Genomic DNA, 115,343 nt, shown 5'->3' with positions numbered 1-115,343 from the left:
GCCGCCGATGACGACATCGTTTTTCGCGACCAGATTGCCGTACGTGTTCGCGACCTGGTTCGCGGCAATCACGATGTCGTGACCGGCCGTGACATTGCTGTTGGTCTGCTGATAACCGTACGTTTCCGAATTCGGGTTGGTCGTCCTCAGTGAACCGCAGCCCGAGTTCGAGACCCCCGACGCGCAGCCTGCCGTTACCGCTTTCGAACCGACATTCGATCCCTGGTTCGTAAAGCTTGCCGCCTGAATATTGACGTCGTTGCCCGCTGCCAGCGTGCCGGTGTTGGTCAGGTTGCCGCCTGACAGATTCAGGTTGTTGCCGGCAAGGACTTGCCCGACAGCAGCTTGCTTCGTCACGCTGGACGAGACCGTTTCCAGCTGCACGGTGCCGGGTGCGCTGATCGTATACGTGGCGGGCGGTGTCGGCGTACCCACCAGACAATACCCGCCCTGGCACTGGTATGTGCCACTCGGGTTGGCCGTCCCGGCCACGCCGATCGGACCGGACTTCTGCAAAGCCTGCAACGACGTCAGGAATGCGTTCAACGATGCCGAATCGACAGAATCCGTGACCGTTGAGGTAAAGCTCGAGCCGCCGTTCCGGAGCTGCTGCACGTTCACGTTGGCGTCATGACCCGCACTGACGACACCGCTCTGGTTGTTGAGCGTGTTGGCGGTCAGGCTGAGGTCGTGGCCGGCCGCGATAGTCGATGACGTAACGGTCGCACCGGTCGACGTCGTGGTCTCGGTGACGGTCGGCAAGGTCAGGGTCTGGACTGTCGTGGCACCCGCAACCGGTGTCGACGGCGGCACGACTACCCAGATCGCACCTTTGGGGGCATTACTCGTGGGCACCAGCGCAAACTGGACCGTTCCTGACGACGCGACCGGCGACGACGGGTCTCCCCATCCCTGATAGGTCAAGCGATTCACCTGCGTCGACCAGACCGTTTGATTGGTCGGCTGTTCACCGCCGGGCGACAGAAGCCCGCCGAGCGTCGCCGGCAGCGTTGCCTGCGAAAGCGTCAGCGTGCCGCCATCCTTGCCCAGGTTGTAAATCGCATAGACCAGTTCCGTACCGATCGACGTGGCCATCAGCAGCCCCGGATTGTCGACCGTCTTCGTCGTCGTGGTCGTGGTGACTGCGGCCGCCGCGGAGTTGTTGACGTTGTTTGCGGTAATCGACAGGTCGTTCGTCGCCGTCAGCGTACCGCCGGCATTCCCGAGATCGCCGGACAGGCTGATCGTGGCATTGCCGCTTCCTGCCGGGCTGCTTGCGTTTCCAGCCCTGGTAGTGCCGCCGGAATTGTCGTAGCTTGCACCGGTGATCGCGAGCATATTGGCGGCCTGCACCGTGCCGGCGTTCGTCCCCGACCCGTTCAACGTAAAAGCGTTGTTTGCGGTCACCGTACCGCTGGCCGCGTTCGCCAGCGATCCGTCAATCGTCAGGTCGTTTCCGTTTATCGCACCGCTATTGCCGACTGCACCGTTCAGCGTCAACGAGCCCGTGCCCTGATTGATCGTGCCGGCATTGTTGATCCCTTGCGCAGCCGAGACCGTCACTGCCGTCGCCGGCAGCGTCCAGGTGCCCGAATTGTTCACTGACGATGCGGACAGGTTCAAACCATAGCCGCCGTTGACCGTCCCGTAACTGGCTGCCGATGGATCGAGCGACTGATTCGGCAAAGCGAGCGTCGCGACGTTCTGCGCGAGGATTTTGCCGTTCGTATTGTCGAAGGACCCGTTGCCACCCGTGACCGTCACGGTGGTGTTGCCCGTCGCCGCGGTCGAATTATTGACGTCGCCCGCGAAGATCAGTCCCGTGTTGCCCAGGCTGTTCGTCGTCAGGTTCAGCGTGTTCGTCGCCATCAACGCGCCGGCGTTGGTCGTCGCGTTGCCGATGTTGAAATTCGCGGTCGGGGCGTAGATCGAACCGCTGTTGCTCAGATTCGCGGCGTTGAAGGTCGCCGTTTTCAGCGACGACAGGCTGCCCGTGTTCGTGACCGTCGAACCCGATACGCTCAGGTTGCCGCCGGCCATCTGCGTGCCGACGTTCGACACCGTGCCACCATTCAGGCTCGCGTCGCCCTTGAACGCGGCCGTGCCGCCCGTCGTGACGCTCTACGAACCGGTGATTTGTGTGGTGCCGCCGACAACCGCGTTCGCGGTCGTCACATTCGCCCCGCTCAGGGTCGCGTTGCCGTTCACCGACAGCGCCGGCGCGTTCGCGTCGAATGCCGCATTGAGCTGACCGGCGGACATATCGAGGTTGTTCGTCGCCGTGGCCGCCAGGTTGCCGCCGATCGAAACGCCTTGCGTCGTGATGTTCGTCGCCGTCAGCGTCCCGTCCTTCGACACGGTCGTCTGGCCGTTCAAGGTCAGATTCCGGCCTGCGTTCAGATTCGCGTTCCCGGCCGCCGAGATGGGCCCCGAGGCCGTCACGTTGCCGCCCTTCGCGTTCACGCTCAGGTCGCCGAGGCTCGTCACACTGCCTTGCATCACGGCATCGGTGCCGGCTGTGATCGTCGTTGCGCCACCGGACAGCGCATTACCTGCGAGCGTCGCGCTGCCGTTCGTCGCCGTCAGCGTGTTCGTACCCACCGCCGTTGCGGCGCCGACGCTCAGATTGTTCGCAGCCGTTGCGTTGAGGTTGTTCCCGTTCTGGATCGCGCCGCTGATGCCGATGTTGTTGCCCGCATTCAGCGTCGTGTCGTTCGCGACGTTGACCGAACCCGACCCGTTGATGTCGCGCCCGGCCGACACGTTCGCATTGCCGGTGTTGTTCACCGACAGGCCGCCGTTCAGATTCGCGTCGCGACCGGCCGAGATCGTCGTGCTCTGGCCGGTCTGCACGGTGCCGGCGACGGTCGCATCCTGCGCCGCGTTGATGTTCACGGCGCCTGGCGTCGATACCGCTCCGGCGACCGAGACACTACCCGCGCTCGAGCCGATCGATGCGTTGCCGCCGCTATAGACCGTACCGCCCAGGCTGACGCCCTGCTGCCCCGTCGCGTTCAAACCACCGACCGACACGACGTTACCAGCCGTGCTCAGGGTCCCGCCGTTCGCTGCGAGCGTCATGTCGCCAGTCGACGCGGCGCTGCCGTTCACTTGTGTGCTGCCGCCCGACGTGACGCTCAGATTGCCGCCACTCGTGACGTTGCCACCCAAGGTCGTGTTCTGTGCTGCCTGGATCGTCACCGCGCCCGGTGCAGTTACCGTCCCGCCAAAACCGGCGTTCGCGCCGGCCTTTGCCGTGATCGTCGTGCCGCTCTGCACCGCACCGTTCAGCCCGATCGACTGCCCGGCGTTCAGGTTGATGGCGCCTTGCGACGACGAAACATTGCCTTGACCCGAGATCGCGCCGGCTTGCGCGGTGATCGACACCGGACCTTGCGCCTGCGTCGTGCCGTTGATGGCTCCGTTCTGGCCGGCCGTTACGGTTGCCGCCCCGTTCGATTGCAGATTGCCGTTCACGGCTGCCGAGCCTGTCGTCGCCGTGAGGTTCGTATCGCCGACCGACGTCACCGCGCCGTTCACGGTCGCATTACGGGCACCCGTCAGCGCGACCGTGCTGCCGCCCTGTACGGCACCGTTCACGGTCAGATCACGTCCGGCCTGCGCCGAGATCGTGCCGGGCGCGCTCAGCCCACCGACTGTCAGGTCACCGTTCGTCGTCTGCAATGCAACATCGTGCGCGGACAGTGAGCCGATCGACATCGACTGCACGGCAGTCAGGTTCGCCGCACCGTTTGCGGCAACCGACGCAACGGTCAAATTGCCGCCCGCATTCATCGACACGTTCTGGCCGGCAGACACCGAGCCGGTTGCGTTGATGTCGCCGTTTGCGCTGACCGTATAGTTCTGGTTCGCGAGGCCGGTGCCGGTAATGGTCGTCGTGCCCGTGCTCGTCAAATTCACGTTCTGGCTGGCAAACGTTTGACCGACCGTGACGTCGCCATTCGAATTGACCACGACGTTACCCGCCGTTGCCGTGAGCGGGCCTTGCATGTTGGCACCGAGACCCGCTGCGGTCTGCACGATATAGACTTGTCCAGCAGTAACCGATCCAAACTGGTTCGCATCAATTGCCAGGCCGTTCGGCGTCTGAATGGCGGTAACGTTGTTCGGCAGGCCGTTACCGGCAGTACCGTATGCGGTGCCCGCGCTGCCCGTCGTGGTTGGTGTGACGAGCTGGTTACCGGTAACGACGTTGATGCGTTGATCGGCCCGAATGGGCGCCGCAAGCGTGACCGTTTGCCCGATCAGATCGATATTTCCGACGGTCCCTTCTATCCCCGCACCCGGACCGTTAACGCCAGCCGGTCCGTTGATCGAGATGTTGCCGGATCGGACGTCATACGCGACCGCACCCGCGTGCGCGAAATCGGTCGGCGTGCCGCCAACACCTGTGATGAATTGCGGCGTGCCCGTGGTCAACGTGAGATTCGGGATATTCGTGAGCGACAGACCGTTTGCCGATATCCCGCCGGGAGCCGCGATCACGATCGGGGCCGCAGCACCGAACGTCTCGAGCGGCCCATTCAACACCGCGATATTGTTCGAGGTGACCTGGTTGATAATCAACGACGCAGGTCGGCCATTCAAATTCGGGTTCGCGCCAAGCGAGCCGCCGAGCAGCGGAGTCCCTGCGATCGTGCTGTTGTTCAGCACGAGACCTTCGGGTCCCACGTTGAACGACTGATATTGCCCGAGACTCACGCCATTGGAATTCGGCGCGGGGATATTGACAGCGGGAACGCCCGTGCTGGTGGCAGTCACCGTCGGCTGAAACGGGATCGGCGCACGCGGATCGATGATCGGCGCAGCATGCGCAGTTTGGTCGGCGAGAAGCAACGCCGGGCTGAGATACATCACGACCGACATAACCCAGGCGGTCGCCTTGACCCAAAGCGCATGCTCTTCGCTTTTCAGCGAAGCCTGACTGAAGATAATCTTCTGCTTGGCCGCTCCCCGTTGAACGTGCCGAGTTTCTATCTCGCGCATCATGCGGCGCATGGTTGGTCTCACCCGGAATTTTCGAAAGATACTCGCACAGCCAAAACCGAACGATGGTCAACAATTGTCATGGCTTAGACTGCCGATGCATCAGCGCTTATAAACGACATCGAATCTGTTTTTTTATTAAACTTCGACGAGGATGCAGCCAGATCGATGTCAAGTCACTCGATTATTTTTTGAGATTTCTTATTCGAGAAACGGTCGGATCTCGACCAACAAGCATCGAAGCCCCGACTGTCAAGGCTCTCATGGCGACGGCGCAGAACAGGTTGACGGCTGAGTCAGTGACACCAACCGCAAAAAAAGGTTAAAGACTGTTTCCGTCAACTGAAACTCGCTGACGAATAATGCTCTATTGAGAAGTAATCGTTGCTCACAACAGAACATAGCGCGGAAAAAGCATTCAATCAATGCGTGGAATGCCCGGGATTAACTGTGCACGCTGCTGGATGCTGTTGACGCGCACTTGACTTTCGCTTAGTGCGAGCGAGGCGGTCGATGCCCATTTCGGTCCGGGCATATGTTTGAACTTGCTGCAGACGATTTGCGCCGCATCACCGCGTAGTCAATACGTGAAAGTAACCGCAAATACAAAAACGGCGCCGGACAACCTGAGTCGTCCGGCGCCGCGACGGGGAAGCGCGCGATCAGAACACCGCGTGCCCGCTGATGACACTCGGCAGCCAGGTCGAGAAGAACGGCAGGTAGGTCACGATATTGATCGCACTGAAGATCGCGAGGTAATACGGCCACGCCATCTTCGTGGTCTCGCCGATCGACACGTTGCCGATCGCGCATCCGACGAACTGCACCGACCCGATCGGCGGGTGCACGAGGCCGAGCGAGCAGTTCAGCAGCAGCATGATCCCGAACTGCACCGGCCCGACGCCGCACGCCATCGCGATCGGCAGGAACAGCGGCGTCGTGATCAGGATGTGCGCGGCCATGTCGACGAACGTGCCGAGGAACACCTGGATGATGTTGATGTACAGCAGCATCAGCCACGGCGCAGCAGTCGACTGCTTCAGCAGCCCTTCGATCGCATCCGGAATCTCCAGGTACGACATCTGGAAGCGCAGCATGTTGGACACCGCGATCAGCAGCAGCACGACGCCCGTCGTGCGCGCCGCATGCGACAGCGCGCGGCGCAGCTTCGCGACCGTCAGCGTCCGGTAGACGATCGCGGTCAGCACGAGCGAGTACACGACGGCGATCGCGGCCGCTTCCGTCGCGGTCGCAATCCCCTTCGCGACGCACACGAGAATGATCGCGATCACCATCAGCCCGGGCACCGCACCGACGAAGCTGCGCAGCACCGCATACCAGCCGGGAAACGCGGGCAGCGCGGACGAGCCGTCTTCGCGGCGCGGATAGCCGTGACGCACGGCCTGCCAGTACGCGGCGGCAAGCACGAAGCCCATCACCCACAACACCGGCAGCAGCCCCGAGAACAGCAGGTCGCCGATCGACACGCCGCTCACCGGCTGGCCGTGCAGCATCCCCGTGATCCCCTGCGCGGCGAACGCGTAGATGATCATGTTGGTCGACGTCGGCATCAGCGCGCCGGCGAGCGATGCATGCGTCGTCACGTTGACCGCGTATGCGGCGCTATAGCCTTCGCGCTTCATCAGCGGGATCACCACGCCGCCCATCGCCGACGTATCGGCGGTCGGCGAACCCGACACGCCGCCGAACAGCGTACAGGCGACGACGTTCGCCATCCCGAGGCCGCCGCGGAAATGGCCGACGGTCGCCTGCGCGAAGCGCAGGATCCGGTCCGCGATGCCGCCGTGCAGCATCAGTTCGCCGGAGAAGATGAAGAACGGCACCGCGAGGAACGAGAATGCGTTCATCCCCGAGACCATTGCCTGCATCGCGGTCGCGATCGGCAGGCCTTCGACCATATAGGTCAGCACGCAGGCTATCCCGAGCGCGAACGACACGGGCACGCCGAGCACAAGAAAAATCAGAAAACTGACGGACAGGATCGCGAGTTCCATGGCGTTATTGTCTCGACGAGGGACGACGAAGCGCGAGCAGGTGCTCGAGCGAGAAGAGGACGATCGCGATCGCCGCGGGCATCGCGATCAGGTAGCGCACGCCTTCGGGCAGCCCGATGATCGGAATGCGGTCGCCCATCGTCTCGGCGGCCATGCTGCCGCAGCCGACCATGATCATGATCGCGAACGCGATCAGGCTCAGGTGCTGGATCGCGACGACCACGGTGCTCGCCTTCGGCGGCAGCCGGCGCACGAGCGAATCGAGGCCGATATGGCCGCCGTCGCGCACCTTCATCGCCGCGCCGAACATCGCGATCACGATCACGAGCAGCAGCGCGATCGGCTCCACGAAATCCGGCGCGTTCTCGAACACGTAACGCATCACGACCGCGTAGAACACCAGCACCGTGAGCACCGCGAGACAGAGCGATGCGATCACGGCCAGCACGCGGAACAGCACGTCGTTCACGCAACGCAGAAACGGCGCGGCGTGCGGCCGCGCCGGCGCCGCGCCGTCCGGGGCGGCGGCCGACGAACCCGCGGCCGCCGCGCTGTTCAGGGAAGTGCGACGCGTCACTTGGTCGCCTCGATCTCGTCGACGATCTGCTTCATCTGCGGCGTCTTCTCGTACTTCGTCCACAACGGCTGCATCGCCTTCACGAACGCCGCGCGATCGATCTGCGCGGCCGGCAAAATTTTCGCGCCGCCCTTCGTCACCGCCTGCTGCGCGGACGCCTCACGCGCCGTCCACAGCTTCTGGTAGTACGGCACCGAATCGGCCGCCGCCTTCTTGATCGCCGCCTGCTCCTGCGGCGACAGCGTGTCCCAGATCTTCTTCGAGAACACCAGCACTTCAGGCGTCATCGCGTGCTGCGTTTCCGAATAGTCGGGCGCCACTTCGTAGTGCTTCGTTTCCTCGTACGACGGCATGTTGTTTTCCGCCGCGTCGACGAGGCCCGTCTTCAGGCCCGTGTACACCTCGGCGAACGGCATCGGCGTCGGCGTACCGCCCATCGCCTTGATCTCGTCGACCATCAGGTCGGACGGTTGCACGCGCACCTTCAGCCCCTTCATGTCGGCCGGCGAGCGCACCGGGCGCTTCGCGTAGATCGAGCGCGCGCCGCTCTCGTAGAACGTCAGCGCGATCATCCCCTTCGCCGTGAACGCATCGAGGATCTTCTGGCCGGCCGGGCCGTACATCGCCTTGCGGAAATGGTCGACGTCGCGGAACAGGAACGGGAACGACGGGATCAGCGATTCCGGCACGATCTCGTTGAACGACGCGCCGTTCACGCGCGCCATGTCGATCGCGCCGATCCGGACCTGATCGACCGTGTCCTTCTCGGAGCCGAGCGCGCTGTTGCCGAACACCTTGATCGAATCCTTGCCGCCCGTCTGCTTCGACAGCTCGTCGCCCATGAACTTCACCGCCATGTTGGTCGGGAAGTTGTCGCCGTGCACGTCCGCCGAGCGGAACACGCGCGCCTGGGCGGACATCGCGAAGCCGGCCATCAGCGCGACGGCCAGGGCGGTACGGGAGCCGGTGAATCGGTGCTTCATGGTGAGTCTCCTTGATGGTCGATCGTTGTTGTGTGGCGATCCGCCGGCATGCGCAGGCTTCCGCGCCGTGCTCGCTGACCGCAGAGTCATACGTCGTATGACGTGTTGACGCGAATGTACGTCGGTTAATCGTTTAACTCACTTGGTGCATACCCCTATAACCACTGCCATCACGGGCTTTCGGTGTGTTTCGAGGAATCGTTTTCTCTGTTCTGGCGATCTTTAGCGAAACGTTTTCCGGAAATGGGTGCGCATTCGAATCGGGCACCCGGCACGGCTGTTTCGTCACACCAACAGGCAATCTTCCGCTTCGCTTGATAGCGTTATAGGATGACTGACCACAAAACGGACATGCCGCCGCGATGCCACGAGCACGCGCCGGCCACGCATCGCGCGCGGCGCGATCGCGCCCGTGGCGCCCTCCCCGACGATCCGGGCCGGAGGCCCGCGCCCATCTGCTCCACGCGTTGCCGGCAGCACGGTCAAGCCGCGCCCGCCGCGATGACTCGCCCTGCGCGACCGATCCGATACCAACCCGGCATCGCCCACAACCGATGCTTCATCAGGAGATATTCGTCATGACATCCCTCATTTCCCGGCCGAACGTGCGCCCGCGCGTGCTCGGCCTGCTCGCGGCGTTGCTCGCGACAGCGGCCGCGCTGAGCGCATGCGGCGGCGACGACCCGAGCCCCAGCGGCGGCGGCGTGGCGTCCACCGCACCGCCCGCCACCAGCGTATTCCAGGTCGGCACGACGACCGTCGATGCGAACCTGCCGGCCGAACCCGCGCTGCCTGCCGATACGCAGGTCTGCAGCACGCTCGAAGCCGGCAATACGCTCGTGAGCCGCCCCGACGGCTCGCTGCCGCCGGAGGCCGACCCGTCGATGGCGGGCGTCGGCAAGGCCGTGTCGCCCGCCACGGCCAACCCCGACCAGGCGCGCATCCAGGCCGCGCTCGACGCGTGCGGCGCGGCGGTGGACGCCGAGGTCGGCGCAACGATCGCGGCCGCGGACGCCTCGGCCACCGCCGCGCAGAAGGCGGCCGCCGCACCGAACGTCAATATCGCCGGCGCGTCCGGCGAGGAACTCGCGAAACCCAAATACCGCGCGAGCAAGTTCGCGGTGCGTCTCGTCGTCAATCACGCGGGGGCCGGCAACAGCTTCATCAGCGGGCCGCTGACGCTGCCGTCCGGCGTGACGCTGTGGATCGACAAGGGCGTCACGCTGTACGCGTCGCGCGACGTGAAGGCGTATTCGCCGAACGTCGCCGGGCCGTATTGCGGCAACACGGCGGTCAGCGCGACGAAGGCCGGCAGCTCGTCGAACTGCGCCGCGCTGATCACCGGCACCAACCTCGTCAACGCGGCGGTGGTCGGCGACGGCCGGGTCGACGGGCGCGGCTACGCGGAGCTGGTGACGTCCGATGCGAAATATCCGCTGATGAAGGTCGACCTGACCTGCTCGAACACCTACGCGGCGTACAAGGGCGGCACCGTGGCGCCGGACGGCACCGCGTGCGACGACGGCGGCACCGTCGTCGATTCGAAATCGCCGGTGCGCAACATGACGTGGTGGGATCTCGCGTATCTCGGCAACATGGTGCAGAACGGCACGACGGGCGTCGCGTCGCAGTCGAATTTCCGGCTGATGGTGTTCAACTACGCGAAGAACCTCACGCTGTACCGCATCACGCTGAACAACAGCCCGAATTTCCACGTGGTGCCGAGCGGCGTCGACGGGCTGACGATCTGGAACGTGAAGGTGCAGACGCCGACGCTTGCCGCGTTCGCGAACCCGGCCGGCAACGGCAACCCGCTGTACAACGGGCAGACGTTCAACGCGGACAACGTGAAGAACACCGACGCGTTCGACCCGGGCTCCGCATCGAAACCCACGTCGGCAGCGCTGTCGACGGGCAGCACGACGACCTCCACCGGTGCGATCTCGTTCGACGGCTACCTGAAGAACTTCGTGTTCGCGTACAACTACGTGAGCACCGGCGACGACGACATGGCGCTCAAGGGCAGCAACAACCCGGCGCCCGCCGGTTCGGCGCTGTTCGGCATCGACGGCAATCGCGACGTGCGCGCCGATCGCAAATGGGGCGTCGTGATCGCGCACAACCACATCTACTGGGGGCACGGCATCTCGATCGGCAGCGAGACCAACGGCGGCGTGACGAACGTTCAGGTCTACGACAATTCGTTCCAGGATTCCGAGGAAGGGCTGCGGATCAAGTCCGACTATGCGCGCGGCGGCGAAGTGAGCAACATCCGCTACTCGAACATCTGCATCCGCGACGCGAAGAACGCGCTGCTGTTCACGCCGTACTACAGCACGAAGGCCGTGCCGGCGAGCGGCCCGCTGTATCCGAACTTCCACGACATCTCGCTCGCGAACGTCGTGATCGAGGGTACGGCCGGCGTGAAGCTGCAGGGGTTCGAAGCGAATACCGGCGGCTACGGCGAGCCCGCGTTCCCGCTCGTGATGTCGTTGAGCGACGTGGTGGCCGACACGCCTGACGGCATCTCGACGATCGCGTCCGACGCGAACCTCACGCTGCACAACGTGAACCTGCCGGTGTTCCCGTCGACCGCGAACCGTGTCGTCGTCAACGGCACCGCGACCCATACGATCGATCCGGCCAGCGTGCTCGACTGCAGCAAGGCGTTCGTCGACTTCCCGGGCATCGACCAGTCGAACCCGTTCGGTTCGACGTGGGCACCGTCGCTGTAACGATCAGACGATCGGCGCCTCGGGTTTCCCGCGTTCACGCGGGAAACCCGTTGCGGATGTCCGACGCTCGCCGCGCCGTCACGTCTGCATGACCAGCGACGTCAGTTGCGACGCACGCGCCACTTCCGTCTTCGCGTAGATCGACTTGATCTGCGTGCGGACCGTGCCGATCGACACGCCGCGCAACGCCGCGCATTCCTGCGGCGACAGCCCGTCGCAGCACAGCAGCACGGCGAGATCGGCTTCGGCCGACGACAGGCCGTAGAACACGCGCAGCCGCTGCGCGCGGGCCGACGGCGACCGCAGGTCGGCGGCCGTCATCAACGCCGCGACGCCGGAGCGTTCGCGCGCGAGGCGCGATTGTCCGGGAATCGGCATCAGCGCAAGCGGCAACGGTTCGCCCGTCGCGCGCCGCAGCAGCAACCCGCCGCGCGCGAATGCGTGCCGCCACTGCGCATCGTCGATGCAGCCTTCCGGCGCGAAACGCCCGTTCAGGATCCGCATCGCCGGTTCCGCCGCAATCAGTTGATCGGCCGCGCGATTCGTATAGCGCAGCTCGCGTTGCTCGCCGAGCAGGAACACCGGCACCGGAATCGCATCGAGCGCCGATTCCGCGGCGGCCACGCGCGCCTCGAGTTCCCCGATGCGCGCCTGGATCCGCAGCGCGCGGCTGATATGCGCCCCCATGATTTCGATGGTGCGGCGCTGATCGTCGGAAAGGCCTTGCGATTCGGGGCCGCTCTGTACACTGAGGAATGCGCCGGTGCCCTCGCCGCGATGGATATACAGGCCCGAGATGCTGCCGAGCCCGTAAGGATGCAGGAATTCCTGATAGAACACGCTGTGCGCGCGCTCTTGCCGAGACAAGTGCTTGACGTCCTCGAACCAGCGGCCTGCCGGCCAGTTGCCGGCGATCGGCACGACCGGGTCGTACCGGTAGAACTCGGTGTTGTAGGTGCGGTAACACGCGGCAACCCAGGACGGATCGTCGCCCGCCGCCTGCTCGATCGCAGGCACCCTCGCCGCTTCGTCGAACGACAGCAGCGTGACCATGCGCACACCGACCGACGATCGCAGCCCGTCCAGCACCGTGTCCCACCGTTGATCGCCCAGTGCCGCGGCGTACAGGTCATCGACCCACGCCGATGGAATCAAACCGTTCATTTGCATCTGGCCACCCCGCGCCGTGCGTTTTTGTCGAACGTCTTTGGCGAATCTTACTCAATCGGCGGCATCGTTCAAATTACCCGTCTGCGTTTGATCGAAATACCACGTTTGTTACCGTTTCTCGTCTGACGTAATGGCCACATTCTGTCGGCGCGTATCGCGCGGGCGGCTTTTCATCCGGATCAGGGTATGCCATGATGCAGCGCATGACGATTCGAAACGCCACCCCCTCGCTGCACCATCACCACGGACGCCCGCTGTCGCGCCGTGGTTCGTTTCGCATCTAGAGATTGAATCGGGTCTTTCCCGATCAAGACAACGACCAAGGCGCCTCCGGCGCCTTTTTTGTTTTTTGCCGCCTTAAAAACCCGCTGCGCGGATCGATCGATAACGTACGGAGTGTTTTCAATGCAACAACCCTGGAAAGAAATCGCCTTGTCGGATTTGCCGCTCCGGGAGGACCTCAAGTTGCAGCACGCGTACGGGGCGCCGCAGCTCGATGTGCCGGTATGCCTGAACGTCAACGAGAATCCGTATCCGCCGTCGCCGGCGCTCGTCGAGCGCATCGCGGCCGCGGTGGCCGACGCGGCGCGCGCGGCGAACCGCTATCCCGACCGCGACTTTGCCGAGCTGCGTGCGCATCTGGCTGCTTATCTGACGCACGACACCGGCGTGACGCTCGACGCGTCGCGCGTCTGGGCGGCCAACGGCTCGAATGAAGTGATCCAGCAGATCCTCCAGGCATTCGGCGGCCCGGGGCGATCGGCGCTGGCCTTTACGCCCGCGTATCCCATGTATGACGAATACTGCCGGACGACCTTCACGCGCCTGCATACACTGCCGCGCACCGAGGATTTCACGCTGGACCTGAATCAGGCGATCGACAGCATCCGCGCGCACCAGCCGAACGTGATCCTGCTGACGTCGCCGAACAACCCGACCGGGACCGCGCTTCCGGTCGACACGATCCGCGCGATACTCGACGTCGCGCCGGGCGTGGTGGTCGTCGACGAAGCGTATGCGGAGTTCCGGCGCCACGGGGTCCGCAGCGCGGTGACGCTGCTGCCGGACCATCCGCGGCTCGTCGTCACCCGCACGTTGAGCAAGGCGTTCAAATTCGCCGGTGGCCGTGTCGGCTATTGCGCATGCGCGCCTGCGATCGTCGACGCGCTGAAGCTGGTTCGCCTGCCCTACCACCTGTCCGCTTTTACCCAGGCGGCTGCCTGCGCGGCGCTGGTTGCCCGTGACGAGATGCTGTCGCAAGTGGAGGCGATCAAGGCCGAGCGCGATTCGATCGTCGGCTGGCTGCGTGACCACGGGCTCGCGGTGGCCGATTCCGATGCCAATTTCGTGATGTTCGGCAAGTTTGCGGATCGCCACAGGATATGGAGCGGACTCCTGAGCCACGGAGTCCTGATTCGCGAGTCGGGCCCGCCGGAATACCTGCGCGTATCCGTCGGTACCGCTGCGGAGATGGCCGCGTTTCGTGCGGCCCTGCTTGCCGTGATGGCGCTCGAGTGAGCAACGGGCAAGACGATCGACGATACGATGGAGCGCGCGCGTTTAGCGCATTGTCCGACGATGCACTTACTTCATCGCCGCAAACCGCGATTCCATCTCGTCGATCTTCGCGAGCACGGCTTCGCTGAGCTTTCTGACGTGGTGCGGCACATCGGGCGCCGACAGCAGTTCCTCGATTCGCCCTCGCCAGTAACTCGGGTGCCTCACGCGCCCCGCGCCCGACATCGACACGTCGTCGGCGAGCGTCTCGCTTGCCAGGAGAGCCACCATTCTCTGGATGTGAGAGAGCTCTCGTTCCACATAGTCTCGTGCCAGCATATTGATTGAAATTCCCCGAAATGCGACGTCAGGCCTTCCGTCATCAACGCGCCATCGTGCCGCGATGCAAACGACCCACCACACACGTTGCGCGTCATCGTACGCAGACGCTGTGTCAGTAAACCGCGCGGGCGCTTACAGAATTCGACGCGCAATGGCAGGCCTGTCCGCTTGTTCTCGTGACATCCGGTCCCCGATGCCCTGTTGTCCATCGTAGGCGTACCGCACGGCGATCGCATCTCCAAAAGTGGGGATGCCGGCCGATATTGGCGCAGCGGCGGTTTCCGGAAATTACCGGGAGCGGGGTGAATGACTTGAACGACCTGCCGCCGGTGCACGGCGATCGTGCAAATCGGCAACACGGATGTTCCGCACGCACGGGCGTTGTGCACGATCACGTATCGCGCCGTGCGTGACGGCGCGTTGCTATCGCCGATAAGGCGGCGGCGCGAGTTCGAGCGGGTCAGGGTTCAGGCGCACCCACGCGACGGCCAAGCGACACAGTTGCGCCGGGTCGCCCGACTGACGCTTCACGTCCTGCACGACCGCTTCCACGTCTGACAAATCGGCCGCCGGCAGCGACGTGCCGGTGCGCACGAATGCCGCGAACGCATCGGCCATCTTGCGGAAGTCCGCGTCCCAGTTGCAGCCTCCGTTGTGGTCGAGTTCATGCGCGATGCGGCCCGAGATCCGGATGAGTTCGCCTTGCACCGTCGCCGCATGCCCGGTTCCCGGCACCAGTTGCTTCCACAGTGCCTGATGCTGCTCCTGCCACGAGCCGGCCGCGACGATGATCGGCGCCCGGCCGTCGTGCAGTTGACGGCGCGGCACCGGCGGCACATCGAATAGCGCATAGAGCCGGTCCAGCGCGGCGCTGGCCGCGTCGACGGATTCCGGGTTGAAGCGCTCGCGCATGAACTCGAAACGCTCGCCGATCTCCGTGACGCTGGTTTGCATGCGCGGCGTCTTCGCCGCGCCGGCGTCGAGCAGCACGTCGGCGAGCGCCACCATGTGTTCCAGATCCGCATTGCCGCAGGTGCGCAGCGCACGCTCGAGCGGCGTCTGCCCGTCGCGGTTCAACGCGTCGACGCGCGCGCCGTGCTCGAGCAGCACGCAGGCGGACAACGCATTGCGCGAATCGGCCGCGGCGTGCAACGCGGTGCCGATCGACGCTCCGTCGTCGTGAACGTCCGCGCCGAGTTCGAGCAGCACGTCGAAGCGGCTGCGGCGACTGCGGGCGCGCGCGTGCAGCGCCGTGTTGCCGTATGCGTCGGCCGCGCCGATATCCGCGCCCTGCGCAACGAGCCAGCGCGCGAGATCATCGGGGCAACGATCGAACGACAGCGTGGTCCGCTTGCTCGGCCCGCCGCGTGCGTTCACGTCGCAGGTATCGAACACCGCCTGCAGCTTCGCGACATCGCCTTCGTCGAGCAATGTTTCAAAGTCCTTCGGCAGCAGTTTCTTTTTTGCTTTCGGCATTGCGGGCCTCCTGCCATCGCAGAAATGCGCATCATGCGCCGGTTGTCTGACTGTTTTGCGAAGCGGCCCGCGCGCGAGATCCGGCTCGCGAAGAATCAGTGATCGGCATTGCCACGCTGCAATCCGAAAATGAAATCCGCTTCCACCGACGCACCCTTGGGCAATTGCAGCACGCCGACGGACGAACGCGTATGAACGCCCGCATCGCCGAGCACCGCATACAGCACATCGGATGCGCCGTCGGCCACTTCGCTTTGCATCGTGAAGTCGGGGGCGCTCCGCACGTAAACGGTCATCCGGGGAACAGACGCTATCGCATCGAGCGTGCCACAGTGCTTTCGAACCAGCGACAGCGCACGCAGCGCCGATATGCCGGCAGCACGGCGACCGTCGTCCAGCGAAACGGATTCGCCCACGACGCCGACGAACCGCACGACTTCCCCCACGCGCGGAATCTGCCCGGCAATGTAGGCCGTGCTCCCGTCGACCAGAACCGGCGTGTACTTTCCGCCGATCCTGATTTCCTCGTCCGGATCGAATCCGAATTCGGCGGCGACCTGTGTCAGCTTATCGTCCCTGTTCATCAGTGAATTCCCCGATATGTCAGAAAGAAGTAAAAGAATAATTGAGTCTTCCGCGCTTGTCCCGAAAGAGAAAGCCGGCCGCGAACGACCAAAGAGACGCGACCGGATTGCGTCGCGGGCGCAGGCAATCATGTGTGCATTCGCCAAAGCGATGCACTTTTCAGGTGTTCGAAACAGTCTTGCACGCCATATCGATGGCGAATTGCGTTGTAGAAGAGAATTTCCTCATCATTTCCGCTTTAAACCGCTATCATGTGTGTACACAACCCCAACGAGCGATATATGGCGACTTACAAGGAACTGAAAGCCCAAATGGAAGCTTTGGCCGAGAAAGCCGAAGCCGCGCGCGCCGCGGAATTCCAGTCGATCGTCGACGACATCCGCGCCAAGGTCGCGGAATTCGGCATTACCGAAAAGGACATTTTCGGTGTACGTCGAGGCCGGTCGGCCAAGCAAGCGGCGGCACCCGTGCAGGCGAAGTATCGCGATCCGAAGTCCGGGGCAACCTGGTCGGGCCGCGGTCGCGCGCCCGCATGGATCAAAGATGCGAAGAATCGCAATCGATTCCTGATCCAGGAATAAGATTCTCGACGCGTACCGGCGCGCAATTCAGCGCGTTGTCCGGCGATTTGGGCATCGATACCGGCGGTATTCAAAGACCGCGCCGGGTTGATGCCGTTTTGCCGAGTCCGGCTCATGGCCGACCGTTACGCGTCGAGTCGCATCCCGGCCAATCGTGATTCAGCGTTCGTAATAAACAGCAAGCCACACGGTTTGCTCGTCTTCGTGCGTCCACGCGACGCGATGGCGGTTATGCGGCTCGATCAGCACGTAGTCGCCCGGGCGCATGTCATGCCGTATCGAACCCTCTTCGAACTCGAGCACGGCCGCCCCCGACAGCAGCACGACCCATTCGGCGCGCGAGTCGTCATACCAGAACCCGTCGGGGCTCGCGTGTCCCATCGACACGATCCGTTCGACATTCAGACGCTGCCCCGTGACGAGGATATCGATCCGCTCGTCGCCGCCGCGCTCCCCTTCCACACTGAACAAATTTCCGGTTTGAAGCTGCATGGCTCACCTCATCGTTGACCCTCGTGTAAAGGGCTGCGGTTTAAAGATGCCCGGGAAATATTCACTTTAGTCCAACGGCTGCCATTGAAGGAAACGCGATTGGCCGTCAAAGCATCCGCGCCCATTCATTGCCGGGGTGGAGAACATCCAGACAGTCTTTCAGCCACGTGCGTTCGATAACCGGCAGTTTCGGTAATGCACTGTCGAAATCCCGCTGGTCTTTGGGACGCCGATCGCGGGCCTTGAACAGCAGTACCGCGGAGGGATTCAGAAACGGGATGCCGTCGGCGGTTCTCATCACCATTTCGGCACGCGGCCGCTTGAACGATGGATCTCGTTTGTAGGCCCACCATTCGGGTGTACCCGGCTCGATCATCATATCGATCCGCCAACATTCGGCAACGCGATCGTATCCCCAGAATTGCATGATGCCGGATGGCGCGCGTTGGTTTTCCGGCAGTTTCTCGACCACGCCCGCATGGGCCGTATAGAACTCCAGATCACCGAACGCCTGCCGGAATCTGTCGAAGTCTTCTCGTAAAATGGTGAATTCCAGATCGCCGTGTTCGCGTGTTTGCGCGCCATGCCAAAGATCGAGTGCCCATCCACCGACGACGCACCATGGCAAATGAATATCGCTCAACCGTTGCGTGAGCACGTCCGGTTGCCATGCGTTCCACGCCTCGTGGTCGGGAATAGTCATTTGAGTACGCGTCCTGCTGGAATGATCCGCATTAAACAATGCGTGCCGAAATGAATCTGCAGACGGCGTGCAATCATTGCACGCGAGCCACTTGTTGTTCTTGATCGGTCCATTCATGCTGGCCGAATTCATGGGCGTAAACCTGCCTGCGTCACTTCGCATCGAATAGCGCTGTGTTCAGGAATTCGGGCGGAGACGGCCATCCGCCCGCCGCGGTCGAACGCTGCGTCGACCGCGTGCCCGACGAGATTCACATCACGCGCACACCGCAATTGCCGATCAGCATGACCGCTTGATCGACGGAGAGGATCGCCCCTGTGAAATGAAGCAATACATCGGATAAACGCAGGCCGGTCAAGTCTGTAGAGCGCAGGTCCGCGCCGTCGAACCGCGTGTTGTGCAGGCGCGCATTGCCGAGGCTGCCGCCCTCGAATACGGCATCGCGAAAATCACAATCGGACAGGTCCGCATCGGAGAAATTCAATGCTTCGAGGGTCTGCTTCCGGAACGACAACCCGCTGAGATTGGCGCCCACGAGCAAGGAATCGTGGAAGCTGAGCCCCAGCGCCCGGATGTCCGTGAAACGGGCTCCCGTCAGCCTGACCTCCGTAAAGACGGTCGATGCAAGCTTGGCGCCGGTCCAGTCGGTATTGTTCAAATCGCTCCGGCAGAATCGGGCATCACTCGCATTGGCATACCGGAAATTTGCCGTGGCACCCTTGCAACCCAGCCAGCGGCTGCCCGTCAGATCGCTGTGCTCAAAGCGGGTCCGCTCGAAGTTGCACTGCGCGAATCGTGCCGCGCGGAAGTCAAGGTCGGACAGGTCCTGGCCGTCGAAGTCGCAGCGCTCGAAGGTCGGCCCGTCGCCGGATTGCTGAAGAACGCGAGCCAGTTCGTCGCGGCTGAAGTTCGTGTCGCTGAACACCGCCCCGTTACCGGTCGACGGATCTTTTACGTGTGTGCGCATTGGTGCAATTCCCCATGGATGGGAGGCGCGCAGCGTCATGTCCACAGTGCGCCCCCCTTGACTCGTGAAAGCAAGGTTGACGCCGCGGCATGGTTAGAACCCCTCGCGGGGCGCAGGAGATACCAACCTGCCACTCTATTTTCGGCGACACGAATTCTACCGCTCTCGCACTCGGCTTCGCAATGTCGACGAACGTTGTCGTCCGGGCCGGGGCAGACGATCCGGCAGCGCCAGCCGAAATCGGCCGGCACCGATACACTGGCTCCGCCCTTTGCCGGATCTTCGAACCATCCCTTCCGCATTCGTCAAACCATCGTCTTCAACCACGCGAGCAGCTCCGACTGCGCACTTCCCGCCGCGACGGCCGCCGGCGTCAGCAAGCAGTAGTGCGAGCCGTCCTCCACGAAACCCATCGGCGCGACCATCACACCGCTTTCGAGGTCATCGCGCACGAGATGCCACGGGCCGATGGCGACACCAAGCCCCGCGACGGCCGCCTGCAGACTGAAGTAGAAATGGTCGAACGTCTGCCGCCGCCCGCTCCCCTTCGGCTGATTCGCCGCCACCGCCCATTCCTTCCACGCGTCCGGCCGTGTCCGCGTATGCAATTGCGGCGCGTCCGGCTTCAACGCGCGAGCGCCGCGACGAGCGGAAAACCACGCATCGACTTTGTCCGGCCGGCAAACCGGCCCCACCCGCTCGGCGAACAGGCGTTCCGCGTGATACCCCGCCGGCCACGCAAAATCGTTGCGGCGGATGGCCATGTCGATGCCGCTGTCGAACGAGAACGGACCGCCCGCCGCAGCGAGATGGATGTCGACTCCCGCATACCGGGCCTGGAAGTCCGGCCAGCGCGGAATCAGCCAACGCATCAGCAGCGTCGGTTCGCACGACAGGACCCAACGCCGCGCCTGGGCGGCCTCGGTGCGCAATGCGTGCGCGGCGTGGCGCATCAGGCCCAGGCCATCATGGACAGCCTGGGCCAGCTTGCGGCCCGCATCGGTCAGGAACACACGACGGCTGCGGCGCTGGAACAGCGCCACGCCCAGGTCATCCTCGAGCAGACGCACCGCACGGCTGACCGCGCCATGGGTCAGGCACAGTTCGTCGGCGGCACGGCTGAAATTCTCGTGACGCGCCGCCGCCTCGAAACAACGCAACGCCATCAGCGACGGCAGGGTCGTACGGATCGACTGTGAGTCAATCTCACCATTCTGGTCAGAAATCATCGCTTTTCCCGATGGAATACGGTCCCTAAGATTGTGCCATGACGACATCAATCGAAAAGACAACGCGATGACGGAACTGATAGTTGTAGTCACCATTACGCTGCTGGCTGTCATCAGCCCGGGCCCGGACTTCGCGATGGTCACGCGCAACAGCCTGATGCTGTCGCGCCGATCGGGCGTGCTCACCGCGCTCGGTATCGGGCTGGGCGTGACGGTCCATGTGAGCTACACGTTGCTGGGCGTGGGCCTGCTGATCCGCCAGTCCCTGTGGCTCTTTAATGCCGTCAAGCTGATCGGCGCGATCTACCTGATCTACCTGGGCGCGAAGATGCTCATGACCCAGCCCGGTGACGGGAAAGCCGACGTGCGTGCGGCGCCGCTATCGGATCTGGCCGCGCTGCGCACCGGCTTCTTCACCAACGCGCTGAATCCCAAAACCACCGTGTTCATCGTCAGCCTGTTCATGCAGGCCGTGCGGCCCGACACACCGTTGATCGTGCAGCTCGGCTACGGCGCCTTCATCGCGCTGGCGCATGCCGGCTGGTTCAGCCTGGTGGCCCTGTGTTTCTCCGCCACGGCTGTCCGTGATCGCCTGCTGTCGCTGCGCCACTGGATCGACCGCACCTTCGGCGGCTTGCTCGTGGGCTTCGGCATCGCACTCGCCATCGCGCGCGGCGGACGCTGACGCACGTATCCGGGCCGCGCTTCGAAACGATCATCGGGCGCGATCCGCTGCCGTGCCACACGCGATGCGAAGCGCGGCAACGTCAGAATGTGTGCGCGATCACGCGGGCTTCGTCGATCGCGCGACTGCGATCGACCTGTCCGTCGGGACCGAACAACGTCCGCTCGACGACAATCCCCGTGACGTCTTTCACGCCCACGAACTTCAGCCAGGTTTCCATGTACGGGCGCTGAAGATCGAACTCGCCGGCCGGCGTAAACGAACCCGGCGCCTGATAACCGAGCCCACGCGCATAGACGACCGCCGCCTTCTTCCCGGCCAGCTTGCCGGCGAACCCCGAACCGTCGAACGTGAACAGCACATCCTTCTGCGAGATCACATCGATCAGGTGCTTGAGTTTGTACGGAATGCTGAAATTCCACAGCGGCACGCCGAACAGGAACTTGTCCGCTGCGTGGAAAGGCGCCGCGAGCTGTTCGATCCGCTGCCAGGCCGCCGCCTGCGCCGGCGTCAACGCCGTTCCGCTCAGCCCTGCGTATTTCGCGGCCAGCGCCGCTTCGTCGAATTCGGGCATCGCCAGATCCCAGATATCGAGCTTCTGTATCTCGTGGTCCGGATGGGCGTGCCGGTACGCATCGAGAAAGGCACTGCACACGTCGATCGACGCCGAATAGTCCTTGTTGGGTGAGCCTTCGATATACAGCACGCGCGTCATGGAGCCGGTCCTTGCCAAGAGTGGCGGCGACGCGCGACATGCGCGATCGCCCACTGCGATTCGCAGCGTATCGAGTCGGCCTATAATTTTGAAACGATATTAATTGATTGAATTAACCTGGATTGGTGATCAATGAATCCTCCCCTCGACACGGCGCTGCTTCATACGTTCGTTGCGGTTGCCGACGTGCGCAGCTTCACCGGCGCCGGTCACCGGCTGCATCTCAGCCAATCCGCGGTCAGCGCCCAGATCGTTCGTCTCGAGGAACAGCTCGGCCGGGCGCTGCTCGTGCGCAATACGCGCAGCGTCACGCTCACCGAGCACGGCCACACGCTGCTCGGCTACGCGCGCGCGATGCTCAACCTGAGCGAGGAAGCGAAGGCGAAGCTGGGAACCGGCGACGCAGTCGAGATCAAGCTGCGTATCGGCGCATCGGAAGACTTCGCGGGAGGCTGGCTTCCCGACGTGATGCGACGCTATGGCGCCGCGCGGCGCGGCTTGCGGCTGGATCTGACGGTCGACATCGGCGACAGCCTGTTTCGACGGCACGCAAACGGCGAATTCGATCTCGTGATCGGCAGCCGCTGCTCGCACTCGGGCCAGGGCGCGACACTGTGGCGAGAACCGCTCGTCTGGGCCTTTGCGCGCCACGAGCCGCTTCCCGAAGGCGATGTCCCGCTCGCGTGCTTTCCCGATCCGTGTCCGTACCGGGCGGCCGCCATCAAGGCGCTCGCGCTGGCCGGCATGCGCTACCGGATCGCCTGCGAAAGCCCGAGCGTCACCGGCATCCTCACGTTCGCGCGAGCCGGCATCGCGCTCGCCCCGGTACCGCGCAGTGCGATCGACGACACGCTCCGTGAATTGGGCGGGTCCGAAGCTTTGCCGGACCTGCCGGAAACGGAATTCGTGCTGATGCATGACGCCCGGATGCCGGCAGCCGCCGAATTCGCCGCGACGATCTTCGACGAAACTGCTGTTCGCACAGGAGCCGGCAAACGCAACCGGCCATAGCGCGTGGCCCGCGTGGAAATACAAACAGGGCATTCGCCTTTGGCGGCGATGCCCCGGCGCGGTGCCCCGCCCAACTCAGCGCTTTGCACTCAATCCAACGCGCCCTTCAGCCGGATCTCGATTCCGCCCAAGCAGCGCCGCCAGTGCAAAATCCGCGAGCTTGCCGAACGGCGCACGCAGCAGGCTCGGCAAACTCCAGCGCCCCTGCACGAACACGCCCTTGGCATGGCTCATCGCGCGGAATCCCTCGATGCCGTGATACGCGCCCATTCCGCTGGGACCCACACCGCCGAACGGCAAATCCTCCTGCGCGACATGCAGGATCGTGTTGTTGATGCCGACATTGCCCGACGTGGTTCGCTTCAGCAACGTATCGCAGTCACCATCCCGTGCGCCGAAGTAATAAAGCGCAAGCGGTCGCGGACGCGCATTCACGTAGTCGACGACCTCGTCGATCGTGCGATACGTGCGCACCGGCAGGATCGGCCCGAAGATCTCTTCCTGCATGACGGCCGTGTCGTCGCCCGCCCCGACGATCAACGTAGGCGCGAGCGTCCGCTTGCGGGTGGCCGCATGCTGCGGATTCACGCCCGCCTCGATCACGCGTGCGCCCTGGCTGCGCGCTTCGTCGACGAGACCCTTCAGGCGATCGTAATGCCGGTCGCTGACGATCGACGTGTAGTCCGGACTGGTCGGCCCGTCCGGATAGAAACGCGCGACCGCCGCATCGTATTGCGTGACGAACGCATCCAGATCGTCTTCATGCACGAGCGCGTAGTCGGGCGCCACGCAGGTCTGCCCGCCGTTCGACAGCTTGCCGAACACGATGCTGGACATCGTCCGGCCGTCGACATGCCCCCTCGCGACGATCGCGGGGCTCTTGCCGCCCAGTTCGAGCGTCACCGGCACGAGGTTCTCGCTCGCCGCCTTCATGACCTTGCGGCCCACCTGCGTGCTGCCGGTAAACAGCAGATGATCGAACGGCAGGCCGCTGAAGGCGGCGCCGACTTCCGGGCCGCCGAGCACGACCGCGACCTCTTCGCTCGGGAAGGTGTCCGCGAGCATGCGTCGCATCACCTCGCTGGTGCGCGGCGTCAGCTCCGACGGCTTGAGCATCGCGCGGTTGCCGGCGGCCAGCGCGGTCGCCAGCGGAATGAACGTCAGCGCGAACGGGTAGTTCCACGGCGCCATCACGCCCACGACACCCACCGGCTGATATTCGACGTGAGCCTGCCCGGCACGATAGAAGATGCCGACGTGCCGGCGCTGCGGCTTCATGAAGCGAGGCAGGTTGCGGGTCAGGTAATCGATCGCCTGGATCACGCCCACGAGTTCCATGATCGCGGTCTCGTGGCGCGAGCGATGCCCGAAATCGGCGTTGACCGCCTCCTCCACGTCGCGGCGATGGGCCAGCACCACGGCGCGCAGCCGGGCAAGCCGCGCCTTGCGCTGCTCCACGCTCGGCGGCCCCTCGGTCACGAACGCACTGCGCTGGCGGGCCAGCAACGCCGCCGGGTCGATGCTCGAGCTGGATTCTGCGGAAACGGCCATGGTGCACCTCACGAGGTTGCGTCGATGTAGACACTGTCAACTTGCGTGTCACGGATCATAGGACCACAATGTGTTCCATGTCAACATAGGAGCAACACGATGCCGTCAGACGCGGATGCGGACGCCGGGCAAAAGGCTTATCACCACGGGGATCTGCGCCGCGCGATCATCGACACGGCACTCGACACGTTGCAGGAGCAACAAGGCTGGCAGTTCACGCTGCGTGAAATCGCGCGGCGCGCGAACGTCAGCCACTCCGCGCCGTACCGCCATTTCCCGGACAAGGCCGCGTTGCTTCACGAGCTGGCGCTGATCGGCTTCGATCGCTTGCGCGACGATCTCGCCGCGTCCGTTGATCCCGCCGCGGGCGCACCGGACGTGCTGCTTGCGCTCGCTTATGCCCATCTCGCGTTCGGGCAGCGCCACCCGGATCTTTATCGACTGATGTTTGCCGCGGATGCCGGCGAGCCTTCGGATATCCATCTCGATCCGCGCGTGCAGGCGCCCTTCCTGCTGGTCGTCGACATCCTGGAGCACGGCCAGCGCGCCGGCACGATCCGCCCGCGCCCGGCGCTTGGCCAGGCGACCGCCTGCTGGGCGCACCTCCATGGCCTGACGATGCTCGCAATCGACGGGCGGCTGGTGCGCGAGAAGGTCGGCGATCATGCGATCGAGGATGCGCTGACGACCTTGCTCGACGGACTCGTGCTGCCCGAAAAACGCGCGCGGACGGTCAACGCGAAAAGGTCTTGACCTTGAACTTCGCTTGAAGGTTAAGGTTTGCCTCGGCAGCGTATCGAGGCCATCGGGTTGGGTTCTGCCATCCGACCATCCGGCGGTGCGTCGACGACGTCCGCCCGTGGCCGCTCAAGAGGAAATCGCATCATGACCACGCGCATCCTTCATGTCGTCAGCAACGTCGCGCACTACGCCGATCCGTCGCAACCGACCGGCCTGTGGCTGTCAGAGCTGACGCATGCCCACCACATCTTCGCGGCGCAAGGCTATGAGCAGCGGCTCGTGAGCCCCAAGGGCGGCGTGTCGCCGCTGGAACCGCGCTCGCTGAAATGGCCGCACGTCGACGCCGCCGCAAAGGCGTGGCGCGCCGACCCGGCCAACGAAGCGCTGCTCGCGACCACCGCGCGCCCCGACGAGATCGATCCGGCCGATTTCGATGCGATCTACTTCACCGGCGGCCATGCGGTCATGTGGGACTACCCGGACGATGCAGGGCTGCAGCGCCTCACGCGCGAGATCTACGAGCGCGGCGGCGTCGTGTCGTCGGTCTGCCACGGCTACTGCGGCCTGCTGAACACAAAGCTGTCGGACGGCTCGCTGCTGGTTGCCGGGCGCCGGATCACCGGCTACTCGTGGATGGAGGAAATCCTGGCCGGCGTCGCGAAGAAAGTGCCCTACAACGTCGAGCAGCAGATGCAACAGCGCGGCGCGCGCTACGAGAAGGCACTGCTGCCGTTCACGTCGAACGTGGTCGTCGACGGCCGCCTGGTGACCGGGCAGAATCCGCAATCGGCGAAGGCGACGGCCGAACAGGTCGTCGCGCTCCTGTGACGCGGCGGACGGGCTTGCGCCGGCGCGGACCTAAGTGCGGATCGTCCGGCGCGGCACCGGCTCGTCATGGGCGTCAGCGGTGCGCGCATCGCCGGCGTTCGCCGCATTCCCGGACGGGATCCTCGACAACAGCCTTTTCGCATTGGTTGCACAATCAACCGACTCCGGCTTCGCCCGGATTTCGGCGATCAGCGACACGACGTGCGCCTTGCTTCGCGCCAGCCGCGCCTCCAGCACCTCGATGTCTTCCACCTTGCGGCACAGCGCTTCCAGCAACGAACCGCATTGCCATTGCGTGAGATCCGACGGAATCAGCGTGCGAATCTCGTCAAGACTGAAATCCGCCTTCTGCGCGGCGGCGATCAGATCAAGCACCGTCACCGCTTCCTGCGGATAACTGCGATAACCGTTCGCTTCGCGTTCGACGAACGTCAAGAGACCGATGCGTTCGTAAAAGCGGATGCGCGAAGGGGTAAGGCCGGTGCGTTCCGCCAGTTCCCCGATCTTCATGTTGCCGCGACTCCCCGGCCGGAGCAGGTCCGGCCATTCGACCCACCGTGACAGTCAATGGTCTCCCCACATTGATTCGCAATCCGATCTTTATCGGCTTCCTTTCGAATAGCGAACGGACTGCGCGTTCAAATCACGTCGAAACGCAATCCCGCATGGCGCACCAAACGCTCGACAAAGCGCTCGTCAAACATCGTCGCAGGCGTCCAGAAGCCGCCGCCGCGCCCGGTCTTGTCGCCGTCGCGACCACAATCCAGCGCGAGACTGATCGCGGCCTGGCCCAGCATCTTGCCGGTGGAGCCGTAACCCGGATCGCGGTCGCCGGTGACTTTCACGCGCAAGGTCCGCCCGTCGTCGGCACGGCCGAAGAAACGCAGATCGTAGCGGCCGGCCAGTTGAGCCTCGGCGCTCGGCCCCTCGCCGGGTTTCGGCAGCAGGAAGCGCTCCATCAGCATGCGCACCGGCTTGATGATCACGCCCACCATGAACGCGCCGAGGCCCGCCACCATCGCCAGCGCAGTCAGGCGGCCTTTGAAGCCCGTGCCCGTCAAGACGGCTTCGTCGTAAGTGAACCGGCTGCCGTACGCATTGCCGGTCAGCGCATTGGAGCGGTGCACGACGCGCTCGTTGATGGCCGCCATCACGAACGGCGCGATCCACGCGTCGCAGTCGCGATCGAATTCGGCTGATCGAACCGCGTGCTGCCGCGCCGTGAAGCCATGACCTTTGGGGCACAGCGAATAAGGATCGAGCAGTTCCCGGCGCAACGCGGGATCGGCCGCGGCTTCCCGCACGACGTTGATCACGCTCGCCACGGTACCGCCCGACGCGCCGCCCTTCAGCGTCCGGACGCGCATCTTCACCTGCCCGGCCGGCGCGCCCCACTGCCGCCGCGCCTGTTGCTGCAGGAAGAACACGCCCATGTCCGACGGCACCGAATCGAAGCCGCAGCAATGAACGATGCGCGCGCCCGATTGCCGGGCCGCCGGCTCGTATTTTTCGATCATCCGCTTGATCCACTGCGTCTCGCCGGTGAGGTCGCAGTAGTCGGTGCCGGTTTCCGCACAGACCTTGACCAGCGGCTCCCCGTACAGCGCGTAGGGTCCGACGGTGGACACGACCACCCGTGTTTGCGCACAGAGCGCCCGCAATTGCGCTTCGTCGGCCGCGTCCGCGACGATGATCGGCAACGACTGCCCCGCCGCGCCCAGCGCATCCCTGACCTGCCTGAGCTTCGCTTCGGAGCGGCCGGCAATGGCCCAGCGCAGCGTCTCGCCCGAGCCCGACAGATAGTCGGACAGGTAGCGGGTCAGGATCTGCCCGACAAAACTGGTGGCGCCAAATACGACGAGATCGTGGGTCGGCTCGGTCATGGACGGTTCCTTCGGCGCGGGCGTGTCGCGGGCTGCCGTGCCGTTAGCGTTGTATTCCGGGTTCATCGAAGGTCTTTAAGGGCGTCGGCAGGTTCAGGACCAACTGCGCGTCTTTTACCACGTCGAGACGCATGATGGTGGACGCGCCGAGCCCGTCGAGCAACTGGCTCAGCGGGCCGCCGTGTCGCACCAGCTCGACGTTGCGCGGCAGCAGGCGCTGCGCGAACGATAGCGTATTGGTCTGCACCGAGGTCTGGTGCCATTCGCCGTCGATGCGATTGATCATCGTCGTCGTGCCCATCTGCGATTGGGACGCGACGTGGGTCAGCGCGGGCAGCGGCACACTCAGGCTCAGGTCCGGCCGTCCGCCCGGGCCGGCAATGCGGGCGCTTGCGGTGGCGCCGATGTTCACGTCGATATCGGCGAGCCACTTGGGCAACTGATAGCCGTGTACGCCGCGAACCCGCGCGATTTCCGTGGTAACCGGCAGCGCCAGCACATGCGCGAAGAAGCTCCGGCGCCGCATCGAGTCGATCAGTTCCAGCGCGTGCGACCCTTTCGCGCCGGGCCGACGGATCACCACCGCGACGGATACTTCGTCATACGGATCGTTATCGCAGACCGAATAGGAGAAGAACGTCAGCGCGACCAGCCCGCGCCCGGGAAGCGCACGCAACGGTTCGAGCGGCACCGGCAACAGGGTCCGCAGGCGGTCGAGCGGCGCAAGGAACAACAGCTGAATGCTGCTGGAACGGTAGTAGAAGTTCGGCGCCCAGGTCGGGCCGACCCGCGACGCCACCTGACGCTTCGGAATCCGGCGGAAAAAATCGATGTTTCCCGCGGCGGGATCGCGCGCCACCTCGTTCAGGTCCGGATTCATCCTGAACCGGTCGTAGTACCCGCCTTCGGGCACGTCGACCGTGTGCGGCCCGAATTCGACCTGTGTAAAACGCCTGTCCATGTCCGTTGCCTCTCGTCGATGATTGACCGTGGCAGGCAACACCCGAAGCCTGCTGATTCACTGCTGTCAGCAAGCACTCTAAGATTAAACTCAACTTTAAGGTCAAGGCCTCGAATAGAGGGGCAAGTCGGACTTCGTTGGCGCGACGGACGGCGGTCATTTTTCCCCGGACGACGGGTCCAGGCCGCGAAGAAAATCGGGCACCGCGTTTTCGATCGATTCCAGATAGCCGGCCATCGCTCCGGCGACCTTCCGGACGGCCGGACGTGCGGTCATCCGCGCACGCCACGCGAGCAGGTTGGGGGTCTCCGCCGTCATCGGCGCGCCCTTGCGCGCGCCGAACAACTGCGCCATGTAGAACGCAATGTCGGCGTAAGAATAGGTCCCGGCCAGAAATTCCCGATCGGCCAGCACACGTTCCATGCGTCGATAGTATTGCGACGCTTCGGCGCGCGCCGCCTGTGCGGCCGGATCGTCCGGCGTATCTTCAAGCCCCATCAGCCGGACGACGTGCGGAAAATAGATTTCGTCGCTGCAATGTTCGAGCTGACGCGCGATCGCCCGCGCCGCCGGATGCGCCGGCCATAACGCGGGATCGGGCTTCAGGTCCTCGAAATACTCGAAGATCTGCGTGGAATCGAAGATCTCCAGCGTGCCGTCCATCAGCACCGGCGCCTGGCGCTTCGGATTGATGCGCAGCACATCCGGATGCTTGGGGTCGTAGCCGCGAAGCTGGCTGAACGGCGTCATCACCAGCTCGAAGTCGATGCCCTTCTCGTGCGCCGCAATCTCGACCTTGGCGCCGAACATGCTCAGCGGCCCGGAAATGATCTTCATGGTTCGCTCTCCCGTTGATGAAATGCGGCCCGACTTGAACGTGCTTACGCGCGAACAGCCGAGCGTGCGGTGGGCACCAGCCGATGCGTCTCGGTCGCGCGGATCGACCAGCGTGCCAGTTGCGGGGCGATCTCGTTTGCCCATCGATTCGAACGGCCGAATTCGCCGAAGCGCGCGATGTCGGGAAACACCGCGACGCCCACCAACACCTGTTCATTCGCCCGCACCGGCAATCGGCGGAAATCGTTCTCGCGCGGCTCCGTGATGTACCACCCCTGGGCCGTCGCACCGCCGGCGGCAAGAACGCTCGACATGCGTTCGCGGCAAAACGCCAGAAGCGAAGCCGATGCCGGCTCGTTCAGATAGAAGATCGTGATGTCGACGAATCCCGGCGGGATGGCCGCGGCGTCCCGGCCGGCTCGGCGAGCCACGTCGACGGGCAGGTTCGATCCTTCCCATGCCGGCTTCAACAACAATACGTTATCCGAATCGATCATCGTCGCATTGGCCGCGTCAGCGTGCGCTTTCCAGCTCGGTCCGCCGTAGAAATCCGTCAGCCCTCTCAGCCGGGTCGCCATGCTGTCGAAGCCTCGCAGCCAGACGAACAAATCCGGACGATCGAGATCGCGAAACTGCCCCATGACCGTCATGCCGACCGCTTCCTGTGTCTCGACCAGCTCGCGGTCGAAGAGATCGATCAGCACGTCGCGCTGGTGCGGATGAAGCGTGTACTGGCGCAGCTCGACGACGTCGAGCGGCTGTTCTCGGATGTTCTCGTTCATGTTTGACCTTCGCGTCGATGAAGCAGATCGGGCATGCGACAAAGCATAAGTCCGATAACATGACACCTTATGTCAGGTATTTGAGGTAATGTGTCGCGTATGAAAGCCAGCCGCCTGTTGTCGATCATGATGATGCTGCAGGCGCGCGGCCGGATGACCGCGCCGGCGCTGGCCGAAGCACTGGAAGTGTCCGAGCGCACGATCCTGCGCGATATCGACCAGCTCTCCACGGCCGGCGTGCCCATCTGGGGCGATCGCGGCCGCAACGGCGGATTCCAGCTGCGCGACGGCTGGAGTACCGATCTCACCGGGCTCACCGAGCACGAAGCGCACGCGCTGATCCTGGCAGGCCTGCCCGGGCCGGCGAGCGAACTGGGCCTCGACGGCATGGCTGCCTCCGCGCGGCTGAAGATGATGGCGAGCCTGCCGCCGGGCTCGCGCGAGCGGGCCGACCGCGTCGCCAGCCGGCTGCACATCGATACCGTGGATTGGTACCGGGCGCAGGAAACCCCGGCGTTTCTGCGTGAAGTTGCCGATGCGGTATGGGGTTCGTACCGTATCGACGTGGAGTATCAGAGTTGGCGGGGCGTGTCCCGTCGCGAACTAGAACCGCTCGGCCTGGTGCTCAAGGGCGGCGCCTGGTACCTGATTGCCCGGGTGGCGGGCAAGCCCGGCGCACTGACGTTCCGGCTGGCGAATATCCACGAACTCACCGCGTCGCGCCGCCGATTCAAGCGCCCTGCGCGATTCGATCTGGCGACGCACTGGCGCGACGCGATGAGCCGGTACGAGACCGATCTCAATCGGCTGACCGCCCATATCGCGGTGTCGCCGCGCGGCGAAACCTGGTTGGCCAACGCGCGGATCAAGATCGCGCCGGTCTCGCAGCATGCAGGCAGCGCGGAGGTGCCGCCGGGATGGAAGGAATGCGTGATGCCGATCGAATCGATCGAGCACGGCGCGCGGAAGCTGCTGGGGTACGGCGCACACGTGAAAATCCTCGGGCCGCAGGCGCTCAAGGATCAATTCATCGAAGAGTTGTCGCAGTTGAAGGCGCTTTATCGATCCGGCAGCGATTGAAACGGCGCCTATTGCGTCGACGCGGCCGCCGCTCGACTATCCAGCGCACCAATAACATCGATCTTCATGGCGCGCCCTAAACAGTCACCGGTTCTGCTCGACCAAACAGGTAACCCTGAGCGAGTACATGCGGAAATTGCGAGAGCCAGCTCGCCTGCAGTTCCGTTTCAACGCCCTCAACGGTAATCGAGAGCCCGAGTTCCCACGCCGTCCGGATCATGCTCTTGACGATCGCACACACTCGCACGTCGCCGGGCAAGCCGGCCGTATATGATCGGTCGATCTTGATACCGCATACATCGAACTGCCAGAGATGGGACAGTGACGAGAATCCCATTCCGAAGTCATCGAGTACGACCTTCACCCCCATCCTGCGGAGTTCGTTCAGCTGCGCTTTGACTTGAGCCGATTGCTCAAGCATTGCTGTCTCCGTCAATTCGAACGTCAGACGGTCGGGGCTGATGTCGAATTTTTCGAGGTACCGTGCGACGGATTGCGGCACCCGCCCGGTCGCAAGGCAGACAGGTGAAAGATTGACCGATATCGGAACGGACGTGGCTAGCCCGTCCGTCGCAGCGAGCGACTGACACACTTGCAGCAAAACGATGTCCGTGATGTCGAGGATCAGACCAGTTCGTTCCGCAGCAGGAATGAAATCGTCTGGCGAAACGAGTCCGCGTCGCGGATGTTGCCAGCGGACCAGCGCCTCGCACGACACCGGCTTACGTGTCCCAAGATCGACAATCGGCTGGTAGGCAACGAACAATTCGTTGCGTGCAAGTGCCCTGAGCAACTCCTCGTGTAACTCAATAGCCCCGAGTCGGCTATTGTCGACGTCCCGCGTATAGAACTGGTATCTGACCTCCGACCCTTGTAGATTCGCGGTCTTGGCTGAATACATTGCGGCATCTGCTCTCGCTAACAGCTGCTCATGACGGGCGTCCGCCTCACAGTGGATGGCAATCCCGATACTCGCCGTCAAAAAATAGTTTTCTCCTCGTAGACTGAGAGGTTTGCTGAGCGAATCCGCCATCCGTTGAGCAGTTTTTGCCGCCGCCTCGGCTATAGCGTCGCCTTGTAGCGTCACAAGAAATTCGTCACCGCCAATCCGCGCCAGTACTGCCCCCTCAGGAAGACAATGTCGAAGCCTGGTGGAAAGCAGCTTGATCGCTTCATCGCCCGTGTCATGGCCGAAGCGGTTATTAATTCGCTCGAAATCATCGAAATTGAAATACAAGATGGCGAATCTACCCACCGATCGATGATCGCGAAGCGCATCGTCAATTACCGACACAGCTTTACGGCGATTAGGCAACTGCGTCAAAACGTCGGTCTCTGCTGCAAGCCGCGATGCCTCGTCGGCCTTCAGCAGCAACAAGGATTTCTGGTATTCGATCCAAAGGCAGACCAGTAACAGCAAGGTGATTACCGTCGCGGAGACCAGCACGGCGGCACGATAGTCTCGATGCGAAACAAGTGCTTCGTCCACGTCCCGCGTCACGACGACGTGCATCGGATAGCCCGTTATCGGCGTTGAGACAATGAATTCCTCGTGGCCGTCTACCTCGCGAATGACGCCCCTCCCCTTTGATCCAGCCAGAAGACGTTCCAACGGATACGGCGTGCCGACGGCACTCGACGACTCAAGCGGCGACGAGAACGACAATAGCTGCCCTTGATCGCACACGAGGGCAATCGATCCGCGATTTCCAAGAATCGCTGATGAATATAAGCCACGAGACAGGAATTCCGGATTGACTGACACAACAACCACGCCTGCAAATAAACCATCCGAATATTCAAGTCGGCGAGCAAATTGAAGACTCCACGCATGGGAGACTCGCCCGATAATTGGCCGACTAATATACAATCCAACATCTCTTCTCTCGCGATGCACCAAAAAATGCTCACGATCCGCGAGACTGACGCCTTTTGCATTGCCACGGGTGCTTTGAACGACGATTCCTGTCTTGTCGATGACAGTAATCTGGAATGCCGAATCGGACGATGTCATGCTTGACGGAATGTCTCGCGACAAGTCGAAATGATCGGCCGACCTCTCGTAAATCGATTTTACGCTTCGGGTCAAGAAATCCATCTGCCTGATTTTTATAGTTATCTCTTGCTGCAAGCCATTACTGTAAATCGAGACTGATTTTGTCACGCCTTCAGTTGTGACGGACTCGTCCTGCCTGATGACAACTGCCGTGGCCACCCACGTTGCCACGAGCAAGAAAGCCACCACCAACCGAAAAATCTTTGAGCGGATTCTCATCTCGAGCACCACACCACGAGCCGATTCGATCGCGACAACGGATAAATATGATAAATAGAGCCAATTGATAACTACCGACATTCCTCCAAGAGTGCACACCTACACACAGCCGCACAAGGGCCAACCACCAAAATTGACAATTTATTACATTTATAACACCCACTTCCCATACCAATTTATTTATTAACGAGACAGCAATTAAATTTATAAAACCCTTTATTCATGGAATTAAACGTCAAGGATAGTGCGAAGTCATGGACAATGCTTGCCTTGCCGATTTCTCTGATGCACCCTTGGCATCAAGGTATTGCCGAGTTGTGCCCGAAGATTCTCGTGCCTCTTGCACTCTCCCCCGTTTGCAAGAGTGCTTCCAGTGCCACGGGTTCATTGGAACTCGTGGCATCTTTTTTTATCGATCGACGAAAGAATTGTCCAACTCATGCTGCATGGTCTTTTTGTGTGCTTCCGCACTCTATTTGAACGTGACGGCACCGGCCGACGCTGCATACAAGGAAGAGTGGGTGAGTGACCACGCGTTGCACGCTTACGCGCCGGCACACCGCGACGCGTGGTCGAAATCGGCCACCATCGATCGCGCTGCCCGGACCGGGCGGGCGGTGCCGCGACAGGACAATGACCCCATCGCCGCGTTCGCCGCGCACCTTGCTGCTACGCCGCAACGCGTCGCCCCGAAGCGACCGGCCAAGCAGGTAACGCCGCATGAAGTTCACGACAACGACAAGGCTGTAAGCCATCGCAAGATCAAATTGATTGCTGAATAGCAGTGCGTCGAGGCCGCCTTTCAGCGGGAGCGCGCCGTCGAGCGAATGCGATACGTCGACGCCTGCGATCGCAATTCAATCACATGACGTGACGACCGCTTCGCGAAATCGTCAAAGATGATCAGATCAGCGTCGCTACCCAGCCAACCCGTCAACGGTGGATTTTTCTCGAACGTTAGGATTCCGTGGAGGTAAATAATCCACTCATTCAATCCACGGAGATCCCTGATGAAAAAGCATTTTGCGGTTGCGGCGCTTGCCAGCCTGGTTTCGCTCGCGGCATTCGCGCAGGCCTCGAATCCCCAAGTGGCGCCCGCTCAAGGTGGCGCGGCAACGCCCACACCGATGGCGCAGACGCCTGCTCCGATGAGCCAGCCGGCTGACAAGGCCGCGCCGGCGAAGCACAAGCATCATCACCATCACCACCATCACCACAAGGCGACCGCGACGGCCGCAAGCAACGCGAGCGCCGGCTCGCAATAAGCCAGGCCGGTGCAGCGAGGCACTGCCTTCACAGTGCCTCGCCACACCACGCCGCATCGCACGCACTCAACTCTGCACGTGACGCGATAGAAGCGGCGGCTCAGCATCGCTGACTGGCGTTCCGCCTTGCTGGCAAAGCGCCAATCGCCGTTGTCGCAGCGCAGTCGTATCTATCCGCCGTAGATTTGAATGACGATGTCGTCGTCCCATGCCGCACGCAGGCGGCACATATGCCTTCGGACCGGCAACCATCCGCTGCTGTACGCAGGGCTGCTCTATAGCAACTCGACTAGCGCGCTGACGGCACCCAGCGGAACGATTCACTTCCAGAACCATGAAGACAGCGTGCGTTATCAACTGACGCCGGCATTGATCCTGGCTTTGGGTGAGGAAGATACCGCTGGACCGCCCTAGACCGGGACGCATTGCGGATTCTTGACGTACCCCTACAAACTGTTCGGCGATGGGGAGGTCGCTACCGACCGTATATTTGCATTCAGCGCAGACTACCACGCCCTAAAATACCCGTTCCTTTTAAACGATCAATCAACCTTACCGACGCCGGACTCCGTTCAGGTTCATCTGCGTTTTTGAAAGTACTGGAACAGCAGCGCATACCTATCCTTGAAAGCACAAGAGCAGCATTGAGTCGTACCACGACCGGACACAATGGTGCTTTTCGTCATACTGGCAGCAGCAACCGAATCGACTCGCTTGCCAACGCGACGATTTCATGCCGATCTTCGAGTCAGACTATATGCATTCCTGACGAGATGAAATTGGCTACCGGCGAAATAGGTGATTCACTTCATTGCGTTTGTAAATCCGCCCCCCTATCCTGAGCGCCTCAAATGCCGAAATAGATGAAGTCGTCGTTGCCAAGAACGACCCCGACCTCCGCCACCGAGAACGCATGGCCCAACTCAGCGACATACACCTGTCCACCGAGGAGCCATGCCTGGATCTGTCGCCGACCGCGCCGAGCGAGACAAGCTGCGTGCAGATCTTCACCCGGCCACGGCATTTGTGGAGGAATTCATGGACACCCATACGATTTCCATTCCTCACTATCGTGCAACCCGTGGACACGCCGATGGTGCGGCAGCCTGACCGACTCGGGTGGTCGGTCGACCACCTGAACCCGTACGCCGATGGGCCGCTTAAGTTCCAAATGCGTGCCGCGCTCGCGAAATTCGAGCGTGCAGGAATGTCGGCGGCCCATCGCCGCGGACCATGGCTCGGCCACCCCGCCGCCTTGACACCAGATCAGGTCGAGGCGTTCGGAAGACAGCTCAGGAGGATTTGATAGAGGAGAGGGTAGTCACTTCGACGTCGCTCACACCTTGCGGCTGGATCAGCAGCGGTCGCGGAAATGACCTCACGCAGACGCAGCGCAACCGGGCACGACAGGATCGGGCGGATGGATTTGGCAACGATCGCCAAGTGCCCGGCGTCGCATTTTCGCGCCGCACGCGTATCGGGGAAAACGCATCAGAAAGTGAGGGAGACAACATGAGAATCGCCATCCTGGAGGACGACCCGGTTCAAGCGGAGTTCATTCGTCAGTCACTGACTGCGGACCGACACACGTGCTACGCGTTCCTCAAAGGAACCGCCCTGAAGAAGCAACTGCAGCGCGACACATTCGACTTGCTGATTCTTGACTGGTACGTGCCGGATTTGTCCGGCCAGGCGTTGTTGCACTGGGTTCGCGCCCGCGAGGCGACGCGTGATTTACCAGTGCTGTTCATTACGCATCGTGGCGACGAGGCCGGCATCGTGGAGATTCTCGACGCGGGTGGCGACGATTACCTTGTGAAACCGGTGACCCCTGCAATCCTGCGCGCTCGCGTCGGCGCGCTCCTGCGTCGCGTCTATCCGGCCGACGCTGACCCGACACGCCACGAGTTCGCCCCCTATCGCTTCGACGGCAATCACCAACAGGCATTCGTGAATAATGTGCCTGTCAATCTCACCCAGAAGGAATTCGAGCTCGCGTGGCTGTTGTTCCAGAACCTCGACCGCCCGCTGTCACGCGCCTACCTCATCGACAGGATCTGGAAGCGCGAGGCGTACTTTTCGGCACGCACCCTGGACACTCACATATCGACGGTCCGCAGCAAGCTGGACTTACGTCCCGCGAACGGCTACCGCCTGTCGTCCATCTACGGATATGGCTACCGGCTCGAATGCCTCGGCGGCGTCGGTCGACCGACGTATCCCGACCGTCCGCTGCCATCTGAAGGCGCTGAGTCTTCCGGTGTGCAGTCCACGGCGTGATCCGTTGTGTGATGCTCATGCAGCACTCGCCCACCCTACTGCACGTTTCGAAGTGGTCGACCGCGACGAACGGGTGTGCACAAACGAACATCGATAGCCCGCGCACGGGTCCAGCGCGATTCAGGAAAGCTGATGTCGAATGTGCTTTGCGTGCCGCCACGGCGACAAGCTGACGGATCCCAAAAGCCGGGAACGCCTGAACGCTGCCGCGGTGTCCCAACGCAGTCGATGCGTTGACAGCAAATAGTCAGGCGTCGATAAAAATGAGTCTTCGAAATCAAGCTACTTTTTCACTAGCGATGCTTGACATTCGTTATCGGAACGATGGCCTGCGCTATCCCTCAAGCGATTCGTATTTCGTCCTGGATGCAGGTCCGATGGTTTCACCCGGAAAGCCCCGGAATCTCCGCGAAATTCCGGGCCTTTCGTCATTGCGGCCCGCCATTCAGGCAGCTTTCTGGTAAGGCCTCGAACGAGGCCCTGGCTCAAGTTGTCGACGGGGCGGTCAGTCACTGTCTTGATGCACAAGGTGCGTCCGCCGTGCTTGTTCCAGATAACGGCGCAAGGTCCGGACATGGATCCCCAGCCGATCAGCGACCTCTGCATGCGTGCACGTTGCCAACAATGAGCGCGCCAGGTCGAATTCGGCAAGTGACAAGGCATGCGGCCGCCCGATCCGACTCCCCCGTGCCCGGGCGCTGGCGACGCCTGCACGGGTTCGCTCGCTGATCAGCGAGCGCTCGAATTCCGCGAGTGCGGCGATCATGTGAAAGGTGAAGCGGCCGACCGGGGAACGCGTCTCGATGCATTCCGTCAGCGAGACGAACTCAACGCCGGCTTCGCCGAGTTGGCTAATGATGGTGATCAGGTGGCTGAGGGATCGCCCCAATCGATCGAGACGCCAGACCACGAGCGTTCCTCCTCTCGTCGCACATCTCAATGCATCATGAAGCCCCGGCCGGTCGGCTCGTGCCCCTGAGAATCCCTGATCGCAATAGATCTCTTCGCATCCATATTTCTTGAGTGCAGCGAGTTGCAGATCAAGATGCTGCTCGTCCGTCGACACGCGCGCGTAACCAATCATTGTTCTCCTCTCCAGGCATGTCTCCACAGGCCTCTCAGATTCGCGCTTACGTCACCGTCACCATCGTCACCCCCACCTTGGTGAGGATGCAACCTTTCAAGTCCTGCAAAGGCTGGTGGAATTATTCATATTATTGCTAAATATTACCTTGAATGTTTATGTTCCAGCAATTGAAAATCAATAGGCTCGAATTATCATTCTAAAGTTTTCGTGATCCTCATTTAATTTTCGACGCGCTGTCTAAATGCTTACCTTGCCCTTGTCATCCAACTGATCACCAGCTAGCGTCAAGAAGAATCCAACTTCCCCGTCCGATTTGTCAGCTTGGTCAATCGACCTCGCCCCGCCGTTCCTGACAGAGCCGGCACCCTGCAAGCTCGTGTCACATTCCATCGCGGTCCATTTTCGGACAGCAGGAGTGCCACAAGAGAATCGCATCGAGAGGGCGATCACACTAATCATGGCGGCATCGTCATGGCGTCAAGAGTCATCAACCTCCGTCGATGGCCCCTGCCTCGCGGAAAGTCGTCCTGACTTACGACAACGTCGAGGTCATTTTCAGATTGCCGATGAAATCATACGAGCCTGTATGGACAACTAATGGCCACGCGCACCCATAGACGACTCCACCATGCTCGCGCACCAGGTTGCAAAAATAGAAGTCTTCGCCGACCAGACGTCCATCCATGACCTTCTGTCGGAAAAATTCGTAAACCGGATAGTCTGCCGAGCCATCCGACCGTCCGCAGGGAACGCCCGCCCCGGCAAGCCGCTCCAGGCACGTCCTGGAAATCAGCATGATCCCGGTTCCGGTTTCTCGCAGGGGCATCGGTACATCCAGCGCGTCGGCGGGTGTATCGCTTTCCTTCAGGAACGTCTGCATGCCCCCGTACTGCCCCGCAACTTGCGGCAAGAGCGCCGGATCGATGTCTGGCTGGTTCAGCACGGCCTGCTTCACGCGAGCCCAGTCGATCTCCTTGCGTGGGTATAGCGCCGCGACCACGTCGTGTGCACGCCAGTCAAACATACGCATGAGATCGGCAACATCGAATCCCATGTCATCGTCGACGAAAAGCAGATGGCTGAAATCGGTCTTCTGAAGGAAAAAACTCGCGAGTATGTTGCGTGCCCGATCCACCATGCTCTGGTTCGGCAGCGTCAGCAACTCCACCGGGATACCTTGCGTCAGGCAGGATCGCTGCAGCCCCCACAGACTTCGGACGTAGGACGTTGAAAAGAGCCCTCGGTGCGAGGGAGTGCCTATGGCGAGCGAAAACGTGCCGGACATGAGAGGACTCCGTGGATCACGACTGACACCGCCCAGTATAAGGGGCACCCCTGACACATCACAACGGCACCTGTGACGTCTCTGATTCCGTTTCACGACGTCTGCCTTTCGCGGGCGTCCCGGATCTCGCGTGCATCCCGCTCGCGATCGGCGTGCACAACTCGAACGCAGCTCGACCCTGGCAAGTCATTAAGCTTTGCTTAATGTTTGATGCGTGATCATCCAGACCGTTCCACCTGACACGTTACCGATTTACCCCATGGAGAAAAGCAATGAAGAAGCTGATTGTCGTGATGACCTTGGTCTCGGCGTGCATCAATGCGTTCGCGGACGACAGTCCGAGTGCCGCGGCACATACCGAGTCCGTCACTGTCAAACAACTGCTCGCCTCGGGCGTTGACGATCAACCCGCGATGCTGCGCGGCCACATCACGAAGCCGCTCGGCGACGACAAGTATGTGTTCACGGATGGAACAGGCGAGCTGGTGGTGAAGGTCAAACGCAAGCTGTGGCCGAACGGACAATCCGTCGCGCCGGAGCGTACGGTCGAACTGACCGGCAAATGGGACCATGAGAAGTCACCCGAGCAGTCCAAGCTGAAGGTCAAGCAGCTTCGACTTATTCCGTAACACGCGTGCATCCGGCGACGGTCAGCGCGTCGCGATCTACCCCGCCCCGCGCCCCGCCGGCTGCAGCCCGCCGGTGGACCGCCGCGGGCGGAGCGCATCGCACCACGGAGGTTGCCGCCGCGATCACCAAACTCACCGCTCGCCCGCCACCTCCATCCGCGCCTCGCTCTCCGACACGCAGCGCTGCTGCTCGGCCGCGATCGCGATCAGCAGGTCATTGATGCGCCGATCGAACCCGTCCTCGGAGACGAACGGCATCTGCAGCACCGTCAAGCCGTCGCGGGTCGGTCAAAATCAAGGGGACACCTGAAGGTGCTGTTGCGCGCGCACGCGGTCTCGGAGCAGACAAATTTCAAGCATTATTCATATTTTTACGACTGCCTTGCGAAAAGGTACACTCCACTACTATCGAGTTATCGCAACCGCGGAAGACAATGCACGCGCGAAATTCAGCGAGACCCACTTTCCAATAAGCGACTGGTCGATGCTGAGAAACAATGGGCTTTCGACCCATTGTGTGACTTCTCTTCCATGGTGAGACATTTCGAAAATCCGCAGATCCGGGTCCTCGCTCACACCCGCATCGAGCAATTCATCGCACGAGTGCACTGATGAATCATCGACGACACCAATCTCGTCGCTTAGAAGGCAACTTGAAAGAATCGTCAGCTTCCGACATGCCTCCGCCCTGCTTTCCGCATGGAGGTAGATTCCCACGTAATCTACAGGGAACAACCAGATCGTTCGGTAAATTGTTCTCCTGCAATACTGGCTTAATTTTATTGTCATTTTTTAATTAAATTCAATTAACTCACGATCCGCAATCATCACTTTTTCCGTATTCGCGAATCAGAAATCGGTCGATGTTGTCACCTATCAGCCAGAGTGGCTTTCGACCGCGTCCCGACCAGGTCGCACCCGTTTCCGGATTCCAGTATTTTGGCTCGAGTTTGGTACCCGTTCGGCGGCCACGTAACGGTTGCCTGGTCAGTTCCTCAATCTTCACGCCGTTTTCTGCGAGCACCTCAAGCACACGTTGTGCGATGCGCCGAGCTTCAAACTCCCGTGCGATATCAATCTCCCTCCGCAATTCTTCCAACTGCTCCAGGAGTTCTCTATAGGACTTCATTTCGCGTTCCCCCATACGATCGATTACCGTCGTATGAACTTCTCCAATACCGATCAGAATTCCGGCTCTGCTCTTGTCACTCGGTCGCTCCCCATCGAAACTGCACTTGCCGCCTGATAATCAGACATGCCGGTGGAGTGTCCACCAGCGTTACCGTCTCCCGGGAGCGACCTGGATTGGCATACACCGTAACTGCCTTCACTAGCTCGGTTCCCTTGTAGCCGCGCAATTCCGACGCGGCGACTGCGTTGCACGACAGCGGCGCGCTCGAGATGCGTTCAACCAATATCGTGCAACCACCTGATTGCGCGGGTACCGTCGTCAGAGACAGGACAGCCGATGCGTTCGGATACTCGAGACCGGCCAGTGCGAAGAACGGCTCAACGTCCGGATCACGTCGATCCCAGTCCAGGGCGACGTCGACGTGTCGTGTGTTGGCAAACATGCGCGCCGACACTTGGTCCACCGCTGCATAACAACGCCGAATCCCAACTTCTCGCGCCGACTTCGCGAGTACCGTTTCCCCCTGCCCACTGGTCGTGGTAGACGACGGCGATTCGAGCCCGGCAGCAAGCACCGAGTTCGCCGCCACCCATCCGATCGCTGTGACCGCGAGCAATTGAGCACGATATGCGCTCACTCGTTTTATTGACATTTCGTACCTCACCTGCTCTCGAGCTTGCTCCAGCATCGAACATACCGATGGCAACGCCACTCTCCTGCCCCAACACGCTCAGATTTCGCAGGCTATTCGAGCCTGGTACAGCGAACGCCTCGCCTCCCGCAAGTGTTGTCGACCAGATTCATGCTGGTCTCTACACGGGATAACCGAACAGGCGTGGAAAAAAGGCCGCCACTCATGCGCGGCGGCCCACAATGGCAGCCCGTTCCGCACAATGTCGCATACGAGGTGGATGTGCATCGGCGTGACAGTGAACGAGCCGCCAGTAAGCGCTATTTCCTGTCCATTTCCAGCTGTACTTCGACGCGACGGTTGTGTGCGCGGCCAGTCGCCGTATCGTTGGAATCGACAGGGTCGGCTTTGCCGTATCCCCGACTGACGAACCGATCGGCGTTTAACCCATGCGCCTGCAGGTACGCGTCGACCGCACGGGCGCGCCGCTCGGACAGCCCAATGTTGTAGTCGTCCGAGCCGACTGAATCCGTATAGCCATTGACCGTCGCGGTACGGATCCTCGCCCCGCGTGACTCGAAGATCAGCCGGTCGAGCTGGTCTCGCGCGACCGGTTTCAGATCGGCGCGATCGGTTTCGAAGTTCGCATCGGCATCGAGAATCGTCACGGCCGGAGGCATCGGAAGCGGTGCTGGCACAACCGGCGTTGCCGCAGCCGTCGGTGCACCGCAACGGAATAGAATGGACCGGTCGTCCGGCTTGCCGCCGGACGTTGCGTCGAGTCCCGATTGAGCTTCAAGCAGCATGACGGGTTGCTCTTTGCAGATCGACTCCGCTTGTTTGCGACACGCCCCCGGCCCTTCGAGCAGGCCATAACAGGTGACGCGATACGCGTGTTCGCCATTGGGTAACGCAACCGTATAAGCGTTGTACGTCGGCCCCGACGCAGCCGTGCATCCGGCAAGCATCAGCGCGATTAGCGGCAATCCAATTTTCGTAGTTAGCATGATTTCCCCACTCCAACACGTGACTTTCGGCGGAGGCAATACGCCGCGCTATCGGCAGCGCGCCCGGATCTGTCGATTCCGGACGCGCCGCTTCGAGCCTTACCACTGATAGCCAATCCCGGCTCCGTACGTATAACCGGAGCTGCTGCCGCTCACCCCACCCTTGAGCTTGAGGTTCTCCGTCAGGCGCGCGGTGAAGCCGATCGCGACCGCGCTATAGCCCTGGTAACTCGCTCCGCCGATCCCGACCGCCAGCGTCTTGCCCGCATCGACCTCGGGAATCATCGTCAGCGCGGTGGCCGCCGCGACGCCCGCATAGGCCTTGCGTGCAACGTTGTTGACGTCCTGCTGGACCGCACCCAGCTGCGACACGTTCACCGCATCGGTCGGATTGACACCCGCCGCGACGTTGGTGATGCGCCGTTCGCTGCCCGGCGCACCGACCGACACCGTGTTCGCCTCGCTCGCCACCGAGTTCGCACCCAGCGCAACCGAGCCGGCCGCCGACGCTGTGGCGCCCGTGCCGATCGCCGTACCGTTGCTGCCCGAGACCAACGCGTTCGCGCCGATCACCGTGCCGCCGTCCGAGCTGGCGTTCGCGCCGTTGCCGACTGCCACGCCGTTCGCTCCGGACGCCGCCGCGTTCGGGCCCACCGCCATCGCGTTCGAGCCGGTCGCACCGCTGTTGTCGTAGTTACCCTGCTGTGCGCTGCCGTCATTCACGCTGTAGTAATGCGCCCCGTTCCCAATGCTCGTCGTCGACAGACGGCTGATGGTCGTGGACAGCGACGTGATCAGCGAGCTGTCCCCGCCCTGGCTGGTCGACAGCGATGCGATGGTCGACATCGTCGAGGTCGACAGGCTGTTGATCGCCTGGTAAGCCGTGTTGAGCTGCGAACCGTTGACCGCGTCCGTGCTCGTCGACGATACGCGTCCGGCTGCGACGTTCGTGAGCTGGCGTTCCGCCCCCGGCGCCCCGACGCTCACCACGCTTGTCGGTGTTGCGCCGGCGTAGTTGTACGTGACGCCGCCGACCGTGCCCGATGCCGTCGGGTTCGCCGCCGCTGTCACCGAGCCTGCGCCAAGCGCGACGTCGCCCGCGTTGTTCGCGATCGCGTTCGGCCCGATCGCCACACTGTCCGTACCGAGCGCCTGGCTGTCCGGCAACGTCGAGTTCGCGTGGAAATACTTGATCCCGCCGCCGTTCTCGATGTTGTTGACGGTATTGCCGAGGTTGTCGACCGCCTGATTGGTTGCATACAACTGCGACCCGTTGACGGCATCGGTACTGGTGGCCGACACGCGGCCCGCCGCGACATTCGTGATCTGACGCTCCGCGCCTGGCGCCCCGACACTCACCACACTCGTCGGCGACGCGCCAGCATACGTGTAGCTTGCGCCGTTGATCGTGCCCGATGCGGTCGGATTGGCTGCTGCCGTCACCGAGTTCGAACCCAGCGCGACGCTGTTCGCGTTGCTCGCCACCGCATTCTGGCCCACCGCGACCGAGCCCGCCGCGCTGCCGTTCGCACCATCACCGACCGCCACCGAGCTCGCGCCGGCCGCCGTGGCGTTCGTGCCCGCCGCCAGCGCGTTGATTCCGGTCGCGCCGTTGTTGTTGTAGTTACCTTGCTGCGTACCGTTGTCGTTGACGCTGTAGTAGTGCGTCTTCGCCGCGTTGATCGCCGTCGACGTCGACGTTGACAGCGACGTGACGCTGCTGTTCGTTGACGACAAGCCTGTCGACAGTGACGTAATACCGGTCGACGTGGAGGTCGACAACGACACGAGGTTGCTGTTGGTCGTCGAAAGGCTGGTCGACAGCGAGCCGATGCCCGTCGAAGTCGACGTCGACAACGACGTGATCGCGCTCGTTGCACTGGACAGACCTGTCGATGCGGAGGTCGACAACGATGTCACGCTGCTGTTGGTCGTCGACAGACCCGTCGACAGTGAGCCAATGCCCGTCGAGGTCGACGTCGACAACGACGTGATCGCGCTCGTTGCACTCGACAGACCGGTCGACGTCGAGGTCGACAGGCTGTTGATCGCCGTATTCGTCGCAAACAGTTGCGAACCGTTGATCGCGTCCGTGCTCGTCGCCGTCACCTGACCGGCCGCCACGTTCGTGATCTGACGTTCCGCGCCCGGCGCGCCCACGCTCACCACGCTCGTCGGCGTCGTGCCAGCAAACGTGTACGTTGTGCCGCCGATCGTGCTCGACGACGTCGGATTCGGCGCCGCCGTAATCGAGCCCGAGCCCAGCGCCACGTCGTTCGCGTTGTTTGCCACTGCGCTCGAACCGAGCGCGATCGAGCCGGCACCGTTCGCAGAAGACGTGTTACCCACTGCCACCGAACCTTGGCCCGTCGCGATGTTCGCGTTGCCCAACGACACCGCACCTTGCCCATTTGCCGTGTTGTTCGCGCCCAGCGCCACCGCGCCCGTACCCGTCGCGACGTTCGGGTCACCGATTGCCACCGCACCGTCTCCGCTCGCCGTGTTGCCCACACCGATCGACACCGCCTGCCCGCCGGTCGCCATCGCATTCTGGCCGATCGCCACCGCGCCGCCCGAGTTCGCGTTCGCGCCGTCGCCGACTGCCACCGAGCTCGCGCCGGCCGCCGTGGCGTTCGTGCCCGCCGCCAGCGCGTTGATTCCGGTCGCGCCGTTGTTGTTGTAGTTACCTTGCTGCGTACCGTTGTCGTTCACGCTGTAGTAGTGCGTCTTCGCCGCGTTGATCGCCGTCGACGTGGAGGTCGACAGCGAGCTGATACCCGTGGACGTCGACGTCGACAGCGACGTGATCGCGCTCGTTGCACTGGACAGACCGGTCGACGCCGACGTCGACAACGATGTCACGCTGCTGTTGGTCGTCGACAGACCCGTCGACAGTGAACCGATGCCCGTCGAGGTCGACGTCGACAGCGATGTGATCGAACTCGTCGCACTGGACAGTCCGGTCGACGTGGAAGTCGACAACGATGTCACACTGCTGTTGGTCGTCGACAAACCCGTCGACAGTGAGCCGATGCCCGTCGAGGTCGATGTCGACAGCGACGTGATCGCGCTCGTTGCACTCGACAGACCGGTCGACGTCGAAGTCGACAGACTGTTGATCGCCGTGTTCGTCGCAAACAGTTGCGAACCGTTGATCGCGTCCGTGCTCGTCGCCGTCACCTGACCGGCCGCCACATTCGTGATCTGGCGTTCCGCGCCCGGCGCGCCCACGCTCACCACACTCGTCGGCGTCGTGCCCGCGTAGTTATACGTCACGCCACCGATCGTGCCCGTTGCTGTCGGATTCGCCGTTGCCGTCACCGAATTCGAGCCCAGCGCCACATCGCCGGCGTTGTTCGCCACCGCACTCGAACCGAGCGCGATCGAACCCGCACCGTTCGCAGACGACGTGTTGCCCACTGCAACCGAACCTTGTCCCGTCGCGATGTTCGCATTGCCCAACGACACTGCACCTTGCCCGTTCGCCGTGTTGTTCGCACCCAGCGCCACCGCGCCCGTGCCGCTCGCCGTGTTCGGATCGCCGATCGCAACCGCGCCGTTGCCGCTCGCCGTGTTGCCCACGCCAATCGACACCGCCTGACCTCCCGTCGCCATCGCATTCTGGCCGATCGCCACCGCGCCACCCGAGTTCGCGTTCGCGCCGTCGCCGACTGCCACCGAGCTTGCGCCCGCCGCCGTGGCGTTCGTGCCAGCCGCCAGCGCGTTGATCCCGGTCGCGCCGTCGTTGTTGTAGTTACCCTGCTGCGTGCCGTTGTCGTTCACGCTGTAGTAGTGCGTCTTCGCCGCGTTGATCGCGGTCGACGTGGAGGTCGACAGCGAGCTGATACCCGTGGACGTCGACGTCGACAGCGACGTGATCGCACTCGTTGCACTGGACAGTCCGGTCGACGCCGACGTCGACAACGATGTCACACTACTGTTGGTCGTCGACAGACCCGTCGACAGTGATCCAATGCCCGTCGAGGTGGACGTCGACAACGACGTGATCGCACTCGTCGCGCTCGACAACCCCGTCGACGTCGAGGTCGACAGGCTGTTGATCGCCGTGTTCGTCGCGAACAGTTGCGAACCGTTGATCGCGTCCGTGCTGGTTGCCGTCACCTGACCGGCCGCCACGTTCGTGATCTGACGTTCGGCGCCCGGCGCGCCCACGCTCACCACGCTCGTCGGCGTCGTGCCCGCGTAGTTGTACGTCACGCCACCAATCGTGCCCGTGGCCGTCGGATTCGCCGCCGCCGTCACCGAATTCGAGCCCAGCGCGACGCTGTTCGCGTTGCTCGCCACCGCATTCTGGCCCACCGCGACCGCGCCCGCTGCACTGGCATTCGCTCCGTCACCGACCGCCACCGAGCTCGCGCCCGCCGCCGTGGCGTTCGTGCCAGCCGCCAGCGCGTTGATTCCGGTCGCGCCGTCGTTGTTGTAGTTACCCTGCTGCGTGCCGTTGTCGTTCACGCTGTAGTAGTGCGTCTTCGCCGCATTGATCGCTGTCGACGTCGACGTCGACAGCGACGTGATCGAACTCGTTGCACTCGACAGACCGGTCGAGGCGGACGTCGACAACGACACCACGCTGCTGTTGGTCGTCGACAGACCCGTCGACAGTGATCCAATGCCCGTCGAGGTCGACGTCGACAGCGATGTGATCGCGCTCGTCGCACTCGACAGACCGGTCGACGTAGACGTCGACAACGATGTCACGCTGCTGTTGGTCGTCGACAGACCCGTCGACAATGAACCGATGCCCGTCGAGGTCGACGTCGACAGCGACGTAATTGAACTCGTCGCGCTCGACAAGCCGGTCGACGCCGAAGTCGACAGACTGTTGATCGCCGTGTTCGTCGCAAACAGTTGTGAACCGTTGATCGCGTCCGTGCTGGTTGCCGTCACCTGACCCGCCGCCACGTTCGTGATCTGCCGTTCGGCGCCCGGCGCGCCCACGCTCACCACACTCGTCGGCGTCGTGCCCGCGTAGTTATACGTCACGCCACCGATCGTGCCCGTCGCCGTCGGATTCGCCGCCGCCGTCACCGAGCTCGATCCCAGCGCGACGCTGTTCGCGTTGCTCGCCACCGCATTCTGGCCCACCGCGACCGCGCCCGCTGCACTGGCATTCGCTCCGTCGCCGACCGCCACCGAGCTCGCGCCCGCCGCCGTGGCGTTTGTGCCCGCCGCCAGGGCGTTGATCCCGGTCGCGCCGTCGTTGTTGTAGTTACCCTGTTGCGTGCCGTTGTCGTTCACGCTGTAGTAGTGCGTCTTCGCCGCGTTGATCGCGGTCGACGTGGAGGTCGACAGCGAGCTGATACCCGTGGACGTCGACGTCGACAGCGACGTGATCGAACTCGTTGCACTGGACAGACCGGTCGACGTGGACGTCGACAACGATGTCACGCTGCTGTTTGTCGTCGACAGACCCGTCGACAGTGAGCCGATGCCCGTCGAGGTCGACGTCGACAGCGATGTGATCGAACTCGTTGCACTGGACAGACCTGTCGATGTGGAGGTCGACAACGATGTGATCGCGCTCGTTGCACTCGACAGACCGGTCGACGTCGAAGTCGAAAGGCTGTTGATCGCTGTATTCGTCGCAAACAGTTGCGAACCGTTGATCGCGTCCGTGCTGGTTGCCGTCACCTGACCCGCCGCCACGTTCGTGATCTGCCGTTCGGCGCCCGGCGCGCCCACGCTCACCACACTCGTCGGCGTCGTGCCCGCGTAGTTATACGTCACGCCACCGATCGTGCCCGTCGCCGTCGGATTCGCCGCCGCCGTCACCGAGCTCGATCCCAGCGCGACGCTGTTCGCGTTGCTCGCCACCGCATTCTGGCCCACCGCGACCGCGCCCGCTGCACTGGCATTCGCTCCGTCGCCGACCGCCACCGAGCTCGCGCCCGCCGCCGTGGCGTTCGTGCCCGCCGCCAGGGCGTTGATCCCGGTCGCGCCGTCGTTGTTGTAGTTACCCTGTTGCGTGCCGTTGTCGTTCACGCTGTAGTAGTGCGTCTTCGCCGCGTTGATCGCGGTCGACGTGGAGGTCGACAGCGAGCTGATACCCGTGGATGTCGACGTCGACAGCGACGTGATCGAACTTGTCGCACTCGACAGGCCTGTCGACGTGGAGGTCGACAACGATGTCACGCTGCTGTTGGTCGTCGACAGACCCGTCGACAGTGAGCCAATGCCCGTCGAGGTCGACGTCGACAACGACGTGATCGCGCTCGTTGCACTCGACAGACCGGTCGACGTGGACGTCGACAACGATGTCACGCTGCTGTTTGTCGTCGACAGACCCGTCGACAGTGAGCCAATGCCCGTCGAGGTCGACGTCGACAACGACGTGATCGCGCTCGTTGCACTCGACAGGCCAGTCGACGTCGAGGTCGACAGGCTGTTGATGGCCGTATTCGTCGCAAACAGTTGCGAACCGTTGATCGCGTCCGTGCTCGTCGCTGTCACCTGACCCGCCGCCACGTTCGTGATCTGGCGTTCGGTGCCCGGCGCGCCCACGCTCACCACACTCGTCGGGTTGGTGCCCGCGTAGTTGTACGTCACGCCACCGATCGTGCCCGTTGCTGTCGGATTCGCCGCCGCCGTCACCGAATTCGAGCCCAGCGCCACATCGCCAGCGTTGTTCGCCACTGCACTCGAACCGAGCGCGATCGAACCCGCACCGCTCGCAGACGACGTGTTGCCCACTGCCACCGAACCTTGGCCAGTCGCGATGTTCGCATTGCCCATCGACACTGCACCTTGCCCGTTCGCCGTGTTGTTCGCACCCAGCGCCACCGCGCCCGTGCCGCTCGCCGTGTTCGGATCGCCGATCGCAACCGCGCCGTTGCCGCTCGCCGTGTTGCCCACGCCTATCGACACCGCCTGACCTCCCGTCGCCATCGCATTCTGGCCGATCGCCACCGCGCCACCCGAGTTCGCGTTCGCGCCGTCGCCGACTGCCACCGAGCTCGTGCCCGCCGCCGTGGCGTTCGTGCCCGCCGCCAGGGCGTTGATTCCGGTCGCGCCGTTGTTGTTGTAGTTGCCCTGTTGCGTGCCGTTGTCGTTCACGCTGTAGTAGTGCGTCTTCGCCGCGTTGATCGCCGTCGACGTCGACGTTGACAGCGACGTGACGTTGCTGTTCGTTGACGACAAGCCTGTCGACAGTGACGTAATACCGGTCGACGTGGAGGTCGACAACGATGCCACGCTACTGTTCGTTGACGACAAACCCGTCGACAGCGACGTGATCGCGCTCGTTGCACTCGACAAGCCGGTCGACGTCGAAGTCGACAGACTGTTGATCGCCGTGTTCGTCGCAAACAGTTGCGAACCGTTGATCGCGTCCGTGCTGGTCGCCGTCACCCGACCGGCCGCCACGTTCGTCACCTGGCGTTCCGCACCCGGCGCACCCACGCTCACGACGCTCGAAGGCGTCGTGCCCGCGTAGTTGTACGTTACGCCACCGATCGTGCCCGTCGCCGTCGGATTCGCCGCCGCCGTCACCGAGCCCGAGCCCAGCGCCACGTCACCGGTATTGTTCGCCACTGCATTCGGCCCGATCGCGACCGAGTTCGTGCCTAATGCCTCACTGTCCGGCGCGGTCGAATTTGCGTGGAAGTACTTGATACCTTGGCTGTTGATGTTGTCGATCGCCGAGCCGACGTTGTTGGCTGTCGTCGTCGTTCCGTTCGCGTTGTACGTGGTATACGACGGTGCCGAAATCGTGCCAGTCGCCGGATTGTAGGTCGCGCCACCGCCGAGTGCCGAGGCCGTGCTGTTGCCAAGATTGTTGGTTGCCGTTGACAGGGAACTGATGCCCGTAGAAGTCGAGGTCGACAGCGACGTCACCGTGCTGTTGGTCGAGCTCAGGCCGGTCGACAGCGAGCTGATACCCGTGGACGTGGACGTCGACAGCGACGTGATCGAACTGTTAGCCGACGAAATGCCTGTCGACGCCGACGTCGACAACGACGTCACCGTGCTGTTGGTCGAACTCAAGCCGGTCGACAGCGAGCTAATACCCGTGGATGTCGACGTTGACAGCGACGTGATCGAACTGTTAGCCGACGAAATGCCTGTCGACGCCGACGTCGACAACGACGTCACCGTGCTGTTGGTCGAACTCAGGCCCGTCGACAGCGAACTGATGCCCGTGGACGTCGACGTCGACAGCGACGTGATCGAACTGTTAGCCGACGAAATGCCTGTCGACGCCGAGGTCGACAGCGACGTCACCGTGCTGTTGGTCGAGCTCAGGCCCGTCGACAGCGACGTGATCGAACTGTTGGCCGACGAAATGCCTGTCGACGCCGAGGTCGACAACGACGTCACCGTGCTGTTGGTCGAGCTCAAGCCGGTCGACAGCGAGCTGATACCCGTGGACGTCGACGTCGACAGCGACGTGATCGAACTGTTAGCCGACGAAATGCCTGTCGATGCCGAGGTCGACAGCGACGTCACCGTGCTGTTGGTCGAGCTCAGGCCCGTCGACAGCGAACTGATACCCGTGGACGTCGACGTCGACAGCGACGTGATTGAACTGTTGGCCGACGAAATGCCTGTCGACGTCGACGTCGACAACGACGTCACCGTGCTGTTGGTCGAGCTCAAGCCAGTCGACAGCGAGCTGATACCCGTGGACGTCGACGTCGACAGCGACGTGATCGAACTGTTGGCCGACGAAATTCCTGTCGATGCCGACGTCGACAACGACGTCACCGCGCTGTTGGTCGAGCTCAAGCCCGTCGACAACGAGCTGATACCCGTGGACGTCGAAGTCGACAGACTGTTGATCGCCGTGTTCGTCGCAAACAGTTGCGAACCGTTGATCGCGTCCGTGCTCGTCGCCGTCACCCGACCGGCCGCCACATTCGTGATCTGGCGTTCCGCGCCCGGTGCGCCCACGCTCACCACGCTCGTCGGGTTGGTGCCCGCGTAGTTGTACGTCACGCCGCCGACTGTGCCTGTCGCCGTCGGATTGGCCGCTGCCGTCACCGAGCCCGAGCCCAGTGCTACGTCGCCAGCATTGTTCGCCACCGCATTCGGTCCGATAGCGACCGAGTTCGTGCCCAGTGCCTCACTGTCCGGCGCGGACGAATTTGCGTGGAAGTACTTGATACCTTGGCTGTTGATGTTGTTGATCGCCGCGCCGACGTTGTTGGCTGTCGTCGTCGTTCCGTTCGCGTTGTATGTGGTATACGACGGTGCCGAAATCGTGCCAGTCGCCGGATTGTAAGTCGCGCCACCGCCGAGTGCCGAGGCCGTGCTGTTGCCAAGATTATTGGTTGCCGTCGACAACGAGCTGATGCCTGTGGACGTCGACGTCGACAGCGACGTCACCGTACTGTTGGTCGAGCTCAGGCCGGTCGACAACGAGCTGATACCCGTGGACGTCGACGTCGACAGCGACGTCACCGTGCTGTTGGTCGAACTCAAGCCGGTCGACAGCGAGCTGATACCCGTGGACGTCGACGTCGACAGCGACGTCACTGTGCTATTGGTCGAGCTCAAGCCGGTCGACAGCGAGCTGATACCCGTAGACGTCGACGTCGACAACGACGTCACCGTGCTGTTGGTCGAGCTCAAGCCGGTCGACAGCGAGCTGATACCCGTGGACGCCGACGTCGACAGCGAAGTCACCGCGCTGTTGGTCGAGCTCAAGCCGGTCGACAACGAGCTGATACCCGTGGACGTCGACGTCGACAACGACGTTACCGTGCTGTTGGTCGAGCTCAAGCCAGTCGACAGCGAGCTGATACCTGTGGACGTCGACGTCGACAACGACGTTACCGTGCTGTTGGTCGAGCTCAAGCCAGTCGACAACGAGCTGATACCCGTGGACGTCGACGTCGACAACGACGTCACCGTGCTGTTGGTCGAGCTCAAGCCCGTCGACAGCGAGCTGATACCCGTGGACGCCGACGTCGACAACGACGTCACCGCACTGTTGGTCGAACTCAAGCCGGTCGACAGCGAACTGATACTCGTGGAAGTCGACGTCGACAGACTGTTGATCGCCGTGTTCGTCGCGAACAGTTGCGAGCCGTTGATCGCATCCGTGCTCGTCGCCGTCACTCGACCTGCTGCGACATTCGTGATCTGGCGTTCGGCACCCGATGCGCCTACGCTCACCACGCTCGCCGGCGTCGTGCCCGCGTAGTTGTACGTCACACCACCGATCGTGCCCGTCGCCGTCGGATTCGGTGCCGCCGTCACCGAGCCTGACCCCAGCGCAACATCACCCGCATTATTTGCCACGGCTAAAGGGCCAATTGCAACTGAATTGAGTGCGGCTGCGCTGCTGTTCGCGCCAATAGCGCTGCTGCTACTACCGGTAGCTTTCGCGAGTTCACCAACAGCAACTGACGTAAACCCGGTCGCGGTACTTACGTTGCCCAAAGCAACGCTACTGGTACCAGAAGCCGTCGCTTGCGCACCAGCCGCAAGTGACTGATTCCCGGACGCTACGCTGAATGTACCGAAAGCAGACGAAGATCCACCGCTCGCTGTTGCTTGACTGCCGACCGCCGTATCACGTATGCCGGCTCCAGCAGCCACTCCCGAAACGGTATTCAACCCAATGGCAATATCTTCCGTGTTGTTTGATCGCGAATTCTGCCCGACCGCCACTGAAGACGTACCAGCCGACGTGGAGGTCGGCCCGACTGCAACCGAGTTGTTACCCGACGCCGATGCGGTCGTACCCAATGCAGACGCAGACGTTCCGGACGCCACCGCGTTAAAACCAAAAGCGCTTGCAGATTGTCCCGAAGCGGTCGCCTGAAGACCGACTCCAGTGGCCCACTTGGCTGCGAATGCACCCAAACCAAGCGCGCTCCCACCAGCGCCCGTTACAGTCGTGTAGTAACCGTACAAAGTCACGCCAAGATTATTGTTGCCATTGGCGGAACATCCGGCGACGGTCGAATAGTATCCATTTCCGTCGGTTATCGCTCTATCGGTATAGCTTGTCGTACCGTCCGGCCCCGTGCCAACATTTCCAACGCCTCCGCAAGCCGATCCACCGGTAAAGGCAATTGTGCTTGCATATCCGCTTTGCGTGAATGCAGCAAGAATCGCAAACGCAATCGCGCTGGTCACACGAGTTTTACTCGGCTTCCCGCGAGCAGCGTCCAGCTCCGATGCAGCAACCCAGGCCCCGAGTGCCTCGTTCCAGATAGTTCGATACGACTTGTTCATTTTCATCACCTCTTCGGCTCATGTGCCGTCTCACGACGCTGGTCCTCGCACTAGCCTTTTATAAAAATAGGATTACTGATTGATACGCAAACTGATCGATCATGCAAAGATGTAACGAACTACAAAAGCACGCTCGCTTGCAGCCCACCTCCCTGCACCTCGTTAATCTCCAGTCCCGTCTCCCCCCGATTCCACGATGTGCTCTCGAACCGACAGACCATGCTCCGTGCCCGCCCGCCGTATCTTGTCCAGCAAGTGCGTTTCCGCCTCGTCTAAATCGCTCAAAGTTGCCGACTCCATGCATTCCGGTGGAGTCGAATCGCGACCGTAAAGCCCGACAGCGAACCCTCGCTTGTACGCCTCCCGCGCTGCACCTCTAAGCCGCCTGGCGACGTTGCGCGCAATGAGTTCGAAAACAATCGCTTCCAGCGCATCGACGAATGCATCCACGCTTTCAATACGATCACCGGATGAAACCCGCAGCAATGACGTAACCATCCAACTGGCCTGCTTAAATGGAGATGCAGTACTCTCTCGCCCGATCTCTTTCGCCGAGTGCTTCATCTTATGCCCCTTGCAAACCGCGATTAATCGGTCGACTAAAATTCCATAAAATTTTGTTTTGTATTTTAGATTTCGATCACAAAAATAGACCCGAATAAAATAATCGAAACAATCTCGTCCAATCCAACAAATGACCCCTCACCCATATCTCGGTACACCAGCCACGCCTTCAGCACGAAAAATGTGTTGCTACGCGGCAACATACGTTGTCACCCTGCACGAGTGACCTACGACTCGGCCGAAACAGAAAAAAATGCCGACCCTCAAATGTCCGGATAGCTTCACTTCAGAAGGCCAAACCCTAGCCCAGCCTTGAATCTGCGCAGAATCGAGCGCCTCGACCCTATAAATTAGGGCCTGTACAAAATGGGTCCTTTGTATCAAATTCCTACCAAAGTGTCTTAGAGCCGGCAAAGGCCCGTCGCGTCTCGGGGCCTCTGTCCAACCCCTCGACTGGACAAAAAGGACCCCTTTTGTCCAGTAGAATTTAGATTAGATAACTCGCATTAACCATTCTTAACAGTCGAACACATCGTATAAATCATCAACGACCATTGAAACGTTTGCGCGTCAATGGACACCCCTAGCAACTAGATAAAAGTCAGTGCCAAAAATTAGACTTTTAGTTTCGCCAGAAAAGTGGCTTCCCTTAGGTAGAAACCCGCCATTTTTCTATTGCAGCCGCAACGAACTGTTTTTATAGGCAGGAAACGTGTTCAGCAAAACCGGGGGCTAAGACTACTCGCCGATGCGTGCCCGATGACCAGGCGGGACTTGAACTTTACAAGAGGTAGAAGTGAACGGATTGGATCAAACACAAAAAAGCCACGCGCGGATGGCGCAAGAAAATGACGAGAGTGCAAATCACTATTGCAGGCAGGAAACCCGCTATCCCGACCTCTCACGGAACCGGGGGGCGGCATGATCATCGGGTATGCACGGGTCTCGACAGACGAGCAAAATCTCCAGCTGCAGATCGATGCATTAACCGCGGCTGGCTGCGATAAAATTTTTAGCGACCAGGGTATTTCAGGCGCCGATTTTTGTCGGCCCGGACTCGATGCTGCGCTTACCAAACTGTCGGCAGGCGATCTGCTGATGGTCTGGCGCCTGGATCGTCTCGGTCGTTCGCTCGGAAAGCTGGTCGATCTTGTGACGCATCTGGATGGACGTGGAATCCAGTTCAGTTCGATCATGGAATCGATCAACACAAAATCTTCGGGTGGACTCCTTATTTTTCACATGATGGCCGCGCTTGCGCAATTTGAACGGAGTTTAATCAGCGAGCGAACACGCGCAGGTATGGCCGCTGCCCGAGCTCGAGGACAAGCACTGGGTCGCAAGCACGCGCTCGACGCGAAGCAACGCCGCGAGGCGCTCGAGCTGCTTAGGGACCATTCGATGACCGATGTAGCGAAGCGTTTCAATATTCATCCGCGAACGTTAAAACGTATCCTGACTGACGAAGCCTCAAAACAGCTGTCGACGTAGGCTGTAGCCACATGGCCGTGTCGCAATACATTTCGCGAGTTGATTAAGTCTAGACTCGAACGACTCGTTCTTCCTGCGAATCGCGACGGTCATTGGCAGCGTGCATCGAGCGGTGATTGCACGCGCAAGCGCCGCTCGGTGTGCACCAAACGGTGCCCGCCAACACTTCCGTCACCTCCCGCCTGGAGTTAGGCAAAAACACTGTCTTATGCCTACCCGCTAGTTTAAGTGAGAGGCTACGCCCGGTGTTTCAGGGGCCGCTCCATCTACCACCACGCAGTCGTGCAGCAGTGTTGCAGCAAACAGCACTTCGGCGCCTCCCCCCCTCCTCGGCATGGCTCGCTGTCGCGTTCTTCCGCACGCGTGCAGATGCGAAGTGTCGTGGGAGCCGGAATGCCGATTATCGCCACAAGCGCGACATGGCACACGATCCACGGCCTATCCCGGCTGATCAAGCAAACCGTTACCGCCAACAGAACGCCGTTGGCTTATAGTGCGGAGTGCCCATTCAACGAGGAGAGCTGCAATGAAACTGCTGGCCAACGGTCCTTTTGAAGTGAAGCTGAATCCGGAATCCCTGAGTAGCGTCGCGGAAAACACCGGGCTCGGCCGAATGTCACTGGACAAGCAATTTCATGGCGACCTGGAAGCCGTCAGCCATGGAGAGATGCTCGCGTTTCGAAGCAGTGTCCAGGGTTCGGCAGGCTACGTGGCAATGGAAACCGTGCAGGGTGTGCTCGGTGGGCGCCAGGGCAGTTTTGTCCTGCAACATAGCTCCACGATGACGCGCGGGCAGCCGAAGCAATCGATCACCGTCGTGCCCGATTCCGGGACGGGAGAATTGCTCGGGCTCTCCGGCTCGATGATCATCAATATCGACAACGGCCAGCATTCGTACAGCTTCGACTACGCACTGCCTGAATCCCCACAGTGATTCGTGCACGCACGAGCGCCACTGATTCCGTGTGCCGTTGTTGACCCGATGCGCTAACGCGTACCAGCGTCACGCGACGGCCTCTTCACGCAGTCGGAACTGCGCGACCGCCGCGCTCAGCCGCGAACCCTGTTCGTCGAGCGACAGCGCCGCGGCCGCCGCCTCCTCGACCAGCGCGGCATTGCGCTGCATCGTCTGCTCGATCTGGATGACCGCGGCGTTCACCTGCTCGATGCCCGACGACTGCTCTTCGAATGCGTTGCTGGTTTCGCTCATGATTGCATTGACGCGCTCGACCGCGGCGACGAGTTCGGCCATCGCCGAGCCGGCCTGCGTGACAAGGCCGCTGCCGTCCGCGACGCGCCGCGTGGAATGGCCGATCAGGTCCTTGATTTCCTTCGCCGCCGACGCACTGCGTTGCGCGAGCCCGCGCACCTCGGTCGCGACCACCGCGAACCCGCGCCCCTGCTCGCCGGCACGCGCGGCTTCGACGGCAGCGTTCAACGCGAGGATGTTCGTCTGGAACGCGATGCTCTCGATCACGCCGACGATGCCGGAGATCCGCGCGGAGCTGCTGGAAATCTCGGACATCGTCTCGACGACGCGCTGCATTGCATCGCCGCCGCGCGACGCGATGCCGGCCGCGCCCTCGACGTACGTGCGTGCGTCGCGCGCATTGTCCGCGTTCTGACGCACGGCCGCCGTCAGTTGCTCGACACTCGCCGCCGCCTGCTGCAGCGACACGGCCTGCTGCTCGGTGCGCGCGGACAGGTCGACGTTGCCGCTCGCGATCGTGCGGACGTCGACGACGATCGTCTCCGTGCTCGTGCGCACCTGGTTCACCGTATCGACGAGGCCGTCCTGCATCCGCTTCAGCGCATGCAGCAGATAGGCCATCTCGTTTTCGCCGGGAATGACGACCGTCCCGGTCAGGTCGCCTTTCGAAATCTTGTCGAACTGGCCGACGGCCAGATTGATCGGCTCGATGATTGCCTTCGCAAGCACCCGCTGCGCAAAGAAGCCAACGACCAGCGCAAACACCGCGACCGCCGCCATCCCCCACACGATCCGGTGGAAATGGACGCCGGCCGCCTCGTAGCGGGCCTTTTCGCGCGCGACCTGGAACGATTCGAGCGCATCGATCGCATCCTGGTACGCGGCGAACAGCGCGGGCGGCGCCGTACGCTGCGTGTCGAGGAAGTTGAACGCGTCGTCGCCGTCGAGCTGCGATAGCGCCTTCAGGAACACCCGGTCCAGCAACGCACGACGACGGCTCTGCAGCGTGTCGAACAGCGCCTGTTCATTGGCGTCGCGCGCATGCAGACGCGTGTAGGCATCCAGTTCGTCGTTGCTCTGCTTGAGGAGCGTGTGGAGCTGCGCGATTGCCTCCTTGCCCGACTGGCCGGCGCTGATGATCTGCGCGACGTCGCTCATGCGCTTGCGCAGCACCAGCATCCGTTCGGAGCTGGTCTTCAGGTGCAGCAGCGACGCGGTGTCGTCGCGGTACATCGCCTCGAGCGAAGCGTTGCCCTCGTACAGGGCCGCGATGCACGCGCCGACCACCAGCACGAGCAGCACGGTATAACCGGCGATGGTCGCGATGAGTCCACCACGGATAGTGAGTTGTTTTCGCATGACGTTCCCTTGCGCTGGCCGGGCGCGGCCAGCAGCGGATGTGGACTACGGATCACGAAAGACGGGCGTCACGTCGCAACACGTGGCGCGAGGGCTGCGAACGGGTTAACGGCGGGCTGGACGGGAAGGTTTTACCTGCACGCGACGTGAATCTTGACGATTACGACAGATTTGACCGGCGGAAGACGCATGACGCTGAAGCGTATGCTGTCGCGCGAAGCCTTGCCGGTGGCCCCACGGAGGATGTCGGACGACCGCGGACGGGAAACGAGGTGCCCGACGTGCGCCCTGCTCGGCAACGATCGGCTATCCGCCGTCGGCCAGCCTCGAGCGGATCTCGTCGGCCGAGAGGTCGCGCTGGTGCGTGGCGATCTGCCACGTGTTTCCCCACGGATCTTGCACCATTGCCCGGCGGTCGCCGTAGGGCATGTCGGCGGGAACTTCGAGCGAGATCGCATTCGCCGCGATCGCACGCCGATAGGTCGAATCGGCGTCCTCGACATAGACGTACAGAAACGCCGGCATCGGTTCGCGCAGGCCGTCTCCGCCGCTGATCATCACGACGGAATCGCCGATCCGGATTTCGGCAGGCAGCCCGGCGCGGAATTCGCCCTGTGCGTGAAATACCGTCCTGATGAACAGGATCAGGCCCTCCGGATCGCGCACGACGATTCGGGGCGTGACGGTATGCCATCCAGCGGGCTGAAACGTGGCCATGATGCGCAACCTCCGACGAGATTTCCGCGGGTATTGTCCTCCGGGTGCGGATGGTCTGCAAAGGGGCGGCTGCGGCCAGGCTCGTTGATTGCGGCAATCTTTGGCGGACTGGTGCCCGTCGCGGCGTTTTTTCGGCAACGTCGTTCCGGGAAAAGACCGGCAGACCACAGGTATGGAGAGAGGGTCGTGCCGGGAAAGTCACCTGCATCAAGGGGTCGATGAGTTCACGGATCGATTCCGCGAACTCACTTACCCGAGTTTTATTGCGTGGACATCTGCGACATATCGACGAACATCACTTCCCAGATATGGCCATCCGGGTCTTCGAAGCTGCGGCCGTACATGAAACCGAGATCCTGTTTCGCATTGACGTCCGCTTTGCCGCCGTGCGCCCCGGCCGTTTCAGTCATCTTGTCCACGCTCTCACGATCTTCCGCGCTGAGCGCCAGCATGACCTCGCTTTCGCGCCGCGAGTCGACGATCGGTTTCTTCGTGAAATGCGCCCATTTTTCATGCGTCATCAGCATCACGAAGATCGTGTCCGACCACACCATGCAGGAACTCGTGTCGTCGCTGAACTGCGGATTTCTGCTGGCACCGATGGCGGTATAGAACGTCGTCGCCTTCGGCAGGTCTTGCACCGGCAGGTTGATGAAGATTTGCCTGGACATATTTTTTTCTCCTTTTAGTAATGGTTGAGACAAAAATGCGGCGCGGTGCCTTTCATGACCTTCAGAGGAGATGCAGGCCGCCATCGCATTCCATGATGCTGCCGGTCGTGTAGCCGTTTCCGATCAGGTAGGCGATCGCCTGCGCGACATCGTCAGGCTGCCCGACGCGCCCCACCGGCAATTCGCTTGCATGCTGTTCGAAGAATGCCCGCCGGGCTTCGTCCGGCATGGCGTTCCACCACGCCGTCTCTACCACGCCGGGCGAGACTGCGTTGACTCGGGTCGGCGCCAATTCGCGGGCAAGCACCGGCACCATCGCCTCGATCGCCGCATTGATCGCGGCCAGGCCGCTCGTGCCCGGGTAGGCGATCCGAGCGGAAATCGCGGTGACGAACGTTATGCTGCCGCCCTTGCGCAGGGTCGGCAGGACAGTCTGCGCGGCGTGTACGTGAGGCCAGAATTTCGCATCGAAGCCACGACGCAATGAGGCCAGATCGAGATCCTTGAACGCGCCGGCGCCTTCGCCACCGCTCAATGCGATCACCAGATGGTCAATGGTCCCGATGCTCGTAAAGAAACGTTCCAGCTGATCACGCTGCGCGCCATCAAACGCTTCGACGCGCACCGATCCCTTGATCGATGCGGCCACTGTCTTCAGCTTGTCCGCATCACGTCCCGTGGCGATCACTTCGTAACCGGCGCCAGCCAGGCGCCTCACCGTAGCCAGTCCGATACCGGACGAGCCGCCTAGTACCACCACCTTGCCAGTGTCGCTGTTCATTGCGCTCTCCTCCCTTTACGCGGCCGCTGTTGCGGCGGGCGGAGATAGCATGCATGCTAGGCGGACTATTATTCCAATTGCTTATTGTGATGACATCCATCATCGAGAATGATCTTCGGCGATTCGATCTCAATCTGCTGCTCGTCTTCCATGCACTCATGAAAGAGCGCCATGTCACGCGTGCAGCCGAGCGGTTGTTCCTCGGTCAGCCCGCCGTGAGCGGCGCACTGAAACGACTTCGCGCTGCGTTTGGTGACGAGTTGTTCGTGCGGAGTCGTTCCGGAATGGAACCCACACCGCGTGCACTGGAGCTTTCCCGGCAGATCGACACGCTGCTGATTGGCCTTCATGAAAGCATGCGCGTCGGCCAGCCATTCGATGCCCGAAATTCCGATCGGACATTCCGGGTCGGTGTTTCCGAAGCGATAGCGGTGACGCTGTTTCCTGCCTTGTTCAACAAGCTCGCCGTCGAAGCGCCGGGCGTGAAGCTCATCTCCCTGGATACGGACTGCCATCGCGTCTCCAGCATGTTCGAGCGCAACGAGATCGAGGTCGCATTCGGCGTGTTCAACGAATGCGCGTCATGGCAACAGCAGTGCGCGCTATTGGACTGGCGCTTTGTATGCCTCTACAACCCGGCGCTGATACGGACGCGAGGCGAAACCGTGAGCATGCGCGAGTTTCTGGCGCATCCGCATGCGCTGACCTCGTTCAAAGGCGAGCTGCGAGGATTCATCGACGAACGGCTGGAGGCGCTGGGCAAGCAACGGCGCGTGATATTTTCCAATCCTCACTTTGCAACGCTGCCTTTCATTGCACGCGACAATCCCGTGTTCGTCACGGTGCCCGACTACATCGCTCGCATCTGAAGCCGCAGTCTCGGTCTGCGCATCAGCACGTTGCCGTTCGATACACCGACGCATCAGATCAGCGCGCTGTGGAAGACCGCACATCAGGGCGACCGCGGCCTACGTTGGCTCATCGGGTTGGCCGAGCAGGTGGCTCGAACTATCTGAGCGCTCGCACCGAGAAATATCGGCTGCACCGGGCGACAATCGTCCAGTTGACGACCTTCGACAACCGCACGTGGATCGCTGACAATGCGAACTACTCGCTCAGGAATCATCCCTCGGCAGCGGTGAGGGTTCTGAGGGCGGCGCCTGATTTTTTTGGATATATCGATTACTTCATGAAGCGCGTTCTCCTTCCCCTGATTCTTTCCCTGTTTGCCTCAGCGGCATACGCCGGACTCGACGTCACGGCATACAGTGGATTGAAACGTGTCGAATTTCCTACCCTGTCATCGGATGGGGAGCCACAAGGAAAAAATCAAGTCATTCTGTCGCCAGTGGATTTCCCTGAGCGTTTTCGCGGACTCGAGAGTGGCAAGGTGTACCAGTTCGACTCGTCATTCGACTTCAGAGCGGGCTCCTATTCCGGCTACAACGCATGGCGAAACGAATTGGCCAAGCTCGCCGGATACCAGCCAAGCGCATCCACGCGGAACAACGTGGTTGAATCGAGATACGACGAAACGGCATGGAAGCTTGACCATGGACCGTTTTGGGAATTGATCAATTTCTCCGACGCGGAAGGCGTGATCGGTCCGGAAGTGTGCCGCAAGGTCTATCGAGATTTCGTCCAGTACCGCGATCAGGCAGCACACGTACCTGATGCTTACTTTTACGAGTCTTATGGCGACTGGATGAAGGCCTTCGAGATGTGCGCAGACAATGGCGCGATTGTGTTTCACTAGCAAGAGTAGAACCCTCATCGCGCAATCGACATAACCGCGGCTTGCGCCGCATCGATTTCGAATGGGCGACGGCCAGGCTCAATCGACCGGATCTGGCCGTGGCCGCCGCCAGTTCGAGACACGCGACTGCCACGACCGGATTGCCGACAACCGTTGGCATACAGGTGCCGCCGCACATCAGGGCAAGCCATCGGCCACCACTACTGCGCGAGCATCAGGTTCAGGTTCTGAACCGCAGCGCCGGCTGCGCCCTTGCCGAGATTATCGAAAACCGCGGAAAGAAGAACGTGCCCGTGCTCCATATTGGGAAACACGCTCAAGCGCATATCGTCGGTACCGTTCAGACCCTGCGGATCCAGCCGCTTCAGAGCACCCGATTCGTGCAGCGGCAACACATGTACGTGAGCCGCCTCGGCATAGTGGCGCGCGAGGCACGCGTGTAACGTCGTGCCGTCCACGTCGGGTGCCAGCAGCCGCACATCCAGGGGCACCGTCAGCACGATGCCCTGGCGGAACGCACCATACGCAGGGACGAAGATCGGACGCCGCGCGAGCCCGGCGTGCTGCTGGATCTCCGGGGTGTGCTTGTGCGCGAGCTCCAGACCATACACCTGGTACGACGGCGCATTGACGGCACCCGGCCCCTCGTGTTCTTCCACACCGGCACGCCCGCGTCCGGAGTAACCGGACACCGCGTAGATGCTGACCGGGTGGTTCCCCGGGATGAGCCCGGCTTGCAGCAGGGGACGCAGCAGGCCAATTGCACCGGTCGGATAACAACCCGGATTGGTGACCCGCCGTGCGGTCGCAATGCGCTCAGCCTGTCCCGGCGTCATTTCCGGAAAGCCGTAGGTCCAGTCCGGCCGTGTGCGATGGGCGGAACTTGCGTCGATGACTCGGACGGCAGGGTTGACGATGGCGTCCACCGCCTCGCGCGCGGCGCCATCGGGCAGACAGAGGATGGCGATGTCGCAGGCGTTGATGGCTTCGGCGCGACGTCTGGAATCCTTGCGCTCCGCCGCAGGAAGCGTGACCAGTTTCAGATCGGTCCGGCCGCGAAGCCGTTCGTGAATTTGCAACCCGGTGGTGCCTTGGTCGCCGTCGATGAAAACAAGGGGAGAGCTCATGCGCGCAATACTCCGGTGACTGGTAACAAGCAGAACGAGCCTGTTATCTTCCGCGCGCCGCTAGAATAGCGAAAGTTGAATTTCATAACGCTGACATTCAGTTTTTCTGAATCGGGACGCCGACATGCGAGAGATCAGCCTGGACCGCTTGCGCACCCTGGTCGCGATTGCCGACCGTGGCTCATTCGCCGATGCGGCGCGTGCGTTGCATCTGGCGCCACCAACGGTCAGCCTCCACATCGCTGAACTCGAAGAGCGCATCGGGGCTCCGCTCCTGTCGCGCAAGCGTGGACAGGTTCGGCCGTCGGCAACCGGCGAGTTGTTGATCGAGCGCGCACGTCGACTGTTGGCCGACGCGGAACAGGCGTTGGACGATGTTCACCGCCAGGTTCAAGGGCTGGTCGGACGCGTTCGGCTCGGCGCATCGACCGGCGCGATTGCGCATCTTTTGCCGCAAGCGCTTGACGTGCTGCGTCAGCAGCATCCCGCGATCGATATTCAGATCGCGGTACTCACCTCGCATGAAACGCTGACCCGATTGGCGGACGGGACGCTGGATATCGGGCTGGTCGCACTGCCTCAGCCTCCGGTGGCCGGACTCGTGATAAAGCCTTGGCGCCGCGACCCCGTGATGGCCTTTGTACCGGCGCATTGGCGGTGTCCGGCTCGCATTACGCCTGAATGGCTCGCCGCTCAACCGCTCATTCTCAACGATGCGACCACGCATCTCTCGCGTCTGACCGCGGAGTGGTTCGCGGCCGGAGGGCACCATCCCGTGCCGCGCATTCAGCTCAATTACAACGATGCGATCAAGAGTCTGGTCGCGGCAGGTTATGGCGCGGCGCTGTTGCCTCATGAGGCCACGACGCCATTACCCGACAAGCGCATTGTCATGCGTCCACTGCGCCCGGCGTTGTGGCGCCGGCTCGGCATTGCGCATCGTGCGGGGCACGTCGAGCGTTCCACGCAGCATGTCCTCGATGCGTTGTGGGATCTGCGATTGGCGTAGGCGTTTGCTCTTTCTCGCGTCGGTTCATTCTCGCGACGGGGCGGTGGCTTATTGCTCGCCACGACGAACAAATGGCCGGTTTGTCGATATTTGACCGGCCGAATCCGGTCGTTCAAAGCCATCGGCCGAATTGGCCCCTGCCGAACCCGCGCGCCATGCCAGGCAAGGCGCGCAGCCAAGCAGGGTCACATCGCGTCGTCCACAAAACGGACCGCCCGAAGACACAGTTACAAGTTAATCATTGACGCCACCCCTGCTCGACCGTTAGTGTGTGCCCCGAAGTCCAAGAAGTCCGATTGCTGTTCATCAATTGCTCGCTCCCCAGCGGTATTCGTTGTCCTCTCCCTCCTTGACGCTTCAAGCGCTCTTCAACAGAGCAACTCTTCTTATTTTTTTCTCAAGGATTCTTCATGGATACCGGTATCGTTAAGTGGTTCAACGACAGCAAAGGCTTTGGCTTCATCACTCCGGACAACGGCGGCGACGACCTGTTCGCGCACTTCTCCGAAATTCGCGCAGACGGCTTCAAGACGCTCGCTGAAAATCAAAAAGTGAGCTTCGAAACGAAGCAAGGCCCGAAGGGTCTGCAAGCGGCCAACATCAAGCCGCTGTAAAGTTTGAAGGACCCGGCCTCCCACGACGGACGCCGGGTCGCAGCGACACCCTCACGGAGCTTTGTCTCCTAAAGTTGGCGCGATCGCTTTTAGCTGCATCTGTTTGTTCAGCAGCCTGCCAAGCGCCACACGCCTCGTTGCACTTCACTCTCCCCTCCGGCAGCAACGCCTTTTTTCGCTTTCCGACTGCTTCAGATTCAGCTCGCAATGGCTTTGAATCGGCGCACCCGTGCACATTCGGCACGGCACGCGCGCACTCGAACATCATTAAAATTAAAATGCAAATGCAAGACAAACGAACTCAACAGTACAACGGCTATGCCGTCCAACCCTCGGCGCATCGCTTGCCCGACGGTAGTTTTTCATCCAACCTGCTGCTCGAACGCACCGGCAGCTCGCGCGCCGAAGGCCGCTACCAGTTCTATTCGCTCGATTACTTCCCGAGTGAAGTGCAGGCGCTGCAGCACTCGGCACGCTGGGCACGCCACTGGGTCGACACGCGCGGTTAAAGGCGGCGCCCCGGTGCGACGCACCCAACGCATGTAACTCACCAGGGCGCGCGCAATAAAGCGCGCCCGAACATCACGCCCGATCGATTCGTTATCTTGCGATTTGATCGGCGCGCCCGGTTCGAACTTCCGGATCTGCTGCACAGCCTGTCAGGCCAGCGCTCAAGGAATGAGTGTGGCCGCAACGACAAGGACGTGCGTAGCACACGCCACCGGCAACGACGCTGCTACGCACCTACTGCGGAAAATAGACCTACAGAACGCGGTTCAACGCATCGGCAAACCTGGCGACCGCGCCGTCGACATCATGCAGTTTGTCCAGGCCGAACAATCCGAGGCGAAAGGTCTTGAAATCCTCGGGCTCGTCGCATTGCAGCGGAACGCCCGCCGCGATCTGCAAACCGACATCGGCGAATTTCTTCCCGGAGCGGATGCCGTCATCGTCCGTGTAGCTGACCACGACACCCGGCGCCTGAAAACCTTCGGCCGCCACGCTTTTGAAACCCTTGTCGGCCAGCAGCGAACGAATGCGCTTGCCGAGTTCAAGCTGCTCTGCCCTCACCTTTTCGAAGCCGTATGCCTCGGTTTCCTTCATCACGTCGCGCAGCGTCGTGAGACTGTCCGTAGGCATCGTCGCGTGGTACGCGAACCCGCCGTTCTCGTAGGCTTCCATGATCTGCAGCCACTTGCGGAGATCGCAAGCAAAGCTGGTGCTGGTCGTTGCATCGATTCTTTCGCGCGCCAGCGGGCTGAGCATGACCATTGCGCAGCAAGGTGACGCGCTCCAACCCTTTTGCGGCGCGCTGATCAGGATATCGACGCCACTGGCCTGCATGTCGACCCAGACCGTGCCGGACGCGATGCAATCCAGTACGAACATGCCGCCGACGGCGTGCACGGCGTCGGACACCGCGCGCAAATAGTCATCGGGCAGCAGCATCCCGGATGCGGTTTCGACATGCGGCGCAAAGACGAAATCCGGCTTGTTTTCCTTGATCGCAGCGACCACTTCGTCGATCGGGGCCGGCGCATAGGGGGCCTGTCTTCCCGGTTCGACCGGACGCGCTTTCAGCACGATCGATTCGGACGGAATGCTGCCCATGTCGAAAATCTGCGACCAGCGGAAACTGAACCAGCCGTTGCGAATGACCACACACTTCTTGTTCGTCGCGAACTGCCGGGCAACGGCTTCCATGCCGAACGTCCCGCTGCCCGGGACGATCACGGCCGACTTCGCGTTGTAGACTTTTTTCAGCGTAGCGGAAATGTCGCGCATGACGCCTTGAAAGCGCTGCGACATATGGTTGACCGACCGATCCGTGTAAACCACTGAATATTCGAGGAGCCCCTCGCGGTCGACATCGGGAAGTAAACCTGGCATGCCCGCCTCCGGTAAGTGATGAACAATCGAATCAGGGCGAGCAGCGTCTGTAACCGGATACCGCTCTGCACCAATGCAAATACGTTGTTTCCTCGACGAAAGCAGATTCTAACGAACACCGCCTGCCACTTGGGCATATTTTGTCTGCTGTCTGGCACACGCACGAAGGTGTGCGGCCGCCGCCCCAAGCAGGACATCCGCGAGGACGCCCACGTCGGCTCACGGGCAACGACCAATACGGTTCGGGATCACGGATCGGACTTGATGATGCGACTTAGGGCAAACACTCATCACCGAATCGGGTCGACTGCGGCCAACCGAGTCTGGCTGCAACCGGTTCAATCAACGATGAACAATTTGGCGCCTGCCTGCGTGGACGACCGGTGTGCTTCCGCATTGTCGGCGACCTGATAGCTCATACCCGGTCGAAGGATGAACTGTCGCCCGTCGTCGAGCTCCGTCAGCAACTCGCCTTCAAGGCAATAGAGGATGTGACCTTTGACGCACCAATGATCCGCCATGTAACCAGCCGAATATTCAACGTGCCTCACCCGAATATCGCCGAATTGCAGTGTCCGCCAGCGAGCGACGCCGCGCTCTCCGTTGTGTTCCGTCGGTTCCACTGTGTTCCAGTCGGTCGTTCCGAACGGGATGTCAGTCATTTTCATCGTTCATCTCCCTTTGCGATGCGCCTCTCAGAGGATCTCCACTTCGATGAACACGACTTCGTGATCAGTCGCGTTGACGACGTTGTGTTCGACGCCCTTCAACCCCGCATAGCTGCTCCCGGCGTGCAGCTGCGATTCGCGGTTGCCTTGCGTGGTCTCGAGGAGAAGCTGGCCGTCCGTTTGCGGCACGACGACATAGTCATGCTGATGGATATGCCAGCCGGTCTCGGCACCGGGTGCAAATCGCCATTCGGTGACGATCACGCGTTCGTTCGATACCTGGCGTGTCGGGACTGCTTTCGGACGGTCGTGCATCGTGTCTCTCCCAAAGTAAAGTCTGCGACGAGGTCCATCGGTCGGCCGTCAGACCCTGTCGACGGCCGAACCATTGCGTATTGAAAGCGCCCCGTCAGACGCGACACCCATTCTAAAGATGCCGCGCATCTTCAGACACAAACAGGTCGCTCGCGAAGACGCCACACCCTGTTTGCATCAGAAACAACGCAGCAGGCGTGTTGCATCGCCGAATGACGGAAGACGCAGGACGGATACAAAGGGGATCTTGCATCAAGACTTTTCGCGCGAGCAACCGCAGCCAATGGCATTCGAGTTGTGCGCGTTGTTCACTTCGAATCGCTCGGCTAAGGCGCGCTCGTTCGGATGGCTGACGCGATATCGCGACTCACCGCGGCAATCGCACGATCGTACGCACAGATGAGTGCCTCGTAACCGTTCCCCTGCACGGGCTCGCGCGTAACGGAACGGCCCATCACCGCCGCCGCCTTCCCCGGCGGCCGCACGGCCCACTGGGCTTCGACCGTGACCGATTCGCCTGATATCGCGTCGAAGCGCATGATGTCCACACGAACACGCCAGGCAGGCGCCGCAGCCGCTCCCGCGTCGAACACGTTGACGCGCGGCGAGCCCAGCAACTGGCCAACATCGGCGGCAATGACACGGGCGATATTGGACTTCAGCGGTTCCGCCCAGCGCGCAAACTCGTCCAGCGACACCTGGTTGCCGGCAACGCGCGTGACGATCTGGGGGCGATCGACGAGCTCAGGCACGGTTACCGGATTGACCACGACAGAAACCGGCATGGCGGCACCGTCGCCGGTGAGCGTCGCATCGGGGCTCAGCGTGTAGAAGCGGGCCGTCGGCGAACTGCCGCAGCCGCCGAGCAGTCCGGCCATCAGCACCACGGGGATGAGCGAATGGATGCGTGTCATGGCCGGCCCTCCGTCTTGCCCCGCACCAGTGCTTCCGGATGCCGCTCGAGGTAGTCCGCCAGCGTCCTGAACGCCGCGGCCGTGCGGGCAATCTCCCGCATCGCGTCGGCGCTGTTCTGCTGCAGCTCCGAGCCCGGCTGCAGCGCACTGTTCGCGGAATCAAGCGCGGTGTGCGCCGACGCCAGCGTATCGCGTGCCTGCGGCACCACGGTGTCGAGCTGCTTGAGCAGCAGGTTGGCACTCGCCAAGGTCTGTTGCGCGTTGTTGCCGATCTTGTCGAGCGGCATGCCGTTGAGCTTCGCCATCAGGCGTGTCACCGAATCCTGCAGCGATTGCAGCGATCCCGGAATGGCCGGCAGTTCAGGCGGGTTGGCGGCCCAGTCGATCGAAGCCTTCGCTGCATCCGGAAAGAAATCGAGTGCGACATAGAGTTGCCCGGTCAGCAGGTTGCCGGTCCGCAACTGCGCGCGCAGCCCGCGCTCCACCAGCATGTTCGCCAATTGCTCGGGGTGCTGGGAAAGGCGCCCGCCTTTGGCACCTGTCCGGTAGCGCGACGTGAAACGCTCCGGATATAGATTGAATTCGACAGGAATGCTGAATTTGCGGGTTTCGCGATCGAAGCGCGTATAGATTCCCGTCACTTCGCCGACCGTCACGCCGCGGAAATCGACCGGCGCGCCGACCGTCAGGCCGCGCACCGAATCGGTGAAGTTCACCAGATATTTCGCGACGATGGCGTCGTGGCGCTTCATCGCCTCCGCGCGGTCGTGGTACAGCGTGAACGTCATGTCGGTCGGCGCCGCCGCCTGCTCGAGCGGCTCGCCGGGCGTCTCGAATGCAATGCCGCCGATCATGATCGACACCAGCGACTGCGTCTCGACCCGCAAGCCGTCGGGACTGAGCGCGACGTCGATGCCGCTCGCGTGCCAGAATCGCGAATCCGTGTTCACGAACCGGTCGTACGGCGCATTGACGAATGCGTGTACCGTCACGCCCTTGCCGTCCGCGTCGAGCGAATACGAAACGATCTGCCCGACCTGGAGCCGCCGGAAATAGACCGGCGTGCCGACGTCGATCGACCCCATGTCCATGCCTTTCAGCACGAACGTCCGGCCCGGCTCGTCGCTCGTGAACACCGGCGGAGCCTCCAGGCCGGTGAAGTCGCGGCGCGCGCCCTTCGCATCGCCGACATCGGCGCCGATGAACGAGCCGGACAACAGCGTGTTGAGGCCCGACACCGTGCCGCCGGCAATACGCGGGCGGACGACCCAGAAGCGCGTGTTGTCGACCAGCAGCGTCGTCGCGTCCTTGGAGATATCGGCGGTCGCCACCACGCGCTTGTGATCGGTGGACAGCACCACCGACCTGACGACGCCGATATCGACGTTCTTGAACTTGATCTTCGTCTTCCCGGCTTCGAGACCTTCTCCGGTCCTGAAGGTGATCGTGATCGTCGGGCCTTGTTCGATGACGGCCTTCACGGCCAGCCATCCGCCGATCAGCACCGCGACAATCGGCACGAGCCACACGAGTTGCATGCGCCAGCGCGAGCGCGTCGTCGCGACGGCGTCCGGTATGTCCGGCATGTCAGGCTTCTGCTCGGGGCCACCCATGATGCTGCTCTCCAGTGTCCCAGATCAGGCGGGGGTCGAATGTCGTCGCCGCGAACATCGTCAGCACGACCACCGCCCCGAACGCGATCGCCGCAGGACCGGCCTTGATCGTCGCCAGCGCCTGGAACTGCACGAGCGCGACGAGCATCGTGATCACGTAGATGTCGAGCATCGACCAGCGCCCGACGAATTCGACCATCCGATAGATGCGCGTACGCGGTTCCCGCAGCCATCGCGAATGCCGCTGGACCGTGAACGCGAGATACGCGAGCGCGAGAATCTTGAGCAGCGGCACCGCGATGCTCGCGACGAACACCACGACCGCGAGCGGCCACGATCCGGAGACCCACAGATAGACGACGCCGCTCAGGATGGTGTCCTTCTGCGCGCCGAACAGCGAACTCGTGTACATCACCGGCAGCACGTTCGCGGGGATGTAAAGGACCATCGCGGCAATCAGGAGCGCCCACGTGCGCGACACGCTCGCGGGTTTGCGCAGGTGCAGCGCCGCGCCGCAGCGCGGACAGGTCAGATCGTGCGCGTCGGCCGGCGCGCGCGCGAGTTGCCCGCAGTCGTGGCACAGCGCGAGGCCGCAATCAGCGGCCGTGACGGCACCGCGCGGCACCGGCATGCCGCTGCCGCGCCCGTCGCCGTGGCCTCGCGCCGCGTCGATACGCGACCACAATTCGTGCGCATCGAACGCCGCGCCGGCCGCTGCAAGCACGAGCATCAGCCCGCCGAACGAATAGAGCGCGACGCCCGTCACGACACTCGCGATGTGGGCCAGCTTGACCAGCGCCACCAGCAAGCCGAGGATCAGCACTTCCGTCATCCCCCACGGTGCCGCGAGGTGGCAGAGCCGAAACACGAGCGCCGCACACGCGGGCACGCGGTTCATCCGCAACGGCACCAGCAGCCAGAGCATGCCGGCGATCTGCACGAACGGCATCAGCATCGTGGTCGCGAACACGAGGCCGGCGAGCGGCCAGATCCCGTCCGCATACAGCACGCGCACGGATCCGGCCAGCGTCGTCTCGACCACCGTCCCGCCGACCGACAGGCCAACGATCGGGTACAGGTTGGAAATGACGAACAGCACACCCGCGGCCGTGGCAAACGCCAGCGCGCGCGTCAGGCTGTCCTCGCGATTCCGGTAAAGCTCGGCGTGGCAGCGCCGGCACCGCAGCGCGCCGCCAGGTGCCACCGGCACGTTCCGCTGCAACAGGTCGCATTCGTGGCACACGATCAGGCCGGCGCGGTTCATCTCGGCCCCTCGTCGGAAACGGGTCGATTGGCGTCGGCGCGCGGCGGGGCGGCCATCCGCTCAGCCGTGACGACCCAGCCCCCGCCCATCGCCATGTAGAGATTGACGAGCGACGTGAGCGTCGCGCTGCGCGTCTGCGTATACGACAACTCCGCGTTGAACAGCGTGCGCTCCGCGTCGAGCACCTCGATATAGCTCGTATAACCGCCCTCGTAGCGCAACCGCGCGAGCCGCTCGTAGGTGCGCAACGCGTCGATCTGGCGCGCCTGCGTGGCGAGCTGCTCGCGCGACTTCTGCGAACCGATCAGCGCGTCCTCGACCTGCTGGAACGCGACCTCGATCGCCTTCTCGTACGCATAGAGCGCCTCCTGCTGACGCGCCTCCGCCTGGCGGACCTGGCCCGTAATGTTGCCGCCGGTGAAGATCGGCAGCATCGCCGATCCAGCAAACGACCAGACGCGCGCGGGCCCGGTAAAGAGATTCGAGAACTGCGCGCTGACCGAACCGAACAGCCCGGTCAGCGAAATCGACGGGAAGTACAGCGCGCGGGCCGCGCCGATCAGTGCGTTCTGCGCGATCAGGTTCTGTTCCGCCTGCAGCAGGTCGGGCCGGCGTTCGAGCAGATCCGCCGGCAACCCCGCGGGAACCGCGGGTGCCTCCAGCTCGGCGAGCGCGCGGCCGCGTACGATCGGGCCGGGATTGCGGCCGAGCAGCACGGACAGCGCGTCCTCCTGTTGAGCAATCTGCGTTTCGAGTTGCGGGATGGTCGCCAGTGTCGTCTCGTATTCGGACTGGCTCTGCGCAAGCTCCATTTGCGACACTTCGCCCCCGTTGAAGCGCGCCGTAAACACCTTGACGGAGTCCGCGCGACTCGCTGTCGTCGCTTTCGCGATCTCCAGCTGGCGGTCCAGGCTGCGCAGCGTGATGTAGGACGACGCGACCGACGCCACCAGCGTCAGGATCGTCGCGCGGCGCGCTTCCTCGCTCGCGCGCAGGTTGGCACGCGCGGCTTCGGTTTCACGTCTGACCTTGCCGAACAGGTCGAGGTCCCACGTGGCGGACAGGGTCGCCTGAAACTGGTTCGAGACCGACGGCACCGTCGGCGGCAGCGGAATCGCGCCGCTTCGCGACGAGCGCTGGCGCGTGGCGTCGAACCCGGCGGCGACTTGCGGAAACAACGCCGAGCGCGTGCTGACGAACTGACCGAGGAATTCGTCGACGCGCGCCGACGCCACCTTGACGTCGCGGTTTTCCGCCAGCGCGGTCGCGATCAACGCATTCAGTGTCGGGTCCTGGAACTGCTCCCACCACGCGCTGTTGGCGACATCCACCGCCTCGCCGGACGCGAACCGGAACGACGCCGGCACGTCGACCTTGGGCCGCACGTAGTCCGGGCCGAGCAGGCATCCGCTCAAGCCCATCAGCAAGACCGGCGCGCAGAGGCGCCAGAACGCGGCGCGTCGCATGTCAGCCGTCCTTGCGGGGTGCGGATGGAGCGGTGTGCGGCGACCCGGGGCCGGCCCCCGGGGAAGGCGGCAGGGCCTGGCCGCGCGAGCGCGACGACAGCGCCTCGAGCAGGTAATAGAACATCGGGATGAAGAACACGGCGATCGCCGTGGCCCCGAGCATCCCGCCGATGACGCCCGTACCGATCGAGTGACGACTGTTCGCCGACGCGCCGAGTGCGATCGCCAGCGGCACGACGCCGAGGATGAACGCCAGCGAGGTCATGATGATCGGCCGCAAGCGCTCTTCCGACGCGGTGAGCGCCGCGTCGAAGGGCGATGCGCCCGCCTCGCGGTTGATCACCGCGAACTCGAAGATCAGGATCGCGTTCTTGGCGGCCAGCGCCACCAGCATCGTCAGCCCGATCTGGAAGTAGACGTCGTTATTGAGCCCGCGCAGCAGGATCGCGACCAGCGCGCCGAACATCGCGAACGGCACCGCCATCAGCACACCGAACGGCAGCGACCACTTCTCGTACTGCGCCGCGAGGATCAGGAACACCATTACGAGGCCGAAGCCGAACACCAGGCCGGACGTTCCGCCCACCTTGCGCGCCTCGTAGGCCTCGCCGCTCCACGCGACGTCGTAACCGGGCGGCAACTGTGCCGCCAGCTCTTCGAGCACGGCGATGACCTGGCCGGAGCTGTAGCCGGGCGCCGCATTGACCGTGATCTTGACCGCGGGAAAATTGTTGAACCGCGTGATCAGGTCGGGACCCGTCACGTATCGGTAGGACACCACGGACTTGAGCGGCACCATGTTGCCGTTCGTGCTGCGCACGTAGATCTGGTCCAGGTCCTGCGGCTTGAGGCGGTAGGACGGTTCCGCCTGCAGGATGACCTGCCAGAGCCGGCTCGCCCGGTTGAATTGCGACACGTAAAGCGAGCCGAACATCGTCTGCATTGCGCTGTACACGTCCTGGATCGGCACGCCGAGCGTCTCGGACTTGTCGCGATCCACATCGACCAGCAACTGTTGCGACGATGCGTTGAAGGTCGATGTCACGCCCGACAGCTCCGGCCGCGCTTTCGCCTTGTTCACGAAGTCCTGCACGACACCCGCCAACTGGGCAATCGACGCATCGCCCTTGCTCTGCACCCATACCTCGGTGCCGCCGGTTGTACCGAGCCCCGGAATCGACGGCGGATTGACCGGAATGACGATGCCCTCCCTGATCCCGGACAGGTTCACATACGCATCGACCAGCACGGCGCGGGCGTTCTGCGTTTTGATGTTCGCGAACTTGTAGCGCTCGTCGAAGCCTTTCAGGCCGATGAAGAACGTGCCGGCATTGTTCTTGTTCTGGCTGTCGAGCAGGCTGAAGCCATCGACCGTCGTCACGCTGCTCACCGCCGGCTGCTTCATGAAGTAGTCGGCGACCCGCTGCGACACGTCGCCCGTGCGGTCGAGGCTCGCCGCATCCGGCATGACGATCGCGCCGAGCAGGTAGCCTTGATCTTCCGGCGGCAGAAACGCGCCCGGGATCGCCCTGAACATCAACACCGTCAACACGATCATGCCGCCGAACAGCACAAGCGCGAGCACGAAGCGCTTGATGACGAACCTGACCGCGCGCGCGTAACCGGCCGTCAGCCGCGCGAACACGTTTTCGAACCAGCGGAAGAAGCCCTTCTTCTCGTGGTGCGTGCTCGTGAGCAGCAGCGCGGCCAGCGCCGGCGACAACGTCAGTGCGACGACGCCCGAGATCACCACCGAAATCGCGATCGTGATCGCGAACTGCTTGTAAAGCTGCCCCGTGATGCCACCGAGAAACGCGACCGGCACGAACACCGCGCAGAGCACCAGCACGATCGCCACCACCGGCCCGGCCACCTCGTCCATCGCTCGCTTCGCGGCCGACTTCGGGTCGAGCTTGTGCACCGTCATGTTGCGCTCGACGTTCTCGATCACGACGATCGCGTCGTCGACCACGATGCCGATCGCGAGCACCATCCCGAACAGCGTCAGCATGTTGATCGAGAAGCCGAGCAGCGCCATGCCCATCGCCGTGCCGAGAATCGACACCGGCACGGCCAGCACGGGGATGATGGTCGCGCGCAGGCTTTGCAGGAACACGAACACGACGATCACGACCAGGATCAGCGCTTCGAAGAAGGTGTGCACGACGTCGGTGATCGACGCGCGCGTGAATTCCGTCGTGTCCATCGCGATCTGGTAGTCGAGCCCTTCGGGAAACGACTTCTTCATGTCCGCGAGCGTCGCACGCACCTGCTTCGACACATCGAGCGCGTTGGCGCCCGGTTGCTGATAGACCGCGATGATTGTGGCCGGCTTGCCCTGGAAACGGCTGCGGATCGAATAGTCCTTCTGCCCCAGCTCGGCCCGCCCCACATCCTTGAGGCGGACGATCGCCGTACCCTGGCTCGCCGCACGGATGATGATGTTGTCGAAGTCGGCCGGCTCGGCGAGGCGGCCCGGGGTCGTCACCGCGAAAGACTGCTCGACCGCGCCGCCGGTCGGCGCCTGACCGAGCCGCCCGACCGCGAACTGCTGGTTCTGGTTGGCGACCGCGCGCTGGACGTCGGCCGCGGTGATGCCCAGTTGCGCCATGCGGTCCGGCTTCAGCCAGATGCGCATCGCATAGTCGGGGGTGCCGAAGATGGCCGACTGATTGGCCCCGCCGATGCGCTTGATCGCATCGAGCACGTAGATGTTCGCGTAGTTCGCGATATAGGTCGCGTCGTAGCGTTCCTGCGGCGAATAGATCGCGATGACCATCATGAACGCCGACGATTTCTTCTGGATCTGCACACCCTGTGCCTGAACCGATTGCGGCAGTTGCGGCAGCGCCAGGTTCACGCGGTTCTGCACGTCCACCTGCGCGAGTTCGGGGTTGGTGCCGATCTCGAAGTATGCGTTGATCGTCAGGTTGCCGGTCGACGAGCTGGACGAATTCATGTAGATCATGTTGTCCGCGCCGTTGACCTGCTGCTCGATCGGCGCGGCCACGTTGTTGGCGACGACGTCCGCGCTCGCACCCGGATAGGCGGCCGCGATCGTGATCTGCGGCGGCGTGACGTCCGGGTACTGGGCCACCGGCAGCGCGAGCATCGTCAATGCGCCGCCCAGCGTGATGACGATCGAGATGACGGACGCGAAGATCGGCCGGTCGATGCAGAAGTGGGAGATGTTCATGAAGCCGCCCCGTCACTGGGCCGCGGCGACGCCGGATCCGCTCTCGGCCGACGGCGGCGCCCCGGGAACGATCTTCAGCGGCGTATCCGGCGCCACGCGGATCGCCCCGTCGACCACCACGCGCTCGCCGGCCTTCAGCCCGTCGGTGACGAACCAGTCGTCGCCATGCCACTCCCCCACTTCGACGACGCGCTGATGCGCCTTCGATTCATTGTCGACGACCCACACGTAGTGACTCTTCGCGCCCTGCAGGACAGCGCGCTGCGGTACCAGCACCGCGCCGGGCCGCGTCGCGCCGGACACGCGCGCACGCACGAACTGCCCGGGGCGCAACGTGCCGTTCGGGTTGTCGAACACGGCGCGCACCAGAAACGTTCCGGTGTCGGTGCTGAATGCCGGATTCGCGAAATTGATCCGCCCGCGCTGCGGAAACTCGGTACCGTCGGCCAGCACGAGTGTCACGACGAATTCGTCGTTCGGCGGAAAGCGCAGCTTTCCTTTCGTAATTTCATCGCGGCGCTTGAGCATCTCGTTCTCGGAAATGCTGAAGTTCACCCACATCGGGTCGAGCTGGTAAATGTACGTGAGCAGTCCCGCTGCAGTGGCCGTGACGTAGCTGCCGTCCTGCTGCCGGGCGAAACTCGACAGGCCGGTGATCGGCGACTTGATCGTCGTGTAGCCGAGGTTGAGTTGCGCCGTCTGCACCTGCCCCTGCGCGGCGATCACGGCGGCCTCGGCCTGCTGCACGTTGCCGACCGCGTCGTCGAGGTCCTTCTTGCTCAGCGCGTTCTGTGCGGCGAGCGGTCTGACCCGCGCGAGATTTTCCTTCGCGACGTTGAGCCTCGCCTGCTGCTGCGCGAGCTGCCCCTTCGCAGTCTGCAGCGCGGCGTCGAACGGCTTGTGGTCCATCTGGAAGAGCGTCTGGCCAGCCTTCACCATCTGACCTTCGACATAGGTGCGCTTGTCCAGGAATCCGTCCACCCGTGCACGAATCTCGACCTCGTGCGAACTCTGTGTCTGCGCGGTGAATTCGAAGTCCACCGGCGTGTCGCGTGGCGTGATCGTCACGACCGTCACTTCAGGCGCACCGAGCGTCGGGATCGCTGCAGGCTTCTTGCATCCCGTGCAGACGGTGAGGGCCGCGATCAGCGGCATCGAGAGAATGAGGGTTACGGGCTTCATGGGATGATTCCCGACGCTACTTCGCCGTGCAGTCTCCGAACACCACCACGGCGTCTTCACGATTGACAAGGGTCGCGGTGATGGTCCCGTCGCGCGTGTCGAGCACGAGTGTCCACGCGAAGCCGAGTTCGGTGCCCTGCATCGCGATCTGGTTCTGGCCTTGCTCCATGAATTGAATCGGTGCGCTGCGCGCGGGTCCGGCAATCGTCTTCGTGTTGAAATCGATGGACAGGAACCTGGGCGCACCGAGGTCCGCCGGTAGCGCACGCGTACAAGGAAGGCCCGGATCGCATGCATGAGCCTCGACCGTTGCACATAACAACGGCTTGCTTCCGTCGAAATCACCTGCGCATGCGCCCGCACCATCCAGCAGGAAGGTTGCCACCAGCGCCGTACGTACGAGGTTGTTCATGGCTGCGTCCACCGCTCGGCTCCGATGACTATTGGCTCGTGTAACCGCGCCCGTTCATGCATGCGGTCACGGCGCGCATGAACGTCGACAACTGGCTCGCGGTGCTGCTCTCCACGGCCTGCTCCTGCCGGGCAGCGGCCTGTTCCCGGCGCAGCCGGCGCATGCCGCCGCCGGCCGTGCCGGTGATCGCGCCGATTGCCGCGCCCTTGCCGGCATCGCCCGCGATCGCGCCAATCGCGGCCCCCATGGCTGCGCCGCCCGCAGCGCCTCGCACCATGCCGCCCTGTGGCGGCGGCGGAGCGGACGGAGAGGCGGCGCGCTGCGCGAGGGCAACCGGATCGACGCCCGTGGTCTGCTTCGCCCATACCTGGCATTCCGCCGTGTCGGTCTGCTGCTTTTGCGCACTCTGCCCCTTCGCGGGATAGAAGATCGGCTGTTGCGCAACAGCGATGCCGGCAAGCGTCAATGCGACGAGACCCGTCGCGAAGGATGCGAATCGCCGCTTGCAGGCCGCGCCATGCTTGCCTGGCCGTGCAGGGTTCGATCGCTGCAACGCGCATTCCATGTGTGGCCTCGCTTCCACCCGGTCTTCCGACCGCCATCCACGCCACCGTTCGCCTGCGTGCGGCAGGCAAGCGGCGCCTGCTTCATCGATTGAGGCGGGTGATCTTCGATCCTCTCAAGCCGATCCCGGCCATCAATCCCTTCTGGTCGAAGATGAACGCGTAGATATCCGACTGCAGCGTGGCCGTCGTCAGATTCCTGGCGGCGCCGGAATCACCGATCACGACGGTCGGCGCCATGCCGACTTCGAAACCGGGGCTCGTCTTGAGGTTGTCGAGTGCCTTGTCCGACATGAACATCATCACGTAGCCGTAGGTCTGGACACCCGCCTGAAGACCGTAAGTCACCGATGTCGTCGCGTAGTATCCGGTGACCTTGCCACCCTCGATCAATTCGCCCGTACCGTGCGACGCGCCGGCAATGAACCCGGCTCGCACCACGCTCGGAAACACGAGAATGCCCTTGGCCTTGGCCGCTACGTCCTTCGCCTGCGGCGTGGCGACATACAGATTCGCCAGCGCTGCCTGCGCATCCTGGTCGAGGACGGCGTCCCCGGATTCGGTACCGGATTGACTGGTCGAGCAGGCCGCCGTCACGGCGAGCAGCGAGATCGCGGCCAGCTTGCGTATGCATTCGATCATGATGCGTACTCCCGTTGAATTCCCGCAATCGTGCAAGCCCGCGCCATCGCCGATGACATCGGCCGCACGTTGTCGGATTCCAGTGTGGTTGCCGCATTCATCAAGAACAATGGGACTTTGGTCCCATAGGGCACCAGCGGCACCGGCGCGGATATGCCGTCACGACGGCGACGCGATACCCAGTGCCGTGCACACGGTCTTGATCAGCAGCGCATCGTTGAACGGCTTGCGGACATAGGCGATCGCCCCGGCCGCGAGCGCCTGTTCGCGCACGGCGACGTCGTCGTAGGCGGTGATCACGATGACGGGCACGCCGGTGCCGTCGAGTCGCCGCTGCACCTCGAGTCCGTTGAGCCCGGGCATCTGTATGTCGAGAATCACGCAAGCCGGGCGGTATGACGGCATCGACGCGAGCGTGTCGAGAAAATCGTCGCCGCTCTGAAAAGCGTCCGCACCGATGCCGACGGATCGCAACAGACGCTTGATCGCCCGGCCCACCGATTCATCGTCGTCGACAACCGCAACGAATTGCTTGACGTTACCCATTGTGAGAATTCCGGATTCGGCCGTTGACCGCGTCACAGCGATCCCGCAAATTGAGGCTATCAGGCGCAAAGCGAAACCGGTATAAGACTTTGGTCCCGCGTCGTGACGGTGGATGCGCCGAGCGGGGGGGGGGTCAGCGCGCAGGGCGCATGGATGTCGAAGCGCCGAAGCCGAGCTTGTCGGCGAGGCGCACGAGGTCCGCCAGCGACGCCGCCTCCATTTTCTCCATCACGCGTGCGCGGTGAATCTTGATGGTTTTTTCGGCGATGCCGAGATCATCGGCGACCTGTTTGTTCAGGCGGCCCGTCACGACGAGCGTCATGACTTCCCGCTCTCGCGGCGTCAGGCGATCGAAGCGCGCCTGGAGGCTCGCGAGTTCCCGGCGACGTTCGCCCATCTGCATCGAACGCTCGAGCGCGCGCCTGATTGCGTCGAGCAGAACCGTGTCGCTGACCGGCTTCGGCAGGAAGTCGGCCGCGCCAGCCTTCATTGCGTCCACCGTCGTGCCGATATCGCCGTGCCCGGTAATGAAGATGATCGGCAGCGCCGCATTCAATGTGCGCTGGATTTCGAGCCCGTTCACGTCCGGCAGCTGGAGATCCAGCAGCAGACACGCCGGGCAATTCGTCAGGTCGGCTGCGTCGAGAAACGCGCGTCCCGACTCGAACGACTCGGCGCGGTAGCCCGACGACCGGACGAGCCGTGATAGCGCGTGCCGTACCGAAGCGTCGTCGTCCACGATGAAGACAATCGAAGCGGGATCGCTCATGGCTGCCGGTGCGCGTGGTTCGATTCCGCCGTACCCGATGCCGGCAACGCCACATGGAACGACGCGCCGCGGTCCGCATTGTTTTCCGCCCAGAGACGGCCGCCGTGCGCGGCGATGATCGTCCGGCTGATCGACAGGCCCAATCCCAACCCGTGCGGCTTCGACGTGAAGAACGGCTTGAAGATCTTGTCGAGCTGGTTGACCGTCAGCCCATGCCCACGATCGCACACGCAGATGCGCACGGCCCCATCGGGCTCGGCCCATACCCGCGTGGTGACGACACGATCCACGGCGGGCCCGTCGTGTACCGCGTCGAATCCATTGAGCAGAAGGTTGAGCACGACCTGCTGAAGCTGCACCCGGTCGCCGCGCACGACCGGGAGTTCGCTTTCGATGTCGAGCGTCGTCCGGATCCCGCGCATGATCGCGTCGCTATGCACGAGCAGCACGACGTCCCGAACGACACCGCCGACGTCGAGCGGCTGCAGATCCACGTCGCCCTTACGGACGAGCGCGCGCATTTTTCGGATGATTTCGCCCGCGCGGCAATTGTCATCCACGATGTCCTTCAGGGTTTCGCGCACCTCATGCAGGTCGACCGGGTCCGCCCCAAGGAAGTGCTGTGCGGCCTGCGCGTTGCTGAGGATCGCGGTCAGCGGCTGGTTCAGTTCATGCGCGAGCGATCCCGCCAGTTCGCCGAGCGCGGAGATACGTGTGAGATGCGCGAGCTCCTGCCGGCTTCGCTGCAATTCGACCCGCTCGCTGCGATCGACGATCACCGCGAGCCGGGTCGGCGCGCCGTCGACGCAGCATTCGCTCGTCGTCACTTCCGCCGGGAATTCCGCTCCGTCGCTGCGTCTCGCCACCACCGATTGCATCGACTGCACCAGCGGCGGCATGGGTGGCGCAACCTGCGCCCGCGCATCCCACTCGACGCCTGCGGAACAACCGATAAACAGCATCCGACCGGACACGCCGGTCAACGCATCGCCGTGGTACCCGAACAGCGCCATCGCCCTTTCATTGGCAAAAGCGATTTCATTGCGCTCGTTGAAACCGATGATCGCGACCGGCACGTGTTCGAACGCATCACGCATCGGCGTGGCCGTTTCACGATGATCCGGACCGGGTTTCAACCGCTTGCCGAACCAGGGGATGCGTGCTGCCGCGTCCGACGCGCGGCGCAGCGCCGGCGGAATGTGCAAGCCCGCATGCGCGATGATTCCTTCGCCGCGGGGCTCCCGCCACGCTGCGGCGCATTGCGGCGCAGCAATGCCTGACGGCACACTGTGCTCATGCGCGTGACGAGATGAATGCCGGCCTGCGGGGCCACCGATCGAGCCGACCGGCGATTGCAGTTGCGTGTGCAAGTTATATAAGCGCCACACGAACGACTCCATGGCCGCCGCCAGCACGACCCCGATATCCAGCGTAGGGACAGACATGACTGCCTCTCTCCGTGGCGACGCGCGGCCCCTACGCACCGTCAAACCTGCTGCGGCGCGCAGTCGCTCCGGCAGTCCGCCCTTGGAACGGACCGCGATAGCCCCGATGCTCCACCGTGTTCCGGCGCTTCATGCGTGGTGTTGCGTTTGCTATCTGCCGTCTGGGAATCGGCGGCGCAAGCCGTGATTACTCACGTACTCGCAACCAATTCTAGGTATACCGATCGATTAGATTCCAGTTCCGATGGAAATCTTCGCCGTCGCAACGCGGATATTTTCGATAGGCTTGATCGAAGTCATTGATATGCCGGAACACCGTTCATCGCATCAATCGTGCCGGCGCCAGCGCGATCACGGACAGCACCGACTATCCGCTCGTCACCCCTGCGCGCGAACCGAACCCGTTTCGTCATAAGCCACGATGGTCAGCCCTTCCGCCGGATCCGGCGCGACGAAGTAACGCGTGATCTGCTCGAACTCGGCGTCCGATGCCTGGAACGGATGCTCGCCTCGCGCATTGCGCACGCGCAGACGCGCCTTGCAAACCGCATCGCTCACATCGAGGTAATGCAGTCGATGGTCGCAACCGGCGGCCTGCGCAACAGCCCGCCCCCATGCACGCGCAGCGACCGTATTGAACGGAAGATCGAGAACCACCGAGACACCCGCCTGCAACACCGCGGCGACGTGGTCGGCGATCACCTCCTTGATGCGCTTCGCACATCGGACATAGTCGTCGATCGACAGGATCTCGCCCGGATACAGGCGAGCGAGCCAGACGTCTTCGCTGATCAACACGGTCCGCTGCGCGCTCGCGAGCGTCGCGGTCAGCGTCGATTTTCCGGATGCGATCTTGCCGCATACCATGTGGAGCAATACCGCGTCGTTCGAGGCTGTCGTGTGATTGTTGTCGGTCTGCATTTCCAGGCGCTCCATCGAATGCCCAGAAAGCAAAAACCCGCCTTCCGGGCGGGTTGTGATGACATGCATTCAGTCGATGGCTACCCCGCCGGCGAAATTGCGGCGCAAATAATCGAGCGGGTATGCGATCGGTTCATGTGCAGCAGAATAACCAACTGCCCGATCGCGAGCAAGCGGGTTCAAGATCGACGCCGATGGTTACGCAACCATCAGCGAACGACGCGCGCCTTCGCGTGCCAACCATCCGCCGTGCTTCGGCGTAACCGCGACGTGCTCCCGAGGCACACGCCTCACGCCGCCCCACCGCCGCCCTTCGGAAACACGCCCTTGCTCATCGCATCCAGTTGCCGAACGATCTCCGCGCGCATCTCGGCCGATACCTCGACGCTGTCGAGCAGCTCCGAAATCCACAGTCCGTCGGCCGCGAGCCGGCAGATCATCAGCGTGGCGGCCTGTTCGAGCGGCACGGGATCGGGCCGCGTCCATTCCCGCATCGGCACCGACCATCGCGCGCGCGTTTCCTGCTCGGTAATCATCGACGCGACCAGCACGCGCAGCACATCGGTACTCGCGGCCGGATTCGCCGCGTCGAGCACCGCATGCAGATAGGCCCGCGCCGCCGCACCGTCGCCGCGTGAATCCGCGGCCATTCGCGCGGCCATCTGCGCGGTGAACCGCTCGGTCGCCTGCCCGAACAGCGCATCCAGCAGCCCCTGCTTGTTCGCGAAGTGATACTGCAGCGCGCCTTTCGTCACGCCCGCACGCTCGGCCACCGCATCGAGCGTCAACGCGGCCACGCCGTGATGCGTCGCGATCTCCGATGCGGCCGCCAGCAACTGCGCGCGCACCTGATCCGGCGCCTTTTTCCGCCGCACACCGGCGACGACAGCGGCCGCCGGCGTCGATGATCCTTCGGACGCCCGTGCACCGGCCATTCCAGCCGGTTCGACAGGCACGGACACGTCGCGCGGCGCGGGTTCGAGGCGTTTTTTCATAGCGCGGATGGTAGCACCCGAGGGTCTCAAGATAAACATTCCGGCTGGATGGTATGATCCGCCGCATGAATAAACCGCCCCCCTCCTCCTGGTCCGCGCTCGACACCGCCATCGCCCGTGGACGCGACGCGCTCGTGCGTCTTCAGCAGCCCGACGGCAGCTGGTGTTTCGAACTCGAATCCGACGCGACGATCACCGCGGAATACATCCTGATGATGCATTTCATGGACAAGATCGACGACGTGCGCCAGGAGCAGATGGCGCGCTACCTGCGCGCGAACCAGCGGCTCGACACGCATGGCGGATGGGCGCTGTACGTCGACGGCGCGCCGGACGTGTCGTGCAGCGTGAAGGCGTATTTCGCGCTGAAGGCGGCCGGCGACAGCGAACGTGCGCCGCACATGGTCCGCGCGCGCGACGCGATCCTGAAGCTCGGCGGCGCGGCGCGCTCGAACGTGTTCACGCGCATCCTGCTCGCGACGTTCGGCCAGGTGCCGTGGCGCGCGGCGCCGTTCATGCCGATCGAATTCGTGCTGTTCCCGAAGTGGGTGCCGATCTCGATGTACAAGGTCGCGTACTGGGCGCGCACGACGATGGTGCCGCTGCTGGTGCTGTGCTCGCTGAAGGCACGCGCCCGCAATCCGCGCAACATCTCGATCGGCGAGCTGTTCGTCACGCCGCCGGACGCGGAACGTCAGTACTTCCCGCCCGCGCGCGGCATGCGCAAGCTATTCCTCGCGCTCGACCGCACGGTTCGTCATATCGAGCCGCTGATGCCGAAGCGCCTGCGAGCGCGCGCGATCCGGCATGCGGAGGCGTGGTGCGCGGAGCGCATGAACGGCGAGGACGGGCTCGGCGGCATCTTCCCGCCGATCGTGTACAGCTACCAGATGATGGACGTGCTCGGCTACCCCGACGACCATCCGCTGCGGCGCGATTGCGAAAACGCGCTGGAAAAGCTGCTGGTCACGCGGCCGGACGGCAGCGTGTATTGCCAGCCGTGCCTGTCGCCGGTATGGGACACCGCATGGAGCACGATGGCGCTCGAGCAGGCGCGCGGCGTGGCGACGCCGGAAGCCGGCGAGACGGCCGGCGCGCTGCGCGAACTCGACGCACGCATCGCGCGCGCGTACGACTGGATGGCCGAGCGCCAGGTGAACGACCTGCGCGGCGACTGGATCGAGAACGCGCCGGCCGATACGGAGCCGGGCGGATGGGCGTTCCAGTACGCGAACCCGTACTACCCCGACATCGACGACAGCGCGCTCGTCACTGCGATGCTCGATCGTCGCGGCCGCACGCATCGCAACGCGGACGGCACGAACCCGTATGCGCCGCGCGTCGCGCGTGCACTCGACTGGATGCGCGGGCTGCAATCGCGCAATGGCGGCTTCGCGGCGTTCGACGCCGATTGCGATCGCATGTACCTGAACGCGATCCCGTTCGCCGATCACGGCGCGCTGCTCGATCCGCCGACGGAAGACGTGTCGGGCCGCGTGCTGCTGTGCTTCGGCGTGACGAAGCGCGCGGACGACCGCGCGTCGCTCGCGCGCTGCATCGACTACGTGAAACGCACGCAGCAGCCCGACGGCAGCTGGTGGGGCCGCTGGGGTACGAACTATCTGTACGGCACGTGGAGCGTGCTGGCCGGCCTCGCGCTCGCCGGCGAGGACAAGTCGCAGCCTTATATCGCGCGTGCGCTCGACTGGCTGCGCGCACGGCAACATGCGGACGGTGGCTGGGGCGAGACGAACGACAGCTATATCGACCCGAAGCTTGCCGGTACCAATGGCGGCGAGAGCACGTCGAACTGCACCGCGTGGGCGCTGCTCGCGCAGATGGCGTTCGGCGATTGCGAATCCGATTCGGTGAAACGCGGCATCGCGTATCTGCAGTCGGTGCAGCAGGACGATGGTTTCTGGTGGCACCGCTCGCACAATGCGCCCGGTTTTCCGCGCATTTTCTACCTGAAGTATCACGGGTATACCGCGTACTTTCCGCTGTGGGCGCTTGCGCGGTATCGGCGGCTGGCGGGAATGACGCTTGCATCAGACCACGATGCAGCAACGACCGAACGACGCGTGTCGGAGACCGTCTAGGCCCGGGGCCGCCGGGCGTCGCTCACTCGGTACATTGAGGCACGTCGGCGGTGCCGGACCCTTGGTAGCCTGGATGGACCGGCACATTGCATCCCTGCCCAAACAGCGGCGTCTCGGGTATCTCTGAAGCCGGCGCGCTCGCGGCAGCGGCGCCCGCCGCCGAACGTGCCGGTGCGTGTGCGTCTGACGCCCATGTCGTCGCAGCCGATATCGCCATGGTCAGGCATGCAAGACAGGCCAGTCCGCGTGACCGAGATTTCATGATGGTGCTCCCCTGCATTGTTGCAACCAGGCGCCGCGTGCATTCCGGTCGGAATGCACCGGTCGGCCTGAAGCGATTCCCGTGATTCGAACGTACGCAGTCACTGTTTGGTTGATTGCCCTTGCCCCGGCAACGACACGTACCGGTAACCGACGACTACCGGGTGCTCGAACGTCTGCACCAACGAGATTTCGTTGTCGCTGATCGTCGCGATCGAAAACGACGATCCCGGCACCGGCGACGAACTCAATTGCTGCGTCTGACTCTGCGTCGACGCCAGCAGCGCGTCGAGATCGGACTTGATCGCGGCGAGCGCGTCGGCCGACGGACTCGCCGGCGGCGCACCGCCCGCGGCGGCCGGCGTGCCGCCCGCATCGGCGGCCTGGCCCGCCTTCGCTTTCACCGGCGTATCTTGCGCGGGCGCGTTCGTGCCACCCAGCGCCGTTTTCAATGCGGCCTGGTTCGCCAGGACCTTCTGGAGCAGTACGTACACGCTCCCCTGCGCCGCCGTCGACGACGACGCCTTGTAGGTGAACTCGATACTGCGCGTCAGGTAGATCCGGTTGACCAGTGCGATGGCCACGTCCGGCGGCGGCCCCTTGCCGCTCAGGTTGGCGATTTCGCTTTCGAGCGCCTGCTTGAGACAGAATCCATATTTCTGCGAATTGCTCTTGCAATAGGCAAACAGTCGGATCTTCGCGGGATAAGCCGGCACGCCATACGTTTCGGCCTGGCGAATGGTGACCGATATCTGATCCTCGCTGCGATGAGAACCGCTGAAGACGGCGTTGAAGAAACGCAGCGGCAGGCTGCCGCTGAACTGTTCCGCATTCCCATGCGCAACGGTGAATGCCGGGAACGTCGCGATCGGAAGGCGCATCCATGTCCCTGTCCGCGCGAATACGTTTGCGCTGCTGCATCGTGCGGATGGGGCCGCTGCATGGTGGGCAGGCTGTTCCGCGGTCTGCGCGGCGTGCACCCCGACGGCAGCCGCGTGGTTTGCCGCGACTTGCTTCTTCGGCTGGTGCGCCGATGCTGGCGCCGGTCGTGCAGCCGGAGGTGCATCGGTACACGCTGCCGTCGTCGGCTGATGCCAGATGGCCGTGGATGACGCAGGCGTGTCGTCGGTGGCCGGAAACGTCTGCACGCGCGAATAATAATCGTTGAGTTCCTGGTCCAGCGGAATGAAATCGAGTTTCTCCGATCCCCACAGCGCGCCTTCGATCGGATTTCCGCTGCTGTCGGTTTGACCGATCGCGATCGCATAGACGTCGCCGACGTGCAGATCTTCGGTAGGGGGATAAACCGGCCGGATATTGTAGGTTTGCATGGCTTTCGTCCACTGCGTCGAAAGCCAGTTTTCGTCATAGGTCGACGCGCATCCGAACAGAACGGAACTGGCAAGTACGCCACCCGCCATGGCAAGAATGGTTCTCACATTCACCCCGGACTTGTTTTGTTGATATTCGATTTCCCCCGCTCATCAGTTCTAGCGGATAAAAATGTGCGATTCAAGAATCGCACATGAAAACATCCTGCGAGCGCCTTACCGTCCCGTAATATCAATAACTGCGCTGCATGGGTACTGCTCGTGCAGATGACGTTCAGCGACTGCGAATCCGACTCGGCAACGCGCGGCATCGCGTATTTACAGTCGGTGCAGCAGGGTGACGGATTTTGGTGGGCGCACCCATCACGAATATCTTGCTGCTTTTCATGAAGTGCTCCTAGGGCGTTACGGTCATGCGGCACACGCCTCGCTGAATATGCTGGAAGTCGTGCGGCGCAGTATCGGCGGACGGTACCACCCCGGGGAAAGGCGCGAATTGCCAAAACAGTTTTGAGTTCAACGAGATGATCGGCCGCAGTCACTGACCAGTCGCGTCAAACAAATCCCTCGTCAACCAGCGTACAACCATTCGCCGTGATCTCGTGCCGCTGGCCCGAGCCGCCGACCACGCGGCTCCAGCTCTCGGACACGAGCACGGCCGCGTCGCCATCCGTGCGCAGCGCATAGCCGAATCCGCCATACATGCCCGGCACCGCGAACCACATGCGGGCGGCCTGCGCATCGAGTTCGAGGAGCGGTTCGAGCTCAGGCAAGCGCAATGCGTCGACACGCAGGTGCGCAATGCGGCCGACGATCATCGCGTGGAAACGGCGCTGGATTTCAAGCAGTGTGTCGTCGGGCACGAAGCGTTTCGGTTGCGGCGTCAGCCAATCGACCAGATGCCGATGCCCGCGCGCCACCGCAATATCGACCGCGCGCTCGCATTGCGCATCGCGCAGCATGCGCCACGCACCGAGCCGCAGCAGTTCGGCGACGACCTCCTTCGGCGCGCCGCCATACGCGGCCTGATGCAGCGGCGCATAAAGCGACGTGCCGCCGAGCCGCGTCGCATTGACGAGTTCGGGCTGCTTCGCAACGAGGTCGAGCATCGTCGCCCAGTCGCCGTTCCTCGCTGCGTCGGCCAGCGCATGCCGGCTCGCGACCTCCGCTTTGCCGAGCACGTCGGCGCTCGTGATTCCGTCCCATGCGATGCTCAATCGGCTCTCCTCGTGTATCGCATCTGCGTAACCGTGTCGACCGCACATCATAAGCGTTCGTCACGACTACGATCGTGCGATCACGCATCGCTTCTCCGGGCCGACGACGCATCGAGCGCGTCATGATCCAGCAGCAGGTTCAGCAACTGGCGGCGCGATTCGATGCCGAGCTTCGCGAACGCACGCCGCGCGTAAGTGTCGATCGACGACGGCCGAATGCCGAGTTCTTGCGCGATATCCTGCGTCTTCCTGCCGCGAATGAGCCGCGCACATACCTCCGATTCGCGAGACGTCAGCTTCTCGAACACGTGGGTCAGCCGCTGCGCAGCGACGCTTTCGTTGCTGCGCGCCGCGTCCGCATCGGCCGGCCGGTCGCCGACGATCCGTCGATGCGCAACAGCCAGCGGCAACACGATCAGCGCGACATGCCGGACGATGCTCAGCTCCTTGAGCGTAAACGGCGGCAGCCGTCGCGCACGGCATACCGACAGCGCATAGGTGAGTTCGTCCACGCGGTACGTGACCACGCACTCGTCGTGAATGTCCTCGCTGTCGTAAAACGCGCGTCGAATCTCGGGGTTCAAGCGCAGCGTCGACAACTGCAGCAACTGCGTATCGCGTTCGCCGCGGATGCAGTCGAACGTCGTATCAATCCGCGCGAAATCGCGGTAGTAGTGCGTCATCGTGCGCTCGATCTGGTCCGGGTACGTTCCGTAGCTGCCGATCCAGCCGACCCGGCGATCGAGCAGCGACTCGTCCTCGTAATCCAGATGAATGGAATCGCAATCGACGATGCGCGTCAGGTTCTCGAACACGACCGCGACGAAATCCGGCGATCCGATCGCGCCGGCCACGGCCGACAGCGCGTCGGACATGAACACGAGCTGGCCCAGCTGGATATCGATCGTCGCGTCGGCGTCATGGTCGGTCATACGATGCACGGAAGAATGGGACGGTTACCGTTACCACGCCAAAAGTGCGTTGCCAATTCCCTCGCGCGGGTTTCCAGTGCGTACCGCCGCCCGGCTGTACGGATTTCATGGACAGACAGCCGGATGCCCGCCGCATACAGTCATCCCCGATATCCGGCGAGGCCCGCCAGTGCATCCCTGGTTCGAAGCGAACCGTTGCGAGCCTCATCGACCGCCCCGCGGCGCGCGTGCGCAATGCAGCGCCCCGCCCTCGTTTCGAAAGGGAGTGACCATGATCGTCCGCGTTTTTCGTCTCGCCTTCCCCGTCGCCATCGCGACCGCCGCATGCTTCGCATCGCTGTCGGCAACGCCCGCCCGCGCGTCGGACGCCGAACTGAACGTCTACAACTGGTCCGAGTACATCGCGAAAAACACGATCCCCGACTTCCAGAAGCAATCGGGCGTACGCGTGCGCTATGACGTCTACGACAGCGATGACACGTTGCAGTCGAAGCTGCTGGCCGGGAGCTCCGGGTACGACATCGTCGTGCCGACCTCGAACTACATGGCCAAGCAGATCCAGGCCGGCGTCTACTAGAAGCTCGACAAGACGAAACTGCCGAACCTGGCGAACCTCGACCCCGCGCTGATGAAGAAGATCGCCGAATCCGATCCCGGCAACCAGTACGGCGTGCCGTGGGCCTACGGCACGGACGGGGTCGGCTACAACGTGCAGGCGGTCAAGAAGGCGCTCGGCGACAGCGCGCCGCTCGACAGCTGGGCACTCGTGTTCGATCCGGCCAACGTGTCGAAGCTGAAGAGCTGCGGCGTGTCGTTCCTCGATGCACCGGACGACGTGTTCGCCGCCGCGCTCCAGTACCTCGGGAAGGACCCGAACAGCAAGAGCCCCGCCGATTATCAGACGGCGTTCGAGATGCTCAAGAAGGTGCGTCCGTACATCACGCAGTTCAACTCGTCGGGCTACAACAACGATCTCGCCAACAACGACGTCTGTGTCGTGCTGGGCTGGTCGGGCGACGTGAGCGTCGCGCGCCGCGAAGCCGTGGCGGCGAAACGCGGTTACGAGATTCGTTATGCGAATCCGAAGGAAGGCGGCATCCTGTGGTTCGACGTGATGGCCATTCCGAAGGACGCACCGCATCCGGAAGCCGCGTTGCAATGGATCAACTACATCGAGGATCCGAAGGTCAACGCGGACATCACCAACGAGATCTACTATCCGAGCGCGAACAAGGCGGCCCATCAGTACGTGACGCCGGCCGTCGCGCACGATCCGAACGTCTATCTGCCCGCCGACGTGCTCGACAGGATGGCGCTCTCGAAGCCGCGTTCGGCTGACATCGCACGGCTCGAGAACCGGTTGTGGCAACAACTGAAAACCGGCAACTGACCAGGCCGGCCGCAAGTATGAAATCATGCGAACGCGCCGTCGGCGCGTTCATTTCAACTCGACGAAGACTGCCCATCATGATCGACGTTTCATCCATTACCGACGCGCTCATCCCGAGCGGCGAGCCGACGCAGTACCGCGTGTCGCCCGAGAAGCTGATTGCGGGCGATCCGCTGCAAACGCTCACGCCGGGTTTCGCGAGCCCGTGCGGCCGTTTCTCGACCGGCATCTGGGAAAGCACGCCCGGTTGCTGGCACGTCGCCTACACCGAAGCGGAATACTGCGAGATCCTGGCAGGCACGTCCGTGATCACCGACACGGAAGGAAACCGCAAGACCGTTCGTGCCGGCCATCGTTTCGTGATTCCGCCGGGTTTTCGCGGTACCTGGGAAGTCGTCGAACACACGCGGAAAATCTTCGTCGCGTACGACGAACAACCGCCCGCGTAAGCGCCACCGCTTCGTCGGCCGGCATGCGCCGTTCGCAACATTGCGCCCCAATTTGCCACGTCGCTCCACCGCAATGACACGGAATTGACACGCGCGGCCGGTAAGTTCCGCTCGTCTCGTTCCGTGTCTCGCCATGCTTGCCCTGCTTCTCGCCGCCTTCTATGAAACCGCCCGCCAGGGAAGCGTGACCGCGGCCGCGAAGCGCCTCGACGTGAGCCAGCCGACGATCACGTCGCGCATCCAGCAGCTCGAACGCCATTACGGCGTCGACCTGTTCCATCGCCGCGGCAACCGTCTCGACCTCAGCGACGCCGGCGCGTCGCTGATGCCGATGATCGGCCAGATGCTGCAGATGGAGAACGATATCGATTTCGCGCTGCGCAACGAGCGCGAACTGCACACGGGCAACCTGCGCGTCGGCACGACCGGCCCGTTCTACATCCTGCCCTCGATCGCCGCGTTCCGGCGCCAGTATCCGGCCGTGAAGATCAGCATCGAGATTGGCAACTCGCAGCAGGTGCTCGATGCGCTGGTCGATTTTCGCGTCGACGTCGCCGTGTCGTCGCAGCGCGACGACGATCCGCGTTTCGTCCGGCATACGATCGCGAACGATCCGCTGGTGCTGGTCGTGCACCGCTCGCATCCGCTCGCCGCACGCGATACGACCCGGCTCGCCGCGCTGGCCGGCGAGACGCTGCTGCTGCGCGAGGCGGGCTCGCGCACGCGCGCGCTGATGGAACACGTGCTGAAGGACGCGGGCATCAGCCTGCCCGCGAACGCGATCGAACTCGGCAGCCGCGAAGCGATCCGCGAAGCCGTGCGGCACGACATGGGCTGCACGCTGATGCCGCGCGGCGAGGTCGGCGCGCATCCGGAGTTGCGCGCGATCGCGCTCACCGACGACATGCCGCCGATGCACGAATACCTGTACTACCTCGACGCGCGCGCCGATACGCGGCTGATTACCGCGTTCATGGCCAATGTCGAATGCCGCGACGAGCGTACGCCGTCACGCGCGTAACGACGCCCGCCTTCACACCGTCTCGAACAGCTCGACGATCTGCCAGCCGCGCGCCGTTGCGAGCGCGCGCAGCCGCTCGTCCGGATTGGTTGCGACCGCATCGGTCACTTTCTCGAGCAGCGGCACGTCGTTGTGCGAATCGCTGTAGAACCAGCTGCGTTCGAAATCGGACCACGCGAGGCCGCGCGACGCAAGCCACGCATCGGTGCGCACGATCTTCCCTTCGCGGTAGCTCGGCACGCCGGCCGGCCGCCCCGTATAGCGCGAGTCGGGGTGTCCGTCGACGGTCTCGAGTTCGCAGGCGATCAATGCGTCGATGCCGAACGCATGCGCGATCGGCCGTGTGATGAACGCATTCGTCGCCGTGACCACGCAGCACAGGTCGCCGCGTGCGCGGTGGTGGCGCACGAGGTCGAGTGCGGCGGGCGCGATCGCGGGCAGCACGACGTCGTCCATGAAACGCGCGTGCAGGACGGCGAGCCGCTCGCGCGAATGACGTGCGAGCGGCGCGAGCATCGCGCACAGGTGCGCATGGATGTCGAGCGTGCCGGCCGCATAACCGGCCGAGAACGCGGCGTCGAGCCGGTCGAATTCGGCGGCATCGACGAGGCCGTGTTCGACCATGAAACGGCCCCAGGCCTGGTCGCTGTCGAACGGAATGAGGGTGAGGTCGAGATCGAAAAGCGCGAGTTGCGGCATCGAATGAAGCGTGTGTGAACGGAAAGGAATGAAAAACGCGCGGCCCCGTCGACGCGAGGCCGCGCACCCAAGCCGCCGGCGCGGGTCGGCGCGCCGGCGGCAACCGGTGATGCGACGCCGGCCGCGCGGCCGGCGCCGGTCAGCTGGACACGCCCATCGCCGGATCGCTGATGCTGTCCTTGCCGGTCTCGACACGGCCCGCGAAGCGGCGCACGAGGCCGTTCTCGGCGGCCAGCGTGAAGTCGTACCAGCCGCTCGACGCGGCGAGCGTCCAGTACGGCTCGACCTGCATCCCGGCCGGCACCGCATAGGTCCACGGGCCGTCGGTGCGGTACGCATTCGACGTGACCGTGACCTGGCTCGCTGCGTTGCCGACGTTCATGATCGTCAGGTACACGGCGTCGTTGGCCGGGTCGTAGCACACGCGAATCTCCGGCACGGGCCCGCTTGCGGCCTTCGCGACGTTGCCCTGGAATTCGCGCAGGAAGCCGTTCGGCCCGAGCACCCACAGGTCGTAGTTGCCCGCGTCGTCGGCGACCACGCTCCACGAATCCGACAGCTGCTTGCCCGCTTCCACCGTATAACGACGCGGCGCGCGGTCGAGATGCAGCTTGTCGTACACATGGAACACCGCGCCGACCGTGCCCGTGTTGCTGAAGGTGAGCCACAGCAGCCCGCCCGACACGTCGGCGTTCGCGCTCGTGTGCAGTTCGTACGGCAGCGCGCGCGACGGCCGCGTGCCTTGCGGCTGCGTCGGCATCTGCTGTGCGCCGACCGACGGCACCGGCACCGCGCCCATCAGGCTCTGCTGCACGTGCTGCGCGTCGGCCGCGGCCTTGGTCGGCGCCGGCAGCGACGTCGTCGGGTTGCCGTTCGGGTTCCGGAAGTTGAACGCCGACGTCATGTCGCCGCACACCACGCGGCGCCACGGGCTGATGTTCGGCTCCTGCACGCCGAAGCGCTGCTCGAGAAAACGCAGCACCGACGTATGGTCGAACACTTCCGAGTTGACCCAGCCGCCCGTGCTCCACGGCGACACGACGAACATCGGCACGCGCGGGCCGGGTCCGTACGGGCGGCCGTCCGGCGCGAGCGGCGACGAATCGCCGGGCGGGTTCGGCAACGTGAAGTACTCGTACTGCGTGGTCACGGTCGACTTGCCCGCATACATGCCGTCCGCGTTGCGCGACGGCGCGTTCGGCGGCGGCATGTGATCGAAGAAACCGTCGTTCTCGTCGTAGTTCACGAACAGCACGGTCTTGCTCCACACGTCCGGGTTCGCGGTCAGCGTGTCGAGCAGGCGCTGCAGGTAGTACGCGCCCTGCCCCGGTGTCGATGCGCCCGGGTGCTCGCAATACGCCTGCGGCGACACGATCCAGCTCACCTGCGGCATCCGGTTCGCCGCGATGTCGTCGGCGAGCGACTGCAAGAAGCCGCCGTCGGGCATCGTGTTGCCGATCCCCTTGTACAGCGGCGACAGCGCTTCCATCGCCGGCGTATAGGGCGCGTTCGGCGAGCCCGGCACGGTCTCGTTGACCTTGCGGAACGTCGCGAAACCGGCGAGCGGGTTGTCGGTGTAGTTGTCCGGCATGTTCTGGTAGACCTTCCAGCTCACGCCGGACGCCTGCAGGCGCTCCGGATAGGTCGTCCAGGTCAGGCCCGTCTTCGACGCGCCGAGACCGTCCCAGCCGTCGTTGTTCACGACAGCCGTGTTCGAACCGGTCGGGCCGTTCGTGCCGGTCCACAGGAAGATCCGGTTCGAGTTCGTGCCGCCGTGCAGCGAACAGTGATACGCGTCGCAGACCGTGAACGCATTCGCGAGCGCGAAGTGGAACGGCAGGTCGGACTGTCGCAGATAGCCCATCGACGCATCGCCCTTCGACGCGGGCCACGCGGTCATCCGGCCGTTGTCCCACGCCGTATGCGAATCGGTCCACGAGTGCGCGCCGCCGACGAGCAGCGCATTGCCCTTCGTGCTGTCGAGATAGAACGGCAGCACCGGCCGCTTGCCGTCGCTCTGCTGCCAGACCGGCGTGCCGCCCGGCTGCGGGATCGTCAGGCGGTCGCCGAAACCGCGCACGCCGGGCATCGTGCCGAAGTAATGATCGAACGAGCGGTTTTCCTGCATGAAGATCACGACGTGCTGGACGTCGTTGATCGTGCCGGTCTGGTTGTTGGCGGGAATCGCGAGCGCGCGCCGGATCGCCGGCGGGAACATCGAGAAGGCCGTGCCGGCAGCGGCGGCACGGAGAAACGAACGGCGGTCGATGGAGGTCATGGTCGAGAAGGAAGGTCGTCCCGGAAAAGCGCGCGCGTCACGGCGCGCAGCGCAGCTGCGAGTTCAGCGACGGCGACTGCAGCGCGGCCGTGCCCGATGCGGGGCACGGGCCGGCGCCCGGCAGCGCGACGATCGGCACGGGCGCGCTCGCGCCGCCCGCACCTGCCGGTGCGGCGTTCGTCTTCGCGGCGCTCGCGGGCGTGCCGTTCGACGCATCGTCGCCGCCGCACCCGGCAACCAGCGCGCTCAGCACGCAGGCGGCGAGCGCGACGCGCACGCGGCGCAGGTCTGTCGTGTTCATGTGGGGACTCCTGTCAGTGAAGGATCGTCGACAGCGGCTTGCCCGAGCCCGCGACCGACTGCAGTTCGGTTTCGGTCACGACGCGGCTCCACATCGCGACGTCGGAGAAGCTCTCCACGTTCGGCTTGACCGTCGTGCACGCGTTGACCGTGTAGCCGCCGCTGTAATGGCTCGCCGGGTAACCGCACGCGAGCATGTGGTACTGGCCCGTGCCGTCCTCGTTCACGCCGAACGTCTTCGTGCCGAGGCCCGGCAGCGCACTCGCCGACACTGTGAGCGGCGTGCTCTGCTTCTGCTCGCCGAGCACCGGGTCGAACGTGTAGGCCGTCATCGTCTTGCCGACGGTGTCGATCACGAACGCCGCGTACACCCACTGGTTCGCGCTCACGCTCATCGTCTTCAGGTCGTTGCGGTTCGTGCCGTCGCCCGCGTTGTACTGGATGTTGCAGGTACCCGACGGCGCGCCCGACGCCTGCGGGAACAGCCCGATCGCGATGCCCGCGTTCTTGCCGCTCTGCCAGTTCTTGTTCGCGAACACCGGCGTGCCGAAGCCGACCACGTCGGTGCACGGCGTCTTCACCCACATGCCGATCGTAAACTGCGCCTGCGTCGCGATGTCGGCGTTCTGCACGAGCTTGTAGCCGTCGTAACCGTTCGTGTCGACGGTCTGCGTCGTCACCTGCAGCGCCTGCCCGCCGAACGGATCGGCGGTGAGCGAACCGCCGTTCGCGGCGGCCGAGAACGGGCCCATCGTGCTCGCGCTCAGCGCATCGACGGCCGGCAGCGCGCCGAACGGGTAATACGACGCGAGGCCGTTCTTGAGCGTCGTCGCGAGCGGCGGCGGCGGGGGCGGCGGCGGCACGTACGCGATCTGCGCGATGCTGCCCACGGGCGCGCCGCCCGCCGTCACCACGTAGTCGAAGCTGTAGGTGCCGGCCGCGGTCAGGCCGAGATTGCTGTCGGTATAGGTCGTCGTGCCGGCGGGCAGCGTCGCGATCTGCTGGCCTGCGCGGTAGATCGCGACCGCGCCGCTCGAAGGTGCAGCCCACGTCAGCACGACGCTGTGGCCATCGGTGCTCGCCGTGCCGGCGAGCTGCGACACCGGTTGCGCGCCGATCAATTCGCCGCCGTCCATTTCGTACGCGGACGGCGCGGGCAACGCACCGAATTGCGCGAGCACGGTCGGCGCGATGTCCGCGATGCTGGCACGCGTGTGCAGGTCGGCCAGCGACGCCGGCTGCGCGGCGCTGCCGAGGCGCCCGTTGTCGGCCTGGTTCATCGCGATGAAGGTCGTCGATTCGGACAGCAGCGGCAGGCCGTCGCTGCCGCCGGCCGCGTTCAGGCCGTGGCCGCCGGTCACGACGACCAGCCAGTTCTCCTTGTTACGCTTCGCGGTTTCGGCGACGAGCGCGCCGACGGCCGCGTCGAGCTGCTTCAGCGTGTTCGCGTACGCCGACGCACCGAGGCCGTAGTTCAGCGCCGCATCCTGCGCCGAGTGGTATTGCGCGACGACCAGCGCGTAGCCCTGCTGGATCATCGTGGTGCTTTGCTGCGTGACGCAGCTGTCGACCGCCGCGCAGTTCGCGAGCGTGTCGAGGTTGCCCGCGTTGCGCCCGGCGGTCAGCAGCGACGCCAGCGCCGGCGACCCGACGGCCGCGCCGAGCAGGCCCGCGTTCGCGGTCTTCAACGCGTCGAATGCGGTCGGCGCCTGCAGCGCCTGGTTCGGCGCATCGGACAGCACCTGGTGGCGGTTGCCCCATGCGCCGGTCAGCAGCGTGGCCCAGCTCGGCGTATCGAGGTTCGGCTGCTGCGACAGCAGCCCGTTGACGCCGCCGCTATAGGCGGGCGCGACATGCAGCTTCGCGAGGTTCGGCAGCGTGCCGCCGGCGATGCCGGCCGTCAGCGCCGCGTACGTCACGCCGTCGAGCTCGATCACGAGCGCGCGGTTCGCGACCTGCTGGCCCGGCGGCGTGCCGCCGTTGCCGGTGCCGTTATCGGTGCCGCCGGCCGCGTTCGTCGCCGTGCCGCCTGACCCTGCCGTGCCGTCCATGTTGCCGCCGCACGCGCCGAGCGCGCCGACCAAGGTCAGCCCGCACAGCAACCGCGCGAGAGTGGTCTTCCGCATGTTTCCCCCTGATTGGAATATCCGGACACGCCCGGAGATCTGCCCGGATTCTGCTCAGGGGATGCGATGCGCGTATTTCGTTTTGCAGAAGCGCGCCGATACAGGTATCAGTATTTTTGGGGCGGGCCGGACCCGCGGAACGGCCGGCCCGCCGGTGGAAACGTTACCGCCCGTCGCCGAGCGAACCGAGAATCTGGTACGCGACCTTCACGCGATCCTCGATCGGGTAATTGCGATTCGCGAGCATCACGATCGCGATCCGCTTCGCGGGGACGAACGCGACATACGTGCTGAAGCCGTTGGTCGAGCCCGTCTTGTTGATCCACCTATTCGGGTTCGGCGCCAGCGGCGGCGTGATCGCGCTCGCCGGCGTCGCGTTGAACAGCATCTTCGGCGCGTTGCCTTCGAGCAGCGTCGGCAGCGCGACCGGATACGGATACTGTTCCCAGATCAGGTCCTGCGTCAGCGGCCCCGAGCGGAAATAGCCGGTGTGCGTGCGTTCGATCGCGCGCTGCAGTCGCGGTGCCGTGTCGACCAGCCCCATGTTCGCCTGCACGAAGCGCAGCAGGTCGGCCGCCGTGGTCCGCACGCCGTACGCCGGCTGCCACAGCATGCCGCCCGTCATCCGGATCGGCTTGCCGTCCTGCGTATAGCCCTGCGCATAGTCGGCCTTGCGCGCGTCGGGTACGTTGATATACGTATGCGTCATCCCGAGCGCGGGGAACAGCCGCTGCTCCATCAGCACGGCGAAATCGCGGTTCATCGCCTTCGCGGTAAGCCACCCGAGCATCCCGATCGCGACGTTGGAATACGTGCGGCGCGTGCCGGGTGTATACGCGGGCCGCCACGCGTCGAGATAGCGCATCAGGCCGGCTTCGTCGTGGATGCTGTCCGGCACCTGCAGCGGCATGCCGCCGGGCGTGTGCGTGCCGAGCTGGAGCAGCGTCAACGCCCCGAACGGCTTGCCCTGCATCGCGGGCAGGTACTTGCCGGCCGGGTCCGACAGCGACAGCTCGCCGCCCTCCTGCGCGTCGGACGCGAGCGTCGCCGTCAGTGTCTTGCTGACGGAGCCGATCTCGAACAGCGTGTCGCCGGTGACGGGCTTGCCGGTTTGCGTCGACATCACGCCATAGTCGAACACGTAGGGCTTGCCGTCGGCGACGACGCCGATCGCCATGCCGGGAATGGCGTACTGCTTCATCAGCGGCGCGACGTGGCGGGTCACGGTAGCGTGGATGTCGTCCTGCGTGACTGCGGCCGCGCGGCCGGCCGTGGCGGTAGCGCACGCGGCGACGAACAGGGTCGCGGCGAAGCGGGTCGCGTTGAATCGCATGGTTGCGGTTCCTTTGGTATCGGATGGTTGCGTGAACAACAGATCCGGCCGCACCGCGCGGAAATCACGGCGGCCGGCCTGTCGAAGCAGGACTATCCGCTACCGGCCGGCCGCCAACAATCGACGATATGTTGCGCGAGCCTAAAGAAAATCTTATGAGATACGCGCGTTGCCGGATTGGCTCGCGTGCAGCCGTTTCAAGCGCCGTGAATATGAACGGCCGATGCGCGGTTGCAGGAAGCCGAGCGCGACCGGCAGACCAACGGCAACAAGGCGATCGAGATGGGCGCGCGCGTCAGCCCGGCAGCCGGTCGAGAAAGTCCAGCATCGCCGCGTTGAACCGCGCGGGCCGCTGCAGCGGCGCGAAATGGCTCACGCCGGGCAGGATCGTCAGCGTCGCACCGGGAATCGTGCGCGCCAGATACGCCGCATGCTCGGGCCGGATGAATTCGTCGTGCTCGCCCTGCACGATCGTCACCGGCACGGCGATCGCCGCGAGGTCCTGCGCGCGGTAATCCGGTTGCGTGCGCATCATTTCGCTGACGGCCGCGACGAACGCATCGAACTGGTCCGGCGTCGCGGACAGTTGCGCGTAGTCCTTCCGGTGCCGCGCGAAACAACGGTCGATCAACGGGCTCGGCACCATCTCCTTCGTGCCGCCCGGATCCATGTTGCACGCGAAGAAGAACACGCCGGCCGCACGTTCCGGCGCGCGGGCGGCGAGCACGAGCGCGATGCACGCGCCGTCGCTCCAGCCGACGAAACGCGCGCGGCCGATGTGCAGCGCGTCGAGGACCGCGAGCACGTCCGACGCCATGCGTTCGTAGGAATAGGGTTGGTCGTCGCGCGTGCTGCGGCCGTGGCCGCGGCTGTCGATCAGGACCGCGCGGTAGCCGGCCGCGAGCAGCGCGGGCACCTGGTTGCCCCAGTTGCCGCCGTGACCGAGGCCGCCGTGCAGCAGCACGACCGGCGGGCCATCGCCGAACGACGCGTGCCAGATGCGCGCGCCGTCATGTTCGAGCCATCCTTCGGCATCGGCCGCCGGCAGCAGCGTGCCGCCGTGCGCGTCGAAGCGGACGAGTTCGTCGTCGTCGAATTCCGCGTTCATCGTTCTGCCGTCCTTTCGAGGGAGACGAGCTTGCGATTGTAATGCGTACGACGAAAGCGGCCGCGCCGATCGCGCGGCCGGAGCGCGTCACGCCTGCGTCGACACCAGCCCGCCCGACGGCGAGCCGCCCGACTTCTCGATCGCCGCGGCAAGCTGCGAGATCGCCGTCGCCAGCGCCCCCGAGATCGCGCTGGCTTCCGCGCTCAGCGACTGCTGTTCGATCGCCGCGGCCGGGTCGTCCTTCGCGCGCTGGGCCGCGCTCGCCATCTGCCGCTCCAGCGTCGCGAGCTGCTGCTGCAGCCGCTCGATCAGCGCCTTCAACTGGTTGACCGCCGGGTTATCCGACGAGCCACCCGATGCGCCAAGCGTTTCGCCGGTGCCGCCGGTCGAGTCCTTCGTGCCGGTGGTGCCGGTGGTGCCGGTCGTGCTGGTCGTGCCCGTGGTATCCGTCGCGCCATCGGTAGACGAAGTCGCGGCGGATGGAGTCGACGTCGCCGTCGCGGCACCCGGCGACGCGTTCGCGCTCAGGCTGCCATCGGTAAGCGGGGATCGCGCGGTCGTGGAGAAATCGATCTGCATCGTATCGGTCCGTATATCGGTAAATGCATCATGACAGGGGGCAGGAATTGCCTTCCAACTCGTTTACGGCATTCATCACACGAAACTTGAGTATCGGGGCCGGACTGATTTTCGCGAGGATCGCAGCGCTTGAGCCACGAAAGGGCCAGATTCGCGACGAAGCGACGCTGGTAAAATTGCCGCTTCGCCGGCCGGATCCGCGCGCCGATCGCCTCCGGGCTCGATCGCGCAACGCCGCCGGTGTCGGCTCCCGCCCGTTCGGGCGCGGCACGCAACGCGTGCCCGCGCCGCCGTCACGGCTTCGCGGGTCGCCTTTTCCGTCCGCCTTCGTGTCCCGCTCGCCGGTTCGAGCGGCCAGCGCCGTGCGGCACGTTGACGTCATCACGCATTCGAGGAACACACGATGGCCCGCATCGGCGCCTTCTGCATCACGACGTGGCTTGCCGCCGCGATTCTCTACTTCGGCCAGCACTCCGTCGCGATGATGGTGCTCAGCGGCGTCGTCGTCTTCGGCGGATTCGATCTGCTGCGTCCGTAACGCGCATCAGCAAACCGCGAACGTCGGCACCGCCTGATCGACCGCCAACGCGCGCTCGTTGAACACCACCGGCACGCCGCCGAGCCCCAGCCTGCAGTTCGGGCGATCGAGCCGCCACCCGTCGACCCGCAACGCGACGCGCGACACCGGCGCGCCGTTCGCGTGCGGCAGGTCGATCGCGATCTGCCGCTTCGCGCCCGGCACGAGGTTCAGGTAGTTGTCGCTGTAGAACGCGGGCAGCACGCGCGCGCCGGTCGACGGATCGAATACCTGCAGGTGCGTCATCAGCGCGAGCGTCGCGCCGACGTTGGCGACATCGACCGTGATGCGTGTCGTCACGTCGTCGGCCTCGGCCGCCGTCGCGCTGATCGCAACCGCCGCCCCCGGCATCGTGTCGAGCGATGCGTACGCGTCGTCGCCACCGTCGCGCTGCCGCCAGTAGACATTCTCCGCCAGCATATTGCCGCCCGAATCGACCAGCGTGAGCGCGACGATGCACACGTCGGATTTCGCGGCGGCCATCGCCGACGCCAGGTTCGCCACCACGCGATACGACGCCTTCGCGACGCCGCCGACATCCGCGGTGGTCCGGCTGCTCAGCGTGCCGTCCAGGTTGTACACGCGCATCTCGACGCGGCCGGTGACCGACGCCGCCGTGTGATTCGCGATCGTCACGTCGGCGGTATTCGCATCGAGGATCGCATTGACGCGGCGGCACCCATGCCGAACCGCGAAAAACGACGCGTGCTCCTCGAGATCGTGGCTGTACATCTGCCACACGAAGCTCGGTTGCGCGGGGTTCGTCATCCACATGATCACGCCGGTGGCCGGCGACGTGATCTTCCCGGCCACCGGGCCGATCATCACGGCCGCATTCGCCTCGTAGATCGAGCGAATGCATTCGTAGTTCATCATCTGCGCCTTGCGCACGAAGTCGGCGAGATTCCGGATCGCGCCGTAGCGCAGCGCCGTCATCGCGATGTACCCGGCGCCGCCCTGCTTGCCGACCGCGTCGTAGTACGCGCCGTTACCGTTCATGTCGCGGTCGGCCCAGAAGTCGTCGGGGCATTCGACCGAACCGGCCGGCAGCATCGCTTCGACACATTCGAGCGTCGGGATCGAATGCGAGCCGACTTCGTTGTGAAACGCAACCGACGTCGTGCCGTAGCCGCGGCCGAACGCGGCCTGCGGCGACGCCCAGTTGTACGGCCCGCCGGACGAATAGCCGTTCACCGCGCCGGCGCCCGTGTCGCCCGCCGAACTCGTGAGGCACAGGCGTTGCGGGTCCAGCTCGGCGACGAGCGCGTCGAGCCCCTTGACGAGCGCCGGCGGCGGCGCGCCTTCGTTGCCGCCGCACCAGAGCAGGATCGACGGGCGATGACGGTTGCGCGCGATCACGTCGCGGATGTTGTCGAGATCGCGCGGCACGTTGGCGGCGCCCGACCCGTCTCCTTCGGTCGAGAAGAAGAAGTCCTGCCAGACGAGGATCCCGTAGCGATCGCACGCATCGAAGAAATCGTCGCTCGTGCTCTGCCCGTTCCAGTTGCGGATCAGGTTGAGATTCGCGTCGCGATGGAGCCGCACCTGGTTGAACAGCCGTTCGCGCGGAATGCGCTTCAGCGCTTCGTCGAGCCCCCAGTTGCCGCCCATCACGAGGATCGGCAGCCCATTCACGGTGATGCTCAACTGCGGGCCCATGCCGATGTCGCGCGCGTAGTCGATGCGGCGCAGGCCGATGTTCAGCGTGCGCTCGTCCGACCGCTTGCGCGCCACGTCGATTCCGACCGTCACCGCGTAGAGATTCGGCTCGCCATACCCGTTCGGCCACCACAGGCGCGGCTGCTTGATTGCTAGCGCCGCGATGTCCGACGACGTGAGCGACACCTTCATCGGAGTGCTCGATGCGGGAATCGCGATGTCGTGGCGGAACGGCGTGCCGTTGCCGATGGTGCCGACGACGGTCGCGACGAGGTCCGTGCCCGAGCCGTTGTCCAGTTCGAGATCGAGCCGCAACTCGGCGCGCGAAAGATCGGCGGACAACGTGTGGGCGATATTGATCGCCGCGATACGCACCGCGCCGGTCGTGAACCACGCGACCGGTTGCCAGATGCCGAGATTGCGGTCGGGGATCGTCGGCAGCCAGTCCCAGCCGGCCGAGCAGAAGAACGTCGGCCCGTTCTTCAGCGTGATGCCGGTCGGGCCGCCATTGCGCCCGCCGCGCGTGACGCCGCTCTGGTAGTTCGGCAGCAGTGGCCCTTCCGAGAAATCCAGCTTCACGACGCGCACCGCAAGGCTGGCCGCGCCGCCCGCCTGCGGCACCCGCCGCGTGATGTCGAACGCGCCTTGCTTGAACGCGCCTTCGAGCCGGCCGACGAGCGCGCCGTTCAGCCAGATCTCCGCGCAATAGTTGACGCCGCCGAAGCGCAGCCACAGCCGCTGCCCCGGCTGCCGGGCCGGCGCCGCGAAGGTCGTCCGGTACCAGTAGTCGGTGTCCTTCGGCGTATCGGGAATGGTGTCCGTGACGATGCGCCCATGGAACGGATCGGGATACTTGCCGTTGACGATCATGCTGTTCAGCACGGTGCCGGGCACCGTCGCCGGCGCCATGCCCGCCATGCCGGCGGCGCTCGACAGTTGCGCGCCGCTCGCGCCCGGCAGGCTGCTCGCGGACGCGAACGTCCAGTGCTCCGACAGTTCCTGCGCGGCCAGCAGGCTGTGTTCCGGGTCGGCCGGCACGCCCGGCACGGTGGGCGTGACCGTCGCCGGGCCGTCGGCGCCCGGTGTGCCGGTTACGCCCGACGTCGAATCGATGTCGCCATTGCAGCCGGCGAGCCAGCTCGTGCCGACCAGCGCGGCGCTGTAGGACAGGAATTTCCGGCGTTCTTTCGATGTCACGTTGTGTTCCTCCCTGATTGCGTCGTCGTCAGTGCGAGCTGGCCTGGCGTATCCGCATCACGTCGGACGAACCGCTGGCCGTCATGCGCGTGTAGTCCGCATTCGGCCCGGACGGCGGCGTCAGGTTGTCGGCGGCCGCCCATTGCGTCGGCGTCGCCGACAGCGCGTAGTTCATCGTGCCGCCGTTGGCGATCGTGCCCAGCGGCAGCCACGAACCCGCGTAGTCCGCGCCATTGACCTTCAGCGACCGGATATACGCGAACGACGGGTGACCCGAGTCGTCCATCGTGACCTGCTTGTCGCTTTCGAGCCGCAGCGTCTTGCCGTTGCCGAACCAGACGGTGATCCCGCTGAACTGCGGCGTGGACAACGTGAGCCCGGCTTCCGACGGAATGACCGGGAACATGCCGAGCGCCGCCCACACGTACCAGCTCGACGTCGCGCCCATGTCGTCGTTGCCCGGCAGCCCGTCGCGACCGGTCGTGAATGCCTTCGACATGATGATCGGGAGAACGTACTGTGCGCCGCTCGGCTGCCCGGCCCAGTTGTACCCCCATGGCGACTGGAACGACGGTTCGTTGCCGATGTACAGGTTGTCGGACGATTGGCCGCCGTTCAGGTCGCTGGAGGCCGGCACGGTCGAGAACGGCGTCGTGACCCCGAACAGCTTGTTCAGCCGCGTGACGGCCGCCTGCTTGCCGCCGATCGCGTCGATCAGCGCGGTCCAGTCCTGCGCGAAGGTCCAGAAGTAGTTCGGCTCTGTCGATTCATGGAACTCACCCTGCACGAGCGTGCCCAGCGTACCGGGCGGCGAGCCGGCCGGCGGTGCATTGCGCGCGGCGATCACCTTGTTCGTGTAGTCGAAGATGTTGCGCCACCAGCCTGCCCGCGTGTACAGCGTGCCGATGTTGTCCGGCGTCACGCCGACCGACGGCGCGTTCAGCACGCTGGCCGGCAGCGCCTGCAGGAATGCGGCCGCCGAGCGGTCGCTCAGCACGCGCTCGATGGTCGCGGACGACGAGTGACCGTCGTCGCTCTGCGACAGGTAGTGGGCCGACAGGAAATGGGCCAGCCCCCCATCGCTCGGGCGGTCGTTGCAGGCACTCGACGGGTCGAACACGGATTGCCTGGTCAGGCGCGCGGCCGACACCAGATCGAAGTCGGTCGCACCGAACTTGTAGGCGCCGGCGATCACGTTCAGCGCGTTGTCGCCCGCCATCGGCGTCGAGTCGTCGCTGCCGTCGACCCAGTGCGGAAATGCGCCGCATTGCAACGCGTCGACGACGAGCGATTGCATCATGTCGCTCGATTCCTTCGGCGCGAGCAACGCCAGCAGTTGCGCCTGAGACCGGTACGTATCCCACAGCGAGAAGCCCGTGTAGTGGTTGCCCGCGCCGCCCTGCGAACCGTCGCCGCGCCGGAACGCATAGTCGCCGACCCTGGCCGTCGCGCGCGGCGGAATGGTGCCGGTCTGGTCGACCGACTTCGGATAGCTGCCGTCCGGGTTCCTCGGCTGGCGCATGCTGCGGAATTCGCCGTTCGTGTCGCTATAGAGCGTCGGCGTGCCGAACACGTGATAGAGCGCGGTGTAGAACTTCGTGAGGTTCGCCTTCTGCGTTGCGTTCAGCGACGCGGGATTCGCGGCCTGGTCGATCTGGATCGTGTTGAGGCGGTCGTTCCACAAGCCTGATGCATTCGTGCGTGTGTCGTCGAACGCCAGCTTCTCGCCTTCGTCGTGCAGGTTACGCTGCGCGTTCTCGGCGCTGACCGACGAGACGCCGACCTTCACGGTCACCGTCCTGTCCGCGTCGGTCAGGTCGAACTGCAGCGTCGCCGCGCCGTTGCTGACGGTGTTCACCGCCGACGTGCCCGCCTGCTTGCGCAACGGCTTGTCGAAAGTTGCGTAGAAGTACACGGGCGCATTCCACACCGTGCCGTACGGCGTGCAGAACGCCGGCGCCACGGCCTGCCCGCTCATCGACTTGCCGTCGCTCGCGATCGCCAGCGCGACGTTGTTCGCGGTGACCTTCGTGCTGCCCGAATCGCTGTTGCCGTTCAGCTTCGCGTCGATCGAGAAGAAACCCTTGTCCTTGTTCGTGTATGTGAAGCGCGCGATGCCGGAGCGTGCGGTCGCGCTCAACTCCGTCACGATCCCGTTCGCGAGGCGGACCTTGTAGTACCCGGGTTCGGCCGTTTCATCCGCATAGTTGTACCCGATGCCGGTCGGTTGGCCGTCCGCCGCAATCGCCGTCGCGGCATCGCTCGGCAGCATCGCGACCGCGCCCTGCCCCGGGCAGCCGACGCCGCTCAGGTGCGTCACGCTGAAGAAGTCGATCGTGCCGCCCGACCCGCCGGACGACAGGTAGCCGCCCGAACCGTTGAAGTCGCTGCGCGGCGTGTTCGGCCCGAAATTCACCATGCCGAACGGCACCGTCGCGCCCGGGCTCACGTTGCCCGCGTAACCGGAGTCCGAGTTGACCTGCGTGCCGATGAGCGGATTGACGAACTGCGTCAGTTGCATGTTGGTGCGCTTGGGCGGGGTCGGCTGCGACGGCCCCGAAGTCGGTGGCGGCGAGGTCGACGGCGTGTCTCCCGCGCCGTTGGCAGGTGTCGCGCCAATGGGAGATGTCGCGCCATTGGCAGATGTCGACACGCTGTTCAAATCGTCGCCGCCGCATGCGGCAAGCGCTGCGCAAGTCAGTGCAGCGACGATCAAGAGTCGTGGATTTTTCATTTTTCGTTTAGTGATGTTAATTAAAATGAATCGTCCGGCGTCGACCACCGCCGCCCTCCTCCTGCATCCGGGAATGTCACAGGCTTCCCAGGGGCTTACAGTGCCGTAACGACTGTTTATTCACCACGAGAAGTTTCCCGAATTTTCAGTTTGTTTAACTAAACAATCGGGAGTTAAGTGGCTTTGGGTACAAATTGCCGCTTTTTGTTGCGTTGCAGCGGCGCTGGAGAGGGTCGCGCACCGGCAAGCGCCCGGCAAATCCGGGCGCCGCGTGACCTCGGGGATGAGAATGAATCGCCGACGCTCGCGCCGGCACGTACGTCAGTGCCGGCGTCGGAGCGATACGACGCGCATCAGCGCGGCAACGTCCTCAACGACGACGGCCCGCCCGTCAGCGCAATCCGCTTGCCCGTATCGTGCAGCTTGCCGCCTTCCACCGCATACAGCGCAAGCTGTCGTTCGACGTTGAACTGCACGATCACGTGCCGGCTGTCGGCGGTGAATACGATCCCTTGCGCCGCTTCGCCGCCGGGCAACTCGCTGATCTTCACGGCCTGCCCGTCGCGGATCTCGAACAGCAGCACCTTGCCGATCTTGTGGCGGCCCGGATTGTCGGGCGTCAGGTTCGAGCCGTCCATCGCCTGCACGGCGATCCACTTCCCGTTCGGCGAAATCGCGACGCCTTCCGGCAGCGACGGCACCGTCAGGTACTGGACCGTGCGGAACGGCACGCGCGACACGTCGATCAGCGCGATCGAATCCGCGTCGCCCGCGAGCGTGCCCGTATAGCCCGGCAGCCCCGCGAGCCCGACGTTGCTGACGACGGCCCAGCGGTTGTCGCTCGACACGTCGATCGTGTACGGCGCGACGCCGGTGCTCAGGCGCGTGCCGCTGTCGGTCACCTTGCCGTCGTCGACGTTCAGCACCGCGACGCCCTGCTCGTCGCGCAACGACACCAGCGCATGCTTGCCGTCGTGCGTGAAGCTGATCCCGGCCAGCCGCTTCTTGCCGATCTTCAGGTTGCCGTCGAGCGTCGCATGCGTGCCGTCGATGCGCAGGATCGAGACGCTGCCGTCGACGTTCGCGACAAGCGCGAGCCGGCCCGAGCGGTCGATCGCGATCCCTTGCGGATGGGCGCCGAGCTCGATGCGCGTGATCGCGGACGGCGCGGCGTCGAGATTCACGACCTGCAGGAACGTGTCGTACACGAGCTGCTTCGCGGCCGTGTCGTAACGCGTCGGTGCGCCGACGAGCGCGAGCTTCGCGTCGGGCGTGATCGCGACGGCCTGCGGCGGCCCCTGGATGCCGTTCTCGACATCGACCTGCAAGGCAACCTTCGGCGGGAACGTGCTGGCGTCGAGCAGCGTCAGCGTGTCGGCGGGCGGTGAGGCCAGATAGGTGTCGCGGCCTTCGACGCGTTGATACTTGCCGTCGTTGCCGGACACGATCCAGTCGGCGGCGTGCACGGTAACAGCGGTCGTAACGAGGGTCAGCGCGGCGAGCAGGCGCGCGCTGCGCAGATGGAAAGGCTTCGAATGCATGGCGGTCGGGTCTCCGGATCGGTTGCGGACGCAATGGATTGCTCGACCCTGCTGCTCGACGGGTCGATGCCATCGCATGATGCCCGAAAGCGGACGAATCCGGCGTCTCGCGCCCGTTTCCGTCAGGCCGTCGTTCGCGCGCCAGGCTCCCACCGGCCGACGTCGTCGAGCGGATACACGGGCCGCGCAAGCCGCTCGTAGCGAAACAGCCCGTAGTCCGAGCCCGTCACGCCGCGGCTGTCGCATTCGACCAGCGCGGCCGCGATCGGCACGAACACCGGCCGGCAATACATCCGCGACTTCAGCAGCAGGAAGCGCGCGCGGCGTGGATCGACGCCGACGCTCTCGAACACGCCGAGATCCCACGGCTCCTGCGTGCGTTCGGTGACGACGAGCGTCGCCGCGCCGATGTCGAGCACGGCCGTGCGGCCCATGTACGCGCGCTGACCCGTATAAGTTGGCCCCGTGATCACGTATTCGCCGTCGGTTATCGCGCGCACGACGCCGGTCGCGCGGAACGGCTCGCGCCGCACGCCGCCGTGCGACGGCAGCCGATTGCCGACCGGCACCGTGACGGTCGCGCCGACGCCCGCATCGATCAACGCCGCGACGGCTTGCGGGTCGCACAGCGGCCCGCTGACGATGCCGTCGAGCCCGTGCGCGAGTGCGGCCTCGAGCAGGTCCATCGTGTCGCACGGGCCGCCCGACATGCAGTTGTCGCCGTGATCGAGCATCAGCACGGGGCGATCCGCGTCGCGCGCGAGCGCCGCGGCCTGTGCGACCGACTCCGCGAGCGGCGCGCTGCGATACACGAACTCGTCGCGCGCCGCCCAGATCTGCCGCGCAATGCGCTCGGCCACCGCGTCGGCCGCGGCGCGATCGCCGTTGGCGACCACGACGACGCTGATGCGCGGCGCGGGAATGTCCGCGAGCGAGAAGCCTGGCAACACCGACACCGCGAGCATCCCGTCGGCCTCGGCGGCACGCGCGGCCTCCACCGCGCGCCGCATCGCGCCTTCCGCGCTCGCGCTGCGCAGCGTCGACGTCATCAGCGGCGGCTGCCGCCACGCGAGCACGGGCTGCGCGCGACCGTGAAGCCGGTCGAGCAGCACGCGCGCCGCATGCTCGCCGGTCTCATACATGTCGACGTGCGGATAGGTCTTGAAACTGACGATCACGTCTGCGTGGTCGATCATCTTCTGCGTGACGTTCGCATGCAGGTCGAGCGCGACGGCGATCGGTGCGTCGGGCAGCGCCGCGCGCACGCGCGCGAGCAGGTCGCCCTCGCCGTCCGCGCTCTGCTCTGCAACCATCGCGCCGTGCAGGTCGAGCATCACCGCGTCGCAGCCGGGCGCGGCCGCGACGATCGCATCGCAGATCGCCGCGTAGGCGTCGGCCGCGACGGGCCCGCTCGGGTTCGCGGCCGCCGATACCGGCGTCACGACTTCCGCGCCTTCTCGCGCGGCCGCGTCGAGGAACGCGGCCATCGCGGTGCGCATCCCGTGGTTCGCGCGATACGCATCGTCGCCCCAGTCGGGGCCGTTGCGGCCGAACGCGGCAAGCGGCGTCGGCACCGGCGAGAACGTGTTGGTCTCGTGGTTCATGCGGGCGATCAGGATCTTCATCGCGCGCGGCCCTCCGCGAGCGCGGCCGCGCCGCGCATGCCCCCGGTCATGTCCAGAACCTGCATCGTCGAACTCCTCGCAATCGATGAAACGGCGCGGCGCCCCGCAGGACACCGCCGCCCGGTTGGCGCATCCGCGCGTCGCTCAAGCGTACCCCGTCGTGCCCTTCGTCTCCAGATATTCGACGAGGCCGAACTCCGCATACTCGCGCCCGTTGCCCGAACGCTTGTAGCCGCCGAACGGCGCGGCCGGGTTCCACGCCGGATAGTTGATGTGGACATCGCCGACCCGCAACCGTGCCGCGACGCTGCGCGCACGCTCGAGATCCGTCGACTGCACGTAGGCCGCGAGCCCGTAGACCGAATCGTTCGCGAGCGCGACGGCCTCGTCCTCGGTCCGGTAGGTCATGATCGACAACACCGGCCCGAAGATCTCCTCGCGTGCGATCGACATGTCCGGCGCGACGTTCGAAAACACCGTCGGCCGCACGTAGAACCCGTCGCCGAGCCCGTCCGGCCGCCCGGGGCCGCCGGCGACGAGCGTCGCGCCTTCGTCGATCCCGAGCCGGATGAAATGCTGGATGCGGTCGAACTGCGTGCGGCTGACCACCGGCCCGATACCGGTTTCCGGCGAACGCGGGTCGCCAACGACGGTGCGTTCCGCTTCCCGGCGCGCGGCCTGCTCGGCCAGCGCCAGATGATCGGCGTGCACGAGCATGCGGGTCGGCGCATTGCACGACTGGCCGCTGTTGCTGAAGCAGCTGCGCACGCCGCGCGTGACCGCATCCTCGATGTCGGCGTCGGGCAGGATCAGGTTCGGGCTCTTGCTGCCGAGCTCCTGGTGCACGCGCTTCACGGTATCGGCGGCGGCCTTCGCGACCTCGACGCCCGCGCGCGTCGAACCCGTGAACGACACCATGTCGACATCCGGGTGCCGCGACAGCGCGTCGCCCACTTCATGCCCGTAGCCGTGCACGAGGTTGAACACGCCGGGCGGCACGCCGGCCTCGTGCAGGATCTCCGCAAACAGGATCGCGCTGAACGGCGCGATCTCGCTCGGCTTGAGCACCATCGTGCAGCCGGCCGCGAGCGCCGGCGCGACCTTGCACACGATCTGGTTGATCGGCCAGTTCCACGGCGTGATCAGCGCGCACACGCCGATCGGCTCGTGCGACACCAGCAGCGAATCGGTCTGCGCGCTGAACCGGAACGACTGCAGCGCACGGATCGTCTGCTCGAGGTGCGCGGTGCCGACCGCGGCCTGCATCGCGCGCGCGAATGCGATCGGCGCACCCATTTCCTGGCTGATCGTTTGCGCGACCTCTTCGTAGCGGCGCTGGTAGATCTCGAGCACGCGCCGCAGCAGCGCGACGCGCTCGTCGACCGGCCAGCGCGAGTACGTGTCGAATGCGCGCTTCGCCGCGCCGACCGCACGGTCGACGTCGGCCGCGCCGCCGATCCTGAGCTGCGCATACGGTTGCGCGGTGGCCGGGTCGATCACGTCGATCGCCGGTGCGCCGGCCGGATCGAACCACTGGCCGTCGAGATAGGACTGTTGTGACGTTCGCATCGAATGCTCCTGTTGTGACGGATGCCGGCGCCGCGCTCAGCGCGTCGCTCGCGCAAAGGTGTCGACGAGGATGTCGCGGATCTGCGCGACGAACCACACGATCTCGTCGCGCGACATCACGAGCGGCGGCGAGAACTGCACGATCGGCGTGCCTTCGTGATCGACGCCCGCGCGGCACAGCAGCCCCGCGTCGAAGATCGCGGGCGCGAGCAGCGTCGACACGAACGCCTGCGCGCTGATGCCGGCCGCCCAGCGGCGCGCGGCCTTGTCGGTCACGAGTTCGAGCGAGTAGTGGTAACCGTCGCCGCGCACGTCGCCGACGCACGGCAGTTCGAGCAGCCCGTCGAGCGTCTGGCGGAACACCGCTTCGTTGTCGCGGACGTTCGCGAGCACGCCTTCGCGCTCCATGATCGCGAGGTTCGCGAGCGCGGCCGTGCATGCAACCGGATGGCCGCCGTACGTCGCGCCGTGCAGGAACATCTGCTGCGGCCCGTCGAGCACCGTGTCGACGACCGCATCGCTCGCGATCACGCCGCCGAGCGGCACGTAGCCCGACGCGATGCCTTTCGCGAACGTGATGATGTCCGGCTTCAGCCCGTAGCGCGCCGACCCGAAATATTCGCCGAGCCGGCCGAACCCGCAGATCACTTCGTCGGCGACGAGCAGCACGCCGTGCCGGTCGCAGATGTCGCGCAGCCCGGCCGCGTAGCCGGCCGGCGGCGTCAAGCTGCCGCCCGCGTTCTGCAGCGGCTCGACGACGATCGCGGCCACCGTATCCGGCCCTTCCTGCACGATCAGCGATTCGATCTCGTCGAGCAGGTGGCGCGTGAACTGCGCTTCGGTCTCGCCTGCCGGGCGGCCGTAGCGCTTGGTGTTGCCGACATGCCGCACGCCCGACATCAGCGGCTCGAAATGCTTGCGGAAGTTGGTCATCCCGTTCAGCGCGAGCGCGCCGAACGACGTGCCGTGATACGCGACGCGACGCGCGATGAACTTGCGCCGCTGCGGTTCGCCGCGCGACTGGTGATACTGGCGCACCAGCTTGATCGCCGCTTCGTTCGACTCCGAGCCGCTCGACGTGAAGAACACGCGGTTCAGGCCTTCCGGCGCGAGCGCCGCGAGCTTGTGCGCGAGCCGGATCGCCGGTTCGTGGCCATAGCCCCAGTTGGTCGCGAACGGCAGCCGCACCATCTGCTCGCGGATCGCGTCGCCGATCTCCGCGCCGTGGCTGTAGCCGACCTGCACGCAGTACAGCCCGGCCAGCGCATCGAAATAGCGCTTGCCGTTGCGGTCGACGAGCCAGCAGCCTTCGCCGCGGTCGAACACGGTCAGCGCGTGGTCGCGATACGCATCGGCGTGCGTGAAGTGCATCAGCAGGTGGCGCTTGCCGAGCGCCTGCAGGTCCGCATCGAGATTGACGTCAACAGCGTTCATGGATCATTCCTCCTTCAGGGTTTCCAGGCCGGCATCGCGCGGCCGGCCATTCAATTCATCGACAGCGTCGGCGCCGGGCGCGTGAAGCCGCGCGTCAGCCACACGAGCTGGCAGAGTCCGAGCACGAGCCAGCCGATGCCGACGTAGAACGTCTGGCGCGACAGTCCCGACCAGAGCCACACGTTCATCGCGAAGCCGATCGCCGGCATCACGCCGAACGTGATCCAGCCCGCGACATGACGGTGCTCGGGCCGGCACAGATAGCTGCGCATCACGCACAGGTTCACGATCGCGAACGCGACGAGCGCGCCGAAGCTGATCATCGTCGACGCGAGATCGAGCGTGATGAACAGCGCGGACAGCGACACGACGCCGACCACGAGCGTCGCGCGCACCGGCGTGCGCAGCCGCGCATGCAGGTGACCGAACACGCGCTCGGGCAACACGCGGTCGCGGCCCATCGCGAACAGCACGCGCGTCACGCTGGCCTGCCCGGCCATCGCGCTCGCGAAGCAGCCGGCCACGTACACCGCGACGAAGAACGCCGACAGCGTGCCGCCGCCGATGCGCCGCATCAGTTCGAGGCTGGCCGAATCGAGATCCTTGAACGCGTGCCAGTCGGGGAACACCACTTGCCCGGCATACGCGATCAACATGAACAGCAGGCCGCTCGCCAGCGTGCAGAGCAGGATCGCGCGCGGCACCGTGCGCCGCGGCTCGTGTGTCTCCTCCGACAGCGTGGTGACCGCATCGAAGCCGAGAAACGACAGGCACAGGATCGCGGACCCGGCGAAGATCGCGTGCGCATCGCCGGACGTCGGCAACACAACCGCGAGCGACAGCCCTTCGCCGGCCGCGACCTGCGCCGATGCGATCACGAAGATCGCGATGAACACGAGCTGGCTCGCGATCAGAATGAGGTTCACGCGATTGACGAGCCGGATGCCGACGATGTTCAGCCCGGTGATCAGCACGATGCTCCCGACGATCCACACGCTGGCCGGCACCATCGGAAACAGCTGCTTCATGTAGATGCCGATCGCGAGGTAGCTGATCATCGGGATGAACAGGTAGTCCATCAGCAGCGCCCAGCCGACCATGAAACCGGCCGACGTGCCGAAGTTGCGGCTCGCGAACGTATAGGCGGACCCGGCGCTCGGCATCAGCCGCGCCATGTGGCCGTAGCTGCGCGCGGTGAACAGCATCGCGATCAGCGTGACCGCATACGCGGCCGTCAGATGCCCGTTCGTCTCGCTCGTGACGAGCCCGTAGGTCGTGAACACCGTCATCGGCAGCATGTACGCGAGGCCGAAGATCACCAGCGTCGAGAGTCCGAGCAGATGCGGCTTGCGGCGTCCGTCCGCATCGTCTCGATGCATGCGCGGCCCGATGTCATTCATCGCGGCGACTGATGCGGATCGACCTGGCCTGTCGTTGTCCATGCTGTCCTCACGTGGGTGGCTTCGATGACTTCAACGCTCGTTCGCGCGGCACTGCCGGCGTGTCACGATTCGAAGAAAGTGTGGTGCGCCAAAAAATCGAGGACGAATGAGAA

92 protein-coding genes and 2 pseudogenes (1 of these 94 only partly in view) are annotated in these 115,343 nt (G+C 63.8%); 26 read left to right on the top strand and 68 right to left on the bottom strand.

Annotated elements, in window-relative coordinates:
* The 5 genes from H3H55_RS37710 to H3H55_RS33400 form a co-directional block, all read right to left on the bottom strand.
* A protein-coding gene (locus tag H3H55_RS37710) for a colicin E5-related ribonuclease (RefSeq protein ID WP_319022350.1) crosses the window boundary here: on the bottom strand, positions 1 to 2,061 show its 5' portion. Its footprint begins 3,384 nt before the window's first position; only the first 2,061 of its 5,445 coding nucleotides appear in the window; it begins with the start codon at positions 2,059 to 2,061; its stop codon lies off the left edge, out of view.
* A 60-nt stretch (positions 2,062 to 2,121) separates the two neighbouring features.
* Positions 2,122 to 4,875, bottom strand: coding sequence for a filamentous hemagglutinin N-terminal domain-containing protein (locus H3H55_RS37485; RefSeq protein ID WP_319022363.1), 2,754 nt, complete (start codon positions 4,873 to 4,875; stop codon positions 2,122 to 2,124).
* 794 nt (positions 4,876 to 5,669) lie between these two features.
* Positions 5,670 to 7,022: a TRAP transporter large permease gene (locus H3H55_RS33410; protein ID WP_048249031.1), complete on the bottom strand. Its 1,353-nt coding sequence runs from the start codon at positions 7,020 to 7,022 to the stop codon at positions 5,670 to 5,672.
* A 4-nt stretch (positions 7,023 to 7,026) separates the two neighbouring features.
* Positions 7,027 to 7,599, bottom strand: coding sequence for a TRAP transporter small permease (locus H3H55_RS33405; protein WP_193102508.1), 573 nt, complete (start codon positions 7,597 to 7,599; stop codon positions 7,027 to 7,029).
* Entirely contained in the window at positions 7,596 to 8,582 is a 987-nt protein-coding gene (locus H3H55_RS33400; RefSeq protein WP_193102507.1) for a TRAP transporter substrate-binding protein, read from the bottom strand. The genes H3H55_RS33405 and H3H55_RS33400 overlap by 4 nt, the downstream gene beginning before the upstream one ends.
* A 578-nt stretch (positions 8,583 to 9,160) precedes the next feature.
* Here H3H55_RS33400 and H3H55_RS33395 point away from each other — a divergent pair.
* Entirely contained in the window at positions 9,161 to 11,317 is a 2,157-nt protein-coding gene (locus H3H55_RS33395; RefSeq protein ID WP_193102506.1) for a glycoside hydrolase family 28 protein, read from the top strand.
* Between the two features lie 78 nt (positions 11,318 to 11,395).
* On the opposite strand, the gene H3H55_RS33390 is transcribed toward H3H55_RS33395, so the two are convergent.
* Positions 11,396 to 12,481 carry a helix-turn-helix transcriptional regulator gene (locus tag H3H55_RS33390; RefSeq protein ID WP_226800672.1) on the bottom strand — a complete coding sequence of 362 codons (1,086 nt, stop codon included), beginning with the start codon at positions 12,479 to 12,481 and terminating at the stop codon, positions 11,396 to 11,398.
* Positions 12,482 to 12,892: 411 nt separating this feature from the next.
* On the opposite strand from H3H55_RS33390, the gene H3H55_RS33385 reads away from it, so the two are divergent.
* A complete protein-coding gene (locus H3H55_RS33385; RefSeq protein ID WP_193102504.1) occupies positions 12,893 to 14,005 on the top strand; it encodes a histidinol-phosphate transaminase in 1,113 nt (370 codons plus the stop codon).
* A gap of 66 nt (positions 14,006 to 14,071) precedes the next feature.
* Here the strand turns inward: H3H55_RS33385 and H3H55_RS33380 are convergent, their stop codons facing one another.
* The 3 genes from H3H55_RS33380 to H3H55_RS33370 form a co-directional block, all read right to left on the bottom strand.
* Positions 14,072 to 14,323, bottom strand: coding sequence for a hypothetical protein (locus H3H55_RS33380; protein ID WP_129517442.1), 252 nt, complete (start codon positions 14,321 to 14,323; stop codon positions 14,072 to 14,074).
* A 426-nt stretch (positions 14,324 to 14,749) separates the two neighbouring features.
* Positions 14,750 to 15,802, bottom strand: coding sequence for an ankyrin repeat domain-containing protein (locus tag H3H55_RS33375; RefSeq protein WP_193102503.1), 1,053 nt, complete (start codon positions 15,800 to 15,802; stop codon positions 14,750 to 14,752).
* Positions 15,803 to 15,897: 95 nt separating this feature from the next.
* Positions 15,898 to 16,386 carry a RidA family protein gene (locus H3H55_RS33370; protein WP_193102502.1) on the bottom strand — a complete coding sequence of 163 codons (489 nt, stop codon included), beginning with the start codon at positions 16,384 to 16,386 and terminating at the stop codon, positions 15,898 to 15,900.
* A 282-nt stretch (positions 16,387 to 16,668) separates the two neighbouring features.
* On the opposite strand from H3H55_RS33370, the gene H3H55_RS33365 reads away from it, so the two are divergent.
* Entirely contained in the window at positions 16,669 to 16,968 is a 300-nt protein-coding gene (locus H3H55_RS33365) for an H-NS family nucleoid-associated regulatory protein (RefSeq protein WP_048249039.1), read from the top strand.
* A 159-nt stretch (positions 16,969 to 17,127) separates the two neighbouring features.
* Here the strand turns inward: H3H55_RS33365 and H3H55_RS33360 are convergent, their stop codons facing one another.
* The 4 genes from H3H55_RS33360 to H3H55_RS33345 all read right to left on the bottom strand — a co-directional run bounded on the left by H3H55_RS33360 (position 17,128) and on the right by H3H55_RS33345 (position 20,359).
* Positions 17,128 to 17,460, bottom strand: coding sequence for a cupin domain-containing protein (locus tag H3H55_RS33360; protein WP_129517445.1), 333 nt, complete (start codon positions 17,458 to 17,460; stop codon positions 17,128 to 17,130).
* A gap of 106 nt (positions 17,461 to 17,566) precedes the next feature.
* Positions 17,567 to 18,163, bottom strand: coding sequence for a nucleotidyltransferase domain-containing protein (locus H3H55_RS33355; RefSeq protein WP_193102501.1), 597 nt, complete (start codon positions 18,161 to 18,163; stop codon positions 17,567 to 17,569).
* 250 nt (positions 18,164 to 18,413) lie between these two features.
* On the bottom strand, positions 18,414 to 19,169 hold the full coding sequence (locus tag H3H55_RS33350) for a pentapeptide repeat-containing protein (protein WP_226800670.1): 756 nt from the start codon (positions 19,167 to 19,169) through the stop codon (positions 18,414 to 18,416).
* 266 nt (positions 19,170 to 19,435) lie between these two features.
* Positions 19,436 to 20,359, bottom strand: coding sequence for a LysR family transcriptional regulator (locus tag H3H55_RS33345; RefSeq protein ID WP_193102500.1), 924 nt, complete (start codon positions 20,357 to 20,359; stop codon positions 19,436 to 19,438).
* Between the two features lie 67 nt (positions 20,360 to 20,426).
* On the opposite strand from H3H55_RS33345, the gene H3H55_RS33340 reads away from it, so the two are divergent.
* Entirely contained in the window at positions 20,427 to 21,044 is a 618-nt protein-coding gene (locus H3H55_RS33340) for a LysE family translocator (RefSeq protein ID WP_193102499.1), read from the top strand.
* Between the two features lie 82 nt (positions 21,045 to 21,126).
* Here the strand turns inward: H3H55_RS33340 and H3H55_RS33335 are convergent, their stop codons facing one another.
* Positions 21,127 to 21,759 (bottom strand): FMN-dependent NADH-azoreductase, encoded by a 633-nt coding sequence (locus H3H55_RS33335; RefSeq protein ID WP_193102498.1) that lies wholly within the window; start codon positions 21,757 to 21,759, stop codon positions 21,127 to 21,129.
* A 132-nt stretch (positions 21,760 to 21,891) separates the two neighbouring features.
* Here H3H55_RS33335 and H3H55_RS33330 point away from each other — a divergent pair, with 132 nt between their 5' ends.
* Complete coding sequence (locus H3H55_RS33330) at positions 21,892 to 22,770, top strand: LysR substrate-binding domain-containing protein (protein ID WP_193102497.1); 879 nt, start codon at positions 21,892 to 21,894, stop codon at positions 22,768 to 22,770.
* Positions 22,771 to 22,845: 75 nt separating this feature from the next.
* Here H3H55_RS33330 and H3H55_RS33325 read toward each other — a convergent pair whose 3' ends face one another.
* Complete coding sequence (locus H3H55_RS33325) at positions 22,846 to 24,321, bottom strand: coniferyl aldehyde dehydrogenase (RefSeq protein ID WP_193102496.1); 1,476 nt, start codon at positions 24,319 to 24,321, stop codon at positions 22,846 to 22,848.
* A 99-nt stretch (positions 24,322 to 24,420) separates the two neighbouring features.
* Here H3H55_RS33325 and H3H55_RS33320 point away from each other — a divergent pair, with 99 nt between their 5' ends.
* Together H3H55_RS33320 and H3H55_RS33315 are read left to right on the top strand one after the other, a co-directional pair.
* Positions 24,421 to 25,074 carry a TetR/AcrR family transcriptional regulator gene (locus H3H55_RS33320; protein WP_193102495.1) on the top strand — a complete coding sequence of 218 codons (654 nt, stop codon included), beginning with the start codon at positions 24,421 to 24,423 and terminating at the stop codon, positions 25,072 to 25,074.
* A 132-nt stretch (positions 25,075 to 25,206) separates the two neighbouring features.
* Positions 25,207 to 25,890: a type 1 glutamine amidotransferase domain-containing protein gene (locus H3H55_RS33315; RefSeq protein ID WP_193102494.1), complete on the top strand. Its 684-nt coding sequence runs from the start codon at positions 25,207 to 25,209 to the stop codon at positions 25,888 to 25,890.
* A 30-nt stretch (positions 25,891 to 25,920) separates the two neighbouring features.
* Here the strand turns inward: H3H55_RS33315 and H3H55_RS33310 are convergent, their stop codons facing one another.
* The 5 genes from H3H55_RS33310 to H3H55_RS33290 all read right to left on the bottom strand — a co-directional run bounded on the left by H3H55_RS33310 (position 25,921) and on the right by H3H55_RS33290 (position 30,353).
* Positions 25,921 to 26,400, bottom strand: coding sequence for a MerR family transcriptional regulator (locus tag H3H55_RS33310; protein WP_193102493.1), 480 nt, complete (start codon positions 26,398 to 26,400; stop codon positions 25,921 to 25,923).
* A 128-nt stretch (positions 26,401 to 26,528) separates the two neighbouring features.
* Positions 26,529 to 27,773, bottom strand: coding sequence for a saccharopine dehydrogenase family protein (locus tag H3H55_RS33305; RefSeq protein ID WP_193102492.1), 1,245 nt, complete (start codon positions 27,771 to 27,773; stop codon positions 26,529 to 26,531).
* 43 nt (positions 27,774 to 27,816) lie between these two features.
* Entirely contained in the window at positions 27,817 to 28,734 is a 918-nt protein-coding gene (locus H3H55_RS33300) for an acetoacetate decarboxylase family protein (protein ID WP_193102491.1), read from the bottom strand.
* A 156-nt stretch (positions 28,735 to 28,890) separates the two neighbouring features.
* On the bottom strand, positions 28,891 to 29,571 hold the full coding sequence (locus H3H55_RS33295; RefSeq protein ID WP_193103093.1) for a glutathione S-transferase family protein: 681 nt from the start codon (positions 29,569 to 29,571) through the stop codon (positions 28,891 to 28,893).
* 44 nt (positions 29,572 to 29,615) lie between these two features.
* Entirely contained in the window at positions 29,616 to 30,353 is a 738-nt protein-coding gene (locus H3H55_RS33290; protein WP_193102490.1) for an NIPSNAP family protein, read from the bottom strand.
* A gap of 99 nt (positions 30,354 to 30,452) precedes the next feature.
* Here H3H55_RS33290 and H3H55_RS33285 point away from each other — a divergent pair, with 99 nt between their 5' ends.
* The gene (locus H3H55_RS33285) at positions 30,453 to 31,433 is read left to right on the top strand and encodes a helix-turn-helix transcriptional regulator (protein WP_193102489.1); all 981 of its coding nucleotides are present in this window, start codon (positions 30,453 to 30,455) and stop codon (positions 31,431 to 31,433) included.
* Between the two features lie 76 nt (positions 31,434 to 31,509).
* Here the strand turns inward: H3H55_RS33285 and H3H55_RS33280 are convergent, their stop codons facing one another.
* Positions 31,510 to 33,789, bottom strand: coding sequence for an EAL domain-containing protein (locus H3H55_RS33280; protein ID WP_193102488.1), 2,280 nt, complete (start codon positions 33,787 to 33,789; stop codon positions 31,510 to 31,512).
* Between the two features lie 173 nt (positions 33,790 to 33,962).
* Between H3H55_RS33280 and H3H55_RS33275 the strand changes: the two genes are divergently transcribed.
* The 4 genes from H3H55_RS33275 to H3H55_RS33260 all read left to right on the top strand — a co-directional run bounded on the left by H3H55_RS33275 (position 33,963) and on the right by H3H55_RS33260 (position 37,253).
* Complete coding sequence (locus H3H55_RS33275) at positions 33,963 to 34,490, top strand: hypothetical protein (protein WP_226800669.1); 528 nt, start codon at positions 33,963 to 33,965, stop codon at positions 34,488 to 34,490.
* A 228-nt stretch (positions 34,491 to 34,718) separates the two neighbouring features.
* Positions 34,719 to 34,973 (top strand): hypothetical protein, encoded by a 255-nt coding sequence (locus H3H55_RS33270; RefSeq protein ID WP_193102486.1) that lies wholly within the window; start codon positions 34,719 to 34,721, stop codon positions 34,971 to 34,973.
* Positions 34,974 to 35,886: 913 nt separating this feature from the next.
* Positions 35,887 to 36,279, top strand: coding sequence for a hypothetical protein (locus H3H55_RS33265; RefSeq protein ID WP_193102485.1), 393 nt, complete (start codon positions 35,887 to 35,889; stop codon positions 36,277 to 36,279).
* A gap of 206 nt (positions 36,280 to 36,485) precedes the next feature.
* Positions 36,486 to 37,253: a response regulator transcription factor gene (locus H3H55_RS33260; RefSeq protein ID WP_193102484.1), complete on the top strand. Its 768-nt coding sequence runs from the start codon at positions 36,486 to 36,488 to the stop codon at positions 37,251 to 37,253.
* A 505-nt stretch (positions 37,254 to 37,758) separates the two neighbouring features.
* Here the strand turns inward: H3H55_RS33260 and H3H55_RS33255 are convergent.
* Positions 37,759 to 38,337, bottom strand: coding sequence for a recombinase family protein (locus H3H55_RS33255; protein WP_193102483.1), 579 nt, complete (start codon positions 38,335 to 38,337; stop codon positions 37,759 to 37,761).
* Positions 38,338 to 38,872: 535 nt separating this feature from the next.
* The gene (locus H3H55_RS33250) at positions 38,873 to 39,625 is read right to left on the bottom strand and encodes a hypothetical protein (protein ID WP_226800668.1); all 753 of its coding nucleotides are present in this window, start codon (positions 39,623 to 39,625) and stop codon (positions 38,873 to 38,875) included.
* A gap of 272 nt (positions 39,626 to 39,897) precedes the next feature.
* Here H3H55_RS33250 and H3H55_RS33245 point away from each other — a divergent pair, with 272 nt between their 5' ends.
* Entirely contained in the window at positions 39,898 to 40,254 is a 357-nt protein-coding gene (locus H3H55_RS33245; RefSeq protein ID WP_193102482.1) for a YgiW/YdeI family stress tolerance OB fold protein, read from the top strand.
* Positions 40,255 to 40,386: 132 nt separating this feature from the next.
* Here H3H55_RS33245 and H3H55_RS33240 read toward each other — a convergent pair whose 3' ends face one another.
* The 6 genes from H3H55_RS33240 to H3H55_RS33215 form a co-directional block, all read right to left on the bottom strand.
* On the bottom strand, positions 40,387 to 40,527 hold the full coding sequence (locus H3H55_RS33240) for a hypothetical protein (protein WP_193102481.1): 141 nt from the start codon (positions 40,525 to 40,527) through the stop codon (positions 40,387 to 40,389).
* A gap of 538 nt (positions 40,528 to 41,065) precedes the next feature.
* Positions 41,066 to 41,383: an H-NS family nucleoid-associated regulatory protein gene (locus H3H55_RS33235; protein WP_193102480.1), complete on the bottom strand. Its 318-nt coding sequence runs from the start codon at positions 41,381 to 41,383 to the stop codon at positions 41,066 to 41,068.
* Between the two features lie 76 nt (positions 41,384 to 41,459).
* On the bottom strand, positions 41,460 to 42,074 hold the full coding sequence (locus H3H55_RS33230) for a hypothetical protein (protein WP_193102479.1): 615 nt from the start codon (positions 42,072 to 42,074) through the stop codon (positions 41,460 to 41,462).
* Between the two features lie 263 nt (positions 42,075 to 42,337).
* Positions 42,338 to 43,024 (bottom strand): OmpA family protein, encoded by a 687-nt coding sequence (locus H3H55_RS33225; RefSeq protein ID WP_193102478.1) that lies wholly within the window; start codon positions 43,022 to 43,024, stop codon positions 42,338 to 42,340.
* 99 nt (positions 43,025 to 43,123) lie between these two features.
* Complete coding sequence (locus tag H3H55_RS33220; protein WP_193102477.1) at positions 43,124 to 54,229, bottom strand: ESPR-type extended signal peptide-containing protein; 11,106 nt, start codon at positions 54,227 to 54,229, stop codon at positions 43,124 to 43,126.
* 162 nt (positions 54,230 to 54,391) lie between these two features.
* The gene (locus tag H3H55_RS33215; protein ID WP_193102476.1) at positions 54,392 to 54,793 is read right to left on the bottom strand and encodes a hypothetical protein; all 402 of its coding nucleotides are present in this window, start codon (positions 54,791 to 54,793) and stop codon (positions 54,392 to 54,394) included.
* A 921-nt stretch (positions 54,794 to 55,714) separates the two neighbouring features.
* On the opposite strand from H3H55_RS33215, the gene H3H55_RS33210 reads away from it, so the two are divergent.
* Positions 55,715 to 56,284 (top strand): recombinase family protein, encoded by a 570-nt coding sequence (locus H3H55_RS33210; protein WP_193102475.1) that lies wholly within the window; start codon positions 55,715 to 55,717, stop codon positions 56,282 to 56,284.
* A gap of 526 nt (positions 56,285 to 56,810) precedes the next feature.
* Positions 56,811 to 57,218, top strand: a complete 408-nt coding sequence (locus H3H55_RS33205) for a DUF3224 domain-containing protein (protein ID WP_193102474.1) — start codon at positions 56,811 to 56,813, stop codon at positions 57,216 to 57,218.
* Positions 57,219 to 57,287: 69 nt separating this feature from the next.
* Here the strand turns inward: H3H55_RS33205 and H3H55_RS33200 are convergent, their stop codons facing one another.
* The 4 genes from H3H55_RS33200 to H3H55_RS33185 form a co-directional block, all read right to left on the bottom strand.
* Positions 57,288 to 58,853, bottom strand: a complete 1,566-nt coding sequence (locus tag H3H55_RS33200; protein WP_193102473.1) for a methyl-accepting chemotaxis protein — start codon at positions 58,851 to 58,853, stop codon at positions 57,288 to 57,290.
* 306 nt (positions 58,854 to 59,159) lie between these two features.
* Positions 59,160 to 59,708 (bottom strand): VOC family protein, encoded by a 549-nt coding sequence (locus H3H55_RS33195; RefSeq protein ID WP_226800667.1) that lies wholly within the window; start codon positions 59,706 to 59,708, stop codon positions 59,160 to 59,162.
* 122 nt (positions 59,709 to 59,830) lie between these two features.
* The gene (locus H3H55_RS33190; protein WP_193103090.1) at positions 59,831 to 60,241 is read right to left on the bottom strand and encodes a VOC family protein; all 411 of its coding nucleotides are present in this window, start codon (positions 60,239 to 60,241) and stop codon (positions 59,831 to 59,833) included.
* Positions 60,242 to 60,302: 61 nt separating this feature from the next.
* The gene (locus H3H55_RS33185; protein ID WP_193102472.1) at positions 60,303 to 61,022 is read right to left on the bottom strand and encodes an SDR family oxidoreductase; all 720 of its coding nucleotides are present in this window, start codon (positions 61,020 to 61,022) and stop codon (positions 60,303 to 60,305) included.
* A gap of 89 nt (positions 61,023 to 61,111) precedes the next feature.
* Between H3H55_RS33185 and H3H55_RS33180 the strand changes: the two genes are divergently transcribed.
* Complete coding sequence (locus tag H3H55_RS33180) at positions 61,112 to 61,891, top strand: LysR family transcriptional regulator (RefSeq protein WP_193102471.1); 780 nt, start codon at positions 61,112 to 61,114, stop codon at positions 61,889 to 61,891.
* A 194-nt stretch (positions 61,892 to 62,085) separates the two neighbouring features.
* A complete protein-coding gene (locus H3H55_RS33175) occupies positions 62,086 to 62,778 on the top strand; it encodes a hypothetical protein (protein WP_193102470.1) in 693 nt (230 codons plus the stop codon).
* Between the two features lie 200 nt (positions 62,779 to 62,978).
* Here the strand turns inward: H3H55_RS33175 and argC are convergent, their stop codons facing one another.
* Positions 62,979 to 63,905, bottom strand: a complete 927-nt coding sequence (gene argC, locus H3H55_RS33170) for an N-acetyl-gamma-glutamyl-phosphate reductase (protein ID WP_193102469.1) — start codon at positions 63,903 to 63,905, stop codon at positions 62,979 to 62,981.
* A 124-nt stretch (positions 63,906 to 64,029) separates the two neighbouring features.
* On the opposite strand from argC, the gene H3H55_RS33165 reads away from it, so the two are divergent.
* The 3 genes from H3H55_RS33165 to H3H55_RS33155 all read left to right on the top strand — a co-directional run bounded on the left by H3H55_RS33165 (position 64,030) and on the right by H3H55_RS33155 (position 66,037).
* Complete coding sequence (locus H3H55_RS33165) at positions 64,030 to 64,914, top strand: LysR family transcriptional regulator (protein WP_193102468.1); 885 nt, start codon at positions 64,030 to 64,032, stop codon at positions 64,912 to 64,914.
* A gap of 410 nt (positions 64,915 to 65,324) precedes the next feature.
* The gene (locus H3H55_RS33160; RefSeq protein ID WP_006485974.1) at positions 65,325 to 65,528 is read left to right on the top strand and encodes a cold-shock protein; all 204 of its coding nucleotides are present in this window, start codon (positions 65,325 to 65,327) and stop codon (positions 65,526 to 65,528) included.
* A 284-nt stretch (positions 65,529 to 65,812) separates the two neighbouring features.
* On the top strand, positions 65,813 to 66,037 hold the full coding sequence (locus H3H55_RS33155; RefSeq protein ID WP_193102467.1) for a hypothetical protein: 225 nt from the start codon (positions 65,813 to 65,815) through the stop codon (positions 66,035 to 66,037).
* Between the two features lie 253 nt (positions 66,038 to 66,290).
* Here the strand turns inward: H3H55_RS33155 and H3H55_RS33150 are convergent, their stop codons facing one another.
* The 17 genes from H3H55_RS33150 to H3H55_RS33070 form a co-directional block, all read right to left on the bottom strand.
* A complete protein-coding gene (locus tag H3H55_RS33150; protein ID WP_193102466.1) occupies positions 66,291 to 67,418 on the bottom strand; it encodes an aminotransferase class V-fold PLP-dependent enzyme in 1,128 nt (375 codons plus the stop codon).
* A gap of 338 nt (positions 67,419 to 67,756) precedes the next feature.
* A complete protein-coding gene (locus tag H3H55_RS33145) occupies positions 67,757 to 68,086 on the bottom strand; it encodes a DHCW motif cupin fold protein (RefSeq protein ID WP_193102465.1) in 330 nt (109 codons plus the stop codon).
* 27 nt (positions 68,087 to 68,113) lie between these two features.
* Positions 68,114 to 68,401 (bottom strand): cupin domain-containing protein, encoded by a 288-nt coding sequence (locus H3H55_RS33140; RefSeq protein WP_193102464.1) that lies wholly within the window; start codon positions 68,399 to 68,401, stop codon positions 68,114 to 68,116.
* Between the two features lie 326 nt (positions 68,402 to 68,727).
* Positions 68,728 to 69,315, bottom strand: a complete 588-nt coding sequence (locus H3H55_RS33135) for a membrane integrity-associated transporter subunit PqiC (protein ID WP_193102463.1) — start codon at positions 69,313 to 69,315, stop codon at positions 68,728 to 68,730.
* Positions 69,312 to 70,901 carry an intermembrane transport protein PqiB gene (locus tag H3H55_RS33130; protein WP_226800666.1) on the bottom strand — a complete coding sequence of 530 codons (1,590 nt, stop codon included), beginning with the start codon at positions 70,899 to 70,901 and terminating at the stop codon, positions 69,312 to 69,314. Before H3H55_RS33130 ends, H3H55_RS33135 begins: the two co-directional genes overlap by 4 nt.
* 1 nt (position 70,902) lies before the next feature.
* Positions 70,903 to 72,192: a paraquat-inducible protein A gene (locus tag H3H55_RS33125; protein WP_193102461.1), complete on the bottom strand. Its 1,290-nt coding sequence runs from the start codon at positions 72,190 to 72,192 to the stop codon at positions 70,903 to 70,905.
* Complete coding sequence (locus tag H3H55_RS33120) at positions 72,189 to 73,658, bottom strand: efflux transporter outer membrane subunit (RefSeq protein WP_193102460.1); 1,470 nt, start codon at positions 73,656 to 73,658, stop codon at positions 72,189 to 72,191. The genes H3H55_RS33125 and H3H55_RS33120 overlap by 4 nt, the downstream gene beginning before the upstream one ends.
* 1 nt (position 73,659) lies before the next feature.
* Complete coding sequence (locus H3H55_RS33115; protein ID WP_193102459.1) at positions 73,660 to 76,854, bottom strand: efflux RND transporter permease subunit; 3,195 nt, start codon at positions 76,852 to 76,854, stop codon at positions 73,660 to 73,662.
* Between the two features lie 12 nt (positions 76,855 to 76,866).
* The gene (locus H3H55_RS33110; RefSeq protein WP_193102458.1) at positions 76,867 to 78,036 is read right to left on the bottom strand and encodes an efflux RND transporter periplasmic adaptor subunit; all 1,170 of its coding nucleotides are present in this window, start codon (positions 78,034 to 78,036) and stop codon (positions 76,867 to 76,869) included.
* Between the two features lie 16 nt (positions 78,037 to 78,052).
* A complete protein-coding gene (locus tag H3H55_RS33105) occupies positions 78,053 to 78,448 on the bottom strand; it encodes a hypothetical protein (RefSeq protein ID WP_226800665.1) in 396 nt (131 codons plus the stop codon).
* A gap of 28 nt (positions 78,449 to 78,476) precedes the next feature.
* On the bottom strand, positions 78,477 to 78,914 hold the full coding sequence (locus H3H55_RS33100) for a YMGG-like glycine zipper-containing protein (RefSeq protein ID WP_226800664.1): 438 nt from the start codon (positions 78,912 to 78,914) through the stop codon (positions 78,477 to 78,479).
* A 181-nt stretch (positions 78,915 to 79,095) separates the two neighbouring features.
* A complete protein-coding gene (locus tag H3H55_RS33095; RefSeq protein WP_193102456.1) occupies positions 79,096 to 79,653 on the bottom strand; it encodes a YSC84-related protein in 558 nt (185 codons plus the stop codon).
* A gap of 159 nt (positions 79,654 to 79,812) precedes the next feature.
* Complete coding sequence (locus tag H3H55_RS33090; protein ID WP_193103088.1) at positions 79,813 to 80,199, bottom strand: response regulator transcription factor; 387 nt, start codon at positions 80,197 to 80,199, stop codon at positions 79,813 to 79,815.
* Positions 80,200 to 80,332: 133 nt separating this feature from the next.
* Positions 80,333 to 80,968 carry a response regulator transcription factor gene (locus H3H55_RS33085; protein WP_193102455.1) on the bottom strand — a complete coding sequence of 212 codons (636 nt, stop codon included), beginning with the start codon at positions 80,966 to 80,968 and terminating at the stop codon, positions 80,333 to 80,335.
* Positions 80,965 to 82,413 carry an ATP-binding protein gene (locus H3H55_RS33080; RefSeq protein WP_226800663.1) on the bottom strand — a complete coding sequence of 483 codons (1,449 nt, stop codon included), beginning with the start codon at positions 82,411 to 82,413 and terminating at the stop codon, positions 80,965 to 80,967. The genes H3H55_RS33085 and H3H55_RS33080 overlap by 4 nt, the downstream gene beginning before the upstream one ends.
* 378 nt (positions 82,414 to 82,791) lie before the next feature.
* Positions 82,792 to 83,334 carry an AAA family ATPase gene (locus H3H55_RS33075; RefSeq protein WP_193102454.1) on the bottom strand — a complete coding sequence of 181 codons (543 nt, stop codon included), beginning with the start codon at positions 83,332 to 83,334 and terminating at the stop codon, positions 82,792 to 82,794.
* A 290-nt stretch (positions 83,335 to 83,624) separates the two neighbouring features.
* Positions 83,625 to 84,329 (bottom strand): TetR/AcrR family transcriptional regulator, encoded by a 705-nt coding sequence (locus tag H3H55_RS33070; RefSeq protein ID WP_193102453.1) that lies wholly within the window; start codon positions 84,327 to 84,329, stop codon positions 83,625 to 83,627.
* 53 nt (positions 84,330 to 84,382) lie between these two features.
* Here H3H55_RS33070 and shc point away from each other — a divergent pair, with 53 nt between their 5' ends.
* The gene (gene shc / locus H3H55_RS33065) at positions 84,383 to 86,428 is read left to right on the top strand and encodes a squalene--hopene cyclase (RefSeq protein WP_193102452.1); all 2,046 of its coding nucleotides are present in this window, start codon (positions 84,383 to 84,385) and stop codon (positions 86,426 to 86,428) included.
* Between the two features lie 362 nt (positions 86,429 to 86,790).
* On the opposite strand, the gene H3H55_RS33060 is transcribed toward shc, so the two are convergent.
* Positions 86,791 to 88,134, bottom strand: a complete 1,344-nt coding sequence (locus tag H3H55_RS33060) for a hypothetical protein (RefSeq protein WP_193102451.1) — start codon at positions 88,132 to 88,134, stop codon at positions 86,791 to 86,793.
* Positions 88,135 to 88,254: 120 nt separating this feature from the next.
* Between H3H55_RS33060 and H3H55_RS37810 the strand changes: the two are divergent.
* A pseudogene (locus H3H55_RS37810) lies at positions 88,255 to 88,374 on the top strand (hypothetical protein); the annotation flags it as partial.
* A gap of 200 nt (positions 88,375 to 88,574) precedes the next feature.
* Here H3H55_RS37810 and H3H55_RS33050 read toward each other — a convergent pair.
* Both H3H55_RS33050 and H3H55_RS33045 read right to left on the bottom strand, forming a co-directional pair.
* On the bottom strand, positions 88,575 to 89,237 hold the full coding sequence (locus H3H55_RS33050) for an ankyrin repeat domain-containing protein (RefSeq protein WP_193102449.1): 663 nt from the start codon (positions 89,235 to 89,237) through the stop codon (positions 88,575 to 88,577).
* Between the two features lie 80 nt (positions 89,238 to 89,317).
* The gene (locus H3H55_RS33045; protein ID WP_193102448.1) at positions 89,318 to 90,169 is read right to left on the bottom strand and encodes a helix-turn-helix transcriptional regulator; all 852 of its coding nucleotides are present in this window, start codon (positions 90,167 to 90,169) and stop codon (positions 89,318 to 89,320) included.
* Positions 90,170 to 90,440: 271 nt separating this feature from the next.
* Here H3H55_RS33045 and H3H55_RS33040 point away from each other — a divergent pair.
* The 3 genes and pseudogenes from H3H55_RS33040 (at position 90,441) to H3H55_RS33030 (ending at position 93,029) form a co-directional block, all read left to right on the top strand.
* A pseudogene (locus tag H3H55_RS33040) lies at positions 90,441 to 91,559 on the top strand (polyamine ABC transporter substrate-binding protein).
* A gap of 77 nt (positions 91,560 to 91,636) precedes the next feature.
* Positions 91,637 to 92,008: a cupin domain-containing protein gene (locus tag H3H55_RS33035; RefSeq protein ID WP_193102447.1), complete on the top strand. Its 372-nt coding sequence runs from the start codon at positions 91,637 to 91,639 to the stop codon at positions 92,006 to 92,008.
* A 133-nt stretch (positions 92,009 to 92,141) separates the two neighbouring features.
* Positions 92,142 to 93,029 carry a LysR substrate-binding domain-containing protein gene (locus tag H3H55_RS33030; protein ID WP_193102446.1) on the top strand — a complete coding sequence of 296 codons (888 nt, stop codon included), beginning with the start codon at positions 92,142 to 92,144 and terminating at the stop codon, positions 93,027 to 93,029.
* Positions 93,030 to 93,041: 12 nt separating this feature from the next.
* Here H3H55_RS33030 and H3H55_RS33025 read toward each other — a convergent pair whose 3' ends face one another.
* The 7 genes from H3H55_RS33025 to H3H55_RS32995 form a co-directional block, all read right to left on the bottom strand.
* The gene (locus H3H55_RS33025) at positions 93,042 to 93,728 is read right to left on the bottom strand and encodes an HAD family hydrolase (RefSeq protein WP_193102445.1); all 687 of its coding nucleotides are present in this window, start codon (positions 93,726 to 93,728) and stop codon (positions 93,042 to 93,044) included.
* A gap of 139 nt (positions 93,729 to 93,867) precedes the next feature.
* Entirely contained in the window at positions 93,868 to 96,006 is a 2,139-nt protein-coding gene (locus tag H3H55_RS33020; RefSeq protein ID WP_193102444.1) for a phosphocholine-specific phospholipase C, read from the bottom strand.
* A 37-nt stretch (positions 96,007 to 96,043) separates the two neighbouring features.
* On the bottom strand, positions 96,044 to 96,307 hold the full coding sequence (locus tag H3H55_RS33015) for a hypothetical protein (RefSeq protein WP_048251623.1): 264 nt from the start codon (positions 96,305 to 96,307) through the stop codon (positions 96,044 to 96,046).
* 13 nt (positions 96,308 to 96,320) lie between these two features.
* Positions 96,321 to 98,432 (bottom strand): LamG-like jellyroll fold domain-containing protein, encoded by a 2,112-nt coding sequence (locus H3H55_RS33010; RefSeq protein ID WP_193102443.1) that lies wholly within the window; start codon positions 98,430 to 98,432, stop codon positions 96,321 to 96,323.
* 163 nt (positions 98,433 to 98,595) lie between these two features.
* Positions 98,596 to 99,765, bottom strand: a complete 1,170-nt coding sequence (gene ampC, locus H3H55_RS33005) for a class C beta-lactamase (RefSeq protein WP_193102442.1) — start codon at positions 99,763 to 99,765, stop codon at positions 98,596 to 98,598.
* A gap of 295 nt (positions 99,766 to 100,060) precedes the next feature.
* Positions 100,061 to 100,873, bottom strand: coding sequence for an alpha/beta fold hydrolase (locus tag H3H55_RS33000; RefSeq protein ID WP_193102441.1), 813 nt, complete (start codon positions 100,871 to 100,873; stop codon positions 100,061 to 100,063).
* Between the two features lie 87 nt (positions 100,874 to 100,960).
* Positions 100,961 to 101,452, bottom strand: coding sequence for a hypothetical protein (locus tag H3H55_RS32995; protein ID WP_193102440.1), 492 nt, complete (start codon positions 101,450 to 101,452; stop codon positions 100,961 to 100,963).
* Between the two features lie 403 nt (positions 101,453 to 101,855).
* On the opposite strand from H3H55_RS32995, the gene H3H55_RS37610 reads away from it, so the two are divergent.
* Positions 101,856 to 101,990 carry a hypothetical protein gene (locus H3H55_RS37610; protein WP_048248033.1) on the top strand — a complete coding sequence of 45 codons (135 nt, stop codon included), beginning with the start codon at positions 101,856 to 101,858 and terminating at the stop codon, positions 101,988 to 101,990.
* Between the two features lie 6 nt (positions 101,991 to 101,996).
* Here H3H55_RS37610 and H3H55_RS32990 read toward each other — a convergent pair whose 3' ends face one another.
* From H3H55_RS32990 to H3H55_RS32955, 7 genes are all read right to left on the bottom strand, one after another.
* Positions 101,997 to 104,885 carry a glycoside hydrolase family 2 protein gene (locus tag H3H55_RS32990; RefSeq protein ID WP_193102439.1) on the bottom strand — a complete coding sequence of 963 codons (2,889 nt, stop codon included), beginning with the start codon at positions 104,883 to 104,885 and terminating at the stop codon, positions 101,997 to 101,999.
* 28 nt (positions 104,886 to 104,913) lie between these two features.
* Positions 104,914 to 107,619, bottom strand: coding sequence for a GH92 family glycosyl hydrolase (locus H3H55_RS32985; protein WP_413463999.1), 2,706 nt, complete (start codon positions 107,617 to 107,619; stop codon positions 104,914 to 104,916).
* Positions 107,620 to 107,972: 353 nt separating this feature from the next.
* The gene (locus H3H55_RS32975) at positions 107,973 to 109,160 is read right to left on the bottom strand and encodes a YncE family protein (protein WP_193102436.1); all 1,188 of its coding nucleotides are present in this window, start codon (positions 109,158 to 109,160) and stop codon (positions 107,973 to 107,975) included.
* Between the two features lie 122 nt (positions 109,161 to 109,282).
* Entirely contained in the window at positions 109,283 to 110,785 is a 1,503-nt protein-coding gene (locus tag H3H55_RS32970) for a M81 family metallopeptidase (RefSeq protein ID WP_193102435.1), read from the bottom strand.
* A 144-nt stretch (positions 110,786 to 110,929) separates the two neighbouring features.
* Positions 110,930 to 112,354 carry an aldehyde dehydrogenase family protein gene (locus H3H55_RS32965; protein ID WP_193102434.1) on the bottom strand — a complete coding sequence of 475 codons (1,425 nt, stop codon included), beginning with the start codon at positions 112,352 to 112,354 and terminating at the stop codon, positions 110,930 to 110,932.
* A gap of 36 nt (positions 112,355 to 112,390) precedes the next feature.
* Entirely contained in the window at positions 112,391 to 113,788 is a 1,398-nt protein-coding gene (locus H3H55_RS32960; protein ID WP_129517662.1) for an aspartate aminotransferase family protein, read from the bottom strand.
* Between the two features lie 50 nt (positions 113,789 to 113,838).
* Positions 113,839 to 115,230, bottom strand: a complete 1,392-nt coding sequence (locus H3H55_RS32955) for an APC family permease (protein WP_193102433.1) — start codon at positions 115,228 to 115,230, stop codon at positions 113,839 to 113,841.
* Positions 115,231 to 115,343: the final 113 nt, after the last annotated feature.

The sequence above is a fragment of the Burkholderia sp. Z1 genome (genome assembly GCF_014893795.1).
GTDB classification, from domain to species: domain Bacteria; phylum Pseudomonadota; class Gammaproteobacteria; order Burkholderiales; family Burkholderiaceae; genus Burkholderia; species Burkholderia theae.
This window is presented reverse-complemented; position numbering and strand designations above follow the sequence as displayed.

Bases quoted from the DNA above. Each gene is read 5' to 3' on its own strand.
- H3H55_RS33275 (WP_226800669.1), top strand. From the start codon at position 33,963: ATGGACAATGCTTGCCTTGCCGATTTCTCTGATGCACCCTTGGCATCA.
- H3H55_RS33030 (WP_193102446.1), top strand. From the start codon at position 92,142: ATGCTTGCCCTGCTTCTCGCCGCCTTCTATGAAACCGCCCGCCAGGGA.
- H3H55_RS33380 (WP_129517442.1), bottom strand. From the start codon at position 14,323: ATGCTGGCACGAGACTATGTGGAACGAGAGCTCTCTCACATCCAGAGA.
- H3H55_RS33295 (WP_193103093.1), bottom strand. From the start codon at position 29,571: ATGAAGATCATTTCCGGGCCGCTGAGCATGTTCGGCGCCAAGGTCGAG.
- H3H55_RS37610 (WP_048248033.1), top strand. From the start codon at position 101,856: ATGGCCCGCATCGGCGCCTTCTGCATCACGACGTGGCTTGCCGCCGCG.
- H3H55_RS33265 (WP_193102485.1), top strand. From the start codon at position 35,887: ATGGCCCAACTCAGCGACATACACCTGTCCACCGAGGAGCCATGCCTG.
- H3H55_RS33155 (WP_193102467.1), top strand. From the start codon at position 65,813: ATGCAAGACAAACGAACTCAACAGTACAACGGCTATGCCGTCCAACCC.
- H3H55_RS33245 (WP_193102482.1), top strand. From the start codon at position 39,898: ATGAAGAAGCTGATTGTCGTGATGACCTTGGTCTCGGCGTGCATCAAT.
- H3H55_RS33335 (WP_193102498.1), bottom strand. From the start codon at position 21,759: ATGACGCGCGTGCTGTATATCGAAGGCTCACCCAACAAGGACTATTCG.
- H3H55_RS33390 (WP_226800672.1), bottom strand. From the start codon at position 12,481: ATGAACGGTTTGATTCCATCGGCGTGGGTCGATGACCTGTACGCCGCG.
- H3H55_RS33410 (WP_048249031.1), bottom strand. From the start codon at position 7,022: ATGGAACTCGCGATCCTGTCCGTCAGTTTTCTGATTTTTCTTGTGCTC.
- H3H55_RS33205 (WP_193102474.1), top strand. From the start codon at position 56,811: ATGAAACTGCTGGCCAACGGTCCTTTTGAAGTGAAGCTGAATCCGGAA.
- H3H55_RS33260 (WP_193102484.1), top strand. From the start codon at position 36,486: ATGAGAATCGCCATCCTGGAGGACGACCCGGTTCAAGCGGAGTTCATT.
- H3H55_RS33270 (WP_193102486.1), top strand. From the start codon at position 34,719: ATGAAAAAGCATTTTGCGGTTGCGGCGCTTGCCAGCCTGGTTTCGCTC.
- H3H55_RS33365 (WP_048249039.1), top strand. From the start codon at position 16,669: ATGGCGACTTACAAGGAACTGAAAGCCCAAATGGAAGCTTTGGCCGAG.
- H3H55_RS33020 (WP_193102444.1), bottom strand. From the start codon at position 96,006: ATGACCTCCATCGACCGCCGTTCGTTTCTCCGTGCCGCCGCTGCCGGC.
- H3H55_RS33225 (WP_193102478.1), bottom strand. From the start codon at position 43,024: ATGCTAACTACGAAAATTGGATTGCCGCTAATCGCGCTGATGCTTGCC.
- H3H55_RS33315 (WP_193102494.1), top strand. From the start codon at position 25,207: ATGACCACGCGCATCCTTCATGTCGTCAGCAACGTCGCGCACTACGCC.
- ampC (WP_193102442.1), bottom strand. From the start codon at position 99,765: ATGCGATTCAACGCGACCCGCTTCGCCGCGACCCTGTTCGTCGCCGCG.
- H3H55_RS33015 (WP_048251623.1), bottom strand. From the start codon at position 96,307: ATGAACACGACAGACCTGCGCCGCGTGCGCGTCGCGCTCGCCGCCTGC.
- H3H55_RS32960 (WP_129517662.1), bottom strand. From the start codon at position 113,788: ATGAACGCTGTTGACGTCAATCTCGATGCGGACCTGCAGGCGCTCGGC.
- argC (WP_193102469.1), bottom strand. From the start codon at position 63,905: ATGAGCTCTCCCCTTGTTTTCATCGACGGCGACCAAGGCACCACCGGG.
- H3H55_RS33355 (WP_193102501.1), bottom strand. From the start codon at position 18,163: ATGACTATTCCCGACCACGAGGCGTGGAACGCATGGCAACCGGACGTG.
- H3H55_RS33280 (WP_193102488.1), bottom strand. From the start codon at position 33,789: ATGTCGGTAGTTATCAATTGGCTCTATTTATCATATTTATCCGTTGTC.
- H3H55_RS32970 (WP_193102435.1), bottom strand. From the start codon at position 110,785: ATGAAGATCCTGATCGCCCGCATGAACCACGAGACCAACACGTTCTCG.
- H3H55_RS33000 (WP_193102441.1), bottom strand. From the start codon at position 100,873: ATGAACGCGGAATTCGACGACGACGAACTCGTCCGCTTCGACGCGCAC.
- H3H55_RS33110 (WP_193102458.1), bottom strand. From the start codon at position 78,036: ATGAAGCCCGTAACCCTCATTCTCTCGATGCCGCTGATCGCGGCCCTC.
- H3H55_RS33085 (WP_193102455.1), bottom strand. From the start codon at position 80,968: ATGAGCGATCCCGCTTCGATTGTCTTCATCGTGGACGACGACGCTTCG.
- H3H55_RS33215 (WP_193102476.1), bottom strand. From the start codon at position 54,793: ATGAAGCACTCGGCGAAAGAGATCGGGCGAGAGAGTACTGCATCTCCA.
- H3H55_RS33340 (WP_193102499.1), top strand. From the start codon at position 20,427: ATGACGGAACTGATAGTTGTAGTCACCATTACGCTGCTGGCTGTCATC.
- H3H55_RS33395 (WP_193102506.1), top strand. From the start codon at position 9,161: ATGACATCCCTCATTTCCCGGCCGAACGTGCGCCCGCGCGTGCTCGGC.
- H3H55_RS32985 (WP_413463999.1), bottom strand. From the start codon at position 107,619: ATGAAAAATCCACGACTCTTGATCGTCGCTGCACTGACTTGCGCAGCG.
- H3H55_RS33160 (WP_006485974.1), top strand. From the start codon at position 65,325: ATGGATACCGGTATCGTTAAGTGGTTCAACGACAGCAAAGGCTTTGGC.
- H3H55_RS33255 (WP_193102483.1), bottom strand. From the start codon at position 38,337: ATGATTGGTTACGCGCGCGTGTCGACGGACGAGCAGCATCTTGATCTG.
- H3H55_RS33070 (WP_193102453.1), bottom strand. From the start codon at position 84,329: ATGAAAAAACGCCTCGAACCCGCGCCGCGCGACGTGTCCGTGCCTGTC.
- H3H55_RS33190 (WP_193103090.1), bottom strand. From the start codon at position 60,241: ATGTCCAGGCAAATCTTCATCAACCTGCCGGTGCAAGACCTGCCGAAG.
- H3H55_RS33360 (WP_129517445.1), bottom strand. From the start codon at position 17,460: ATGCAGCTTCAAACCGGAAATTTGTTCAGTGTGGAAGGGGAGCGCGGC.
- H3H55_RS33105 (WP_226800665.1), bottom strand. From the start codon at position 78,448: ATGAACAACCTCGTACGTACGGCGCTGGTGGCAACCTTCCTGCTGGAT.
- H3H55_RS33325 (WP_193102496.1), bottom strand. From the start codon at position 24,321: ATGGCCGTTTCCGCAGAATCCAGCTCGAGCATCGACCCGGCGGCGTTG.
- H3H55_RS33090 (WP_193103088.1), bottom strand. From the start codon at position 80,199: ATGGGTAACGTCAAGCAATTCGTTGCGGTTGTCGACGACGATGAATCG.
- H3H55_RS33345 (WP_193102500.1), bottom strand. From the start codon at position 20,359: ATGATTTCTGACCAGAATGGTGAGATTGACTCACAGTCGATCCGTACG.
- H3H55_RS33230 (WP_193102479.1), bottom strand. From the start codon at position 42,074: ATGCTGGAGCAAGCTCGAGAGCAGGTGAGGTACGAAATGTCAATAAAA.
- H3H55_RS33025 (WP_193102445.1), bottom strand. From the start codon at position 93,728: ATGCCGCAACTCGCGCTTTTCGATCTCGACCTCACCCTCATTCCGTTC.
- H3H55_RS33180 (WP_193102471.1), top strand. From the start codon at position 61,112: ATGACATCCATCATCGAGAATGATCTTCGGCGATTCGATCTCAATCTG.
- H3H55_RS33075 (WP_193102454.1), bottom strand. From the start codon at position 83,334: ATGCAGACCGACAACAATCACACGACAGCCTCGAACGACGCGGTATTG.
- H3H55_RS33210 (WP_193102475.1), top strand. From the start codon at position 55,715: ATGATCATCGGGTATGCACGGGTCTCGACAGACGAGCAAAATCTCCAG.
- H3H55_RS33045 (WP_193102448.1), bottom strand. From the start codon at position 90,169: ATGACCGACCATGACGCCGACGCGACGATCGATATCCAGCTGGGCCAG.
- H3H55_RS32965 (WP_193102434.1), bottom strand. From the start codon at position 112,354: ATGCGAACGTCACAACAGTCCTATCTCGACGGCCAGTGGTTCGATCCG.
- H3H55_RS33010 (WP_193102443.1), bottom strand. From the start codon at position 98,432: ATGCGGAAGACCACTCTCGCGCGGTTGCTGTGCGGGCTGACCTTGGTC.
- H3H55_RS33250 (WP_226800668.1), bottom strand. From the start codon at position 39,625: ATGTCCGGCACGTTTTCGCTCGCCATAGGCACTCCCTCGCACCGAGGG.
- H3H55_RS33375 (WP_193102503.1), bottom strand. From the start codon at position 15,802: ATGCCGAAAGCAAAAAAGAAACTGCTGCCGAAGGACTTTGAAACATTG.
- H3H55_RS33035 (WP_193102447.1), top strand. From the start codon at position 91,637: ATGATCGACGTTTCATCCATTACCGACGCGCTCATCCCGAGCGGCGAG.
- H3H55_RS32995 (WP_193102440.1), bottom strand. From the start codon at position 101,452: ATGCAGATCGATTTCTCCACGACCGCGCGATCCCCGCTTACCGATGGC.
- H3H55_RS33095 (WP_193102456.1), bottom strand. From the start codon at position 79,653: ATGATCGAATGCATACGCAAGCTGGCCGCGATCTCGCTGCTCGCCGTG.
- H3H55_RS33300 (WP_193102491.1), bottom strand. From the start codon at position 28,734: ATGGACAGGCGTTTTACACAGGTCGAATTCGGGCCGCACACGGTCGAC.
- H3H55_RS37485 (WP_319022363.1), bottom strand. From the start codon at position 4,875: ATGTATCTCAGCCCGGCGTTGCTTCTCGCCGACCAAACTGCGCATGCT.
- H3H55_RS33115 (WP_193102459.1), bottom strand. From the start codon at position 76,854: ATGAACATCTCCCACTTCTGCATCGACCGGCCGATCTTCGCGTCCGTC.
- H3H55_RS33185 (WP_193102472.1), bottom strand. From the start codon at position 61,022: ATGAACAGCGACACTGGCAAGGTGGTGGTACTAGGCGGCTCGTCCGGT.
- H3H55_RS33385 (WP_193102504.1), top strand. From the start codon at position 12,893: ATGCAACAACCCTGGAAAGAAATCGCCTTGTCGGATTTGCCGCTCCGG.
- H3H55_RS33220 (WP_193102477.1), bottom strand. From the start codon at position 54,229: ATGAACAAGTCGTATCGAACTATCTGGAACGAGGCACTCGGGGCCTGG.
- H3H55_RS33080 (WP_226800663.1), bottom strand. From the start codon at position 82,413: ATGTCTGTCCCTACGCTGGATATCGGGGTCGTGCTGGCGGCGGCCATG.
- H3H55_RS33350 (WP_226800670.1), bottom strand. From the start codon at position 19,169: ATGACGCTGCGCGCCTCCCATCCATGGGGAATTGCACCAATGCGCACA.
- H3H55_RS33165 (WP_193102468.1), top strand. From the start codon at position 64,030: ATGCGAGAGATCAGCCTGGACCGCTTGCGCACCCTGGTCGCGATTGCC.
- H3H55_RS33285 (WP_193102489.1), top strand. From the start codon at position 30,453: ATGAAAGCCAGCCGCCTGTTGTCGATCATGATGATGCTGCAGGCGCGC.
- H3H55_RS33330 (WP_193102497.1), top strand. From the start codon at position 21,892: ATGAATCCTCCCCTCGACACGGCGCTGCTTCATACGTTCGTTGCGGTT.
- H3H55_RS33235 (WP_193102480.1), bottom strand. From the start codon at position 41,383: ATGAAGTCCTATAGAGAACTCCTGGAGCAGTTGGAAGAATTGCGGAGG.
- H3H55_RS33320 (WP_193102495.1), top strand. From the start codon at position 24,421: ATGCCGTCAGACGCGGATGCGGACGCCGGGCAAAAGGCTTATCACCAC.
- H3H55_RS32955 (WP_193102433.1), bottom strand. From the start codon at position 115,230: ATGGACAACGACAGGCCAGGTCGATCCGCATCAGTCGCCGCGATGAAT.
- H3H55_RS33400 (WP_193102507.1), bottom strand. From the start codon at position 8,582: ATGAAGCACCGATTCACCGGCTCCCGTACCGCCCTGGCCGTCGCGCTG.
- H3H55_RS32975 (WP_193102436.1), bottom strand. From the start codon at position 109,160: ATGCATTCGAAGCCTTTCCATCTGCGCAGCGCGCGCCTGCTCGCCGCG.
- H3H55_RS33145 (WP_193102465.1), bottom strand. From the start codon at position 68,086: ATGAAAATGACTGACATCCCGTTCGGAACGACCGACTGGAACACAGTG.
- H3H55_RS33290 (WP_193102490.1), bottom strand. From the start codon at position 30,353: ATGAACGAGAACATCCGAGAACAGCCGCTCGACGTCGTCGAGCTGCGC.
- H3H55_RS33125 (WP_193102461.1), bottom strand. From the start codon at position 72,192: ATGAACCGCGCCGGCCTGATCGTGTGCCACGAATGCGACCTGTTGCAG.
- H3H55_RS33150 (WP_193102466.1), bottom strand. From the start codon at position 67,418: ATGCCAGGTTTACTTCCCGATGTCGACCGCGAGGGGCTCCTCGAATAT.
- H3H55_RS33310 (WP_193102493.1), bottom strand. From the start codon at position 26,400: ATGAAGATCGGGGAACTGGCGGAACGCACCGGCCTTACCCCTTCGCGC.
- H3H55_RS33135 (WP_193102463.1), bottom strand. From the start codon at position 69,315: ATGACACGCATCCATTCGCTCATCCCCGTGGTGCTGATGGCCGGACTG.
- H3H55_RS33200 (WP_193102473.1), bottom strand. From the start codon at position 58,853: ATGCGAAAACAACTCACTATCCGTGGTGGACTCATCGCGACCATCGCC.
- H3H55_RS33130 (WP_226800666.1), bottom strand. From the start codon at position 70,901: ATGCCGGACATACCGGACGCCGTCGCGACGACGCGCTCGCGCTGGCGC.
- shc (WP_193102452.1), top strand. From the start codon at position 84,383: ATGATCCGCCGCATGAATAAACCGCCCCCCTCCTCCTGGTCCGCGCTC.
- H3H55_RS33120 (WP_193102460.1), bottom strand. From the start codon at position 73,658: ATGCGACGCGCCGCGTTCTGGCGCCTCTGCGCGCCGGTCTTGCTGATG.
- H3H55_RS33305 (WP_193102492.1), bottom strand. From the start codon at position 27,773: ATGACCGAGCCGACCCACGATCTCGTCGTATTTGGCGCCACCAGTTTT.
- H3H55_RS33140 (WP_193102464.1), bottom strand. From the start codon at position 68,401: ATGCACGACCGTCCGAAAGCAGTCCCGACACGCCAGGTATCGAACGAA.
- H3H55_RS33370 (WP_193102502.1), bottom strand. From the start codon at position 16,386: ATGAACAGGGACGATAAGCTGACACAGGTCGCCGCCGAATTCGGATTC.